The organism is Serinibacter arcticus, assembly GCF_004786095.1.
GTDB classification, from domain to species: Bacteria; Actinomycetota; Actinomycetes; order Actinomycetales; family Beutenbergiaceae; genus Litorihabitans; species Litorihabitans arcticus.
The window spans coordinates 859965-975307 of sequence record NZ_RHPJ01000002.1 but is presented as its reverse complement, the minus strand read 5'-3'; the positions used below and the strand labels follow the sequence as shown (position 1 = coordinate 975307).

General features: G+C 72.6%; 81 protein-coding genes and 1 tRNA gene (2 of these 82 cut by a window edge). 31 read left to right on the top strand and 51 right to left on the bottom strand.

From position 1 onward, the window contains the following. The 4 genes from SERN_RS08965 to SERN_RS08950 form a co-directional block, all read left to right on the top strand. Window positions 1-552 carry the final stretch of a sensor histidine kinase gene (locus SERN_RS08965; RefSeq protein WP_135849727.1) on the top strand. The gene continues 1020 nt to the left of window position 1, outside the view, so 552 of the gene's 1572 nt are visible here — the last part of the coding sequence; its start codon lies beyond the left edge, outside the window; its stop codon occupies window positions 550-552. 119 nt (window positions 553-671) lie between these two features. Continuing rightward, window positions 672-1556, top strand: coding sequence for an HD domain-containing protein (locus SERN_RS08960; protein WP_199241554.1), 885 nt, complete (start codon window positions 672-674; stop codon window positions 1554-1556). 67 nt (window positions 1557-1623) lie between these two features. Beyond that, complete coding sequence (locus SERN_RS08955) at window positions 1624-1917, top strand: WXG100 family type VII secretion target (protein WP_135849726.1); 294 nt, start codon at window positions 1624-1626, stop codon at window positions 1915-1917. A 75-nt stretch (window positions 1918-1992) separates the two neighbouring features. Continuing rightward, window positions 1993-2928, top strand: coding sequence for a DUF4031 domain-containing protein (locus SERN_RS08950; protein WP_135849725.1), 936 nt, complete (start codon window positions 1993-1995; stop codon window positions 2926-2928). Window positions 2929-3245: 317 nt separating this feature from the next. On the opposite strand, the gene pulA is transcribed toward SERN_RS08950, so the two are convergent. The 3 genes from pulA to groL form a co-directional block, all read right to left on the bottom strand. After that, complete coding sequence (gene pulA, locus SERN_RS08945; RefSeq protein ID WP_233251567.1) at window positions 3246-9650, bottom strand: pullulanase-type alpha-1,6-glucosidase; 6405 nt, start codon at window positions 9648-9650, stop codon at window positions 3246-3248. A 235-nt stretch (window positions 9651-9885) separates the two neighbouring features. Further along, the gene (locus tag SERN_RS08940; RefSeq protein WP_135849723.1) at window positions 9886-10476 is read right to left on the bottom strand and encodes a hypothetical protein; all 591 of its coding nucleotides are present in this window, start codon (window positions 10474-10476) and stop codon (window positions 9886-9888) included. A gap of 165 nt (window positions 10477-10641) precedes the next feature. Then, window positions 10642-12270, bottom strand: a complete 1629-nt coding sequence (gene groL / locus SERN_RS08935; protein ID WP_135849722.1) for a chaperonin GroEL — start codon at window positions 12268-12270, stop codon at window positions 10642-10644. A 230-nt stretch (window positions 12271-12500) separates the two neighbouring features. Between groL and SERN_RS08930 the strand changes: the two genes are divergently transcribed. After that, a complete protein-coding gene (locus tag SERN_RS08930) occupies window positions 12501-12998 on the top strand; it encodes a hypothetical protein (RefSeq protein ID WP_135849721.1) in 498 nt (165 codons plus the stop codon). Continuing rightward, window positions 12995-13912, top strand: coding sequence for a hypothetical protein (locus SERN_RS08925; RefSeq protein WP_233251566.1), 918 nt, complete (start codon window positions 12995-12997; stop codon window positions 13910-13912). Before SERN_RS08930 ends, SERN_RS08925 begins: the two co-directional genes overlap by 4 nt. A gap of 13 nt (window positions 13913-13925) precedes the next feature. Here the strand turns inward: SERN_RS08925 and SERN_RS08920 are convergent, their stop codons facing one another. Further along, window positions 13926-15401, bottom strand: a complete 1476-nt coding sequence (locus SERN_RS08920) for a phytoene desaturase family protein (RefSeq protein WP_135849852.1) — start codon at window positions 15399-15401, stop codon at window positions 13926-13928. Between the two features lie 104 nt (window positions 15402-15505). Here SERN_RS08920 and SERN_RS15320 point away from each other — a divergent pair, with 104 nt between their 5' ends. Then, window positions 15506-16846 (top strand): glycoside hydrolase family 15, encoded by a 1341-nt coding sequence (locus tag SERN_RS15320; protein ID WP_158292619.1) that lies wholly within the window; start codon window positions 15506-15508, stop codon window positions 16844-16846. Here SERN_RS15320 and SERN_RS08910 read toward each other — a convergent pair. From SERN_RS08910 to SERN_RS08885, 6 genes are all read right to left on the bottom strand, one after another. After that, window positions 16824-17849: a class C sortase gene (locus tag SERN_RS08910; RefSeq protein WP_233251565.1), complete on the bottom strand. Its 1026-nt coding sequence runs from the start codon at window positions 17847-17849 to the stop codon at window positions 16824-16826. The genes SERN_RS15320 and SERN_RS08910 overlap by 23 nt on opposite strands. Window positions 17850-17858: 9 nt before the next feature. Then, window positions 17859-19376 (bottom strand): SpaH/EbpB family LPXTG-anchored major pilin, encoded by a 1518-nt coding sequence (locus SERN_RS08905; protein WP_135849719.1) that lies wholly within the window; start codon window positions 19374-19376, stop codon window positions 17859-17861. A gap of 98 nt (window positions 19377-19474) precedes the next feature. Then, on the bottom strand, window positions 19475-23818 hold the full coding sequence (locus SERN_RS08900) for a DUF7933 domain-containing protein (RefSeq protein WP_135849718.1): 4344 nt from the start codon (window positions 23816-23818) through the stop codon (window positions 19475-19477). A gap of 193 nt (window positions 23819-24011) precedes the next feature. After that, on the bottom strand, window positions 24012-25475 hold the full coding sequence (mqo, locus tag SERN_RS08895) for a malate dehydrogenase (quinone) (protein WP_135849717.1): 1464 nt from the start codon (window positions 25473-25475) through the stop codon (window positions 24012-24014). Window positions 25476-25577: 102 nt separating this feature from the next. Continuing rightward, window positions 25578-26183 carry a LytR C-terminal domain-containing protein gene (locus SERN_RS08890; protein WP_135849716.1) on the bottom strand — a complete coding sequence of 202 codons (606 nt, stop codon included), beginning with the start codon at window positions 26181-26183 and terminating at the stop codon, window positions 25578-25580. A 26-nt stretch (window positions 26184-26209) separates the two neighbouring features. Beyond that, entirely contained in the window at window positions 26210-26509 is a 300-nt protein-coding gene (locus tag SERN_RS08885) for a DUF3263 domain-containing protein (RefSeq protein WP_135849715.1), read from the bottom strand. A gap of 125 nt (window positions 26510-26634) precedes the next feature. On the opposite strand from SERN_RS08885, the gene SERN_RS08880 reads away from it, so the two are divergent. After that, window positions 26635-27315, top strand: a complete 681-nt coding sequence (locus SERN_RS08880; protein WP_135849714.1) for a uracil-DNA glycosylase — start codon at window positions 26635-26637, stop codon at window positions 27313-27315. A gap of 201 nt (window positions 27316-27516) precedes the next feature. After that, window positions 27517-28377 carry an SGNH/GDSL hydrolase family protein gene (locus tag SERN_RS08875; protein ID WP_199241553.1) on the top strand — a complete coding sequence of 287 codons (861 nt, stop codon included), beginning with the start codon at window positions 27517-27519 and terminating at the stop codon, window positions 28375-28377. 117 nt (window positions 28378-28494) lie between these two features. Here SERN_RS08875 and SERN_RS08870 read toward each other — a convergent pair whose 3' ends face one another. From SERN_RS08870 to SERN_RS08800, 15 genes are all read right to left on the bottom strand, one after another. Continuing rightward, on the bottom strand, window positions 28495-32724 hold the full coding sequence (locus SERN_RS08870) for a LamG-like jellyroll fold domain-containing protein (protein ID WP_199241552.1): 4230 nt from the start codon (window positions 32722-32724) through the stop codon (window positions 28495-28497). A gap of 275 nt (window positions 32725-32999) precedes the next feature. Continuing rightward, entirely contained in the window at window positions 33000-35015 is a 2016-nt protein-coding gene (locus tag SERN_RS08865; RefSeq protein ID WP_135849712.1) for a TIM-barrel domain-containing protein, read from the bottom strand. A 42-nt stretch (window positions 35016-35057) separates the two neighbouring features. Beyond that, entirely contained in the window at window positions 35058-35867 is an 810-nt protein-coding gene (locus SERN_RS08860; RefSeq protein WP_135849711.1) for a carbohydrate ABC transporter permease, read from the bottom strand. A gap of 1 nt (window position 35868) precedes the next feature. Beyond that, window positions 35869-36828: a carbohydrate ABC transporter permease gene (locus SERN_RS08855; RefSeq protein WP_135849710.1), complete on the bottom strand. Its 960-nt coding sequence runs from the start codon at window positions 36826-36828 to the stop codon at window positions 35869-35871. 96 nt (window positions 36829-36924) lie between these two features. Continuing rightward, window positions 36925-38181: a sugar ABC transporter substrate-binding protein gene (locus SERN_RS08850; protein ID WP_135849709.1), complete on the bottom strand. Its 1257-nt coding sequence runs from the start codon at window positions 38179-38181 to the stop codon at window positions 36925-36927. A gap of 153 nt (window positions 38182-38334) precedes the next feature. Further along, entirely contained in the window at window positions 38335-39342 is a 1008-nt protein-coding gene (locus SERN_RS08845) for a LacI family DNA-binding transcriptional regulator (protein ID WP_135849708.1), read from the bottom strand. Between the two features lie 51 nt (window positions 39343-39393). Next, window positions 39394-41190, bottom strand: coding sequence for a M6 family metalloprotease domain-containing protein (locus tag SERN_RS08840; protein ID WP_135849707.1), 1797 nt, complete (start codon window positions 41188-41190; stop codon window positions 39394-39396). 121 nt (window positions 41191-41311) lie between these two features. Further along, on the bottom strand, window positions 41312-43552 hold the full coding sequence (locus tag SERN_RS08835) for an Ig-like domain-containing protein (protein ID WP_135849706.1): 2241 nt from the start codon (window positions 43550-43552) through the stop codon (window positions 41312-41314). Beyond that, on the bottom strand, window positions 43549-45846 hold the full coding sequence (locus SERN_RS08830) for a glycoside hydrolase family 127 protein (protein WP_135849705.1): 2298 nt from the start codon (window positions 45844-45846) through the stop codon (window positions 43549-43551). The genes SERN_RS08835 and SERN_RS08830 overlap by 4 nt, the downstream gene beginning before the upstream one ends. A 10-nt stretch (window positions 45847-45856) precedes the next feature. Further along, window positions 45857-49825, bottom strand: a complete 3969-nt coding sequence (locus SERN_RS08825; protein ID WP_233251564.1) for an OmpL47-type beta-barrel domain-containing protein — start codon at window positions 49823-49825, stop codon at window positions 45857-45859. Window positions 49826-49962: 137 nt separating this feature from the next. After that, window positions 49963-55905 carry an OmpL47-type beta-barrel domain-containing protein gene (locus SERN_RS08820; protein ID WP_135849704.1) on the bottom strand — a complete coding sequence of 1981 codons (5943 nt, stop codon included), beginning with the start codon at window positions 55903-55905 and terminating at the stop codon, window positions 49963-49965. Between the two features lie 183 nt (window positions 55906-56088). Further along, window positions 56089-58116: a glycoside hydrolase family 127 protein gene (locus tag SERN_RS08815; protein WP_135849703.1), complete on the bottom strand. Its 2028-nt coding sequence runs from the start codon at window positions 58114-58116 to the stop codon at window positions 56089-56091. Between the two features lie 4 nt (window positions 58117-58120). Next, window positions 58121-58948: a carbohydrate ABC transporter permease gene (locus SERN_RS08810; protein WP_135849702.1), complete on the bottom strand. Its 828-nt coding sequence runs from the start codon at window positions 58946-58948 to the stop codon at window positions 58121-58123. Window positions 58949-58950: 2 nt separating this feature from the next. Next, complete coding sequence (locus SERN_RS08805; protein ID WP_233251563.1) at window positions 58951-59901, bottom strand: carbohydrate ABC transporter permease; 951 nt, start codon at window positions 59899-59901, stop codon at window positions 58951-58953. Window positions 59902-60030: 129 nt separating this feature from the next. Continuing rightward, window positions 60031-61326: an ABC transporter substrate-binding protein gene (locus SERN_RS08800; RefSeq protein WP_233251562.1), complete on the bottom strand. Its 1296-nt coding sequence runs from the start codon at window positions 61324-61326 to the stop codon at window positions 60031-60033. Window positions 61327-61598: 272 nt separating this feature from the next. On the opposite strand from SERN_RS08800, the gene SERN_RS08795 reads away from it, so the two are divergent. After that, window positions 61599-62612, top strand: a complete 1014-nt coding sequence (locus SERN_RS08795) for a LacI family DNA-binding transcriptional regulator (protein ID WP_332888465.1) — start codon at window positions 61599-61601, stop codon at window positions 62610-62612. A 41-nt stretch (window positions 62613-62653) separates the two neighbouring features. On the opposite strand, the gene SERN_RS08790 is transcribed toward SERN_RS08795, so the two are convergent. Continuing rightward, on the bottom strand, window positions 62654-63355 hold the full coding sequence (locus SERN_RS08790; protein ID WP_135849698.1) for a GAF and ANTAR domain-containing protein: 702 nt from the start codon (window positions 63353-63355) through the stop codon (window positions 62654-62656). Between the two features lie 452 nt (window positions 63356-63807). Between SERN_RS08790 and SERN_RS08785 the strand changes: the two genes are divergently transcribed. Beyond that, window positions 63808-64344 (top strand): hypothetical protein, encoded by a 537-nt coding sequence (locus tag SERN_RS08785; RefSeq protein WP_135849697.1) that lies wholly within the window; start codon window positions 63808-63810, stop codon window positions 64342-64344. 8 nt (window positions 64345-64352) lie between these two features. Here the strand turns inward: SERN_RS08785 and SERN_RS08780 are convergent. The 10 genes from SERN_RS08780 to SERN_RS08735 all read right to left on the bottom strand — a co-directional run bounded on the left by SERN_RS08780 (window position 64353) and on the right by SERN_RS08735 (window position 74353). Further along, a tRNA-Thr gene (locus SERN_RS08780) sits at window positions 64353-64426 on the bottom strand. A gap of 102 nt (window positions 64427-64528) precedes the next feature. Further along, window positions 64529-65353, bottom strand: coding sequence for a DsbA family protein (locus tag SERN_RS08775; RefSeq protein ID WP_135849696.1), 825 nt, complete (start codon window positions 65351-65353; stop codon window positions 64529-64531). 83 nt (window positions 65354-65436) lie between these two features. Then, a complete protein-coding gene (locus SERN_RS08770; protein ID WP_135849695.1) occupies window positions 65437-65904 on the bottom strand; it encodes a hypothetical protein in 468 nt (155 codons plus the stop codon). Window positions 65905-65913: 9 nt separating this feature from the next. Continuing rightward, window positions 65914-67377: an APC family permease gene (locus tag SERN_RS08765; RefSeq protein ID WP_135849694.1), complete on the bottom strand. Its 1464-nt coding sequence runs from the start codon at window positions 67375-67377 to the stop codon at window positions 65914-65916. A gap of 234 nt (window positions 67378-67611) precedes the next feature. Further along, a complete protein-coding gene (gene araA, locus SERN_RS08760) occupies window positions 67612-69150 on the bottom strand; it encodes an L-arabinose isomerase (protein ID WP_135849693.1) in 1539 nt (512 codons plus the stop codon). Between the two features lie 47 nt (window positions 69151-69197). Continuing rightward, on the bottom strand, window positions 69198-69893 hold the full coding sequence (locus SERN_RS08755) for an L-ribulose-5-phosphate 4-epimerase (protein ID WP_135849692.1): 696 nt from the start codon (window positions 69891-69893) through the stop codon (window positions 69198-69200). Between the two features lie 63 nt (window positions 69894-69956). Continuing rightward, on the bottom strand, window positions 69957-71627 hold the full coding sequence (locus tag SERN_RS08750) for a xylulokinase (RefSeq protein WP_135849691.1): 1671 nt from the start codon (window positions 71625-71627) through the stop codon (window positions 69957-69959). Between the two features lie 53 nt (window positions 71628-71680). Then, the gene (locus SERN_RS08745; RefSeq protein WP_233251561.1) at window positions 71681-72832 is read right to left on the bottom strand and encodes a LacI family DNA-binding transcriptional regulator; all 1152 of its coding nucleotides are present in this window, start codon (window positions 72830-72832) and stop codon (window positions 71681-71683) included. Next, window positions 72829-73674, bottom strand: a complete 846-nt coding sequence (proC, locus tag SERN_RS08740; protein WP_135849690.1) for a pyrroline-5-carboxylate reductase — start codon at window positions 73672-73674, stop codon at window positions 72829-72831. Before proC ends, SERN_RS08745 begins: the two co-directional genes overlap by 4 nt. A 1-nt stretch (window position 73675) precedes the next feature. Then, window positions 73676-74353, bottom strand: coding sequence for a hypothetical protein (locus SERN_RS08735; protein WP_135849689.1), 678 nt, complete (start codon window positions 74351-74353; stop codon window positions 73676-73678). Window positions 74354-74502: 149 nt separating this feature from the next. On the opposite strand from SERN_RS08735, the gene radA reads away from it, so the two are divergent. Beyond that, window positions 74503-75909, top strand: a complete 1407-nt coding sequence (radA, locus tag SERN_RS08730) for a DNA repair protein RadA (RefSeq protein ID WP_135849688.1) — start codon at window positions 74503-74505, stop codon at window positions 75907-75909. On the opposite strand, the gene SERN_RS08725 is transcribed toward radA, so the two are convergent. After that, window positions 75906-76823 (bottom strand): alpha/beta fold hydrolase, encoded by a 918-nt coding sequence (locus SERN_RS08725; protein WP_135849687.1) that lies wholly within the window; start codon window positions 76821-76823, stop codon window positions 75906-75908. The genes radA and SERN_RS08725 overlap by 4 nt on opposite strands. An 86-nt stretch (window positions 76824-76909) precedes the next feature. Here SERN_RS08725 and disA point away from each other — a divergent pair, with 86 nt between their 5' ends. Further along, on the top strand, window positions 76910-77983 hold the full coding sequence (gene disA / locus SERN_RS08720; RefSeq protein ID WP_135849686.1) for a DNA integrity scanning diadenylate cyclase DisA: 1074 nt from the start codon (window positions 76910-76912) through the stop codon (window positions 77981-77983). Window positions 77984-78069: 86 nt separating this feature from the next. Here the strand turns inward: disA and SERN_RS08715 are convergent, their stop codons facing one another. Beyond that, entirely contained in the window at window positions 78070-79506 is a 1437-nt protein-coding gene (locus SERN_RS08715) for a 3-keto-disaccharide hydrolase (protein WP_135849685.1), read from the bottom strand. A gap of 129 nt (window positions 79507-79635) precedes the next feature. After that, a complete protein-coding gene (locus tag SERN_RS08710; protein ID WP_135849684.1) occupies window positions 79636-80295 on the bottom strand; it encodes a hypothetical protein in 660 nt (219 codons plus the stop codon). Window positions 80296-80572: 277 nt separating this feature from the next. On the opposite strand from SERN_RS08710, the gene SERN_RS08705 reads away from it, so the two are divergent. Both SERN_RS08705 and SERN_RS08700 read left to right on the top strand, forming a co-directional pair. After that, window positions 80573-81508 (top strand): HhH-GPD family protein, encoded by a 936-nt coding sequence (locus tag SERN_RS08705; protein WP_135849683.1) that lies wholly within the window; start codon window positions 80573-80575, stop codon window positions 81506-81508. A gap of 102 nt (window positions 81509-81610) precedes the next feature. Beyond that, complete coding sequence (locus SERN_RS08700) at window positions 81611-82123, top strand: hypothetical protein (RefSeq protein ID WP_135849682.1); 513 nt, start codon at window positions 81611-81613, stop codon at window positions 82121-82123. Here the strand turns inward: SERN_RS08700 and SERN_RS08695 are convergent. Continuing rightward, complete coding sequence (locus SERN_RS08695) at window positions 82104-82661, bottom strand: amino-acid N-acetyltransferase (RefSeq protein WP_135849681.1); 558 nt, start codon at window positions 82659-82661, stop codon at window positions 82104-82106. The genes SERN_RS08700 and SERN_RS08695 overlap by 20 nt on opposite strands. Next, window positions 82658-83614: a sugar-binding transcriptional regulator gene (locus SERN_RS08690; RefSeq protein WP_135849680.1), complete on the bottom strand. Its 957-nt coding sequence runs from the start codon at window positions 83612-83614 to the stop codon at window positions 82658-82660. The genes SERN_RS08695 and SERN_RS08690 overlap by 4 nt, the downstream gene beginning before the upstream one ends. 168 nt (window positions 83615-83782) lie before the next feature. On the opposite strand from SERN_RS08690, the gene SERN_RS08685 reads away from it, so the two are divergent. The 6 genes from SERN_RS08685 (at window position 83783) to SERN_RS08660 (ending at window position 92659) form a co-directional block, all read left to right on the top strand. Next, window positions 83783-85477 (top strand): glycerol-3-phosphate dehydrogenase/oxidase, encoded by a 1695-nt coding sequence (locus tag SERN_RS08685; RefSeq protein ID WP_135849849.1) that lies wholly within the window; start codon window positions 83783-83785, stop codon window positions 85475-85477. Between the two features lie 115 nt (window positions 85478-85592). Continuing rightward, entirely contained in the window at window positions 85593-86342 is a 750-nt protein-coding gene (locus SERN_RS08680; protein ID WP_135849679.1) for an MIP/aquaporin family protein, read from the top strand. Between the two features lie 131 nt (window positions 86343-86473). Next, window positions 86474-87991: a glycerol kinase GlpK gene (gene glpK, locus SERN_RS08675; protein WP_135849678.1), complete on the top strand. Its 1518-nt coding sequence runs from the start codon at window positions 86474-86476 to the stop codon at window positions 87989-87991. A 291-nt stretch (window positions 87992-88282) separates the two neighbouring features. Next, window positions 88283-89437 carry an acyl-CoA dehydrogenase family protein gene (locus SERN_RS08670; RefSeq protein ID WP_135849677.1) on the top strand — a complete coding sequence of 385 codons (1155 nt, stop codon included), beginning with the start codon at window positions 88283-88285 and terminating at the stop codon, window positions 89435-89437. Window positions 89438-89625: 188 nt separating this feature from the next. Continuing rightward, the gene (locus SERN_RS08665) at window positions 89626-90450 is read left to right on the top strand and encodes a 3-ketoacyl-ACP reductase (RefSeq protein WP_135849676.1); all 825 of its coding nucleotides are present in this window, start codon (window positions 89626-89628) and stop codon (window positions 90448-90450) included. A 13-nt stretch (window positions 90451-90463) separates the two neighbouring features. Next, on the top strand, window positions 90464-92659 hold the full coding sequence (locus SERN_RS08660; RefSeq protein ID WP_135849675.1) for an FAD-binding protein: 2196 nt from the start codon (window positions 90464-90466) through the stop codon (window positions 92657-92659). Window positions 92660-92748: 89 nt separating this feature from the next. Here the strand turns inward: SERN_RS08660 and SERN_RS08655 are convergent, their stop codons facing one another. From SERN_RS08655 to SERN_RS08630, 6 genes are all read right to left on the bottom strand, one after another. Further along, the gene (locus SERN_RS08655; protein ID WP_135849674.1) at window positions 92749-93441 is read right to left on the bottom strand and encodes an NADPH-dependent F420 reductase; all 693 of its coding nucleotides are present in this window, start codon (window positions 93439-93441) and stop codon (window positions 92749-92751) included. Window positions 93442-93475: 34 nt separating this feature from the next. Then, window positions 93476-94405 (bottom strand): sugar phosphate isomerase/epimerase family protein, encoded by a 930-nt coding sequence (locus SERN_RS08650; protein ID WP_135849848.1) that lies wholly within the window; start codon window positions 94403-94405, stop codon window positions 93476-93478. A 44-nt stretch (window positions 94406-94449) separates the two neighbouring features. Further along, the gene (locus SERN_RS08645; protein WP_135849673.1) at window positions 94450-95610 is read right to left on the bottom strand and encodes a Gfo/Idh/MocA family protein; all 1161 of its coding nucleotides are present in this window, start codon (window positions 95608-95610) and stop codon (window positions 94450-94452) included. A 90-nt stretch (window positions 95611-95700) separates the two neighbouring features. Further along, complete coding sequence (locus SERN_RS08640) at window positions 95701-96720, bottom strand: LacI family DNA-binding transcriptional regulator (RefSeq protein WP_135849672.1); 1020 nt, start codon at window positions 96718-96720, stop codon at window positions 95701-95703. Window positions 96721-96791: 71 nt separating this feature from the next. Beyond that, window positions 96792-101087, bottom strand: a complete 4296-nt coding sequence (locus SERN_RS08635) for a PQQ-dependent sugar dehydrogenase (RefSeq protein WP_135849671.1) — start codon at window positions 101085-101087, stop codon at window positions 96792-96794. 351 nt (window positions 101088-101438) lie between these two features. Beyond that, entirely contained in the window at window positions 101439-102482 is a 1044-nt protein-coding gene (locus SERN_RS08630) for a LacI family DNA-binding transcriptional regulator (protein WP_135849670.1), read from the bottom strand. 177 nt (window positions 102483-102659) lie between these two features. Between SERN_RS08630 and SERN_RS08625 the strand changes: the two genes are divergently transcribed. The 8 genes from SERN_RS08625 (at window position 102660) to SERN_RS08590 (ending at window position 110508) form a co-directional block, all read left to right on the top strand. Beyond that, window positions 102660-103928: an amino acid ABC transporter substrate-binding protein gene (locus tag SERN_RS08625; protein WP_233251560.1), complete on the top strand. Its 1269-nt coding sequence runs from the start codon at window positions 102660-102662 to the stop codon at window positions 103926-103928. Window positions 103929-103935: 7 nt separating this feature from the next. Beyond that, window positions 103936-104820, top strand: coding sequence for a branched-chain amino acid ABC transporter permease (locus tag SERN_RS08620; protein ID WP_135849669.1), 885 nt, complete (start codon window positions 103936-103938; stop codon window positions 104818-104820). Continuing rightward, window positions 104804-105985 carry a branched-chain amino acid ABC transporter permease gene (locus SERN_RS08615; RefSeq protein ID WP_233251559.1) on the top strand — a complete coding sequence of 394 codons (1182 nt, stop codon included), beginning with the start codon at window positions 104804-104806 and terminating at the stop codon, window positions 105983-105985. The genes SERN_RS08620 and SERN_RS08615 overlap by 17 nt, the downstream gene beginning before the upstream one ends. After that, window positions 105982-106749, top strand: a complete 768-nt coding sequence (locus tag SERN_RS08610) for an ABC transporter ATP-binding protein (RefSeq protein WP_135849668.1) — start codon at window positions 105982-105984, stop codon at window positions 106747-106749. Before SERN_RS08615 ends, SERN_RS08610 begins: the two co-directional genes overlap by 4 nt. Beyond that, the gene (locus tag SERN_RS08605) at window positions 106739-107533 is read left to right on the top strand and encodes an ABC transporter ATP-binding protein (RefSeq protein ID WP_233251558.1); all 795 of its coding nucleotides are present in this window, start codon (window positions 106739-106741) and stop codon (window positions 107531-107533) included. The genes SERN_RS08610 and SERN_RS08605 overlap by 11 nt, the downstream gene beginning before the upstream one ends. A 278-nt stretch (window positions 107534-107811) precedes the next feature. Further along, complete coding sequence (eda, locus tag SERN_RS08600; protein ID WP_135849667.1) at window positions 107812-108459, top strand: bifunctional 4-hydroxy-2-oxoglutarate aldolase/2-dehydro-3-deoxy-phosphogluconate aldolase; 648 nt, start codon at window positions 107812-107814, stop codon at window positions 108457-108459. A gap of 35 nt (window positions 108460-108494) precedes the next feature. Further along, window positions 108495-109601 carry a sugar kinase gene (locus SERN_RS08595; RefSeq protein ID WP_135849666.1) on the top strand — a complete coding sequence of 369 codons (1107 nt, stop codon included), beginning with the start codon at window positions 108495-108497 and terminating at the stop codon, window positions 109599-109601. Window positions 109602-109665: 64 nt separating this feature from the next. Beyond that, on the top strand, window positions 109666-110508 hold the full coding sequence (locus SERN_RS08590; RefSeq protein ID WP_135849665.1) for a tryptophan-rich sensory protein: 843 nt from the start codon (window positions 109666-109668) through the stop codon (window positions 110506-110508). Window positions 110509-110628: 120 nt separating this feature from the next. On the opposite strand, the gene SERN_RS08585 is transcribed toward SERN_RS08590, so the two are convergent. Further along, window positions 110629-110985: a hypothetical protein gene (locus tag SERN_RS08585; RefSeq protein WP_135849664.1), complete on the bottom strand. Its 357-nt coding sequence runs from the start codon at window positions 110983-110985 to the stop codon at window positions 110629-110631. Window positions 110986-111119: 134 nt separating this feature from the next. Here SERN_RS08585 and SERN_RS08580 point away from each other — a divergent pair, with 134 nt between their 5' ends. After that, window positions 111120-111770 carry a uridine kinase family protein gene (locus tag SERN_RS08580; RefSeq protein WP_135849663.1) on the top strand — a complete coding sequence of 217 codons (651 nt, stop codon included), beginning with the start codon at window positions 111120-111122 and terminating at the stop codon, window positions 111768-111770. A 58-nt stretch (window positions 111771-111828) separates the two neighbouring features. Here the strand turns inward: SERN_RS08580 and SERN_RS08575 are convergent, their stop codons facing one another. The 3 genes from SERN_RS08575 to xylA are packed head-to-tail and all read right to left on the bottom strand — an operon-like array spanning window position 111829 to window position 115235. Next, entirely contained in the window at window positions 111829-112524 is a 696-nt protein-coding gene (locus SERN_RS08575; protein ID WP_135849662.1) for a DedA family protein, read from the bottom strand. Window positions 112525-112569: 45 nt separating this feature from the next. Continuing rightward, window positions 112570-114042, bottom strand: a complete 1473-nt coding sequence (gene xylB / locus SERN_RS08570; RefSeq protein WP_135849661.1) for a xylulokinase — start codon at window positions 114040-114042, stop codon at window positions 112570-112572. Between the two features lie 11 nt (window positions 114043-114053). Further along, window positions 114054-115235, bottom strand: a complete 1182-nt coding sequence (xylA, locus tag SERN_RS08565; protein WP_135849660.1) for a xylose isomerase — start codon at window positions 115233-115235, stop codon at window positions 114054-114056. A gap of 75 nt (window positions 115236-115310) precedes the next feature. On the opposite strand from xylA, the gene SERN_RS08560 reads away from it, so the two are divergent. Beyond that, on the top strand, window positions 115311-115343 hold the 5' portion of the coding sequence (locus SERN_RS08560) for an ROK family protein (RefSeq protein WP_158292618.1). Its footprint extends 1095 nt past the window's final position; the window shows 33 of its 1128 coding nt (coding positions 1-33); it begins with the start codon at window positions 115311-115313; its stop codon lies off the right edge, out of view.

Sequence of the window (115343 nt, the reverse complement as noted above, 5' to 3'; positions counted from 1 at the left end):
GTGCACCTCGAGGATGCGGCGCGGGACCTGCGGGTGCTGGATCCGACGCGGCGGGTGACGGTGGTGGCGGGTTCTGCTGGGGCTGGGTTCGGTGCCGGGTTCGGCGCTGGGCTGCGAGCCGTGGCGGCGGACGACGGGGCGCTGCGCCAGGTGCTGACCAACCTCGTCGGCAACGCCGCCGCCTACACGCCGGAGGGATCGCCGGTGGAGCTGGTGGCGACCGACTCCGAGGACGGCGTGCTGATGTCGGTGGTCGACCACGGGCCCGGTGTGCCCGCCGAGGACCGGACGCGCATCTTCGAGCGGTTCGCCCGACTGGACGCCGGACGTTCCCGCGACGCCGGCGGGTCCGGGCTCGGGCTGTCGATCGTCTCGGCGATGACGACGGCGCTGGGCGGCTGGGTGCGGTGCGTCGAGACGCCGGGGGGCGGGGCGACGATGCAGGTGTGGCTGCCCGCCGTCGAGGTGGACGACCCCGGTGCGGGGGCTGACGACGGCGGCGCGCCGGCCGGGCAGCACGTGGCGGGCGAGTTCGGCCCCGTCCCACGCTGAGGCGGCCGCCTCCTCCCCCCGACCCGTCGCTCTTCGGACCTCGGCGACCCGTGCCCTGAGGCGCCTACGTTCGGGGCTACGATGGCTCCCGCTCGTGATCCGACACAGAACAGAACTGGATGCCTGAGATGGGCTTCATCGAAGCTCCGCAGTGGCTCGTGCCCGCCTTCACCCGAAGCGCCAGGGCCATCGGCGCCGACGCTCCCACGCACCTGATCGAGTCCGTCGCCGAGGGTCTGGTGGCCAGCTGGTCCAGCCCCGACCGCTTCCACCACGCGATCAAGCACCTCGTGGACGTGCTCGCCAGCATCGACCAGCTCGCCGAGGAGACGCACGACCCCGACGTCGTGCGCATCGCCGGCTGGTACCACGGCGCCGAGTTCACCGCTCTGGCGCGGGCGTCCTACGCGCACAAGGGCGGCGAGGACACGATGGCGAGCGCGGAGCGCGCTCGCCGGGAGCTGCCGGAGCTGGGCATCTCCCCGACGATCGTCGAGCGGATCGCCGCCATGATCGCGCAGATCCACCGCCACTCGGCCTCCACGGTCGACGTCGACGCCCAGGCGCTGAGCGACGCCGACCTCGCCGGCCTCGCGTGCGAGCCCCAGAAGTACGCCGCGTATCGCAAGAACATCCGGGCCGAGTACGCCCACATCCCCGCCGAGGACTACCTCGAGGCGCGCATCGCGATCCTGCGGAAGCTGACCGACCGCCCGAAGATCTTCTGCTCCCCGATGGGGCGGCAGTGGGAGGAGCCGGCGCGCGAGAACATCGCGGCCGAGCTGTCCCGCCTGACGGTCGAGCTCGAGCGGGTCGAGGCGGCGTCGCAGGGTCCGGACGCCGACCCGGCCGCCGGTGGCCCCGAGGCCGGCGCTCCGGTGGACGTGACGGACGTGGCCGAAGCGGCACGCCTGCGCCGCGACGCGCTGTCCCCCGACCCGCGCGCCGCGCGCGGCTACACCTCGACCCTGGGTCGTTCCCCGCGCCCCGACCCGCGTTCGTAGCCTCGGGCACGACGACGCCTCCGCGGCCGGCACGGCCGCGGCGATCGCGCCGGTTCGAGGAGATTCGATGACCAGCTTCCGTGTCGACGCCGAGGCCGTGGCCACGGCCGCCCGCTCCACCCGCACCTCCGGTGTGACGATCTCGACCGAGGTCGCGGCGATGATGTCCCACCTGACGTCGCTCGAGTCGACGTGGCAGGGTGCCGCCTCGGCCCAGTTCGCGACGCTCGCGTCCCAGTGGCGTGCCACGCAGGCCCAGGTCGAGGCGAACCTCGACGCGATCGCCCTCGCGCTCGACAACGCCGCCCGGCAGTACACCGACACCGAGGCCAGCGCGACGCGGCTGTTCACGGCCGTCTGACCGGCGGGTCCGACCGGCGCGGTCGCCCGACGGCGGTCGGCGGCCGGGCAGCCCGGCGCGGGCTAGTCTCGGTCGGTGGCCGTGCTCGTCGATCCCCCGCTGTGGCCGGCGCACGGCACGCTCTGGTCCCACCTGGTCTCCGACCACTCGCTCGCCGAGCTGCACACCTTCGCCGCCGACGCCGGGCTCCCCGCCCGCTCGTTCGACCTCGACCACTACGACGTCCCGGCCTCGCGTCACGCCGAGCTCCGGGACCGGGGGGCGCTGGCCGTCGACGCCGGCACGCTCGTGCGGCGACTGCGCGCCTCCGGGCTGCGCCGCACGGAGCGCGAGCGCATCGGCCAGGTCGAGGACCTCCGCGCGGCGTGGGCAGCGCTGGCGCCGGGCGGGTTGGGCGGGCCGACGGCGGACGCGTGGACCGCCGTCGGGGAGGACCTGCTGGCACGGTGGGGCGAGAAGGGCCGCCTCCACCACGGCCGCACGCACCTGCGCGAGGTGCTCGACTCCGTCGACCTCCTGGCCGCCGACGGCGTCACGCCGGAGCAGTCTCGCCGCGCCTGGCTCGCCGCGTGGTTCCACGACGCTGTGCACTCCTCGGGGCGTCGTCACGACGGCCCGCTCCCCCGCGGTGTCACGGACGAGCAGGCGTCGGCCGACCTCGCCCGCCACGCACTGACCGGACGGGTCGCGACCGAGGTGCGCGACGACGTCGTCCGCCTCGTGCTCCTCACCGCCACGCACCGACCCGAGGCGGGCGACGCCGTCGGTGCGCTGCTGTGCGACGCCGATCTCGCCGTGCTCGGCCAGTCCCCCGCGCGCTACGCCGACTACGCGGCCGCGATCCGCGTCGAGTACGCCCACGTCCCCACCGACGTCTTCCGACCGGCCCGCGCCGCCGTCCTCGAGCAGCTGCTCGGGGGACCCCTGTTCCACACGACGGCCGGCCGCCGCCGCTGGGAGGACCAGGCACGAACCAACCTGAGCGCGGAGATCACCGCCCTCCGCGCCTGACCCAGCACGTCGCCCCGCGCACGCACTGCCCGACCGGGGCGAGAACGCCCCAGGCGGCTCGAACGTCCGTCTCGAGCAGCGAGGGGCGTTCTCGGCGGGTGGTGCGGGGTGCGGGGTTCCGGGGCCCCGGGTGCGGGCCCCGTCGCGCCTCTCCCGCCACCCCACCTCCTGTCGACGATGCGCTCGGCTGCTGTATCGCCCGGATACAGCACCCACACGCATGGTCGACGAGCCGCACCCGAAGCGAGAATGCGCCCCGCTGCTGTATCGCGCGGATACAGCAGCGGAGCGCATTCTCGGCGGGTGGTGGGGCGGGGCTACCCGGCGAACCCCTTGTCGTAGAACCGGAACAGGAACGCGGCCATCGCGTCGCGCGCGACCGGGTTGAGCGGCTGGTAGTAGTCCCGGCCGTCGTTGCCGATCCAGCCCCGGCCGATCTCGGTGGACTTCATCCAGGCGATCTCGGCGTAGAACTGGTCGCCCGGCGCCACGTCCTGGAACGGCGAGACCGCGGGCGGGGTGAACTCCGGCGAGTCCGCCGCGCGGTAGAGGAACGCCGCCATCGCGTCACGCGCGATCGGTGCCAGCGGACGGAACTCGAAGGTCCCGTCCCCCCGCGCCCAGCCCGTCGAGATCCCGGACTCGTGCAACCACGCGATCTCCGCGTAGAACTGGTTCGTCGTGGCGACGTCCACGAACGGCGACGTCGTCGGCGGCTCGTAGTCCGACGGTGCGAGCAGCCGGAACAGGAACGCCGCCATGGCGTCGCGCGCCACCGGCAGCAGCGGCCGGTACTCGGCCGTCCCGTCGGCGTTCGGCCAACCGGTCGAGATGCCGCGCTCGGCGAGCCACGTGATCTCCGTGAAGAACTGGTTGTCCTCGGAGACGTCGGTGAACTCCGGGGCCGGGGCGACGCCGTCGGCCTCCTCCACCAGCACCACGTAGCTGCGCGCCGGCACCGTCAGGGCACCGGTCGCGGCGTCCCACGCCGTCGCCTTCACGACGGCGTCGCTCCCGTCGGCCTGCGCCGCCGTCAGCGCGTACTCGCGCCCGGCGAGGTCGGTCAGCGGGAACGTGACGGCGTCCGGCGAGGCGTTGAACACCACGAGCGCCGAGTCGAGCGTGTCGGAGACGCTCTCGCCGACCGTGTCGTCGACGAGCATCACCACGGTGCCGGCCGCCGCGTCCGGACCGGACGCCGGGAAGGAGACCTTCTCCTTGATGAGGTCGCCCGATCCGAGACGCAGCAGGTCGACCTCGCCGCGGACCCGGAGCAGCTCGAGCGCCTGCTCGTTGGACGCGGCCATGTCGGCCGGCGCCGGCTTCAGCGCGGGGTCGGCGAGCAGCGGGCGCATGTCGGCCCACTTCTCCTCGTTCGACCACGCGCCCGGCAGGCCGGACCCGAACGTGCTGTCCTGACCGGTCCAGTCGATCCGGTTGAACCAGTCGCCGGAGTTGTAGGAGTCGCGGTCGAGCGACTTGCTGCGCAGCAGCTCGGTCCCGGCGTGCCAGAACGAGGGCGACTGCGACAGCGCCACGGTGGCCAGCGACAGCGTGTTCATGCGCACGCGGTCCGCCATCGGGGTGTCGGCCGGCAGCTTGAGCACGCCGATGTCGTAGAGCGTCTCGTTGTCGTGCGCGTCGACGTAGTTGATGACCTCGTCGGGCTCGACCGCGTACCCGGCGGGCGCGCCGCGGTAGTCCAGCTCGTCGCCCCGGACGGTCTCGCCCGAGGCCGCCGTCAGCTCGTAGTCGGCGAGGTTGCCCGCCAGCCCGAGCTTGACCAGGTCCGTGAGCCCGCCGAGCTCCGCCGAACCCGTCCGCGAGCGCCCGTTGGGGTCGGTTCCGAGCCCGGTGCCGAAGCCCTGGTCGAACGTCGAGGACCCGTCGACCGGGCTGCCGCCGTGCACGCCGTCGCGCAGCCGGTCGTTGAAGGTGCCGATGCCCGTGCCGCCGAGCTGACCCTGGGTGGCCTGCTCGAACAGCGCGTTGTCGGCGACCTCGCCGAAGTTCCAGCCCTCGCCGTAGAGGTAGACCGACGAGCCGTCCACACCGTCCTCGGCGAGCGTCAGCTCGTCCAGGGCCGCGCGCACCGCGAGCATGTTCTCCCTGCTGTGGTGGCCCATGAGGTCGAACCGGAAGCCGTCCACGCGGTAGTCCCGCGCCCACAGCACCACGGCGTCGACCATCAGCTTCTGGGCGACCTCGTGCTCCGTGGCGATGTTCTGGCAGCACGTGGAGGTCTGCACGGAGCCGTTCGCGTCGAGCCGGTGGTAGTAGCCCGGCACGACCTGGTCGAGGACCGACGTCGCGGCCTGACCGGACGCGGCGGTGTGGTTGTAGACCTGGTCGAGCACGACCTGCAGCCCGGTGGCGTGCAGCCCGCCGACCATCTCGCGGAACTCGGCCACGCGCGCCCCGCCCTCGGGCTCGGCCGCGTAGCTGCCCTCGGGTGCGAGGAAGTGGTACGGGTCGTAGCCCCAGTTGTAGCCGTCGGTGTCGCGCTGCGCACCGACGCACGCCTGCTGGGCCTCGCCGGCCGGGTCGGCCGCCGAGAGCGCGACGAGGTCGCAGTCCGGCGTCGTCTGCGCGGCGCGATCCTCCTCGATGCTGGCGATGTCGAACGTCGGCAGCAGGTGGACGGTGTTGATGCCCGCGTCGGCCAGCTCGGCCAGGTGCGTCATCCCCGCGGAGCCGGTGCGCGTGAACGCCTTGTACGTGCCGCGCTCGGCCTCCGGGACGGTGGTGTCACCGATCGAGAAGTCGCGCACGTGCAGCTCGTAGATCGCCCGGTCCACCGGACGGTCGACGATCGGCGCCGCCGTGTCCTCCCACAGCTCCGGCTTCAGGTCGTCGGCCGCGAGGTCGACCACCACCGAGGAGGTGGAGTTCGTCGTCAGGGCGACCGAGTACGGGTCGCTCACCTCGTTGGTCTCGACGGCGCCCGTGCTGGGTGCGTAGACGCTCACCCGCCAGGAGTACAGGTCGCCGACGGCGAGGCTCGCCGCCGTCGTCCAGGTCCCGGTCGCGTCGTCGCGGGTCGCGGCGACCTCGGTCGGGGTGGTGCCGGCCGCCGCCCCCGCGGGGGTGCGGAGCAGCACGGCGTCCTGCGCCGTCGGCGCCCACAGCGTCGCTGCGGCGGACGCACCGCTGAAGACGAGGCCGAGGCTCGCGTCCGCGACGCCGTCGGCGTAGAGGTCGTCGAGCACGCCGGGGATCTGCACGCCGGTGGCCGCCGTGAGCTCACCGCCGCTGCTCTGCGTGACCCAGACCTGCTCGGTCAGGATCGAGGCGGCGTCCGCGCGGGAGAGCCCCTCGGCCCGCAGCACGGTGTACCCGGCCAGGGCCGGGAATCGCTCCGCGACGTCGGCCGGCAGGCCACCGCTCACCGGCGTGAGGGCCACCGCCTCGCCCCCGGTGACGGCGCCGTCGGTCACGGCGAGCGACGCGTCCGCGGAGTGGTGCAGCGTCCAGGTCGCGCCCGCGGCCGGAGCCCCGAGCGTGCTGGGCCAGGCGAGCAGGTCCTGCGTCACCCAGTGCGCCTGCAGAGTCCCGGTGCCCGCGAGCGGCGGGTTCTCGGCCGTGATCGTCAGCAGGTGCGTGGCGATGTCGTAGCTGAAGGTGGTGATGGAGCCCTCCGTGGCGGAGAAGAGGATGTTCTGGCCGTCGCGGACGCCGTCGGCGCCGTAGTTCTCGCCCCAGCCGACGCCGTGGACCACCTTGATCTCGTACGCCCCCGTCGGGAGCGCGTCGGTCGAGAACGTGTACGTCCCGTCACCGTCGGAGTCGGTCAGCCACGCGCACAGCTCCCCGGGCATCCAGTCGGCGGTGCAGCCGAGCTCGCTCTGGAGGTTCCCGGCGAGGGAGACGATCGGGCCCTGGGAGGTGTTGGAGAACTGCTTGCTGACCGGGTCGAAGTAGAACGTGATCTCGCCGCCCGCGTGCGTGTAGAGCGCATTGCCGCCACCCGGTACGCCGCCGACGCCGAAGTTGACGTCCCAGCTGCCGTTGACCGCGACCTTGTACTCGTAGTCCCCGGCCGGGAGGTCGAACGTCCCCGCCCAGATGCCGTCGGGGCGCAGCGTGAGGGCGGCGTCGGCGCAGTCGGGCTGCCAGTCGGCGGCGCACCCCATCTCGGAGTTGTGGCTGCCGGGGACGGTGACCATGTCGTAGGTGGGCTGCTCGGGCTCGGTGGGCGCCGCCGTCGTGACGTCGGTGCCGACCGAGGCGAACGTGGACGCGGCCGACGTGGCGCCCGAGGCGTCCACGGTGACGGCGCGGTACTCCACGAGCGTGCCGTCGGCGAGGCCGTCGGTGGTGTGGAACACGCGCGGGGTGGTGTCCTCGGCGGTGCCGAGAGCGGTCCACGCGTCGTCGCCGACGACGCGCCACGCGAACGAGGTCTCGCGCCAGGAGTCGTCCACCGCGACGGCGACCGGGGCCACGCCGTCGATCGCGGCACCGGCCGAGGGCGCGGTGAGGGCGACGTCGGAGACCTCCGCGGGCGTCGAGACCTCCTCGTCCGCCACGAGGACGACGGCGGAGCGCGCCGGCACGCTGACGCTCACCAGGCCATCGGCGTCGGAGGAGGTGGCGACCGTCTCGCCGAACAGCGGCGTGAAGGCGGCGTCGGACGTCAGCGCGGGGACGAAGACGGTGCGCGCCGTCGCGGCGTTGTTCGTCACCACGAGGTGCTCGATCCGCTCGTCGCGGTCGACGCGGGAGAAGGCGTAGACGCCGTTGGTCGCGTCGACGAGGCGCTCGATCTGCGCGCCGTCGGACAGCGCCGGCGTGGTGGTGCGCAGCTGCGACAGGTCGGCGATGGCCGTGTACAGCGGCGCGTCGGTGTCGTAGCGGTCCACGCTGCCGGCGACCTCACCGGTGACGAGGTTCTGCTCGGCGAACTCGGGCACCTGCGTGGCGAAGAGCGACTGGCGCGCGTCCTTGTCCTTGCCGCCGAGGTCGCCGTCGCCGACGAAGCCCTGCTCGTCGCCGTAGTAGACGACCGGCTGGCCCCGTGTGAGGAACATCAGCTCGTGCGCGAGCTGCGTGCGCTGCAGCGGGTCGTCCGTCTGGCGCAGGTAGTACGCCGCGCGGCCCATGTCGTGGTTGCCGAGGAAGGTCGGCAGCGCCGAGGCCGAGGTCGTCGGGGTCGTGTAGTAGTCGTCGCCGGCGAACAGCGCGGCCAGCGTCGAGGGGGCGTTGCCCGCCGAGAAGGAGATGGCCTGCTGCTGGAAGTAGAAGTCGAGCACCGAGTCCATGTCGGTGTTGCGCACGTACGGGCTCAGGAGCTTCGGGTCGGCGTCGTAGACCTCGCCGAACATGAAGAAGTCGGGGCGACCCTGCGCCGTCGCGTGCTCGGAGACGGCTTGCGTGAAGACGTCCCAGAACTCGGTGTTGACGTGCTTGACGGTGTCGATGCGAAAGCCGTCGATGCCGAGGTCGACCCACGCGTCGTAGACGTCGACCATGCCGTCCACCACCTGCGGGTGCTCGGTCATGAGGTCGTCGAGCCCGTCGAAGTCGCCGAAGGTGACCGACTCCCCCGACCAGGTCGAGTTGCCGCGGTTGTGGTAGAGCGTGGGGTCGTTCAGCCAGTCCGGGGTCTTGGCGTCGGCGTTCGCGCCCGCGAGCACCGGCGTGTACGGGAACGACGTCGCCGGGTCGAGCGCGGGGAAGTCGTCCGTGCCGGCGTAGTCGGCCGGGTCGAAGACCTCGCCCGCGGCGTCGGTGTAGGGCGAGGTGGCCGCATCGACGTAGGAGTACTCGCCCTCGGCGTAGTCGATCACGTCGGCCGTGTGGTTGGTGATGATGTCGAAGTAGACCTTGATGTCGCGCTCGTGCGCGTCGTCGATGAGCGCCTCGAGCTCGGCGTTCGTTCCCAGGTGCGGGTCGATCTGCGTGAAGTCGGTGATCCAGTAGCCGTGGTAGCCCGCGGACGCGTCGGCGCCCGTGCCCTGCACCGGACGGTTCTCGAAGGACGGCGTGAGCCAGATCGCCGTCGTCCCCAGGTCCTCGATGTAGTCGAGGTTCTCGTGCAGACCGGCGATGTCGCCGCCCTGGTAGAAGCCCTTGTCGGTCGGGTCGAAGCCGTGGTCGAGGCGGCCGCCCGCGATGCCGGCGGTGTCGTTGGACGTGTCGCCGTTCGCGAACCGGTCGGTCATGACGAAGTAGAAGACCTCCTCGGCGCCGGGCTGGCGCACGGGGGCGGACACGAGGGCGTCGTCGGCCTCGGTGTACTCGCCCGCCAGGTCGAGCGGGGTCAGTCCGATGCGCTTGGTGGTGTCGTCGAACGTCACGCGCAGCGTGGTCGTGCCCGCGACCGTGAGCGGCGCGTTGTCGGCGCCACCCTCCCGGCCGTAGGACTCGTCGAACGAGCCGTTGACGGTGACCTTGTACTCCCACTCCCCCGCCGGGAGCTCGATGTCGGCGCTGTAGACGCCGGGGACGTCGGTCGCGGCCAGGACGGTGTCGGCGCAGGTCGGGTCCCAGTCGGCGGCGCAGCCGAGCTCGGACTGGAGGTTGCCGACCAGCGTGAAGGTGCGGTCGTCGGCGGCGGCTGCGGCGGGCGCGGGGGCCGCGGCGGCACTGTCGCCGGGTGCCGCGGCGGCCACCGTGGTGCCGGCGAAGCCCGCGGCCCCGCTGAGCAGCAGCGAGGCGGCGAGGGCGGATCCGATGCCGCGGCGTCGGCCGCGGGACGGGGTGGATCGGGTTACGCGCACGGGGGTCACCTGTTCGTCGTCGGGCAGGTCGCGTGTTTCGCGAGGTGCGCGTCGGTGCGCACCCCACGAGTGTGCTCTTCGCCGCAACAGAGTGCAAGCGTTGCAACACGTTGCAGCGACCCGTCGGGTCGAACCCCGACGACGACGCCGAGGTAGACCCGTTCGCGGCGACACCGACCCGCGTGGGGTCGGTGTCGCCTCGTTCGGGTCTACCCCGGCGAGGGGTGGGGCGGGGTCAGCTCAGCTGCGAGTTGACGATCGCCCCGAGGACCAGACCGAGCACCGTGCAGGAGATCGCGATGATCAGCGCGATCTTCGCCGCCTTCTCCCGACGGCGCAGCGCCAGGGAGGACAGGACGATCGCCGCGCCGCCGAACAGCGGCGGGAAGAACAGGATCGCGATCAGCGAGAGCGGGAACGAGGTGATCGTGCGCCACGACATCGGCACCGTGCCGGTCGGGGCGTACTGGTTCTGGGCGTAGGGGGTCGGCGCGCCGTAGGGGTTGGGCTGGCCGGGCTGACCGTAGGGCGACGGCGGCGCGGGCGGGCCGGGCGGCACCGCACCGGGGCCACCGGCGGGCGCGCCGTAGCCGGCGGGCGAACCGTAGGACCCGGGTGCGCCGGGGGCGTCGAAGCCGCCGGGGACGGGCGGGGGGTTCTGGCCGGGCGAGGCATAGGCGCCGAACGCCGGCTCCTGCGGGGCGACGGGCGGGGCCGCGGGCGGCGCGGGCGGGACGGGCGGAACGCCGGCGTCCTGCTGGCCGTTCGTCTGGCCGTCCTGCTGGCCGTTCGGCTGCTGCCACTGCGGCTGGTTCGGGTCGGTCACGGGCGGTGCCTCCTGGCTGGTGCAGCGGAGGATCCGCTGACGGGTCGGATCCCGGTGGGAAACCACCGGGTGCGACGACGGCGGACGGTCACCTCGCGGTGACCGCCCGCCGTCGCCGGTGGTGCGGGTCGTGCTGGTGCTGCAGACGCTACGGGAGCGAAGGGCTCAGAAGCCCATGCCACCCATCTCGTCGCCGCCACCGGCCGGCATCGGCTGGGCCTTCTCCGGCTTCTCGGCCACGACGGCCTCGGTGGTGAGGAACAGACCGGCGATCGAGGCGGCGTTCTGCAGAGCGGAGCGCGTGACCTTGACCGGGTCGTTCACACCGGCGGCGAGGAGGTCCTCGTACACACCGGTCGCGGCGTTGAGGCCGTGACCCGCGGGCAGGCTGCGGACCTTCTCCGCCACGACGCCGCCCTCGAGGCCGGCGTTGATGGCGATCTGCTTGAGCGGCGCGTCGATCGCGACCCGGACGATGTTCGCCCCGGTGGCCTCGTCACCCTCGAGCTGCAGGGTCTCGAACGCGACCTTGCCGGCCTGGATGAGCGCGACGCCACCACCGGCGACGATGCCCTCCTCGACGGCGGCCTTCGCGTTGCGAACGGCGTCCTCGATGCGGTGCTTGCGCTCCTTGAGCTCGACCTCGGTCGCCGCACCCGCCTTGATGATGGCGACGCCACCGGCGAGCTTGGCGAGACGCTCCTGGAGCTTCTCGCGGTCGTAGTCCGAGTCGGAGTTCTCGATCTCGGCGCGGATCTGGCTGACGCGACCCTCGATGAGGTCGGCCTCGCCGGCACCCTCGACGATCGTCGTCTCGTCCTTGGTGATGACGACCTTGCGCGCCTGGCCGAGCACCGACAGGTCGGCGTTCTCCAGCGTGAGACCGACGGTCTCGGAGATGACCTGACCACCCGTGAGGATGGCCATGTCCTGCAGCATCGCCTTGCGGCGGTCACCGAAGCCGGGCGCCTTGACGGCGACGGAGCGGAAGATGTTGCGGATCTTGTTGACGACGAGCGTGGCCAGGGCCTCGCTGTCGACGTCCTCGGCGATGATCACCAGCGGCTTGCCGGACTGGATGATCTTCTCCAGCAGGGGCAGCAGGTCCTTGACCGTCGAGATCTTGGACTCGACCAGCAGGACGTACGCGTCCTCCAGGACGGCCTCCTGGCGCTCCTGGTCGGTGACGAAGTACGCCGACAGGTAGCCCTTGTCGAAGCGCATGCCCTCGGTGAGCTCCAGCTCGAGACCGAGCGCGTTGCTCTCCTCGACGGTGATGACGCCTTCCTTGCCGACCTTGTCGATCGCCTCGGCGATGAGGTCGCCGATGGCCGGGTCGTTGGCGGAGATCGCGGCCGTGGCGGCGATCTGCTCCTTCGTCTCGATCTCGACGGCCTGCGTGCGCAGGGCCTCGGTGACGGCCTCGACGGCCTTGTCGATGCCCCGCTTGAGGGCGATCGGGTTGGCGCCGGCGGCGACGTTGCGCAGACCCTCGCGCACGAGCGCCTGGGCCAGGACGGTGGCGGTGGTGGTGCCGTCGCCAGCGACGTCGTCCGTCTTCTTGGCGACCTCCTTGACGAGCTCGGCGCCGATCTTCTCCAGCGGCTCCTCGAGCTCGATCTCCTTGGCGATGGAGACGCCGTCGTTGGTGATCGTGGGGGCGCCCCACTTCTTCTCCAGGACGACGTTGCGGCCCTTCGGGCCGAGGGTCACGCGGACGGCGTCGGCGAGGCGGTTGAGGCCCCGCTCCATGCCGCGGCGGGCTTCCTCATCAAAGGCAATGATCTTGGCCATGGTGGCGTGCGATCCTCCGTGTCGACTGTGGTTGCCGGGCGATGCCCGCGACGGACGACGCCCGGCGAGCGGTCATGTCCCGCTTGCCCTGACGCCTCATCGGTACCGGCAGGTTTGTCACTCTCACTACGAGAGTGCTAACGCCATTATTGGCACTCTCACCCCCCGAGTGCAAGCAGCGACGGCTCGTTCCGCCCGGGGCGAAGAGGCCGGGCGGTAGGTTGTCCCGGGTGACCAGGACGACCCCGGACGAGATCGATCAGAGGACGGCCGCGCCCGTGCGCCGGCTCGGTCGGGTCGGCGTCGCCTGGCGGGTGGGGGCGACGGCGGTCGTGCTCGCCGTGCTCGTGGCGGGCCAGGTCAACGACACCGACGACTACTTCCCGCTCGGGTCGCTGTCGCAGTACGGCGCCCCGAAGGACCTGAACGGCACGGTGCGGTCGGTCTACCTGGAGGGTCTGCTGCCCGGCGAGACCGAGCCGGTCGTGATCGGCCTGAGCCATGCGAGCACCGGTGTCGCGCGCGGCGAGATCGAGGGCCAGCTCGGCCGGTTCGTGGACGACCCCGCGCTGCTGCAGTCCCTCGCCGACGCCTACGCGCAGCTGCGCCCCGAGCGCCCGCAGCCCGAGGTCCTGTACCTGCGGCGCTCGGTCGTCCAGCTGCAGGACGGCCACGCCGTCGGCGAACCCGAGATCCTGACCCTGGCGACCTGGGAGGTCACGCGATGACGACCTCGTCCACCCCGTCGGCCCCGGCTTCCGCACCGGCCCCGGCCGCGAGCGCCTCCCCCGTCCGCCGCGCGCTGCGGGCCGGCACCGACTGGTTCCTCGCCCCCGTGCCGCTGGCACGGGTCGCCGCGTTCCGTGTGCTGATCTACGCGTTCGTGGTGCTCGACGTGCTCTGGATCCGTACGAGCGTCGTCCCGCACGGCTACGTGCCCGACCTCTACCGCCCGACGTGGCTCGCGCGCGCCGTCCACCTCCCCGCCCTGACACCGCTGCAGGGCGAGATCCTGCTGTGGTCGCTGCTCGCGGCGTGCGTGGCGGGGATCGCCGCCGTCGTCGCGGGCCGGCTGCAGCGGACCACCGGCGTGCTCGTCGCGCTCGGGTTCTGGGTCTGGATGCTGAACTCGCAGGGCTACGGCTACATCAGCCACGACCACCTGGCGCTGATGGTCGCCGTCACCGTCCTCCCGACGGCGGGCCTGACCCGCCTGCGCGACCACACGCCGTCGCAGGCGGCGGGGTGGGCGCTGCGCGCGATCCAGCTCGCGGTCGTCGCGACGTACTTCGGGTCAGCCGTGCTGAAGTGGATGCGGTCGGGCAGCCCGGCCGGCTGGGCCAACAGCGCCGTGTTCGTCTGGGCGATCATGCGCCGCGGCTCGCCGCTGATCCGCTGGACGCTGGAGTACCCGTGGCTGCTGATCCTCGGCCAGTGGGGCCTCTACCTGATCGAGCTGCTCTCCCCCGTGGTGCTGTGGCTCCGCGGCCGGTGGCTCTACGTCGCGATCTCGACGTTCCTGTTCTTCCACCTCGCGACGTTCCTGTCGCTCGGCATCCACTTCCTGCCGACCGTGGTCTGCTGGGCCGCGTTCCTGCCGCTCGAGAAGCTGCCGTTCCTGCGGGCTCGCGCGCCCCGCTGAGCCCCGCCGCCCGTCAGGGCGCGAGCGAGGGCGCCGGCAGACCGAACCGTGAGCGCAGCAGACGCCTGGCGGCGAACCACCCTGACATCCCGTGCACGCCCGGTCCGGGCGGCGTGGAGGCCGAGGCGATCGCGACGCCGGGGATCCCGACGTCGTAGGGGTTCCAGCTCAGGCGGGGCCGCGCGACCATCCGGTACATCGAGATGGCACCGGCGGCGATGTCGCCGCCGACGTAGTTGGAGTTGTGGCCCGACATCTGGCTCGCCGGCACGGCGCGCGAGGACACGACGACGTCGCGGAAGCCCGGCGCGAACCGCTCGATCTGCGCGGTGATGGCCTCGGTCGGGTCGACGTCGGACCCCGAGGGCACGTGCGCGTACGTCCACAGCGGTCGCAGCCCGCGCACGACGCGGCTCGGGTCAGCCACGCTCGGGTCGCTGAGCAGCACCATCGGACGCTCCGCGTGCCGGCCGTGGGAGATCTCGTGCTCGGCCTCGACCATCTGCTCGCGCGACCCTCCGACGTGCACGGTCCCGGCGCGCTCGACGCCGTCGGCGGCCCACGGCACGGGCTCGCTGATGACGAAGTCGACCTTGGCCGCGCCGTCGCCGTAGCGGAAGTCCTCGAGCCCGCTACGGGCGCGCGTGGGCAGCCGGTCGCCCCAGATCTGAGCGACGGCGCGCGCCGAGGTGTCCATGACGTAGGCGCGGGCGCGCGGCAGCTGCCCGTAGTGCTCGATCGGCGATGCAGTCCGGATGTCGCCGCCGTGCGCGCGCAGGTCCGCCACCAGCGCGTCGGTGATCGCCTGCGTCCCGCCGGTCGGCACGGGCCAGCCGCCCGCGTGCGCGAGCGAGCCGAGCAGCAGCGCCGTCCCGGCGGGCGCGAGGCCCGGCAGGGGCGCGATGCCGTGCGCGGCGACACCGGTCAGGAGCGCCGGGGCGACCTCGCCGGAGAACCGGCCGTTCCACGCCCGCGTGCCCTGCTCCAGCAGCCCGAGGGCGAACCCGAGGGTCGCGCGCACACCCGACGGCGTCAGCAGCTCGCGCGGCACCGATCGCTTGTCGCCCATCGCGAGGGCGACGACGGCGTCGGGGTCGCGGACCAGCGGCGCCATCAGCGAGCGCCAGGCCGGCCCGTCGTCGCCCAGGCCCTCGGCCGTGAGCTCGAGGTCGTGCCACGCGAGGCCGGCGCGGCCGCCGTCGAGCGGCTGGGCGTAGGAGACCTCGGGCACGCGCAGCTCGACGCCGCGGGCGGCGAGGTCCATCGCGCGCAGGAAGGGGCTCGCGAGCGCCATCGGGTGCACCGCGGAGCAGATGTCGTGCACGAGTCCCTCGGCCAGCCCGAGGTCCTGCGTGCGGGCGCCGCCGCCGATGGTCGACTGCCCCTCGTAGACGCGGACGGACAGGCCTGCCCTGGCCATGGTGACGGCGGCCGCCAGCCCGTTCGGACCGGTACCGACCACGACGACGTCGACCACATCACGGCTCATCCCTCCACAGTAGGGGCGGGCGCCGACACCGACCGTGAGTCGTTGGTCCCGGTCCTCGCCCGCCCCTGCCCGACCGATCCCGCGTCCTCTGGCACCATGGCCCGATGCGTCACGGCGGTCGGATCCCCGCGGTGCTCGGGATCGTCGCGCTCGCACTGACGGCCGGCGCGAGCATCGCCCCGTCGCTGCGCCCGCCGGTGGCCCTCGCGAGCGAGGGTCTGGTCCACTCCTGGGTGCTGGACGAGGACTCCGGCAGCGCCGTCGGGTTCGCCGTCGCCGTGCCGACCGGCACCTCGCCCGACCTCCTGCCCGGGTCCCACGTGCTCGACCCCGGTGCCGACGCGGCTCCGGCCGAGCGTCGCGCCGCGCTCGAGGCCGCGGAGCGCCAGCGCGCGTGGGTCGCGGCCGGCACCGTCCCGGGCGCCGACGGCCCGCACGCCCCGCTCGCGCGGACCGCCCTGCTCGACCTCCACACCGCCACGCACTCCCCCGACGGCGAGGTGCAGGCCCCGCAGGCCGCCCCCACCGGGGCCTGGCGGTACATCTGGCCGCGCGACGCCGCGTTCGCCGCGGTCGCGCTGGCCCGGACGGGTCACGCCGACGACGCCGTCGCCGTCCTGTCCTTCTTCGACGGCGTGGAGGTGACCCCGCAGGGCTACCACGCGCGCTACCGCCCCGACGGCAGCGTCGCCGGGGACGGGCGCGCACCCCAGCTCGACGGCGCCGGCTGGCTGCTGTGGGCGACGGCGGAGGTCACGGCCGCGGCCCCGCCGACGGAGGTCGAGGACGTACGACGGCGGCTCGCGGACGTGACCGCCGTCGCCGGAGATCTCCTGATGACGGCGACCAGCGCGCCGGACCGGCTGCCCCCGCCGTCCAGCGACTACTGGGAGCTGCCCGAGACGCGCCTCACGCTCGGGACGGCGATGCCGGTGCTGACCGGGCTCGACGCGCTGGCGACCCTGCACGAGGGTGCAGGCCGGGCGGCCGAGGGCGCCGCTGCCCGGACGCGCCTCGGCGAGGTGCGCGACGCCGTCGTGCACGTGTTCGGCCCGACCTGGCCGCGCGAGGCCGGCGGCCGCCACCAGGACGCGGCGCTCGCGATGGCGCTCCCGCCGTTCCAGGACGCGGCGCTGCCCGGGGCCGAGGCCGCCTGGCGGTTGAGCGCGCGCGGGATGGCACGGCCCGCGGGTGGGCTCGCGCCCGGGCAGGAGTGGGGCGAGTCCGACTACTCCTGGACGCCGCAGACGGCGCTGTACGCGCTCGCGGCAGCCTCGCTCGGCGACGACGCGCAGGCCCACGACCGGCTGGACTGGCTCGCGTCGCACACCACGCTCACGGGTTCGATACCGGAGAAGGTCGGGCCCGACGGCGGCAGCGCGCAGGTGGCGCCGCTGATCTGGTCGACGTCGCTGGTGCTGCTCACGCTGGCGGAGCTGGACTGAGCGTCGCGTCCGTCGCCGGGGCGGGGACGGGAACGCGGTCGCGCCGCGGCCGCCCGGCGATCCGGACGTAGCCGCCCGCGAGGGTCAGCACCCCGCCCCCCATCACGGCCCACCACGGGAACCCAGGACCGGCACCACCCTCGCCCGCGGCGTCGAGGTCGGCCAGCGGCGTCGGGATGACGCGCTCCCCCGTGACCAGGATGCGGTGGGTGTTGATGCCGAGCGGCGTGCAGGTCACGAGCGTCATGAGGTCCTGGCCCGGCTGGATGAGCAGGCTCTCGGTGTCCTCGGGCTCGACCACGAGCGTCTCGATCACGCGGTAGGTGAGGACCTCACCGAAGACCTCGACCGAGAAGGTGTCGCCCACCACCACCCGGTCGAGCTTCGAGAACAGCTCGGAGGTCGCCAGACCGCGGTGGCCCGTGACGACGGCGTGCGTCGAGGCCCCGCCGACGGGCAGCGCCGTGCCCTCGAGGTGGCCGATGCCGCGCTCGAGGGTCGCCTCGCTCGTGCCGTGGTAGATCGGCAGGTCGGCGTCGATCGACGGGATCCGGATGCGGGCCATCAGGCCCTCGGCGTCGCCGCGCAGCATCGAGAGGTAGTCGTTCCCGCCGTCGACGTCCGGATCCTGGGCGATGGGCAGCCGCTCGTTCGCGGCGACGTCGACCCCGCCCCCGCTGAGGCCGGCGTTGTACTCGCGGGCCTGCGCCAGCCGCTCGCGCAGCGTCTCGGCGCCGAGGTCGCTGACGTCCTGCGTCAGCCGGTCGATCTCCCTGGCCTGCTCAACGGCGCTGAACCAGGCCGCCGTCGTGGGGTAGAGCAGGAGCGCCGCGCCCGCCGTGACGAGCAGCGCGACGATCGTCGGGACGACCGGCAGCCGCCACCGCGGGCGCTGCCCGCGCCGTCGCCGATCGCGCCGTGCGCCGTGGCGCGGCTGCCCTGTCGTCTCCGTGGGAACGCGCGAGGGCGGGGCGCCCGTGCGGCGCCCCGCCCTCGCTGTCACGGCCCTACGCTACGCGGCGGCGGGCGCGACGGTGGAGGCCTTCGCCCGCACCGAGCGGCGACGCGACGCGACGATGCCGACGCCGAGACCGGTCGTCAGGAGCGCCACACCGGCGAGCGTGAACCACAGACCGCCGTCGCTACCCGTGAGCGGGAGCGCGAAGGCCGGGACCTGGTCGTGCTCGAACTCGACGTAGTTCTGGACGGGAGCCGTGGTCGAGCTCGGACCGGCGACGACCTGCGTCTGGATCTGGCTCGGCGTCGGCAGCTGGAACCCGGCGGGCGGGGTGACCTCACGCACGTAGTAGTTGCCCGGCGTGATGATCGGGATGGCGACGAAGCCGGTCGCACCGGTCGTCCAGCTCGAGACGCCGTTGATGACGATCGGGTTCTGGCCCAGGGTCGCGTCGTTCTGGTTGAGGAAGACCTGGTACTCGGCGCCCGCGAGCGGGGTGCGCACGCCGTTCTCGCCCTGGAAGGCGAAGACCGTGAGCTGACCGATCGGCGTGCTGCCGGTGACCGACTGGGTCGCGTCGTTCACGGCACCCGTCGCCGTGTTCGTGATGATGCCGTTGGCGGGGATGCTCACGGCGCGGGTCAGCACGGAGAAGGTGACGTCACCGTCCTGGAAGCCCGTCAGGCGGGTGAGGCCGGCGGGGGTGAAGTCCAGGGTGGCGGCACGCGTCGTCGCGTCGTAGGTGATGGTGTAGTCCGTGCCGGCGACGAACGGCGTGAAGGCACCCGCGGCGTTCTCCACCGTGACACCGGTCGGCGCGACCCCGGTGGGACCGGTCGCGAGGTACTCGAGCTCGACCGGCAGCGTGTCGGTGAGCGTGAAGTTCTCCAGCGCCTCGCCGGCGGCCAGGATCGGCACGTCGAGCTCGATCTCCCAGCGGACGAGGTCGGGGTTGCGGGCCTCCACCGAGTTGGCCGGAGCCGGGACGCGCGTCTTCGTCAGCGCGGTGACGGCGTTCTTGGGGTAGACGTGCACGTCGTAGATCCACTGGTTCGACGGCGCACCGCCCGGGCCCGTCGGGAAGGGCAGCGTGACGAGGAACGGCGCGGCCGGGTTGGTCGCCTCCGCGGGGAGCACGGTCTCCGTCACGAGGTAGAGACCGATCGGCATGGTGTCGCCGCCGTTGAACGTCGCGACGCCGTTGGCGCCGGTCGTGGCGGTGTAGGTGTCGGCGACGGTGACGCGAGAGGCCGCGGCGGCCGGCGTGAGGGCGGAGACCTGGGTCCAGCCGGCAGGGGTGGTGAGGTCGACGCCCTGCACGAGAGCGGCGGTGAACGTCGCGCCGGACAGCGGCACTCCGGACACGGGAACCTCCGCGCCGGTGCCGATCTGCTGACCGTTGCCCGGGCCGAGGGCGAACTTGTGGATCGTCAGCGTGCGGTCGATCGTCGAGTCGATGTTGCCGGGCAGGGTGACGGCCTGCGCCGGTGCCACGGCGGCGAAGGCCGCCGTCGCGGACAGGGCCAGCAGGCCGGCGGCGGCGGTCAGCCGCCGGAGGAGGCTACGGGACATGGGGTTCTCCTGGGAGTGGGAAGGGTGCCGTCGAGACGATGGCGAGGGGGTGGAAGGGCTGGGAGCAGGGACGTGGTGGTGGCCGAGCGCGTGACGCATCACCGGAAGGCGCCTCGCCTTCGCCGACGTCCGTGCCACACCGACAGGAGGAGTGCCACGATCAGCACCGCTCCCCCCGCGATGGAGAACGTGTCGGCACCCGTGCCGCCGGTGAGCGGCAGAGTGGTGGGACCCACGGGGGCGTTGACGAAGCGGTAGACCGCCGTCTGCCCGGCCGCGGGGGCCGTGATCGTCCGGGACGTCACCGTGGTCCACGTGGACCCGACGAGTCGCTCGAGACGAAGCTCCTGGTAGGCGAGGGGTCGCCTGGGATCGGTGGCTGCCTGGGTCAGCGTGTACCCGTGACCCGGCCGCACCTCGAAGGTGCTGCCCGGGTTCCCGGTCGCGACGTACTCGGCACCCAGCCGGGTCTCGGTCGGCAGGACCCCGCCCGCGAGCGCCCCGGGGGTCGCCGTGACCCGCCAGTCGGGCGCCTGGAACCCCGCGCGCGGGTCCTGGACCTGGTTCAGCAGCGTGATCGTCGCCGTCGCGTTCGTCACCGTGCACGTGACCGGTGAGCCCGACGTCGGCACGACGTCGCCCGCTGCCGAGACCTCGAGCGTGGCGCCCGCGGCCGTGCGGCAGACCCACCCTCCGGTCTGGACGTAGGTGAGGGTGCCGCCCGACTCCGCCAGGCGGTAGGGGACGCCGGGGGTGACGGGCACGTTCGACGTCCCCGCCGCACCCGAGCGACCCGCCGGACCGGGCAGCGCCGCGGCGGGGCCGGTCGCGCTCAGGGTCCAGTCGGTCGTCAGCGCCGAGCCGAAGGACACGGACTTCACCAGGGTCAGGGAGGCCGTGGGCGCGTTGACGAACGTGCACTCGATCGCCGTCGCCGCCGCGATGCCGGTGATGCTGGCGCTGATCAGCGTCCCGACCTGCGTGAACGTCACCGCACGGGGTGCGCCGTTGACGGTGCACGACCCGCTGACGAACGCGAAGCCCTCCTGCTGCACCTCGGAGACGACGATCGTCGCGCGCGACGCCGTCGAGCCGAACAGGACGCTCCAGCTCGCCTGCCCCGCGGCGTCGGTCGGCTGGCGGGGCGCCTCGCTCGGCAGGGCCGTGGCCGTGCCGGTGGTCGCCGTCGCCGTCGTCCCCACGCTGAAGCCGACGCCGGGGCGCTCGAGGCCGGAGAACTCGCGGACCGTCTTGGTGATGCGGACGGTGGAGGCCGGACGCGGCGAGTTGAAGAAGGTGCACGTGACGTTGGCGCTCAGCCGATTCGGCATCACGACGCTACCGCTGGCACCCGTGCCCGTGCTGAGCCGCACCCCGTCCGACCAGCACTCGACCAGGCTCGTGTAGGCGCCGATGGCCGACGTCGACCCCGCCGCCATCGCCTCCGTGACCGTGACCGTGGTGCCGGTGGGCGCGGGGAGCGGACCGATCTGGGCGGCCTGGCGGCCGGTCGCGGCACCGGTCGTGGTCGCCGTCGCGAACGCCGTGGGCGGCGTGCCGGTGGACGCGGTGAGCGTGAACTGGTCGGTCGTCGCGAGACGGCCGACGACGTTCTTCTGCACCGTGATCGTCGACGGCGAGGAGCACCCGCCCAGGTCGACCGAGTCGACGGGCACGCGCGGGGTGCCCGGCACGCGGGTCCACGTCGTGGCGTCGAACTCGTACGCGCTGCCCGCGTTGGCGAGGTAGACCGTGCCGCGGGGCGAGAACGCGATGCCGTTGAGGTTGGCGAAGGCGGCGTCGGTGCCGAGCAGGGCGCGCGTCGAGGACGAGCCGACGGTGAGCGTGCCGCCCGACGCCGACGCGAGCGTCGCGGCGGTGACCGTGTAGATCGTGGCGCTGCTCGCGCCGTTGACCGTTGCGGCGCCGACGACGTAGAGGTTGCCCTGGGCGTCGAAGGCCATGTCGCCGTTGCCGTTCGGCGTCGCCCCGGTGGGGAAGGAGCCCACGAAGGCGAACCGGGTCGCGACCGGGTTGCTCTCGGTGAAGCTCCACAGGTAGTACTGCGAGTTGACGAACGTGCCGAACAGGAAGCGCCCGCTGACCGTGTCGACCGCGCCGGCGACGATGCTGCCGGTGATCACCGTGCCGCCGGCGCTCAGCGTGTACGCGGAGTCCGGGATCTTCTGGAAGCCGCCCGTCGTGGACCACTTGAGGATCGACACCACGCCGTTGGCGGCGGTGGTCCGGTCGAGCGCGTACGCCACCGACCCCCCGGCGCCGACACCGAGCGCGTTCGCCGAGGTGACGCTCGGCCAGGTGCCGACGGTGGCGGCCGTCCCCGTGACGATGTCGCCCTGCTGCAGCGCACCGGCGGGCGTCACGGAGTAGAAGTGGTTGGCGTCGCAGAACAGCCGCGCGGTCTGGACCGTGTTCGTGAAGGTGCACACGACCTCGGCGCCCTGCTCGTCCGGCACCGTCAGCGAGCCCGAGCCGCCCGAGCCCGACGCGATGACCGTCCCGGCCCGCGTGCACTCGTAGGAGGGCGCGTAGCCGAGTCCGGCGCCGGCGGTCTGCGCCTCGTGGATCGTGTAGACGTCGCCGGGCTGCACGACGGCGCGGGTGATCTCCGCGGCCTGCAGGCCGGTGGCGGTGCCCGACGTCGTGGCCGAGGCGAGCACCGTGGTTCCCGAGCGCAGCGACAGCGTGAACTGGTCGCCGGCCGCGGAACGCGTCGGCAGGTTCTTGCGCACCGTGATCGTCGTGGCGGGGACGACGACGAGGGTGTCGTCGGAGGCCACCACCAGACCCGAGGGGGTCACCGCCCCGCTGCTGACGGTGCCGGCGGCGGCCGCCACGACCGCGACCGTGATCGTGCAGGACGTCGCACCCGCGGCCAGGTCTCCCCCGGCCACCGCGACCGTGGACGCACCCGCTGCGGCGGTGACCGCGTAGGCCGTGCCCGCGACGTTCGTGCACGTCCCGGCGACGCCGGGCGTCGGCGCGACGGTCAGACCCGTGGGGAGGGCCGCGGAGAACGCCCAGTCCGTCTTGGCGAGCAGGTCGCTCGTGTTCGTGACCGTGTAGGTCAGGGTGGTCGGCACGGTCGCCGTCGCCTCGCCCGACGTGAAGGCCACGTCCAGGGCGGGCGTGACGTCGAGCAGCCGCAGGTCGTCGACGCCGAACGCGCTGCCGGCCCCCGTCACGGTGTTCACGAGCTGCACGCGGGCGGCGGCGACCTGCGCCGGCGTGAGGGCCGTCGCCGTCGTGCCGTTGAAGGTCGCGGCGCGGGCCGACGGCGACCAGCCCGGGTCGAGGAGCCCGCCCGAGGCGGACAGCGTCGGGGCGGTGTAGAAGACGTTCCCGGTGCTGGCGCACGGCACGACGGGGGCCGCGAACCCGGTCAGCAGGGTCGTGGTGCCCTGGACGAGGGTGAGCTGGAGGGAGGCGTTGTTCGTGCCGCACACCGCGCCGGCGGCGTTCATCCGCACCTGGTAGAACCGGCGGTCCGGGGCGGTCACGCCCAGGGTGTTGACGGACTGGAGCACCGTGGTGCCCCCGGTGACCGCGCCGTAGGGGTAGGAGACGAGCGCATGGTTGGTCCGCGTGCCGCTGGCGGTCGACCCGTTGGCCGGAGAGTTCGCGGCGGTCCCGCCGACCACCCCGGCGGCCACCTGGCCGAGCACGTCGGCCAGGCGACGCACCTCGCGCGCCGAGGTCGTCGTCGGCGTGAGGACCGTGCCCTGCGAGGGGCAGAACGCGGCGTTGGGGTAGGTGGCGAGGTAGTTGACCAGCACGCCGGTGCAGCCGGTCCCGTTCACCCAGCCGGTCGATGCCGTGTACCGGCCGCTCGCGTAGGTCGGGAGTCCGGTCGCGACGTTGGCCAGCCCCTGCTCGAAGGTCTCGATCCACACCTGACGGGGGGCCTCGGGAACACCGGCGGCGAGGAGGCTCACGTCGGCACGAGCCATGGACCCGAGGGCGGCGTCGGGGCCGTCGCCGTCAGACTCGGGGGCCTCGGGCGCCGCCTCTGGCGTCCCGGGCTGCTCCGGTGCCTGGTCGACGGCGGCGGCGTCGGGGGCACGCGGCTCCGGCGTCTCGGCGGTCGGTACGGAGACGGGCGCCGGCTCGTCGGGGGCACGCGGCTCCGGCGTCTCGGCGGTCGGTACGGAGACGGGCGCCGGCTCGTCGGACGCCGAGGGCTGCGCGGACGGAGCCTCCGGCGCCACGGAGGCGTCGGTCGACCCCTCGGGCGACGGCGTCACATCCGCCGTCGAGGTGGCGTCCGGGACCGGGGCGGCGCTCGCGGCGAGCGTCGGGGCGGTCGCCCCTGACCACAGACCGACCACGAGGGTGACGGCCACGGCGACGGCGCGGACGCCGGACCGGACGCTCCGCCGAGCGACGAGTCGCTGGCGGCGGTGCGGGCGTGGCGGCGTCACGAAGGCGCGTCTCCTGGGTGGCGTGGACTTGACTCGTCCAGAGCCGACCAGGGCCGCGGACTAGCGAAATCTTAACCATAAGAAAACACTCTGCACCAGTGGCGGATTAACGAATCGAGCCGTTGCCGAGGTGGCGTGCGTCACTGCCCCGCAGCGGGTGCCGCGAGGCCGTGACCGACGTTCGGGAGGGAGCCTAGACCGGCCCGGAGGGCTTGGCGTCGTGCGGGTCGGCGTCGGCCCGCGCCAGGCTCGGCATGATCTCGCGCAGGCGCGCGACCCAGTCGGGGTGCGCGTCGCCGAAGCAGCGCTCGACGACCTGCGCCATCGCGTACGCGGCCGTCGAGGCGCCGGGGGACGCACCGAGCAGCCCGGCCACGGATCCGTCGGCCGACGTGATGACCTCGGTGCCGAACTGCAGCGAACCGGTGCGCTTCGGGTCCGGCTTGATCATCTGCACGCGCTGACCGGCGGTGATCATCGTCCACTCGCCGCGCTCGGCGCGGGGGAAGAACTTCTGCAGCGCGCGCAGCTTGGCCGACGGCGTCGCCGCCAGCTCGGTGACGAGGTACTTCACCAGGTCGAGGTTGTCGCGCCCGACGGCGAGCAGCGGCAGGACGTTGCCCGGACGGATCGTCTTGAGCGCGTCGAGCGGCGAGCCGAAGCGCAGGAACTTGAAGCTGAACCCGGCGAACGGCCCGAACATCAGGGCGGTGCGGCCGTCCACGACGCGCGTGTCGAGGTGCGGCACGGACATCGGGGGCGCTCCGCCGTCGGCCTTGCCGTAGACCTTGGCCTGGTGGCGCGCGACCAGCTCCGGATCGAACGTCCGCAGGAACTGACCGGAGATCGGGAAGCCCGCGAAGCCTCGGACCTCCGGGATGCCGGTCGACTGCAGCAGGCGCAGGGCACCGCCGCCGGCGCCGACGAACACGAACCGCGCGCGGGCCGTGCTGCGCTCCCCCAGCGGGTTCCACCGGTTGTCGCGGACCTTGAGGTTCCAGCCCTTGCCGCTGCGCCGGACCGAGGAGACCTCGACGCTCGTGTGCACCACGACGCCGCGCTTCTTCGCGGCCTCGAACATGCTGCGCGTGAGCGAGCCGAAGTCGACGTCGGTCCCGGCGTCGGAGCGCGTGGCGGCCACGGGCTCGGCGTCGTCGCGACCGTCCATGAGGAGCGGGGCCCAGTCGGCGATGACCGAGCGGTCCTCCGTGAACAGCATGTCCGCGAAGTTGGGGTGGGCCGACAGCGCGGCGTGCCGACGGCGCAGGTAGTCGACGTTCGCCTCACCGATGACGAGGTTCATGTGCGGCACCGGCGAGAGGAACGGGGTGCCGGCGGGCAGCGACCCCTGGTCGGCGAGGAAGTCCCACAGCTCGCGCGAGGCCTTGAACTGCTCGTTGATCGCGATGGCCTTGGTGATGTCGATGCTGCCGTCGGACCGCTCCGGCGTGTAGTTCAGCTCGCACAGGGCGGCGTGGCCGGTGCCGGCGTTGCGCCAGGGGTCGGAGCTCTCCTGAGCCGTCTCGCCGAGTCGCTCGTAGACGTGGATCGTCGCGTCCGGGTCGAGCTCGGACAGCAGGAGGGCGAGCGTGGCGCTCATGATCCCGCCGCCGATGAGGGCGTAGTCGACCGGAGCGTCGTTGCGCGGAGCAGGCATGGGACAACCGTAATCGCCCTGAGGACCACCCGAGCCACACCGTCCAGGACAGCGCCGCCCGACGGCGTCGGGCCGCCTGCCGAGGAGCCCGGCGGGCGCCCGCTACTCCTCGAAGTCGGGGCGCAGCACCACGGTGATCGCGGGCACGTCGGCCAGCTCGACGATCGGACCGATGCCGAGGAGCTCGCCCAGGGCCTGCGCCTCGTCGAGGAGGTCGGCGTTGTTGTAGAAGATCGTGGAGTCCTGCGGCTGCGGCGAGGTGTAGTTGCCTGGCACCACGGTCGTCCAGCCGTCGGCCGACACCGTGTCACCCACGCGACCGGCGAGCCCGGAGACACCGGCGCCGTTGAGCACGCGGACCTCGACGGCCTGGTCGATCGGCGGCGCCTCGGGCTCGACCGGCGTGGTCTCCTCCGGGGCGGGGGTCGACTCCCCCTCGGTCGGGGCGGTGGACTCCTCGCCCTCCGGCGGCGCCTCGGTCTCGGCGGGCTGCTCGCTCGAGGTGGCGGCCGGCTCGGGGTCGGTGTCGCCGCCCGTGCCCAGCTGCACCAGCCCGTAGGCGATCAGCGGGGCGAGGACGACGACGGCGATCAACGGCCCCCAGACGCGCCACCAGGGGCGTGGCGCGCGGTGCACCGCCGCCGGGGTCCGGTCGTTGCCGAGGACGTCGAACTCGTCCTCGGGGTAGTCGTAGTCGTCCTGAGCCACGGTGCGAGACTAACCGGCGGGGGCGCTCAGAGCGCGCCGTCGGCGAACCGGCGCGCCTGGCGCACCTGCTGCCTGGCGGACCGCATGCGACGCAGACGCTTGACCAGCATCGGGTCGGCGGCGAGGGCGAGGGGCGAGTCGATCAGCACGTTGAGCGTCTGGTAGTAGCGCGTGGCGGTCATCCCGAAGAGCTCGGTGATCGCGGACTCCTTGGCGCCGCCGTGGCGCCACCAGCCCCGCTCGAACTCCAGGATGGCGGCCTCGCGCTCGGTCAGGGCCGGGGCGTCGTGGGCGACGACGGCGTCGTGCGCGACGGCTGCTGCCATGGGAAGACTCCTCGACCTGCTGGGGACTGTCTCCACCACTGTAGACCGGGAAGTACACGGGTGTCATTCGGCCCGGCCACGAGCTCGACCGGGCTCCGCGGCCCGGATCCTGCGAGGATCGACGGATGCCGACCCGACCGCTGAGCGACCTCGTGGCACCCGACTGGGCGGAGGCGCTGGCGCCCGTCGAGCCCACCGTGCACCGGCTCGGCGACTTCCTGCGGGAGGAGGTCGCGCAGGGCCGCTCCTACCTCCCCGCCGGCGCGCAGGTGCTGCGCGCCTTCGAACGCCCGATGGCCGACGTCCGCGTGCTGATCGTCGGACAGGACCCCTACCCGACCCCGGGCCACGCCGTCGGGCTGTCGTTCTCGGTCGCCCCCGACGTCCGACCGGTGCCGCGCTCGCTCGCGAACATCTACACCGAGCTCGAGTCCGACCTCGGACTCCCCCGACCCTCGCACGGCGACCTGACGGCGTGGGCCGACCACGGCGTCCTGCTGCTCAACCGCGTGCTCACAGTGGGACCGGGAGCGGCGGGTTCGCACCGCCGTCGGGGCTGGGAGGACGTGACCCAGGCGGCGATCGAGGCCCTGGTGGCGCGGGGCGGACCGCTCGTCGCGGTGCTGTGGGGGCGTGACGCGCAGTCGCTGACGCCGATGCTCGGCGACACCCCCGTCGTCGCGAGCGCCCACCCCTCTCCGCTCTCGGCGCGGAACGGCTTCTTCGGCTCGCGCCCGTTCAGCCGGGTCAACACGCTCCTGTCGGAGCAGGGCGCCGACCCGATCGACTGGCGCCTCCCCGCCTGATCAGCGAGGTCCTTTGGGGCGTTCCCGAGGTGTTTTCGGGCATCGGCGAGGTGGTTTCGGGCGTTTCCGAGGTGCTTCTCGGGCGCCCGAGCCGACGGAAAGTACCTCGCGAACGCCCCAAAGTGCCTCGCGGACGCCCGAAAAGGCCTCGCGAACGCCCAGAAGTACCTCGCGGAGCGGGGCGGTGCCACCATGAGAGGCATGACGGCTGCTGCACCCTGGTCCTCCTACGTCGCCCTCGGCGACTCCTTCTCCGAGGGGTTGTGGGACGTCCTCGACGACGACGCCCTCCCCAGCCCCGACCTCTCGGCCTGGGCCGCGGCGAACCCGCACGCCCCCGAGTCGCGCCTGCTCCGGCTGCGCGGCTGGGCCGACCTGCTGGCCGGCCACCTGGCCGACCGTCGCCCCGAGGGCGAGGGCCTGCGGTACGCGAACCTGGCCGTGCGCGGGAAGCTGCTGCCCGCCGTCGTGACCGAGCAGGTGCCGCTGGCGCTGGAGATGAAGCCGGACCTCGTCTCGATCGTCGCCGGCGGCAACGACATCCTGCGGCCGGCCGTCGACATCGACGCGATCGCCGGCAGGCTCGAGGCGGCCGTGGTCGAGCTGCGCGGCGCGGGCAGCGACGTGCTGCTCGCGACCGGCGTCGACTCCCGCGGCGCCGTGCTCATCTCCTCGACCCGGGCACGCGTGGGGATCTTCAACTCCCTCGTCTGGTCCATCGCGCGGCGTCACGGCGCGCACGTCGTCGACGTCTGGGGCATGCGCTCCCTCGGGGACTGGCGCATGTGGAGCGCCGACCGCATCCACCTGCTCGCCGACGGCCACGAACGCGTCGCGCAGGCCGCGCTCGTCGGTCTCGGGCTCGAGCCCGACGACGCCGCCTGGGACGATCCGCTCGCTCCCCTGGACCCGGCCCCCGCACGCGAGCGCCTGGCCGCGGACTCGGCCTGGTTCCGCGAGCACGCCTACCCCTGGGCGACCCGCCGCCTGCGCGGACGCTCCTCCGGCGACCTGCGGGTGCCGAAGCAGCCCGGCTACCTCACCGTGGAACGGCGCGGCTGAGTCGCCGGCACCCGACCCGGACGACGACCGGGCTGCGCAGACCGACCGACGGCCCCCACGCTCGTGAGCGTGGGGGCCGTCGGCGACTCCGGACGTGGCCCGTCGAGCTCCTCGGGGTCAGCCGAGGTTGTGGTGGAACCGGTAGAGGAACGCCGCCATCGCGTCCCGGTTGACCGGGCTGAGGGGACGGTAGATCCGCGTCCCGTCGTTGCCCGTCCAGCCCGTGGTGATCTCCTGCTCGTACATCCAGGAGATCTCCGCGTAGAACTGTGTCGCCGGAGTCACGTCGTCGAACGGCGACACCGCCGGCAGCTCCACCGCGGGGGAACCCGCGGCGCGGTGCAGGAACGCCGCCATCGCGTCACGCGCGATCGGCTCCAGCGGACGGAACTGGGCGGTCCCGTCGGCCTGGACCCAGCCGGTGGAGATCTTCTCCTCCGCCAGCCACGCGATCTCCTTGTAGAACTGGTTGCTCACGTCCACGTCCGAGAACGGCGAGGTGGTGGGCGCCGTGAAGTCCGGCGACCCCGCCTCGCGGTACAGGAAGGCCGCCATCGCATCACGCGCGATCGGCGTCACCGGACGGAACTCGAACGACCCGTCCGGCAGCTCCCACCCCGTCGAGATCCCCGCCGAGGCAAGCCACGCGATCTCCTCGAAGAACAGCGACCCCTCCGGCACGTCCACGAACGGAACCTCGGGCTGGGGCTCCTCCCCCGCCGGACCCGTGAACGGCGTGACGCGGACCGAGTCCATGTTCGGGGCCCACTGCGAGCGCAGCAGGATCCCGGGCCACGTCTGCGAGGCGTAGGTGACGCCGTCGAAGTTCGTCTTCTCGCGCGAGGCGAAGGCGAGCTCGTTGGTCCCGGCGTCGAGCTCGGCCAGGAACGTGAGCTCCCAGAAGTTGTTCTCGTGGAAGGAGTGCGGGAAGAGGACCCGCTGCTCCTCGCCGCCGTTGACGGTCACGTAGGCGTAGCGGCCCAGCGGGTCGGGGTTGTAGTGCGTGGCCGGGGACTGCTCCTCGTTGGAGTAGCGGACCGTGACCGCGTAGGTCCCGGCCTCCTCGACCTCGACGGCGTCGAACGTCAGCGTGCTGTCGTTGTCCGGCGCCCCACCGACCCTCGTGACGACCTCGCCGCCCTCGGCGAGCGAGAGCGGGGTGACCTGGGCGGTCCCGGCCAGCACGGCGTCCTCGGCCTGGTAGGTCGTGGAGGCGAGCAGGTCGGCGTCGGGCACGACGCGGAGCCGGTCGATCACGCTCTCGCCGGCGGCGCCGGTGACCTCGACCTTGTTGATGCCACCGCTGAGGAACGCGACGGTCTCGTCCTGCGAGCCCACGGCCTGGCCGTTGACGGCCACGTCGACCGCCCCGCCGCTGCGGTCCAGCAGCAGGGTGGCCGCCTCGTCGCGGGCGGAGTGGACCCAGAACGTCACGGACTCGCCGACGCCGACCGTCGCCCCGCCCGAACCGGACAGTCCGGCGACGTCGTAGGTCGCGCTCGACCCGTCCAGGAGGGCGTTTTCGGCCTCGTAGGACGCGGTGAAGTCCGGGTTCGCCAGCGACAGGTCGATCTTGTCGATCAGCGCGTCGCCCTTCGTGGCGCCGTCACCGGACGCGCTCCGCGCGGACAGCGTGATCGTGTGGGCGCCCGCGGTCAGGTCGACCGCGGTGCGGGCCTGGTCCCAGACCACCCACTTGTAGCCCAGGGGAAGGAAGATCTCCTGCTCCTGCCCGCCGTCGACCGTGAGGAAGACGTTCGTCGGACCCTGCTCCGCGACGCTCTCGAAGGTGTTGAGCGAGCTGGCGAAGACGCTCAGGTCGTAGGTGCCGTCCTGCGGCACGTCGACCTCGAAGTCGAGCGCGAGGCTGGACCCGGTGCGCAGACCGCCGACGTTGTAGCCGCCGGAGGTGTAGAACTTGCCGACGTCCTGCGGCGACCCCTCCGGCCCGTTCACGAAGCGCGGCGAACCGCTGAAGCCGGCGGACTCCGCCTCGTAGGACCCCTCGAACAGGGTGGGGGCGACCGACGTCGCCGACGAGTTCTCACCGGGGGTGAGGATCACGAGGTAGGCCGACTCGGCGTCGAGCGTCGGCAGGTCGGCCGACCCGAAGCCGAGCTGGACGGCGCCGTCGACCACCGGGACGTCGAGCTCCGCGACGACGGGCGGGTTGGCCGAGTCGCCGATCTGACCGCTCCAGGAGATCTCCTGGACGACGGCGTGCGCCGTCCCGCCGAAGAGGTCGGCCGGTACGTTCTGGAAGTCCACGAGCGTGTTGCCGCCGGCGCCGCCGAACAGCGCGCGGACCTGGGACTTGGCGTCGTCGCGGGTGGCCACGCCCTGGAGCGTGTAGGAGACGTCCGGCTGCGGCGGGGTGACCTGCACGGTGTCGCCGGTCATCTGCGCGTAGGCGTTCAGCAGCCACCACTGGCCGTTCGCGCGGTTGGCCTGGACGGCGGAGTCGCTCAGGTTGCCGTCGATGTTCCAGTAGGCGATGTCCCCGTACACCTTGGAGTCCTCCAGCGCCGAGATCCACTGGACCATCTGACCGGGCACCGAGGTGTGGTAGTTGAACGCGTACTCGGTGATGTTGATCGGCAGCTCCGTGCCCTCGTAGGGCGTGCCGACGAAGATCTCGCGCTCCCACCCGCGGTAGCGGTCCACGCTCGAACGGATCGTGGCCGGGTTGCTGAGCTCGTGCCACGCCGTCACGTCGGGCACGGTGCCCGCCTCGACGGCGTGCTCGAAGAAGCCGTGGACCTGGTCGTACAGGATGCTCGTGTTGGGTCCGCCGATCCGGGCGTCAGGCATCTTGCCCTTGATCAGCTCGTACGCCCTGTCCCAGGCGGCGAAGAAGTCGGTCGGGTCGTTCAACCAGTTCACGCGGTTGTACGACCACTCGCCGTCGCCGAACATGTTGCCCTCGGGCTCGTTGTACGGCATGAAGACGACGTTGTCCTGGTACTCCTCCGGCAGCGCGAGCACCTGGTCCACCTGGACGGCGAGCTTGTCCATGTAGATGTCCAGCTTCTCCTGCGGGCTGTCCCCCGGCCACTGGTACGGGAAGCCGCGGTGGATGTCCGTCATGTAGATGTACACGTCGCCGTCGGAGGAGTCCGCGAGGCCCTTGACGATCTCGAGGGCGTCCGCGCCGGGGTGCTGCGGCCCGTCCTGCGCCTTGGTCGCGACCGTCTTGAGGTTGATCGCGTCGATGAGGTTGTTGGAGGGCAGACCCTCGTCGTAGAGGCCGTAGAGCGTTCCCGAGGCGCCACCGTGGAACGGGCCGGTGGACTCGCCGACGTCGATGGTCAGCGCTCCCGCCGTGCGCACGGTCACGGTCGCGGTGAGCACGGTGTCGAGCCCCTCCACGGAGCCCTCGACCGTGAACGTCCCGGCGTTCTGGTAGCGGGCCGGGTCGACCGGCTGCCACGTGATCGGTACCGGACGGGTCAGGCCGTCGGAGAAGGTGCCCGTGGCCGTCGCAGGCAGCGCGGGGGCGACCCCGGTGGTCGTGGCCACCTGGAACGAGGACGGAGCGACGGACTCGAGGTCGGCAACCTCTCCCCCGAAGACCTCCACGACCTGGTCGGCCGTCAGCGCCGCGTCGTAGACCCGGACGTCGTCGATCGCGCCGTCGAAGAACGGGTGCGACCAGAACGAGCGGCCGAGGAAGCCAGAGGTGCGCCCCGTCGGGTCGTTCAGGATGCTCGCGACGTCGGCCGTCGCCGCCTGCTGGTTCACCAGCACGCCGTTGACGTAGAAGCTCAGCACGTCGCCGTCGATGACGGTGACCGCGTTCACCCACGTGTCCGTGGGGAGCTTGGCGGAGCTCGCCGCGCCGACCTCGGCCCCACCGTTGACCGGCTTGATCGACGATCGCGCCGTGGCCTGGCCCTGGAACGACGGCGTGAGGAACGTGGCGCTGCTCGCGTCCTTCCCGAGGCCGTAGACCCACTGGAAGTCCGGCCCGCCGTCCCACTCGACCCACGTCGAGATGGTGACCTCGGACAGGTCGGTGAACAGGCCGCCGGGGATCTCGACGTACGGGGCTGCCGCGTCGGCCGCACCGCCCGTCAGTCCGAGGGCCGCGGTTCCGGGCTCGCGGCCCTCGCGGTCCTCGAGCGCCGAGGCGTTGACGATGCGCCCGTCGAGGTTGCTGGGCGAGAGGTCCTGGATCGTGTCGCCCGAGATCTGGTCGGCCTCGAACTCGTAGTGCAGGACAGGGCCGGGGACGTCGGCCGCGGCCGCGACGGGGATGAGCAGCGGTGCGACGAGCGCGCTCGCCGCCACCACCGCGAGTGGACCCCGGCGCACGTGGCGCGCGGGGCTCTGCTGGGGTGCTGGCATCAGGGACTACCTGCTTTCTCGTCATTGAGATCTCGACCCGAGGCTCCTCGGGTCGCCCGGCGGTGAACCGGTTCACCATCTACGGTAGGACGCTCACGTCGATCTGACAAGGGGGCGACGGCGGCCTGCGATCCCCGGGTTCTCGCACCCTGCGGATGGGAGCGCGCCCACCCGCAGCGCCACCTCGACGGCACGACGACGCCCCGACCGAGGTGGCCGGGGCGTCGCCACCCGAAGGCGGATCGGGCAGCGGATCGTTCAGCGAGGACGAGGGCTCACGCGTGCAGCCGCACCGCGGCGCCCTCGCGCACGAAGACGGGCACGACCTCGAGCGGGGCGTCCACCCGCACCTCGACGCCGCCCTCGTGCCGCGCACCACTCGCGGCGTCGATCCAGCCGGTACCGGCCGGCAGGTACACCGACCGCTCCCGCACCCCGGCGTGCATCACGGGCGCCACGAGCAGATCGGGCCCGTACATGTACTGGTCGGCGAGGTCCCAGCAGCGCTCGTCACCGGGGAACTCGTAGAACATCGCCCGCATCACAGGGGTCCCCTCGAGGTGAGCCCGTTCCATGAGGTCCCGGGTGTACGGCCGCAGCCGCTCGCGCAGGTGGACCAGGTCGGCCAGCACCGCATACGTCTCCTCGCCGAAGCTCCAGAGCTCGTTGGGCCCGCCCGAGCGGAGCCGGCGCGAACCGTCGGCCGCCGTGACGTCCGAGTACGGGCGGCGGTCGCCGTGCAACCGCATCACCGGGCAGAAGACGCCGAACTGGAACCACCGCACGAGCAGCTCCCGGAAGGCCGGGTCACGGGCGTCGCCGTCGTGGAAGCCCCCGATGTCGGTGGTGAACCACGGGATCCCGGCGATGCCCATGTGCAGACCCGCGACCACCTGACGCCGGAGGTCCGTGAACGTCGAGTGGATGTCCCCCGACCAGACCAGCGCGCCGTAGCGCTGCGACCCCGCCCACGCGCACCGCAGCAGGTTCACGGGGTCGGCGATGCCGTCGGCGACCTGCCCGTCGTACACCGCTCGGGCGAACAGCTGCGGGTAGAGGTTGCCGATCTGCACGTTGGAGCCGAGGTGGTAGCGGTAGTTGTCGAAGTCGTACTCGCCGTACTCCGGCTCCGCCTCGTCCAGCCAGAACAGCGTGATGCCGTGGTCGACGTAGTTCCGCTTGAGGAGCGTCCACAGGTGCTCGCGCGCGGCCGGGTTGGTCACGTCGTAGAACGCGCTCGGCCCCTCGAAGGACATGTGCACGTCCATGCCGCGCTCGGCCTTCACCAGGAAGTTGCGACGGCGGAGCTCGGCGTAGTTCTCCGACGCCACCGCGATCTGCGGCCAGACCGAGACCATGAGCTCGATGCCGAGCTCACCGAGCTCCGTCACCATCGCCTTGGGGTCGGGCCAGAACTCCTCCTCGAACCGGAAGTCGCCCATCTGCGGCCAGTGGAAGAAGTCGGCCACGATCACGTCCATCGGCAGCCCGCGCCGCTTGTGCTCGCGCGCCACGGCGAGCAGCTCCTCCTGCGAGGAGTACCGCAGCTTGCACTGCCAGAAGCCGAGGCCGTGCTCGGGCATCATCGGCGCACGGCCGGTGGCCTCGGTGTAGTGGCGCGTGATCTCGGTCGGGGTGTCCCCCACCGTGACCCAGTAGTCGAGCTGCCTGGTCGACTCCGCCGTCCACTCCGTGCGGTTCGTGGCGAACGTGGCCCGCCCGATGGCGGGGTCGTGCCACAGGAAGCCGTACCCGAGGCTGGAGTGGACGAAGGGCACCGACGCCTGGGAGTTGCGGTGCGCCAGCTCGAACGTCGACCCCTTGATGTCGAGGATCTCCTGCTGGTACTGCCCCATGCCGTAGAGCTTCTCCCCCGGTGACGCCTCGAACGACACCCGCAGCGCGTGGTCACCGCCGACGATCGGGCGGAACGCGCGCGCCTTCAGCTTGAGCGATCCGCCGACACCCAGCTCGCGCAGCACCACCTCGCCCGCCCCGTCGAGGAACTCGATCGCGCACGTTGAGCGGTCGTGCTGTGTCTGCTCGTCGTAGAAGGCGCGGGACGTCAGGCGCGCCGTGAGGCGGCCGTTGGTGATGGTGGCCACCGCCCCCGTCACCTCGACGGCGGCGCTCTGGTCCGCGAGCGCCAGCAGGGCGTAGTCGGTGTCGATCACCTCGCCCATGAGCACGCTCCGCACGCGCAGGCTGTCCGTGCCCCACGCCTGCACGACGATCGTCTCGCCGTCGCCGCGCCAGGTCAGTCGGTCGTCGTCGACCTCGAAGTCCCTCATCGTTGCCTCTCGTGGTGCTGGTTCATGGTCAGTCCTTGCCCTTCAGTCCTTCACGGCGCCGGCCGTGACCCCCGCCGCCACGTACCGCTGCGCGACGATGAGCAGGATCGCCGTCGGCACGGAGGCGACGACGGCGGTGGCCATCATCGGTCCGTACTCCTGGTTCTGGGCGCCGATGTAGTTGTAGATGCCCATGGTGATGGGCCGCAGGTCGCCGCCGCCACGGTTGAGCGTGGAGGCGAAGACGAAGTCCGACCACGCCCACAGGAAGGCGAAGAGCGCGACGGTGACCGCGGAGTTGCGCGAGACCGGGAGGATCACCGACCGGAAGGTGCGCCAGGTGGAGGCGCCGTCCAGCTCGGCCGCCTGGATCAGCTCCTTCGGGATGCCCGTCATGAAGGCCGCCAGCAGCATCACCGCGAACGGCACGGCGATCGTGGAGTCCGCGACGATGAGCCCGGGGATCGTGTCGAGGAGGCCGTAGCGGGAGTACAGCGAGTAGAACCCCAGCGCCATCACGACCGCCGGCACCATCTGCGCGACGATCAGCAGGAAGCTGAGCGTGCGCCGGCCGGGCAGGGCCAGCTTGGCCAGGGCGTAGCCGGCGGGCGCGGCGACGGCGAGCGTCACCACGACCGTGCCGAGCCCGACCAGCAGGCTCGTGGCCAGGAAGGACCCCTGCTCGCTCAGGACGACCCCGTAGTGCTCGAGCGTGAAGTCGAGCGGAACCAGGTCGCCCCGGCGGATCGAGTCCCGGCGCGTGAGCGAGACGTTCACCATCCAGTAGATGGGAAACAGCATGATCGCGATCAGCACGAGGCCGATCCCGGTCTTCCACCAGGTGCGGGTCATGTCAGTCCTCCTGCCGGCGCTGCGCCGCGATGTAGAGCAGGCCGAACGCCAGCGCGATCACGATCAGGATGCTGCCGACGGCGGAGGCCTCGGAGTACTGGATGACGGCCGAGGTGCCCTTGCCGAACGCCATCCCGTAGGACCACGTGGCCAGCGTCTGGGACGTCCCCGTCCCCAGCGTCATGATCCAGATGATGTCGACGACCTTCAGCGTGTAGACCAGGCCGAGGAGCAGGGTGATGAGGCTGACGGGTCGCAGGAGCGGCATGGTGATTCGCCAGAAGCGCTGCCAGGCGTTCGCGCCGTCGAGCGCCGCCGCCTCGGACAGGTCGGGGCTGATGTTCTGCAGCCCCGAGTACAGGATGACCAGGTTGAAGGGGATGCCCAGCCAGACGTTCGCGATGATCACCGACATCAGCGCGTTGTCGGCCGACAACCACCACACCGGGTCCACACCGACGAGGCCGAGCGCGGCGTTCAGGACGCCGGTGTCGGCGTTCATCATCCACTGCCAGGTGGTTCCGGAGACGATCACGGGGAGCAGCCACGGCACCAGGAAGAGCCCCCGCAGCACGGCCGAGAGTCGGAAGCTGCGCTGGAAGAAGACCGCGAGCGCCAGCCCCACCACGTACTGCACCGCGATCGAGGCGAGCGTGAAGATCGCCGTCTGGCGCAGCACGCGCAGGAAGCGGTCCTGTCCGATCACGTCGCGGTAGACGTCCAGCCCCACGAACGGGGCGCCGCCGTTGACGAACGTGTTCCGGTCGTACCCGTGCACGCTCATGCTCAGGTTCTGGATCAGCGGGACGGCGTAGAACAGGACCAGGTAGGCCAGCAGCGGCGCGGCGAACGCCACGGCCATCCACCTGTCGTGGCGACGGCGGCGCCGTCGGCCGGGTTCGGCGTCCCGGGCGCGGCCTGCGACCTGCGGCACCGGGGCGGTCAGCGTGGAGCTCGTCATCGAGGCACTCTCGCTCTCGCTCGTCGGGATGGTGGCGGGCGGTGCGGGCGCTGGGTCAGCGCCCGCACCGCCGGGTCACGGGTGGTCCGAGGTGGATCAGCCGGCGTCGGCCGCGTCGGTGAACGCCGTACGGATCTGGTCGGCATCGCCGCCCGCGTTCAGCGAGGTCTGCAGCGCCTCGCTCAGCAGCGCCGAGACGACCGGGTAGTCGGTGCCCAGCTCGGTCGTGCGCCCCGAGGCACCCTCGACGATCGGTGCCCACGGCTCCCACAGCGGGTTGGCCGCGACCTGCTCGGCACGGACGTCGGCCTTGGCCGCGAGGTAGCCGAGCGTCTCGTTGGTGTTCAGCAGGTTCTCGCCCTCGGTGAGGCAGGCGATGAGCTCGGCCGAGCGCGCGTAGCTCGCCTCGGCGTCGTCCTCCTGCACCGGGACGGTCATGAACTCGCCGCCGGTCGGCACGGGGGCGACACCGCCGTCGCGGCTCGGGATCGGGATGACGCCGACCTCGAAGTCGGCGTCGGCGGCGGCCTGCGCGAACCAGGAGCCGTTCTCGGCGAACGCGTACTCGCCCGTGAGGAACAGGTCCCACGCGGCCGACTGGTTGTCGGTCGTAGCCGAGCGCGGTGCGTACCCGGCCGCGATCCAGTCCGACATCAGCCGGCCCGTGGCGACGGCGTCGTCGGACCCGAGGTCGGCGAGGTCGGCGCCCGAGCCCCAGAACCACGGCAGGGCCTGGAACACGCCCTCCTCACCGGCGATCCCGGAGAACGTGATGCCCTGGGCGCCGCCGGCGGTCACGGTCTCGAGCGCGGCGTCCAGCGCGTCCCAGTCGGTGATCGACGCCGGGTCGATGCCGTTCTCCTCCAGCAGGGAGGCGTTGTAGTACAGGCCGAGCGCGTTGGAGCCGAACGGGACGCCGTAGGCGGTGCCGTCCACGATGCCCGGGCCGAGCAGGTTCTCGTCGAACCCTGTCGTGTCCAGGCCCGTCTGCTCGGCGTCGGCGACGAGCTGGGCGCCCACCGCGTCCGCCACGACCGGGTTGTCCAGGACGACGACGCTCGGCGCGCCACCCTCGCGGACCGCGGTCGTGAGCTGGTTGAGCAGGTCGGCCGTGGGGATCCCCTGGCGCTCGACGGTCGTCCCCTCGGGCGCGCAGCTCTTGATGAGCTCGTCCCACGGGGATCCTTCCGTGTGCTGGGGGTAGGGGTCCCAGAACGTGACCGTGCCGGCGTCCGCAGCGCCGGAACCCTCGCCCGATCCGGTGCCGTCGCCGCCGCCCGTGCCGCACGCCGACAGCGTGATGGCCAGGGCTGCTGCGGTCGCCAGGGTGGCGGTCCTGATGTGACGTGTCATCGCAAGTTCCTCCTCGTCGAGGCCCGCTCCGGCGTGCTCGCGCCGCGACGGGTGTGCTGGTGGTGACCGGCGGTGAACCGGTTCACCGCAGACTAGGAGCGTCCGACCGGAGAGTCAAGGGGAGACGGTGTCGGCGCGGGGCGACGGCGGCGGTCAGCGGGTCGCGACGCTGCCCTGGTCCACGAGCACGGGCGGCAGCTGCACGTGGCGGACGCCGTCGGGACCGCTGCCCCGCAGGCGGTCCAGCAGCACGTCGACGGCGAGGTCGGCCGCGGCGCGGGCCTGCGACTCCACCGCGGTGAACGGCAGGGCGAAGAACGACGCCAGCTGCGCGGAGTGCAGGCTCACGACCGACAGGTCCTGCGGCACCTGCAGCCCGGTGTCGTGCAGCACGCTGGGGAGCATCGCGACGGCGCCGTCGTTGTGGACCAGGAGCGCCGTCGCCTCGTCGGCCTGCTGCAGGTAGCGCGTCAGGTCCTCGCGGATGAGTCCGGGCTCGTCGCGGCACGGGCTGTCCAGCAGGGTGACGCCGAGCTCCGCGGCCCGCGTGTGCGCCGCACGGCGGAAGCGCAGCGCGAACGTGTGGCCGGCGTCGTAGATCGCGCTCGGCCAGGTCACGAAGCGCACGACGGTGTGGCCGTGCTCGTGCAGGTGGTCCACGAGCACGGTCGCTGACGTCTCGAAGTCGAGGTCGACCGCGTCGATGCCTCGCGTGTCCGACGGCATCCCGATGAGCACCGCCGGCACGGGTGAGTCGGTGAGCGCGGCGAACCGGGGGTCGTCCTCCAGCACGTTCAGGAGCACCAGGCCGTCGACCTGCCGGCTCGAGACCGCCCGGCGCACGGCGACCGGACCGTCCGCGTCCGTGAGCAGCAGGACGCTGTACCCGGCCTCGCGAGCAGCGTCGGTGATCGCGACGAGGTAGGTGGCCAGCGCCGGCTCGAACTCCGCCTGGTGGAACTGGACGACGATGCCGAGGGTCATGGTGCGCGCCGTCGCGAGGGCGCGCGCACCCGAGTTGACCGAGAAGCCGAGCTCGGCGATCGCGGCCTCGATCCGCTGCGTGGTCTCGGGCGTGAGGCGCTTCTTGCCGGAGAGCAGGTAGGAGACCGTCGCCCGCGACACCCCCGCCGCCCGCGCCACGTCACCGATGTTCGCCACTGGTTCGTCCCTCTGCCCCGGCCGCGGCTCGTCCCGCGGTCGAACGTCAGGTTAACCGCCGTGGTGGAAGCGGTGCAGGAACGCGGCCATCGCATCCCGGTTGACCGGGCTCAGCGGCCGGAACGACGGCAGGTCACCGCCGTCGTCCCACCCGGTGGCGATCCCGACGTCGTGCAGCCAGGCGATCTCGGCGGAGAACTGCGCCCCCGGTGCGACGTCGCCGAACGGCGCCGCCGCGGGCGGCACGATCGCCGGTGAGCCCGCCGACCGGTGCAGGAACGCTGCCATCGCGTCGCGCGCGATCGGTTCGTGCGGCCGGAACTGCGCCGAGCCGTCGGGCTGCACCCAGCCCGTGGAGATCCGCTGCCGCGCGAGCCAGGCGATCTCGGCGTAGAACGGGTCGGTCGTCGCGACGTCGGTGAACGGCGACGTCGTCGGCGGCGTGAAGGCCGGCCGCCCCGCGAGCCGGTGGAGGAACGCGGCCATCGCGTTGCGCGCGATCGGGGTCACCGGTCGGAACTCGCGCGACCCGTCCGGCAGCGTCCAGCCCGTCGAGATCCCCGCCCGCGCCAGCCACCCGATCTCCGCGGCGTAGGCGGACCCCGGGGCGACGTCGACGAACGCGGGCACCTCCGGCTCCGGCTCCGGCTCCACCTCCCCCACCGTCACGCGGATCGCGCCACCCGACCCGGCGGGCCCGGCGGGACCCTCGGCAAAGGTCAGCACGGTGCCGGTCGTGGGCTCGGTCCAGGTCGTTCCCGGCGCGAAGGTGGCGTCGCGCAGGCCGCCCGAGCTGCCGGGCGTCGCGTCCACCACCCTGATCGGCCCGCGGCCGGTCCGCTCGGCGACGTCGACGCTGGTCACGAGCGCGCCGGGTCGCGCGAGAGCGCTGTCCCACCCCAGCGCCTGCCGGTTCTCCACGACGATCGCCCGCGTGTCCGACAGCCGCAGCACGAGGGCCGCGTCGTCGCCCGCCGTCAGGTCCGCGAGCGGTGCGAGGTCGGCCGTCGGTCCCCGGCCGGAGCCCGGCGCGGCGCAGACGACCTCGTCGTCGTCGATCCATCCGAGCATCCAGCGGTGCCACGCGAGGAGCTCGGGCGCCTCGCCGGAGATGAGGCCCATGAGGTCCCACTCCCCCACGGCCGCGTGCGCGTCCGGCCCGTCGAACAGGTACAGGTCGGGCAGGCCGAGCGTGTGCCCGGTCTCGTGCGCCAGCACCAGGCCGCCCCAGCCCCACTGGTCGTGCCCGAACGTGACGGCGTGGGTGAGCCGTCGGCCGTCGGCCTTGACGTCGAGGTGGTTGGTCGTCGGGGAGAACGAGATCGCCGGGGCCGCCCGCGTCGCCGACACCCACACGACGTCGGTGCCCGAGAAGTCGACGGTCGCGTCGGCGGCCTCCACGGCGTCGCGCACGTAGCGGACGTGGTCGTCGTAGGTCAGCCCCCGGTCGAAGGGGTAGTCGGTGGACGGGTGCGGCATCCGGATCCACGACGGCGTGGTCGTGACCTCGACGTCCAGGCGGCCCCGCGAGACCTGCTCGAGGTAGTCGATGCCGCTGCGCAGGTTCTCCTCGGCCTCCGACGCCGAGGCGGTTCCGGCCGTGGCGTCGGGGAAGTCGACCAGCAGCAGCGTCGCGCGCAGGGTTCCGGTGGCGGGGAGCGCCTGGCCGTGGACGGGGAAGCCCTCGGCGAGATCGTCGGGCACCCGGTCGAGCCGGCAGTCCTGCGACGGGAGGGGCGCGGCGGCCGACCGGTCGGCGGCGGGTGGCGGCGCCGCCGCGGCCGCCGGGCCGAGGAGGGCCGTCACGACGGCGAGGGCGAGCGCGGATCGGGCGGCGGTGCGGGACACGGGCGACCTCGTCGTCGTCGGAGGGGTGGGAGTGGGATGGATCTGCGCGACAGGGAGCAGAGCCTGCGGCCTCCACCCGGACGCGAACCGGGTGGAAGCCGCAGACAGGGGTTCCTCGGGGCTAGCCGAGGTCGTGGTGGTGGAAGCGGTACAGGAAGGCGGCCATCGCGTCGCGGTTGACCGGGCTCAGCGGCTGGTAGATCCGGGAGCCGTCGTTGCCCTCCCACCCGGTGGAGATCCCGCCGGCGTGCATCCAGGTGATCTCGGCGTAGAACTGCGTCGCCGGAGTCACGTCGTCGAACGGCGACGCGGCCGGCAGCGCCACCGCGGGCGAACCCGCGGCGCGGTGCAGGAACGCCGCCATCGCGTCACGCGCGATCGGCTCGTACGGCCGGAACTGCGCCGTGCCGTCGGCCTGCACCCACCCGGTGGAGATGCCCTCCTCCGCCAGCCAGGCGATCTCCTCGTAGAACTGGTTGCTCACGTCCACGTCCGAGAACGGTGAGACCTTCGGCGCCTCGAACGCCGGCGACCCCGCCTCGCGGTAGAGGAACGCCGCCATCGCATCCCGCGCGATCGGCGTCACCGGACGGAACTCCCGCGAACCGTCCGGCAGCTCCCATCCCGTCGAGATCCCCGCCGTCGCCAGCCACGCGATCTCCTCGAAGAACAGCGACCCCTCCGGCACGTCCACGAAGCCCGGCACCTCGGGCTCGGCGAGCGCGGGCAGCTCGAGGCGCACGCGGTCCTCGGCGTTGCCCGCCGCGTCGGTGGCCGCGAACTCGATGACCTGCACCTCCTCCGTCAGAGCGCGCGTGAACGGCTCCTGGTAGGTGCCCCAGAACGTTCCGGGCCCCTCCCACTGGATGCGGTCGACGCCGGAGGTCGCGTCCTGGGCCGTGAGCGTCACCTCGACGCTCGCGCCGAGGGTGACGACGCTCGCCGTCGTGACGGGCGCCGTCGCGTCCACGCGCAGCTCGCGCGTGGTCTCGCGGGTGTTGCCGGCGGCGTCCGCGGCTCTGGCGGACACCGTCGTGACGCCGTCGGCGTCGATCGTGACCGGCCCGTCGTAGGCGGCGTACGCGCCGTCGCCGACCCTGATCTCCCCCGCCAGGTCGTCGTCGCGGTTGTCGGTGACGACCAGGGTGACGGTGACGTCCTCCTGGTACCAGCCGGCGGGGCCGGGGTTCGGTGCGGTCGTCAGGGTGACGGTCGGCGCGATGGTGTCCTCGCCGTCGTCGGCCGCCAGGACCCACACGAGCGCCTCGGCCACCAGGTCGGTGCCCTCGGCGTCGCCCTCGAGCACGAGCTCGCCCTCGGCGGCGTAGTCGGCCGCGTCCGGGGTCTCCCACGTGACGCCGATCCGGCTGTCGCGGCTGCCGTCGGCGTACTCGGCCGTCACGCGCGACGGCAGCGCGGGCGCGACCCCCACGAGCGTCACGACGCTGACCGGGTCGAGCGACGTGAGGGCCCCCGGCTCGCCGTCCCGCACCCAGACCGTCGCCTCGGCGTCGGTCGCGACGCCCTCGACGTCGCCGGTGACCGTGAACGAGCCGGCCGCCTCGACGTCGGCGAGCGCGACGCTCTCCCACGCCACCGCCCGGTCCTCCAGGCCGCCGTCGACCCAGGTCACCCCGACGACGTCGGGCAGCTGGGGCAGCACGCCCACCGCGGTGGGCACGTGGACGGCCTCCACCTCGAGCGGCGCGTCGGGATCCTCCGGCTCGACGACGACCGCACCGCCCGTGCCCCACAGCGCCCACTCGGTCACGCCGACGGCGGAGTAGGTCACCGGGGTGGCCGTGCCGGGCAGCGCCTGCAGCGTCGCGCGGACCTTGGTGGTGGTGACGGGCTCGAAGGTCGTGACGTTCGGCGTCGTGCGCTCGAGGCCGAACCCGCTCGCCCCGGTGAGGTCGGCCCACGCCCCGGCCGCCTCGTCCCAGGCCTGGATCGTCCAGGAGCTCGGGACTCGGACGTTGTCGCCGTTCGCCTCGGTGCCGTCGGACCAGAACGACATCTCCGAGCGCTCGAGCGTGACCGGCACCTCCCACGTGTACTCGAGCCACTGGCTCGCGGGACGGCTGCCGTCCCACGTCGCCCACGCGGCGTCGAAGGGCCCGGTGGGCTGGATCTCACCGTCGTTGACGGTGTCGATGACGTGCCACGGCGACGTGAACGAGGCCGTGGGCTGCGCGAGCGGCGCGACGTTCGCGGCCTCCTCGGCATCTCTGGCGGCCTCGACGGCGACGGCGGGCGCGGCGCCCCTCCCGCCGTCGGGCGCCGCCACGGTGGGCACGACGGCGGCCGCGCCGAGTCCCACGGTGAGCGCGGCGGTCAGGGCGAGCGTGCGGCGGGCGCTCATGCGAACCGCGCCTTCCCGGCGGCCAGCAGCGTGCGCTGGGCGTCGCGCCGGCTGAGGAGTCCCTCGGCGGAGAACGCGTCGACGGTGCGCCGCACCCCCGCGAGGAAGTCCGTGCGCGACGCGAAGCCGCCGTCGCCCCACAGGGCGTCGAGGAACGTGGTGCCGTCCGGTCGGGCGGGGTTCTTGGCCCCCGAGTCCGTTCCTGCGAACACGATGCGGGGCTCCGTCCGACGGATGTACATGGAGTACTGCGTGTCGTCCCCCGACCAGGCGGGTTCGAGGGTCTGGCCGCCGAGCGTGAAGTAGCCGCCGCCGGTCGGGGTGATCGCGCGGTCGAGCGACCCGTCGAGCGCGGCGCTGCCGTACAGCCCCACCTCGGGCGTCCGCGCCGCGGTGCCGCGCACGAGCAGGACCGTCGGTCCCCACTCCAGGCTCTGCAGCCCCGGGTCGTCGACGGTCGGCACGGCCCGCAGCGAGAACGGCATCTCGACGTCGACTACGTCGCCCGTGCTCCACGTCCGGCTCACCGTCACGTAGGTCGCGGGCCGCGCGTCGAGCTGCTGCACCTGACCGTTGACCTTGACCGTGAAGCCGCGGCGCACCCACCCCGGCACCCGCAGGTGGAGGTCGAGGGCGCCGCCGCCGCTCACGCGCAGCCGCGTGCCCTGCTGGCGCGGGTAGTCGGTCTCCTGCACGAGCGTCAGCCCGGCGTCCTCCCACTCCAGCGTGGAGGGGAGGTAGAGGTTGACCCAGAGCTCGCGCCGGCTCGCGGCGGCGGGCGAGCGGAAGTAGATCGAGTCGTTGTACTTGACGTGGTTCTCGAGACCGGTCCCGCCGCAGCACGTGCCGGTGTTGCCGTACTCGCGTCGGCCGCCCGGCTGCACCTGGAACATGTAGGCGACCTCGGGCGAGGTCGTGCTGCTGACGTTCTTCCGCGAGCCCAGCACGTGGTTGAGGACCGCGCGCTCGTAGTAGTCCATGTACCGCGCATCCAGCGTGTGGAAGAACAGCAGGCGCGAGGTCTTGAGCATGTTGTAGCTGGCGCAGGTCTCGGCGTTGCGGGCGCCGATGTCACCGGCCACGGTGTTCGCCGGTCCCCACAGCTCGCCCTCGCCGTTGCCACCGTGGGCGTAGGTCCGCCCCGGCACGACCATGCCCCAGAAGTTGCGGACGGCGTCGAGGTAGCGGGTCTCACCGGTGTGGTCGAACACCTTCGCGTACCCCGGGAACTGCGGGATGTGCTGGTTGGCGTGCTTGCCGTCGAGGATGTCGACGCCGTCGGCGCTGGCGGTCACCAGGGTGTCGAGGTCGAACAGCTTCGCCGTCGCCAGGAACTGCTCGTCGCCCGTGATGGCGGCGAGCTCGGCGAGCACCTCGTTCATCCCGCCGTACTCGCCGGCGATGTAGATGCCCCACATCCGCTGGCGCTGCTCGTTCGGCAGCACGGACAGGCGCGCGTGCACCCACCGCCCCATCGAGGAGGCGATCGTCAGCGCCTGCTCGTTGCCGCACAGCTGATAGGCGTCCAGCAGGCCGGCGAAGATCTTGTGGGCCGTGTAGTACGGCGCCCAGATCTCGCCGTAGGGGGCGTACCTCTCGAGCTGGCTGAACTGCCACTCGCCGTAGGCGGCGAGGAAGCCGGGGTGGGAGTAGCGCCCGGTCGCGGCGAGCGTCTGCTGCACCTCGCCGAGCCCCGCGACGATCGCGTCCGCCTTGTCCTTCAGCGCACTCTCGCCGGTGCTGGCGAACGCGAGCGCGACCATCGAGAGGAAGTGCCCGGCGTAGTGGCCGCGCAGGAGGTTCTCGGTCTGGACGTTCGCCCGACCCGGGTAGTCCGTGGGCCCCCAGGCCTGCTCGTTGGGGTGGCCGAAGCCCTCCCAGCCGCCGGGCGCGCTGGCGCCCTTCGTGTCGAGGCCGGCGTTGCGCCGGAAGACGGCGAGCACGCGGTCGACGGGGTAGGCGCGGGCGAGCTCGAGGTTCTGGTCGGCGGCGCGGCTGAAGACTCCGTCGCCGATGCGGACGTCGGCCATGCGGAACGGCTGGGCGCGCCACCCGGGACCGATGACGGTGTGGTCGAGGGCCGCGACGGCGCGGCGGTCCAGGACGGTGCCGGCGCGTGCCACCACCGGCGGGGCCGCGACGGCGCCGGGGCCGCCCATCGAGAGCAGACCGGCTGCTGCGGCACCGGCGGCGCCGAGCTGGAGGATCGATCTCCGGCTGACGGCCGGGAGCCAGCTGTCGGGTCCGGGTTTGGTGGGGAGCACAGGAGTCGCGTCGTTGCGGGTGCGGGGCATGTCCGTTCCTTCAGTCGAGGTTGTGGTGGAAGCGGTGCAGGAAGGCGGCCATCGCGTCGCGGTTGACCGGGCTCAGCGGCTGGTAGATGCGGGAGCCGTCGTTGCCCTCCCACCCGGTGGAGATCTCCTCGGAGTGCATCCAGGTGATCTCGGCGTAGAACTGCGTGCTCGGCGTGATGTCGTCGAACGGCGAGGTGGCCGGCAGCGCCACCGCGGGTGAACCCGCGGCGCGGTGCAGGAACGCCGCCATCGCATCGCGCGCGATCGGCTCGTACGGCCGGAACTGCGCCGTCCCGTCCGGCTGCACCCACCCGGTGGAGATCTTCTTCTCCGCCAGCCAGGTGATCTCCTCGTAGAACTGGTTGCTCACGTCCACATCCGTGAATGGGGACACCTCCGGCGCCCGGAAGTCAGGCGAACCGGCCAGCCGGTAGAGGAAAGCCGCCATCGCATCCCGCGCGATCGGCGTCACCGGACGGAACTCCCGCGAACCGTCCGGCAGCTCCCACCCCGTCGAGATCCCCGCCGAGGCCAGCCACGAGATCTCGGTCTCGAACTGCGAGCCCGCTGGCACGTCGCCGAAGACCGGCGTCTCGGGCTCCGGCGTCGCCGCCGGCACCCGCACCGACTGCGCCGCGGACACGTTGCCCGCGCGGTCGGTCGCCCGGACGTGCACGGTGGCGGCGTCCGCCCCGACCGTCACCGGCGCGGTGACCGGCGTCCACGTCGACGGCAGCGCTCCGCCGTCGACCTGGACCCGGTGCTCCACCGACGCGACGCCCGACAGGGAGTCGGCGCCCGTGGCGGTCACCGTGCGTGAGGCGGTGTCGACGACGGCGGCCACCGTGGGCACGGTGCGGTCGATGCCGACCCGGACCGTGGCCACCTGCGAGACGTTGCCGGCCGCGTCGCGAGCCCTGGCCCGCACGTCGCGGCTGCCCTCGTCGGTGAGCGTGACCGGCCCGGTGACGGCGGTGAACGCGCCGTCGCCGACCGCGACCTCGATCGTCGGGGTGACGCCCGAGTCGTCGGTGGCGCTCGCGGTGACGACCACGTCGCCCGCGGCCCAGCCGGACGCCGGGGCGGGGGCCGCCGCCAGCGTCACGACGGGCGCGACGGTGTCCTCGCCCGGGTCGACCGGACCGGTGCCGGGGTCGTCCGCGAACACGCGGAGCTCCGAGGCCGCCACGGCCGCGAACGTCGATCCGTTCGTGCTCGCGCTGACGAGCGCCCGCACCCGGTCGGTGGTGATCGGGGTGAACGTCACCGGGTTCAGCGCCGTGGTGCTGGTGCCGTACGCCGAGGCCCCGGGCACGTCGACCCAGGCCGACGTCGCCTCGTCCCAGGTCTGCAGCACCCAGGCGCTGGGGGCGGCCACGCCGTCGCCGCTGCCGGCGGGCGCGTCGTTCCAGAACTGCGTCTCCGCGCTCGTGATCCGGATGGGTCGCGGCCACTGGTACGCCACCCACTGGCTGGCGGGGCGGGTGCCGGACCAGGTGCCCCAGAGCTGACCCTGGGACGGCGAGGCGGGGACGACGTCGTCCTGCACCGCGGGGAGGGAGTTCCACCCGGCCGTGTAGGACGCGGTCGCCGTGGCGAGCGGGCCGATGTTGCCGGTCAGCGGGCCGCTGATGTCCGCGGGGATCGTCAGCGTGCGCGCCTGCTCGACGTTGCCCGCGCGGTCGACGGCGCGGAAGCCGACGACGTGCTGGCCGGAGTCGGGTGCCGCGACCGGACCGGTCGCGGTCGACCACGCCCCTGTGCCCAGCCGCACCTCGATGCGGTCCAGGCCGCTCGTGGCGTCGGCCGCCGTGACGGTGACCGAGCGGGCCGCGGTGTCGAGCGTCGCCGTCGAGACGGGGTTGGTGCGGTCGATCGCGACCTCGAGCGAGGCCACGGGCGAGACGTTGCCCGCGCGGTCGGTCGCCGTCGCGGTGACCGCGTGCTCGCCGTCGCCGGTGACGCCCACCTCGGTGGTGCGGGCGTCGGTGACGACGACGGGGGCCCCGCCGTCGACCGCCGTGCTCAGCGTGAGCCGGCCACCGCGGTCGTCGGTGCCGTCCACGCGCACGCGCACGTCGGAGCGGAACCAGCCGGCGCTCCCGGCGCTGCCGAGCGGCGTGAGCGCGACCTCGGGGTCGGTCGTGTCGCCGGCGGTGTCGCCCGGGTCGATGACCGTGACGGTCGCGGTGACGCGACCGCCCGCCCAGCCGAGCACGCTGCCGGAGACCTCGAACGTGCCCGGCGCCGCCACCTGCTCGGCCGTGACGGCGTCCCAGAACGCGGTGCCCGGGAGCTCGACGCCGCCGGGGTAGGTCACGAGCACCGAGCCCGGCAGCTCCTGCTCGCCGACCTCGACCACGAGGTCGGGCGCGGTGACCGTGGTCGCCTGCTCGGCGAGGACCTTCCACTCCTCCACCGCGACACCCGAGTAGGTGCTGCCGTTGGTCGAGGCGTTGAGCACCGCGCGCACCTGGGTGGTGGTCACGGCGTCGAACGTCGTGCCCTGGTAGCCGTTCGTCTCGATGCCGTAGCCGCTCGGCCCTGGCACGTCCTGCCACGTGCCGTCCGCGAAGTACTGGATCGTCCAGCTGTCCGGGGCGGCCACGCCGACACCCGAACCGCGAGGTGCATCGCTCCAGAAGTCGATCTCCGACCCCGAGATCCGCACCGGGCGGTCCCACGTGTACTGGATCCACTGCTGCGGCGGGTTGTCGCCCGTCCACGTGCCCCACATGTCCGGCGGCAGCGGGTTGGGACGCACGAGCTCGTCGTTGAGCGCCTTCACCCAGTACTGCACGGGGACGGGCTCGTTGGAGACCGTCACGGTCGCCTCCTGCGCGACGTTGGCACGCGGCGTGAGGTCCTTCGTGGCAGCAGGCGTCGTCTCCACCCGGAGCATGCGCGCGGGGGTCTGCGTGTCGTCCCAGACCACGCGGTCGATCGCGACCGAGCGGCGGAAGTGGTTCCCGCCCTCGGCGTCGGCCGTGTGGTAGGCCATCCACCACTCGCCGTCGAGCTCCACGATGCCGGGGTGGCTCGTGGTGGAGGACACGGGCGCGAGGATCGTCCCCCGGTAGGTCCACGGCCCGGTCGGCGAGGGTGCCGTGCCGTAGGCGATGCACGCGTGGTAGTTCGCGGGCGTGCACTGCGACGTCGGACCGGCGTTGTTGCCCGCGTAGGCCAGGTAGTAGGTGCCGTTGCGCTCGAACGCCCACGCCGCCTCGAAGAACCCGGTCAGTCCGGACACCGTGGCGACCTCGCCCACCGGGGTCTTCATGTCCTGGTCGAGCTCGAGCACGCGCAGGTTGGAGAAGCTGCCCCAGTAGATGTGGACGCGGGTGTCCTCGCCCTCACCCTCGAGCAGGATCGTCGGGTCGATGTTGTGGATGGTGTTCGGCGTCGGGAGCGTCTGGGAGATGATCGGGCCGCCGACGTGGTCGGTCCAGGGCCCCGTCGGGGAGTCCGCGACGGCGACGCCGATGCCGAACTTGTCGCTCGCCGTCGAGTCGCGCTCGTGCACGGGGACGTACCAGTAGTAGCGGTCGTCCGTGCCGATGACGACCTGGCCCGCGTAGGCGCGGCCGGGCGTCGCCCAGGCGAACACGTCCTCCGGCCTCATCAGCGAGGGATGGTGGGTCCACTCCCCCGCGTCGACGTCGGTCGTGGTGAACGAGCCCCACTCGTTCATGATGAAGTCGTTCGTCGTCGGTCCGGCCTCGTCGTGTCCCGTGTAGATGACGAGCTGGTCGGAGCCCGTGGTGTTGCCGGGCGCGCCGGCCGGCACCACGAGGGGTGCGGGGTCGGCGGAGTAGTAGGAGCCGTCACCCAGGATCGGGTTGGTCTGCGAGACGAACGTGGTCGACGGCGGCGGGTCGGCCGGTGCGGCCGACGCCGGGGCGGCCGCGGCCACCGTGCTGCCGATCAGGGCGGCGACGGCGAGCAGCGTCACCGGACGTCGGAGGTGTGGTGTGGGCATGCGAGTCGTCTCCCTTGACGATCGGCAGGGTGGAGCACGAGGGGTGGGGCCGGGTGGGTGTGGAGCTGGGTGGGGCCGGGCGTGCCGGCCCGGTGCTGGTGGGCACCGGGCCGGCACGGCCGTCGGTCTCCTCGGGGTCAGCCGAGGTTGTGGTGGTACCGGTAGAGGAACGCGGCCATCGCGTCCCGGTTGACCGGGCTGAGGGGGCGGTAGATCCGCGTCCCGTCGTTGCCCTGCCACCCCGTGGTGATCTCCTCGGAGTACATCCAGGAGATCTCCGCGTAGAACTGCGTGCTCGGAGTGATGTCGTCGAACGGCGAGGTGGCCGGCAGCGCCACCGCGGGTGAACCAGCGGCGCGGTGCAGGAACGCCGCCATCGCGTCACGCGCGATCGGCTCCAGCGGACGGAACTGGGCGGTCCCGTCGGCCTGGACCCAGCCGGTGGAGATCTTCTTCTCCGCCAGCCACGCGATCTCCTTGTAGAACTGGTTGCTCACGTCCACGTCCGAGAACGGCGAGGTGGTGGGCGCCGTGAAGTCCGGCGAACCGGCCATCCGGTAGAGGAAGGCCGCCATCGCATCACGCGCGATCGGCGTCACCGGACGGAACTCCCGCGAACCGTCCGGCAGCTCCCACCCCGTCGAGATCCCCGCCGTCGCCAGCCAGCGGATCTCCTCCTCGAACTGCGTGCCGGCGGGGACGTCGGTGAACTCCGGCGCCTCGGGCTCCGGCGTCGCGACGACGTCGTAGACCTCCCACTCCTGCACGCCGTGCGCACCCTTGCCCGACTCCGTGCCGCTGGCCTGCATGACCGCCCGCAGCGCGGTGGTCGTGACCGGGGCGAACGTCACGGTGTTCCAGTCGGTGGCCGACGTGCCGTAGGCCGAGGCGTCGGTGACGTCGCGCCACTCGCCCGTGCCCTCCTCCTCACCCGCGACCCAGTACTGCAGGGTCCAGGAGGCGGGCGGGGCGACGCCGGCGCCGGTGGCGTCGAGGTCGGAGGTGAACCAGAGGCGCGTCCGGTCGACCGTCACCGGGACGGTCCAGTCGTAGCGGATCCACTGCTCCCCGACCTCGGGCCACGTGGTCCAGACGTCCGAGTTCGGACCGACCGGACCGGTGGGGGCCACGCCGTCGTTGAGGTTGCTCGGCGTCACCCATCCCGCGGTGACCGACGCCGTGGCGACGGCCTGGAGCGCGATGTTGCTGGAGGCCGTGCCGGCCTCGAACGCGACCGCCTGCTCCGCCGAGACGTTGCCGGCCCGGTCGAGCGCGCGGGCGTGCACCGTGGTGGCCGCCGAACCGACGGCGACCGGAGCGGCGTACGTCGTCCAGTCGGTCGGGACCGGCTGACCCGCGACCTCGAGCCGGTACTGCACCGCGGCGATGCCGGACAGCGCGTCCTGACCCGTCACGGTCACGGTGCGCCGCTCGGTGTCGGGCGTGGCCGTCACGGTCGGGACCGTGCGGTCGATGGAGACCGTCAGCGAGGCGACGTCGGAGACGTTGCCCGCCTCGTCCGTGGCGCGGGCCCGCACCTCGTGCTGACCCTCGTTCGTGATGGTCACCGGGCCCGTGTAGGCGGCCAGGTCGGCGTCGCCGACGGCGACCTCGATCGCCGGGGCGTCGTCGACGGCGTCCGTGGCGGTCACGGTGACCGTCACGTCGTCGTCGGCCCAGCCGCTGGTGGGAGCGGGGTCGGGCGTGATCGCCACGAGCGGTGCGACGGTGTCCTCGCCGCCCGTGCCGCCGTCGCCCACCACGACCGTGGCCACGGCGAGCTTGTCGGTGCCGGCGACGGTGCCGCTGACCTCGAACGTGCCCGGCTCGGCGTAGCTGGCCGGGTCGACCTGGGCCCAGGTGACGGCGATGCCGCTGGAGCGCGACCCGTCGTTGTACTGGACCGTGACCGTGGGAGGCAGCGCGGGGGCGACCCCCGCCGTCGTGCGCACGTCCACCGGGTCGACCGTGTTGATCTGGACCGCGTCCGTGCCGCGGACCCACACGTGGGCCGTGGTCGTCAGCGTGGTCCCGGCGACGAAGCCGGAGACCGTGAAGTCGCCGATCGCCGCGACCTGGGAGGGCTCGATCGCTCCCCAGGCCACCGACGCCTGCGCCGTCGAACCGTCGGCGTAGGTGACCGCCACGGTGGCCGGCAGCGTCGGGACGACGCCGACCTCGGTGCGGACGTCGACGTCCTCGACGGCGGAGGCCGGGGCGGCGAAGACGCGCCACTCCGAGACCCCGACGGCGGAGAAGCTGGTGCGGGCCGCGTTGGGCAGCGCGTTCAGCGTCGCCCGCAGCTTCGTGGTGGTGACGCCGTCGAACGTGACCGTGTTGGTCGCGCCGCGCTGCGTCGGGTAGGCCGAGGCCCCCGTGACGTCCTTCCACGACCCCGCGCCCGCCGCGTCCCAGTACTGGATCTTCCAGGACTCGGGCACGGCCACACCGTCGCCGCCCGCGGTGACGTCGCTCCAGAAGTCGATCGAGCTGGAGGAGACGCGGACCGCGGCGGGGAAGTCGTACTGCAGCCAGCGGGTGGCCGGGCGCGAGCCCGACCAGGTGCCCCACAGCTCGGTGCCGGCGCCACCCGTGAAGAAGGGCGGCTTGCCGTCGTTCACGGCGGCCACGGCGTTCCAGCCCGCGGTGTACTCCGCCGACGCGGTCGCCGTCGAGGCGACGTTGATTGAGCCCTCGGCCTGCGTGGTGCCCTGTACGACGAGGTCCTTGACCGAGGTCAGCTCGCCGTCGCTCACCGTCAGGCGCAGCGTGTACCGGCCCGGCTCGGTGAAGCGGGCGACGGTCGTGGGGGCCGTCGCCGCGTCGAACACGACGCTGCCGCCGTCGGGGGCGTCCACGACGCTCCACGCGGAGGTGACCCCGGTACCGGGCAGGCCGTCGTCCTTGGCCGTGCCGACCAGACGGGCGGACCCGGCCTGGTTGTAGGCGGAGTCGAGCCACGCGTCGGCGAGCGGCGCCTGGTTGGACGAGGCGGGTGCCGGGACGCCCGTGTCGAACGCCTGGACCTCCTTGATGCCGGTGCGGAAGCCGGGCGCGTGCTGCACGGTGACGCGCAGCTGCGTGGCCTCGACCGGGGAGAACCGGACGTGGTTGAGGTTGCCCTGCGGGTAGACGGGGGCCCGGGAGGAGTCGGGGACGGGCTTGAAGCCCGAGCCGTCGTCGTACTCCACGAGGAACTGGGACGGGGCCGCGTAGCCCTGGACCGTCGCCGTGGAGGAGGAGCGGTAGAAGTACACGCGCACGTCGTCGACGGTGGTCGCGCCACCCAGGTCGATCGTGAGCGAGTCGCTCGCGTTCGGGGAACCGGCGGTGCCCCAGAACGGCTCGTTGATCGTCGTGCCGTCGACGGCGCCCGCGGGGTCGCGGGTCGCGGCGGAGAAGGTGGCCGCGGCCGCCTTGCCCTGCGCGACGTTCGCCGAACCGGCGCTGGCCGGGTCGACGTCGGCGCCGGCCTTGGCCATGACGTCCACGACCCGGGCGTCGGCGTCGAACGTGACGTCCTGCGGCGCGTCGAGGGTCGTCGTGGCGGCGGTACCGACGAGCGCGATGCCGTCCTCGGTCTCCACCGTGCCGGTGGCCGGGTCGTAGACGACCTTGCCCAGACCGTCGACGGTGAACGCGAGCTCGCCGTCGAGGAAGACGGAGTAGCCCTCGGGGACGTCGTCGCCGTAGTGGCGCTCACCGCCGGGCGCGTCCCACGTGACCGTGAGGTCGCGGTCGCGGTAGCGCACGTTGTTGACCGTGAAGTGGTCCCAGTCGACGTCGATCGGGTCGAGCTCGATCTTCGCGTCCGACCGCGGACGCAGACCCATCGCGTCCTCGATCATCGTGAAGTTCGTGGTGCCGAGGATCGTGTGGTGGATCCAGGAGCGGTAGCCGATGTTCTGCGGGTCGTGGCTGCCGTTGGACCAGAACTCGTTCTGGTCCGGGAACCGGTTGTCACCGTTGTTCTGGTAGTGCGACCACGCGTTCCAGTACAGGAGCTTCTTGTACCACTCGGCGTCCACGTACTCGTTGGGGTAGTCGCGCAGCACGCTCGAGAGCATCCGGAACGTGACCGTGGAGTTGATGATCGAGAAGTTGTTCGACCCCGGCCCGCCATACGCGGCCTGGTCGGCCTGGTTGGCCGTGAAGAACGGGAAGATCGGGTACTGCTCGTCGTCCGCCCACAGGCGCAGGGCCTCGACGTAGGGCTGGTCGTAGTCGGCCTCGCCCGGCTTCGGCATGAGGCCGACCGTGAAGGGGTAGTAGTTGTTGCTCTCCTTCCACGGGACCAGCGCGTCCGTGGCGACGTGGCGGTGCTTGAGCATGTTGCCCATGAGACCGACCTCGTCCGGCGTGGTGCGCTCCGGCTCCCAGAGGTACTCCAGCACGGCGTCCTTGATGCTCTGCGCGAACGCGTCCATCTCGTCGGCCTTGGCCGTGTTGCCCGCCACCCGGTAGGCCTCCGCCGACGCCCGGGCGTTGGAGTAGAGGTAGGCGTTCTCGGTGCGGTCCATGTTGCCGGGCCGCCAGTGGAACGACACCGCGTCGGCGTCGTTGCCCGTCATGGCGCCCCAGTTGTACTCGATCAGGCCGTTGCCGTCGGCGTCGTAGGCGTCCTGCAGACCCTTGACGTCGTCCTCGGCGTACTCGGCCAGGTTCTCCGCGATCGCGGTGGGCCCGCCGTGCAGCTGGTAGGAGCGCCAGGCCGCCTCGGAGATGTACTGCGTGTAGCTGTTGGACCAGTTGGCGGGGTCGCCGGGGTTGTCGACGTACTTGTAGCTCTTCGAGGTCTCGCCGGCCGCGACCCACGGTCCGTAGGAGTAGACCGGGTCGCGGAAGTACTTCAGGTCGTCGATGAACATGCCCGTGGTGAGCACGATCGCGTTGTTGTAGCCCAGCACGCCCTCCATCGAGGTGGGGAACTGGTAGTCGTTGCCCGGGATGTTGGCGTCGAGGTAGTTGAAGCGCATCAGCCACCAGCGGTAGAAGAGCGTCTTGTCGATGTTGTCCTCGGGCGTGTCCAGGTAGGGCACGTTGTCGGCCCACCACCGGTTGTAGTCGGTGACGTGCGTCGTGTACGCGGCCGCCGGCGTCGCCGCCCTGACCTCCTCGTACTGCGCGAGCGTCTCCGGGCGCTCGTTCGTGGCGAACCCGATCTGCACCTTGGTGGTCGCCGCGCCGGTGGCGGGCACGGCCAGCGTGGTCGTCAGCGAGCCGTCGGCCACGGTGAACCCGTCGCCCGAGAGCCGCGGGAAGATCGTCGTGAGGTTGTTGTTCGCCACGACGGCGCCGGTCAGCTCGTCCGCTCCGGCCTCGCCCTGCGTGGCGAAGGAGGAGGCGGCCGTCAGGACCACGGTGCGGGCCTGGCCGGTGGTCGAGGAGACGTCCAGGCGTGCCGTGGCGACGTCCTCGCCGGTGATGAACTTGGTCTCCACGATCCGCAGACCGGTCTGGGCGTTGGTGAAGACCGCGCGCCAGTAGCTCGGGGTCTGCTTGCGCTCGGCCGGCACCTCGGTGAAGACGACGTCGGCGCCGTCGACCTGGGCGGTGACCTGGAAGGCACCCTGGCCGCCGGCGATGGTCTCCCAGTAGGCGACCTCGCCGCCGAAGCCGATCACGCCGGGCTGGTGCGTCTTCATGAACACGGCCTTGCCGCGGCTGAAGAGCCACTGGTTGGCGTCGCCGTTGCCGCCGCCCGGCGTGTTGCCGGTGCGGGCCAGCATCTCGTCGATCCAGAAGTCGGAGTCGACGGAGCTGCCGGCGCCCGCCGCGACGTCGGCGTCGAAGATCGCCTGGAGCTGGTTGCGGGTGTCGTACCCGGTGCCCTCGTCGGGGACCGGGGTCGCCGACCCCGAGAACACGGGGTAGCCGACGTCGGAGTTGGGCGCCGCGACGGCCGGGGCCGCCACGACGGCGCCGGTGAGACCGGTGGCCGCCGCGGCGAGCGCGACGGTCGCGGTGCGCCAGCCGGTGCGCGGGCGGGAGCGGGTCGGTGCGGGTGTCGAGCGGAACCGCACGGGCGCCGTGCGGCGCTCGTCCGGGGTGCTGCCGGGGGGAACTGGTTGCGTCGTCATCGGCGCAATCCCTTCTCGGGTGGGCGTTCCGACCGTCGTGGTCGGACGTGAGGACGTACGAGGGAGCTGGGTCCTGGTGCTCGTGCTCGCCGGTGGTGAGCGGCGCCCGCACGGGGCGCGCTCGTACCGGGCGGTGCCCGCACGGGCCGGATCGGGTCGCGTCACGACCCGGCAGGGGCGGGGTCAGGCGTGGTGCGGGGCGACCTCCTCCCGGTGCGGTGCCTGGTCGACGTCGGCAGGGAGCCAGACGCGCATGGTGGAGGGGCCGCGCTGGGCCCAGGCGTGGTACGGCGTGAGGTCGACGGCGACGGTGCGCACGTCGCCCGCGTCGCCGCCGCGGTCGGCGGCGGAGCCGTAGGGCCACACCCGCCCGGCCGTCGGTTCGGGAGCGGGCCGCGCCACCGTGCCCGTGAGGCGCACGGTGCCCGCGTCCTCGCGCACGGAGGTGGGGTCGACGGTGAGACCGGCGACGTCGTCGCCGTCGAGGTCGATCGACTCGGCGCACATCACCAGCGGTCCGCGCTCGATCGCCACGCACCCGCGCACCGCGTCGATGCGGGGGTCGGGACGGCTGACCCTGGGCACGAGCGGCACCTCGAGCACCACGACGTCGCCGTCGGCGAACGTGCGGCGCACGCGTGCGACGTCGCCGTCGACCCGCTCGCCGTCGAGCACGGCCGCACCGTGCGCCCAGCGCGGGACGCGCACGGCGATCTCCGTCTCCCCCGCCGGGGCGCGCACGACCGTGATGGTCACCTCGCCGGAGTCGGGGTAGCTGGTGGCGACCTCCAGCGTCACGGCCCCGGTCTCCAGGACGGTCTCGATGGTGGCCGAGGCGAGCTGGTGGAGCTGGATGCCGTCGTCGGTCGCGGTGGCGACGTAGGAGCCGAGCTGGGCGAAGGTGCGTGCGACGTTGGTCGGGCAGCAGGAGACCTCGAACCAGGGCGCGCGCAGCTGCGCGAACGCGCGGGGGCTGACGACGTCGGGGTCGGCCTCGGCGCCCGGCACGCGCTTGTGCAGGGGGTTGGTGTAGAAGAACGCGGTGCCCTCGGGCGAGGGCGAGGCCGCGACCACGTTGAACAGCGCGCGCTCCACGACGTCGCCCCAGGAGAGGTCACCCGTCGCGAGCGCGAGACGCCACGCGACCATGACCGAGCCGATGCCGGCGCACGTCTCGGCGTAGGCACGATCCGGGGGGAGCTCGTAGTCGTCGCCGAACGCCTCGTCCTGGTGGTGGGAGCCCATGCCGCCGGTGATGTAGGTCCGGCGCGCGAGCGTCCGGGAGAACTGGGCGGTGAGGTGGGCGAGGAAGTCGCGGTCGGCATCCTCGACGGCGACGTCGATCGCCCCCGAGGCCAGGTAGAGCGCGCGGACGGCGTGCCCGACCATGACGTCGGCCTCGCGGACCGGGACGTCGTCCTGGAAGTAGGAGCGGGAGAACTCGATGTCCTTCAGGGTGCGGTGGCCGCGGCGCTGGACGAACAGCCGCGCCTGGTCGAGGTAGCGCCGCTCCCCCGTGGCCCGGTAGAGCTCCACCAGCGCGGGCTCGATCTCGGGGTGGCCGCAGACCGCGTCCCTGCCGTCCTGGCCGAACTCGTGGCAGACGTGGTCGGCGGCGCGCAGGGCGATGTCGACCAGCTCGTCGTGGACCCCGGTGCGGAGGCGCGCGACGGCGGCCTGGATCAGGTGGCCGTAGCAGTAGAGCTCGTGGCCCCACTCCAGGTCGGAGTAGCGCGGGGCCTGGCCCTCGCGCCCGTAGAGCGTGTGGAGGTAGCCGTCCTCCTCCTGCACGCGGCCGATCAGGGCGGCGACCTCGCGGATGCGGGCGTCGAGGGAGGCCTGGCCGGTGCGGCCGTGCTCCCAGGCCATCGCCTCGAGGAGCTTGTAGACGTCGGAGTCGGCGAACTCCCGCCCGGTCCGGGTGGTGAGGATGTCGCCGTCGACGGCGGCGCGGAAGTTGTCGATCCAGCCCACGCGCTCCTCCCAGGCGTCGGCGTGGGGGATGATCCCGACGGCGTTGATCCGCTGCCGCTCGGCCCAGAAGCCGCCGGTCAGGCGGACCTCGTCGGTGCCCAGCGGGCGCAGCGCGCCGCGCGTGGGCGCGACGGGGGTCTGGGTGCCACGGCGGGTGGCCGCGACGAGCAGGCCGTCCTCGGCGCCGTCGGGCTGGTGCGTGGTGGGGGCGGGCGAGGTGCCCGTCTCGGTGGCCATGGGATCAACCCTTCAGAGCGCCGGACATGAACCCGTTGACGTAGTGCCGCTGCAGGAGCAGGAACAGCAGGACGCACGGGATGGTGAGGACGACGACACCCGCCTGGGTGGAGCCGTAGTCGATGACGCCCATGACCTGCTGGCGCATGTTGACCAGCGCCAGGGGCAGGGGCTGGTTGTCGCCACCGACGAGGAAGAGCGGGACCATGAAGTCGTTCCAGGCCGCCAGGAACGCGAACAGCCCGATCGTGATCAGGCCGGGCTTGACCGCGTGCACCAGCACCCGGCGCAGCGCCCCGAACGAGCCGCAGCCGTCCATCAGCGCGGCCTCCTCGATCTCCTTGGGCACGCCCTCGAAGGAGATCCGCATCATGAACGTCGCGAACGGCAGCTGGAACACCGCCAGCACGAGGCCGACGCCGACCAGGGTGTTGTTCAGGCCGAGCGTCTTGAGCCAGATCGTCAGGGGGATCAGCAGGGTCGCGTACGGGACCATCAGGATCGACAGCGTCACCAGGAAGAGCGCGTTCTTGCCGGGGAAGGAGAACCGCGCGAAGGCGTAGCCGCCGAACGTGGCCGCCAGCAGCGTCACCCCGACGGCGACCAGCGAGATCGCCAGGGAGTTGCCCAGGTAGTGGGGCAGTCCCGCCTGGTAGCTCGCCAGCGTGGCGTAGTTGTTGAAGCCGAGCCCCTCGACCTGCGCCGAACCCGGCTGCGGGGAGACCGAGCTGACCGTGGTCCAGATCAGCGGGTAGAGGAACACGATCGCCAGGCCGGCGGTCAGGACGTAGTACGGCGTGCGGAACCCGAGACGGGAGGTGCGTGCGTTCATGGCTAGCTCTCCGAGGAGCCGCGCATCGCGCGCAGCTGGAAGACGTTGATGGCGACGAGCGCGAGGAGCGTGATCACCGAGAGGGCCGCGGCCATCCCCAGGTCCCGCTTGGACTCGAACGCCAGGTTGTAGATCAGCTGGACCACGGTCATGGTCGAGGAGTCCGGACCGCCCTTGGTCAGGATGTAGAACTGGTCGAACGCCAGCAGGGACCCCGTCACGCACATGATCGTGGACAGGGCCAGCGAGGGCCGCAGCAGCGGCAGCGTGATGCTGCGGAACGTCTGCCAGGTCTTCGCGCCGTCGAGCTTGGCGGCCTCGTAGACGTCCCCGGGGATGTTCTGCAGACCCACCAGGAGCAGCAGCATGTAGAACCCGGCGAAGCGCCACACGACCAGGAACACCGTGCCCCACAGGGCGCCGGCCGGGGACCCCAGGATGCTCACGACCCCCTCGGTCACCCCCAGCTGCTCCAACCACCGCGAGACCGGGCCGACCTGCGGGGAGTACAGCGCGTAGAAGAGCAGGGACGCGCTGGCCAGGCCGAGCGCCGTCGGCAGCAGGAACGCGGTGCGCAGGAACCCGCTCCACCTGCTGGAGACCTGCACGATCAGCGCCAGCCCGAGGCCGAGGCCGATCAGGAGCACCGTGGCGATCACGGTGTAGAGCAGCGTGAAGCGCACGGACGGCCAGAACTGCCGGTGGGCCAGGACCTGCGTGAAGTTCTCCGGGAAGTTCGTCCCCTGGTTGCCCCCCAGGAGGCTCCAGTCCGACCCCGACATGAAGAACACGATCCCGATCGGGACGACGAACAGCGAGAGCACCAGGGCCGCGGTCGGTGAGGCGTAGGCCCACCCGGTCCGGCTGGTGGTGGTCCGCCGACGCCGTCGCGCGGGGGCAGCGGTGGGTGGGGTCAGCGGGCTCCGATCGGGAGCGCTGGCCGGCGCGGTCATGGTCATCGTCGTCCTCGACTGGGTGCGGTAACGGGGGGCGTGGGAGTGGGCGGTCGCGTCGGCGGTTGCCACGTGTGGGAACGGAACCGGGGCGCCGGCCGCCCGTCGGGGCGGCCGGCGCCGGGTGACCTACTGGTCGAGCACCTCGGTGATGAGCTCGTTGTCCGCCTCGACCGAGTCACCGCCGTCGAACGTCGCGGTGCGCACCATCGAGACCCACGGGCTCCCGGAGGCGTTGAACGCCTCGGAGAAGTACGGGGCGACCGGGGTGCGGCCGTTCTCCACCACGGAGTTGATCGTCAGCGCGATCGGGTCCTCGGCCGCGTACTCGTTGTCCAGCAGCGTGGTGAGCGCGGGAACCTCGCCGTTCTTGGCGACCACCTCGAGCTGCGCGTCCTCCGACACGAGCCAGGACAGGAAGTTCCAGGCCGCGTCCACGTTCTCGGAGTCCTTGGAGACGCCGATCGCGTCACCGCCCAGGAACGTCGAGGTGCCGCCGTCCATGCCGGGGATCGCGGCGACGCCGACGTCGATGCCCGCCTCGATCGCGCTGTAGACCGCGGTGTTGGGGTACTGCATCACGCCGACCTTGCCCTCGGAGAAGGGTGCGGTCCACGTGGCACCGGTCTCCTCGTTGGAGCCGGCACCGATGGCGCCGCCCTCCTCGAGCGCCGCGTAGACGTCGTACAGCGCTGTGGCCGACTCGCCACCCAGCAGCGACTCGCGCCCGTCCTCCGAGATGACCTCGTCACCGGACGCCCAGATCGAGGGGAACCAGGTGAAGACCAGGCAGCCGCCGCAGTTGCCGCCGAAGTACGTGCCCGAGACGCCGTCCTGATCGAGCGCCTGCACCGCCTCCGCCTGCTCCTGGAACTCCGCCATCGTCGTCGGCCCCTGCTCGGGATCGAGCCCCGCCTGCTCGTAGAGGTCCTTGTTCCAGACCATCACCGAGACGTCGGTGACGAACGGGAGGGTGTGGCGCGCGCCGTCGGGCGTCGTGCCCGCGTCGACGTGACCCACCGCGATGTCGTCGAAGTTCGCCAGACCCTCGATCTGGTCGGTCAGGTCGGTGAAGAGACCGTTGTCCACCCAGTACGGCAGGCGTACGACGTCACCGGCCAGCAGGTCGGGGAGGTCCCCGTTCTGCGCGGCGGCGCCGACCTTGCCCTCCATGTCGTCGTTGGGCACGATCTCGAGGTTGACCTGGTTCTCGTGCGACTCGTTGTACGCGTCCACGAGAAGCGTCGCCTGGCGCTCGAGCGGCGCCCTGGTCCACATCGTCAGCTCGGTGCCGTCGTCGACCCCCTCGCCCTCGACGCCCTCGCCGCTCCCCGCGTCCCCGCCGGTACCCGAACCGTCACCGGTCGTGCCCGTCCCGTCATCCCCGCCCGAGCACGCGGCGAGGACGAGCCCCAACGCCAGCACCGCAGCTCCACCACGAACCGCCTTCATGGGCGACCGAGTCATAGTTCTCCGCCTTCATCATCGAAGCACCGCCGCTGCACTGCGCCGGTGACCGTCCGCGAAAGTGCAGAAACGGTTTTCGGTGAATCTAGTGCGCGTTCGCGAGCCCGTCAAGCAGGCATGTGAACGTTGCCGTGACTGCGGCGCTTCCGGAATGCAGTACGGTGGCGAACCAACCTCCTGACCGAGGCAGGTTGATCGATGGAAAGGGCTTTCGGATGGTGGAGGCGCGGGTGACCACGCTGGCCGACGTCGCGGCGCTCGCCGGCGTGTCCGTGGCCACGGCGTCCAAGGCGCTCAACAACCGCCAGCAGGTGGCCCCGACCACGCGACAGCGCGTCGTGGAGGCCGCCGAGCAGCTGCGCTTCCGTCCGAACACCCTGGCCAAGAGCCTCCTGACCGGGCGGTCGGGCACGATCGGACTCGTCACCCACGACCTCGACGGCCGGTTCTCGATCCCCGTCCTGATGGGCGTCGAGGACGCGGCCGGCACCGGCAAGATGTCCGCGCTCCTGTGCGACGCCCGCGGCGACAGCCTGCGGGAGGCCTACCACCTGCAGGCCCTGCTGGGTCGACGCGTGGACGGCCTGGTGGTGGTCGGCGCCCGGCCGGATCCGCGCGAGAGTCTCGGGCGGCTGCCCGTCCCGGTGGTCTACGCCTACGCGCCGTCGCTCGATCCGGAGGACATGTCCGTCACCGTCGACCACGAGGCGGGCGGCCGCATCGGCGTCGAGCACCTCATCGCCTGCGGACGCTCCCGCATCGCCGTGATCTCCGGCGACCCCGCCTACGGTGCGGCCCACCAGCGCGCCACGGGCGCCCTGGCCGCCCTGGGGGCGGCCGGTCTCGCGCCGTGGGGCGGGGAGGTGCTGTTCGGCAGCTGGACGGAGTCGTGGGGGCGCTCGGCGACGGAGATGTTCCTGGCGAGGCCCGACGCGCGCGACGCCGAGCGCGGCATCGACGGCATCCTGTGCGGCAGCGACCAGATCGCCCGCGGCGTGCTCGACGTGCTGCGCGAGCGCGGCGTCGCCGTCCCGCGCGAGGTCTCGGTCGTCAGCCACGACAACTGGGAGCTGTTCGCGACCGGGTCGCGACCTCAGCTCACGAGCGTCGACATGCACCTCGAGGACCTGGGACGCCGTGCCGCCAACCGGCTGTTCGAGGCCATCGAGGGCCGCGCGACCCCGGGGATCGACGTGGTCCCGAGCAGCCTCGTGATGCGGGAGTCGAGCCTGCCGACCGGGTGACCCGCGGGGACGGCCCGACGGCGCCGGATCGAGGGAGGCCGTCAGGTCGGGCGCACCCCCATGTGCACGACGGCGTTCGCGACCTCCTGCAGCGGGATCCGCCGCGTCCGCGCGAACTTGCGGATCACGCTGAAGGCGACGTCGACCGAGGTCCCGTTCGACTCCGCCACGATGCCCTTGGCCTGCTCGAGCAGCACCCGGGTGTCGAGCGCGTTCTGCAGCTGCTCCGAGAGCAGGGTCTGCTTCGCGAGCGTTGACGCGTTGATGAGGAACGCCGTCGCCATGTTGGACAGGACCTGGGCGGCGCCGAGGTCCTCCTCGCTCCACTCCCGGGGGGTGGCGCAGTAGAGGTTGAGGGCGCCGATGCCCTGGTCGGTCAGCCGCATCGGGATGGCGGCCACGGCGCGGATGCCCTGCGCGTGCGCGATGCGGAGGTAGGTGGGCCAGCGGATCTCGCGGTCGAGGTCGTCGATGGCCTCGACGCGACCGGTGCGATGGGCCTCGATGCACGGCCCGGCCTGGTCGAGCTCCTGCTGCTTCTCCAGCGGCTGGATGAGCTCGGGGATCGCGGTGATCGCCTCGAGCCGGTCGCCGCGCGCCAGGCTGACGCCGCTGCCCACGAGGCCGAGCAGGTCCGCCAGGCGCTCGGCGAGCTCCTCCAGGACCTCCAGCACGTCGTAGTCCGTCAGCAGCCGAGCACTGAAGTCGGAAGTGGTCCGGACGAACTGCTCGTAGGACTTCACGCCTCACCCGTTCTTCGTCGTGTCCGCCGCCGCGGCCCCCGCACGAGTCGTGCGGGTGGCCGATCGGCCGGTCCCAGGCTACGCGGAACGGCCACGCACTCGGCCTCCGGAACTGGCCGGTCCCTCCGGTCGAACTCGCGTACAGAGCGGAGTAGTGTGGTCGGCGTCGTCCTCGGACGGCGGCCCACCCCAGACCTCGGTGGCGAATCCCCTGTCACCCCTGACACCTGGTGGCGAACCGTTTCGCCGAACCAGGATGGTGGGCCCGTGGTCTCGACTCTCATCGACCCCTTCTCGCGCGACGACGACGTCGCGTCCCCCCGGAACCGCGCTCGTCCCGCTCCGGAACCCCTGTCACCCACCGTGCGCCTCGTCGACCCCGAAACCGGGTCGCCCCGCACCCTCGCGGCCTGATCGCCGCACCCAGCGTCACTTCTGCACCTGGAGATCCCATGCACCAGAACTCCCCAAGCACCCTCGTGAACCTCTCCCCCTCCGGTTCGATGTCGACGGCGGCCACCACCGCCGCGCACCTCGCCGAGGACACCGGCGTCGGCACGAGCTCGCTCACGTTCCAGCAGCTGCCGCCCGTCGAGCTCGAGCAGATCCGCGAGGAGCACCACGCTCTCGGTCTCCGCATCGGCGCCGCCCTGGGCATGACGACCGACTGGGCCCGCACCCGCTGGCTCGCCGGACCCACGCGGGGCACCGTGCTGCCGCAGTTCTTCGTCAGGGTGCCCGGCGCGCAGCCGGAGCGCGCCACGGGCGAGCTCATCACGCGCCGCCTCGCGCGGCACGGCTGGGGCGGCCGCCTCATCGCCGACGACGGCGAGTTCCGCATCGACGCCCGCCGCAGGGACGCCCGCCTCGTGCTCGACGCCCGCGACCGGACGATCTCGCTGACCATCACGGGCACCGTGCTGGCCATCGGGCCGACCCAGAAGCTGCACCTGCTCGCCGGGGCCTACGAGGACGACCTCGACAGCTGACCGCTCGGAGCCCCCTATCGGATTCGAACCGATGACCTGCTGTTTACAAGACAGCTGCTCTGGCCAACTGAGCTAAGGAGGCGGGCCCGGGCGCAGGACGCCTCAGGACCCGTTCATTCTGCCAGAACGCACGAAGGGCCCCCGCCGCGGCGGGGGCCCTTCGTGCGTCACGCGATCGCCTCGATCACTCCGAGACCGCGGCCTCGCCGACGCCCTGCTCGCCGAGCCAGGTCAGGAGCGCGCCCTGCTGGTAGATGTTGACGTCCTGGGGAACCCGCTCGCCGTCGAGCTTGGCCGTCGGGGTGCCGGCGACGCCCTCGCGCTGCGCCTGTCGGGTCCCGACGGCGACCCACTCGTTGTACGTGCCGTCCACGAACGTGTCGGCCACGGCCTGCGGCACACCGGCGTCGACCGCGATCTGCGCGATCTGCTCGTCGCTCAGACCGGGGGTGTTCTCCTCGGGCTGGTTGGCGAACATCGCCTCGACGAACGCGACGAACTGGTCGGGGGCGTCGTTGGCGACGGTCGCGGCCGCGTTAGCGGCGCGGGTGGAGAACTGGGTGCCCTGCGAGAGCTGGTCCAGGTTCGACATCATGTGGTAGCTGACCGTGAGGTCGCCGGAGGCGCGGAGCTCCTCGAGGTCGGTCTGGTTGGCCGCCTCGAAGTCGCCGCAGTACGGGCACATGAAGTCGATGTACACCTCGAGCACGGGCGCGTCCGCGTTGGCCGTGCCGGCGGCACCGGCCTCGCCGGCCGTGATGCCTGCGCGGTTGTCCGACGTCGACGGCGCGCTGCCGTCGAACGCGTCGAGCAGGGTCTTCTGCGACTGCTGGAAGATCACGAAGCCGACGCCGATGACCAGCACGACGATCGCGCCGAGCACGCCCATCAGGATGTTGCGGCTGCGCTTCTCGCGCGAGTCCTGCTGCTGGCGCAGCTTCTCGGCCTGGGCGCGCGCCGCCTCGCGGCGCTGGTCCTTCGTCTGCTTGGGGGACTGCTGGGAAGACATGGGGCTCCTCGATGAGGGACGTGCGGGAAGGGGGGAGGTGGCGGGCGTCGACGTCGACGTCCGGCGGTCGAGAGGGTGAGGTCTCAGGCGGCGAGCGGCGGGGCCCGCAGGCCGACCACCGCGGTGGCGGCACGCCGCACGTCGCCGGTCACGGCCGTCGCGCGGGAGAGCACCGAGCGTGCGCCGACGGCGACGACCGCACCGGGCGTCCGTCGTCCGGGGAGCACGCGGTCCAGCAGCCGGGCGACGAGCGCCGCCGTGCGGGCGAGCGCCGCGGACATGCCGGCGAGGGCGCCGATCGCGGCCAGGTTGACCGCGATCGTCGTCAGCGCGACCGCACCGACGACGGCGAGGACCCCGTGCTCGTCGAGCGCGACACCGCTGGGGCAGTCGGCGGCCGGACGCAGCAGCAGCAGGTGGGCTCCGGTGAGCGATCCGAGCGACGGCACGCACGCGCGGACCTGGACCAGACCGGCGGCCACGACCGCCCACAGCGGCACCAGCAGCGCGCAGGCCGAGGCCAGCACGAGGAGGCGGCGCGAGGGGGTCACGCCGCGATCCTACGGGACTCGGTTGACGGGACCGCTGCCGCTGAAGCTGTCGGGGTCGCTGAAGCGCGTCGGGCGGATCCCGAGCCTGGCGTTGACCGCGTACGTGATCACCCACAGAACGAGCCCGACCACGAGGATCACCCCCGCGACGCGGTACTGCAGCGGATCGCGCCCGGCGAGCGGCGTGACGAGGTAGAGGCACGTCACCGCGCCGAGCACGGGGATGGCCGTGGGTGCCCGGAACGCGCCCTCGGGCGCCGGGTCGCGGCGAAGGATCAGGACGGCGGTGTTGACGACGGTGAAGACCGCCAGGAGGAGCAGCGCCGTCGTCCCGCCCAGGACGCCGATGACGTTGGACTCGGGGTTGAGCGAGACGGCCGTGATCAGCGCGAGGGCCAGCACGGTCGTGAAGATGATGGCCACCCACGGGGTCTGGCGGCGCGGGTGGACCCTGCCGAGCACCGGCGGCAGCACCTTCTGCCTCGCCATGCCGTAGATCAGACGGCTCGCCATCAGCATGTTGATGAGAGCGGAGTTGGCGACGGCGAACATCGAGATGAACGGCAGGATCCGGTCGATCGGCAGGCCGGGCGCGCCGGCCCTGACCACCTCCACGAGCGGCGTCTCGCTCGCCGCGAGCTCGCCGACGGGGACGAGGGCGACGGCGACGATCGCCACGAGCACGTAGATCACCCCCGTGATGCCCATGCCGGTGAGCATGATCCTCGGGAAGATCCTGGCGGGGTTCTTCGTCTCCTCGGCCATGTTGACCGAGTCCTCGAACCCGACCATCGCGAAGAAGGCGAGCGACGTCGCCGTCGTGATCGCCAGGAAGACGCTCTTGTCCTCCGGGGTGTCGAAGGCGACGACGCGGGAGAAGTCGGCCTGCCCGAGCGCCGTCAGCCCGACCATGATGACCAGCAGCAGGCCGGAGAGCTCCACGAGGGTGAGCACGACGTTGGCCTTGACGCTCTCACCGACGCCGCGGAAGTTGACGATCGCCAGCAGCACCATGAAGCCCGCGGCCACCACGAGGATCTGCGGCGGTGTCGCCTCCCACCCGACGCCGACCGCGAAGTTCGAGGCGAACGCGCGCGACGCCGTCGAGGCGGACGTGATGCCCGAGCTCATCACGATGAACGCGACGAGGAACGTCACGATGTGGATGCCGAACGCCTTGTGCGTGTAGAGCGCGGCGCCCGCCGCCTGCGGGTACTTGGTGACCAGCTCGAGGTAGCTGAACGCGGTGAGGGTGGCCACGCTGAACGCGATGAGGAACGGGAGCCACGCCGCTCCCCCGACCTCGCCCGCCACCTGACCGGTCAGGGCGTAGACCCCGGTGCCGAGGATGTCCCCGACGATGAACAGCAGCAGGAGCTTGGGGCCGATGGCCCGCTTCAGCTCGACCTGCTCACCCTCGCCCCGCTCGCCCTGACCCTGCTTGCCCTGCGCGTCCACGACCCGGTCGGACATGGTCCCCACCTCTCGCGCCGACCTCGACGATGAGCTCGGCAGTGGGCGTCACTGTGCTCCTGCTGTGCGCGGTTGTCGAGGAGACGCGCCCACCCATCCATCCACCCACCCGCTCGCCCCCGCCCCGCCCCCGGACGCCGAGAGCGACCCGTCCGCCGTGGGAGCGACGTGTCACACGTCGCTCCCACGGCGGGAGGGTCGCTCTCGGCGGATCGGGGTGGGTCTGAGCGGAGGTCAGAACCCCTGGGCGAGGCGGAAGTACGCCGCGTTCCAGCGCAGCTCCTTCTTGAGGCCGCGGATCGTGGTCGAGTCGTCGATCAGCACGAGCTCGGTGCGCAGGATCTCGGCGAGGTCCTCCCACGCCTCGGCCCCCACGGCCGTCGACATCACCGTGTGGTGCGCGCCGCCCGCGGTCAGCCAGGCCTGCGCGGAGGTGCGGAAGTCCGGCTGCGGCACCCACACGGCGCGGGCGACGGGCAGGTTCGGCAGCTCGGCGTCGGGCTCGACGACGTCGACCACGTTCGCCACGAGGCGGAACCGCTCGCGCATGTCCGACAGGGCGACGACGATCGCGGGGCCGGTGTCCGTGTCGAAGACGAGGCGGACCGGGTCCTCCTTGCCGCCGATGCCGAGCGCGTGCACCTCCAGGCTGGGGCGCGACGTGGTCAGCGACGGGCAGACCTCGAGCATGTGGGCGCCGAGGATCTTCTGCTTCCCGTCGGCCATCTCGTAGGTGTAGTCCTCCATCAGCGACGCGCCACCGGGCAGGCCGTGGCCCATCACCTTGGCGGCGCGCACGAGGATGGCGGTCTTCCAGTCGCCCTCGGCGCCGAAGCCGTAGCCCTCGGCCATGAGTCGCTGCACCGCGAGGCCGGGGAGCTGCTTGAGGTCGCCGAGGTCCTCGAAGCTGGTGGTGAACGCGCCGAAGCCGCCCTCCTGCAGGAACGAGCGCATCCCGGCCTCGATCGCGGCGCCGTCGCGCAGGCTCTGGTGGCGCTCGGCGCCGGGGAGCAGCTCGGGCGCGACGTCGTACTCCGCCACGTAGGTCTCGATCAGCGCGTCGACCTCGGCGTCGGTCACCTGCGCCACGCGTGCCGCGACCTCGTTGACGCCCCACGTGTTGACCTGGACGCCGAAGACGCGCTCGGCCTCGGTCTTGTCACCCTCGGTGACGCCGACGAAGCGCATGTTGTCACCGAAGCGCGCGAGCTTCAGGCCCCGGACGTGCGCCCACGCCGTCGCGGCGCGGGCCCACGTGCCGATCTCCTCGCGCACGAAGGACTGCGACGCGTGACCGACGACCGTCTTGCGGGCGACGCCGAGGCGCGAGGCCATGTAGGCGAACTCGCGGTCGCCGTGCGCGGCCTGGTTGGTGTTCATGAAGTCCATGTCGATCTCGCCCCACGGCAGGTCGACGTTGGCCTGCGTGTGCAGGTGCAGGAACGGCTTGCGCAGCGCGTCCAGGCCGGTGATCCACATCTTCGCGGGCGAGAACGTGTGCATCCAGGCGATGACGCCGACGACGGCGGGGTCGGCGTTCGCCTCGTCGGCCACGGCGCGGATCGCCTCGGTGTCGGTGAGGAGCTGCTTGAAGACGACGCGCACGGGGATCTCGGCGCTGCCGTCGAGGTGGCCGACGATCTCGCGGGAGTTGACCGTCACCTCCTCGAGCGTCTCGGGGCCGTAGAGGTGCTGGCTGCCGGTGAGGAACCAGATCTCGCGGCCCGCGAACGGGTCGAGCGTGGTGGGGTCGGTGGGGGGAACGCTGGTCACGGGGTTCTCCTGGTGGCTGGGGTGGGGGTGGGCGGGAGCGCGCGGGCTCAGCGCCCGTAGACGTTCTGGTAGCGGTCGTAGAGCGAGTCGACGTCGGAGGTCGCCATCGGGACGGGGTCGCCGAGCTGGCGCGAGATGTGGACCGTGCGGGCCACCTCCTCCACCATCACGGCGGCCTTGACGGCGGCCCTCGCGTCCTTGCCGATCGTGAACGGACCGTGGTTGGCCATCAGCACCGCGGGGCTGCGGGACTCGCGGAGCGTCTCCACGATGCCGCGCCCGATCGAGTCGTCGCCGATGAGCGCGAACGGTCCGATCGGGATCTCGCCGCCGAACTCGTCGGCGATCATCGTCAGCACGCACGGGACGGGCTCGCGTCGTGCGGCCCACGCCGTGGCGTAGGTGGAGTGCGTGTGGACGACGCCGCCGACGTCGCTCATGTGGCGGTAGACGTAGGCGTGCGCCGCCGTGTCGCTCGAGGGCGACCGGTCGCCGTCGACCAGCGTGCCCTCCAGGTCGCACACGACCATGGACTCGGGCGTGAGCTCGTCGTAGGTCACGCCGGACGGCTTGATGACGAGCAGGTCCTCGCTGCCGTCGGCGGCCTCGCCGCGCACGCGCTGGCTGACGTTGCCGGCGGTCCACACCACGAGCCCCCAGCGGGGCAGCTCGGCGTGCAGCGCGGCGACGTCGACGCGCGCCTTCGCGACGGCGTCGCGCAGGTTCTCGGGGATCGTCCCCATGGTGGTGCTCCTCAGGATCGACGGTGCAGGTGGTGCAGGTGATGCGGGTGGTGCGGGTGGTCCTCAGACCGCGGCGATCGCGGCGCGCTCGATCGCGAGCCCCGCCTCGTAGCGCTCCAGGAACGTGGCGTAGCCGGCCACGTCGACGGGGTCGGGCTCGACGACGACCTGGGCGGCGTCGGCGAACACGCGCCGGTTCAGATACTCGGCGAGCGTGACGTCCTCGCCGGCCGCGATCGCGCGGCGGTGGGCGGCCAGCACGGCGATGCCCCACGCGCCGCCCTCGCTCGCCGTCTCGCCGACGGCGACCGGGGTGCCGACGGCCGCGGCCAGCAGCCGCTGCGCGACGCCCGCGGTGCGGAACAGGCCGCCGTGGGCGAGCAGCGCGTCGACCTCGACCCCCTCGCGCGTCAGGATGCGCATCCCGAGGCTCAGCGTGCCGAACGCGCCGTAGACCTGGGCGCGCATGAGGTTGCCGAGCGTCAGGCGGCTGTCGGGGGTGCGGACGATGAGCGGACGCCCCTCGGACAGCCCGGTCACCGGCTCGCCCGCGAGGTAGTTGTAGGCAAGGAGGCCGCCGCCGTCGGCGTCGCCCTCGAGGGCCTGCGCCAGGAGGGCGGCGAAGACGTCGTCGCGGTCGGCGCCGTGGCCGATCGCCCCGGCGAACGTGTGGAACACGTTCGCCCACTCCCCCAGCTCGCTGGCGCCGTTGTTGCAGTGCACCATCGCGACGAGGTCGCCCACCGGCGTGGTGACGAGGTCGATCTCGTGGTGGACGGTGGTGAGCGGCTGCTCCAGCACGATCATCGCGAAGATGCTGGTGCCGACGCTGACGTTGCCCGTGCGGGGCGCGATCGCGTTGGTGGCGACCATGCCGGTGCCGGCGTCGCCCTCGGGCGGGCACACCGGCGCACCGGCGGTCAGCGTGCCGGTGGGGTCCAGCAGCGCGGCACCCTCCGGGGTGAGCGAGCCGGCGTCGGCGCCCGCCCCGAGCGAGGACGGGAACAGGTCGCGCGCGGCGGGGAGGCCCGAGCGGCCGGCGCGACGCTCGGCGATGCGCTCGTCCAGGATCGCCAGGAGCGCGGCGTCGTAGTCGTGCGTGGCGGGATCCACGGGGAAGATGCCGGAGGCGTCGCCGACCCCGACGACCCGGCGCCCCGTGAGGCGCTGGTGCACGTAGCCCGCCAGCGTGGTGACGTGCGCGACGCGGTCGAGATGGTCCTCGCCGTCGAGCACCGCCTGGTAGAGGTGCGCGGCGGTCCAGCGCATGGGGATGTTGTACCCGAGCGCCTGCGTCAGCTCGGTGGCGGCCGCCCCGGTCGTGGTGTTGCGCCAGGTGCGGAAGGGCGTGAGGAGCTCGCCGGCGGCGTCCAGCGCGACGTACCCGTGCATCATGGCCGAGACGCCGACGGCGTCGAGGGCGGTGGGACGCACGCCGTGGCGGCGCTCGGCGTCGGCCAGCGCGGCGGCGACGGCGGCGGCGAGGCCGGTCCAGACGTCCGGGAGCGCGTAGGTCCAGACGCGGTCGGTGAAGGCGTTCTCCCACGCGTGGCTGCCGGTGGCCAGGACCTCGTGGTCGGGGCCGATCAGGCAGGCCTTGATGTTGGTCGAGCCGAGCTCGATCCCCAGCACGGCGCGGCCCTGGGCCAGCAGGTCGCCGGGGGTGGGGACCTCGGCCGGGACGGCGGTGCCGGTCGTGACGGAGGCGCCCGTGGGCGACGGGGAGGCTGTCATCGGTGACCCTCTCGGAGTGGTTGAACTCGAGCGAGCCTAGCTGTTGTTAACGATCACAACAACTGCTCCGACGACGGCTTCGCCGCACCCGTCGAGCTCCGCACCACCAGCTCGGCGGGGATCGGTGCCACTCCCCCGACGCCGACCCCGGCCCCTGCCGCCGCCCCGTCGTCCGCGCCCGCGTGCGCGCGCCCGCCGCGCTCGGCGATGAGCCGGAGCATCTCGGCCATGGCCGCCTCGCCGAGCGCGGCGAAGTCCTGCCGCACGGTGGTCAGCGGGGGCCGGAAGTGGGCCGTCCCCTCGATGTCGTCGAACCCGGTCACGCTCACGTCACCCGGCACGTCGAGGCCGCCCTCGCCGAACGCGCGCAGCAGGCCCAGCGCCATCTGGTCGTTGGAGGCCACGACGGCGGTCGGGCGGTCGGGGTCGGCCAGGAGGCGACGCCCGACGTCGTAGCCGACGTCGGCGGTCCAGTCGCCCTCCCACACCGGCCCCGGCGTGACGCCCGCGTGCTCGAGCTCCTCGAGCCAGCCGCGGTGGCGCTCGCGCGAGTCGAACCAGTCGGCCGGCCCCGCGAGGTGGCCGATGGACGTGTGGCCCAGCGCGAGCAGGTGCGCCGTCGCCGCGCGCGCCCCCTGGGCCTGGTCCACGCCGACGACGCCGAACCGCGGGCTCGGGGCCACCCCCGCCGCGATCAGCAGCAGCGGAGCGCGCGAGCTGATCGTCTGCAGCGCCTCGACGGTGCTGACGCGCGGGGCGATCACGATGACGCCCTCGACCGCCTGCGAGTCGAAGGAGAGCAGCGTCTGGGCCATCCGCGTCGCGAGCGCCTCGGAGTCGTCCTCGCGCACCGCGGTCACGTTCGCCGCGAAGCCCGCGCCGCGCGCGGCCTCCTCGACCGCCATCAGCGTCGAGGACGGTCCGTACCGGGCGGACCCGCTCGTCACGACGCCGATGATCCCCGAGCGCGAGGTGACCAGCGCACGCGCCAGCCGGTTGGGCCGGTAGTCGAGCTCGACCATGGCCGCGAGCACCCGTTCGCGCGTGCTCGGGCGCACGCTCGGGTGCTCGTTCAGCACGCGTGAGACGGTCTGGTGGGAGACCCCGGCCAGCCGCGCGACGGCGGCCATGCCGGCGGGGCGGTCACGCCGGGCGGACGCCGTGGTGACCGGGGCGGCGGGCGGGGCCGCACCGTCGTCGCTCACGCGCGCGGGCCCGACGGCGCGGCGAGGCTCGCGCTCAGCTCGTCCGCCCGGTCGGCCGCCGCCCGCGCCGCGGCGGCGTAGGCCGCGCGCACCGCCCGCTCGTCGAGCACCGCGAGCGCCGCGAGCGTGGTCCCGCCGGGTGAGGAGACGGCCTCGCGCAGCAGCGCCGGGTGCGTCCCGGACTCCACCGCGTAGGCCCCCGACCCGGCGACGGTGTGCGCCGCCAGCCGGAGCGCCAGCTCGCGCGGCAGCCCGCCCGCCGTGCCGGCCTCGGCGAGCGCGTCGATCAGGTGGAAGACGTAGGCGGGTCCGGAGCCCGAGATCGCCGTGACGATCGACTGCTGGTGCTCCGGCACGCGCACGACGAGCCCGGTCCGCGTCAGCAGCCGCTCGACGAGGTCGAGGTGCGTCTCGTCGGCCGCGGACCCCGCGCTCAGCGCTGCCACCCCCTGGCCGATGGTCGCCGGGGTGTTGGGCATGACGCGGACGACGGCGACGCCGTCGGGCAGGGCCGCCTCCAGGTAGGCGCACGTGAGGCCGGCGGCGATCGAGACGACGACGGCCCCCGGCGCGACGGCGGGGCCCACCTGCGCCAGCAGGTCGCCCATGTGCTGGGGCTTGACGGCGAGCACGACGACGTCGGACCCCGTCACCGCGGCGACGTTGTCGTCGGTGCCGCTGACCGCGACGTCCGACCGGCCGCCGTCGTGCGCCGCGGCGACGTCGCGCGCGACCTGCGCCCGCACGTCGGTCACGACGACCTCCGCGACGCCGTCGGCGGCCACGATCGAGGCCAGCACGGCGCTGCCCATCACACCCGAACCCAGCAGAGCGATCCTCATGTCACATCCCGAACGCGTCGTAGAAGGTGGTGGCGGTCCCGTCCGGGGCCGTCACGACGAACGTGGTGGCGCCGTTGGTCCAGGCGACGCGCTCCCCCGACCCGTCGACGTCGGGGTAGGCGGTCATCGCACCGACGGCGGCACCGCCGGCCAGCACCTCCTCGCTGCGCACCGGTTCGCCGGTGAGGCCGAGGGAGGCGAGGTGGGCCGCAGCGGCCTCGGGGCTGCGCCACTGCGCGGTGGCCAGCGTGACGTCACCCGTGGCGTCGTCGCCGTCGGTGTAGGTCAGCGCGTAGGCCTCGAGGGCTCCCGCGGCGCGCACGTCCTCGGCCACGACCTGGTCGGCGACGGCCCACTGCAGCACCGTCGACGGCAGCGCCGCCGAGAACGCGGTGGAGGTGTCCCGCTCGACCGGGGGCACCGTCGCGGTCGGCACGGGGGCGGTGACGGTCTCGCCGGGGACGGGTTCCGGCGTCGCCTCGGGCTCGGGGTCGGGCTGCACCAGGAGGAGCACGACGAGCACCACGACGGCGACGGCGATGCCGCCGGCCACGATCGTGGCGATCCGCCGCCGGGTGCGGAGCCTGGACTCCGGGCTCGGCGGGCGGACCTCGAACTGCTCGCGCGCGGCGCGCCGCGGGGAGGGCGGTCCGTCCGTCGACGGGCTCTGCTCTGACACGCGTGATCTCCTGAGGTCCGATCGGGGTGCGCCCGGGCTCCGTGCCGATGGTGGCGCCGGTCGTTGGGGGCAGCCTAGGCCAGCGGTCGGGCGGTCGCCGGGAGGGCGACCCGAGGAGCCTGTCGGAGGGCGCGGGTAGCGTCACGACCATGGCAGCGAGAACGGCGCGTGCGACGCGTGCGACCTGGGAGTGCACCGAGTGCGGCTGGCGCGCCGCCAAGTGGGTCGGCCGGTGCGGCGAGTGCCAGGCGTGGGGCACGGTGACCGAGGCCGGCGCCGAGCCGGCGGCCCGGGCGACGGCCGCGACCCCGCCCCGCTCCCCCGCGCGCCCGATCGACGAGGTCGAGATCGCCCTCGTGGCCACGCGCCCCTCCGGCGTCGGCGAGCTCGACCGCGTGCTCGGTGGCGGCCTCGTGCCCGGGGCCGTCGTCCTGATGGCCGGGGAGCCCGGCGTCGGCAAGTCCACGCTGCTGCTGGACGTGGCGGGCCGGATGGCCCGCAGCGGCACACGCGTCCTGTACATCACGGGCGAGGAGTCGGCCGCGCAGGTGCGGCTGCGTGCGCAGCGCATCGGCGCCGTCCACCCCGACCTGATGCTCGCGGCCGAGTCCGACCTCGGCACCGTCCTCGGGCACGTCGAGGCGGTCGACCCCGGGCTGCTGATCCTCGACTCGATCCAGACCATCGCGTCGCAGTCCGTCGAGGGCGCCGCCGGCGGCGTCGCGCAGGTCCGCGAGGTCGCGGCCGGCGTGATCGGCGCCGCCAAGGAGCGCCACCTCCCCGTCGTCCTCGTGGGGCACGTGACCAAGGACGGCGGGATCGCGGGTCCGCGCGTGCTCGAGCACCTGGTCGACGTCGTGTGCCAGTTCGAGGGCGACCGCCACTCCCGGCTGCGGATGGTGCGCGCGATCAAGAACCGCTACGGCCCGACCGACGAGGTGGGCTGCTTCGACCTGTCCGACTCCGGGATCGTCGGCCTGGCCGACCCCAGCGGCCTGTTCCTGTCCGAGCGCGCGACCGGTGAGCCCGGCACGTGCGTGACGATCACGCTCGACGGCGCGCGCCCCATGCCCATCGAGATCCAGGCGCTGGTCGCCTCCTCCGCCACGCCGCACCCGCGGCGGGCGACCTCCGGCGTCGACTCCGCCCGCGTCAGCATGACCCTGGCGGTGCTCGAGTCCCGCCTGCGGCTCGGCCTGTCCGCGAGCGACGTCTACGTCTCCACGATCGGCGGGGCCAGGGCGCAGGAGCCGTCGGGCGACGTCGCGGTCGCGCTCGCGCTCGCCAGCGCCCACCGGCGGGCCCCGCTCAAACCGGGGCTGATCGCCGTCGGCGAGGTGAGCCTCACGGGTCAGCTGCGGCCGATCACCGGGCTGGAGCGCCGGCTCGGCGAGGCGAGCCGGCTCGGGTTCACGCAGGCCGTGGTACCCGCCTCGGCCCAGGGCGGGCTGCGCGCACCCGCGGGCATGACGGTGCACTACGCCCCCGACCTGCGCACCGCGTGGGAGCTGGCGAGCGAGCCCGTCGCCGAGCTGCTCGGGTCGAGCTCCGGCTAGCCCGTGGTGTCGCCGGCACGGACGGACCCGAGGGCGAGCTCCGCGATGCGCGGCACGACGACGTCCCAGGTGCTCGCGGGCGGCAGCTCGTGCCCCACGCCGGCGAGCACGAGGAGGGGAGCCGCGAGCGCCTCGGCCAGGGCTCGACCGTGCGCGGGCGGGAACAGCGGATCCGCCCCGCCGTGGATCACGAGTGCCGGGATGCCCCGCAGCGCCCCGACGTCCACGGACGACGCCGACCCCGCGACCGCGAGGTGGTTGGTCGCGGCGGGAGCCAGGCTCGGGGTGCGCGCGACGGCGCGGTCGGCCAGCGCTCGAACGGCCGACTCGTCGAACGTCCCCGGCCCCGCGTACGGACGCTCGGTCTCCACCACCCACGTCACGACGGCCTCGTGGTCGGACCAGTCCGGCTCCGCCGCCGCGTCGGTGAACGTCTCGACGATCTCGGGCGTCGGTCCGGGCAGATCCCGTCCGACGTCGCCCGCCGGGCTCGTGGACACGAGCACCAGGGAGGCGACGCGGTCGGGGTGGGTGGCGGCGAGCAGCTGTGCGGTCCCGCCACCCATGGACAGGCCGAGCACGCACGCCCGCCCGACGTCGAACGCGCTCAGCACCGCCGCCGCGTCGTCGGCGAGCATCGGCGCGGTGTAGCCCGGTTCACCGACCGGGGAGAGCGTGGCGGCGCCGGTGTCGCGCTGGTCGTACCGGAGAACGCGAAGACCGGCGGCGACGAGCGCGGCGCAGAACGGCTCGGGCCACCAGTCCCGCGACCAGGTCGCCCCACCGATCAGCAGGACGGCGGAGCGGCCGGCGATCGGCCCCGTGTCCTGCGCGGCCACCTCGCCACCCTCGACCGGCACGGTGCGGGAGTCCCAGACCAGGTCGGTGGCGGCAACGGCGTCGGGCTCGCTCATCTCCCCACCGTAGGGACGGCGGCGGGGGCGGGCCACCCCTCACGCGCCACGCGGCGCGGGCGTCCGCCTGCCGTAGAGTTCGCCGCATGTCCGACCTGCTCCCTGGCGCCACCGGCCGCAGCATCCTGCGGGCCATCGCCCCGGGCACCGCCCTGCGCGACGGCCTCGAACGCATCCTGCGGGGGCGGACCGGAGCCCTCATCGTGGTGGGTCACGACGACGTCGTGGAGTCCATCTGCTCGGGCGGTTTCGAGTTCGACGTCGCCTTCTCCTCCACGCGGCTGCGCGAGCTCGCCAAGATGGACGGCGCGATCGTGCTGGACGCGACCGCGTCCCGCATCCTGCGCGCCGCCGTCCAGCTCCTGCCGGACGCGTCGATCGAGACGTCGGAGTCCGGCACCCGTCACCGCACCGCCCAGCGCGCCGCGGTCCAGACCGGCCTTCCCGTCATCTCGGTCAGCCAGTCGATGCGGATCGTGGCGGTCTACTTCGAGGGCGAGCGGTTCGTGCTGGAGGACTCCGACGCGATCCTCTCCCGCGCGAACCAGGCCCTGGCCACGCTCGAGCGCTACAAGTCGCGGCTCGACGAGGTCTCGCAGACCCTGTCGGCCCTCGAGATCGAGGACCTGGTCACGGTCCGCGACGTCGCCACCGTCATCCAGCGACTCGAGATGGTGCGCCGCATCTCGCTGGAGGTCTCGGGCTACGTCTCCGAGCTCGGCGCCGACGGCCGCCTGCTCGCGCTGCAGCTCGAGGAGCTCGTCGGCACGTCCTCGCCCGACCGCGACCACGTCGTGCGCGACTACCTCGACGAGCGCCGCAGCCTCGACGAGGCCCTGGCGGGGTTCGAGGCCCTCGACTCCACCTCGCTCATCGACCTCAACCAGATCGCCCGCATGCTCGGCATCGGCGGCACGGCGGGCGACGCCCTCGACGCCGCGGTCTCGCCCAGGGGCTACCGCATGCTCGCGCGCATCCCGCGGCTGCCGATCGCCATCGTCGAGTCCACGGTCGGCTACTTCGGCAGCCTGCAGAAGATGCTGTCGGCCACCGTGGAGGACTTCCAGCTCGTGGACGGCATCGGCGCCGTCCGCGCCCGCTCCCTGCGTGAGGGGCTCTCGCGGCTGGCCGAGACCTCGCTGATCGACCGGTTCGTCTGAGTCGCCCCGACCGGGTCGTCCCGGCCCCGTCGACGGACGGGACCGGGACGACTCGGCGTCGGCTCGACGTCGGTGCGACGTCGGTGTCAGTCCGCCGCGGTGAAGCCGGCCTTGTCGTAGCGGAACAGGAAAGCCGCCATCGCATCGCGGTTGATGGGCTCGACGGGGCGGTAGATTGCCGATCCGTCGTTCCCGAGCCAGCCGAACGCGATGCCCTCCGAGACCAGCCAGGAGATCTCGGTGTAGAACGGCGTCGAGGGCGTCAGGTCGGTGAACGGCGAGACGGGGAACGCCTCGAAGGCCGGCTCGTCGGCCATGCGGTAGAGGAACGCCGCCATCGCGTCGCGCCCGATCGGGGCGAGCGGACGGAACTCGGCGTCGCCGGTCACGGGGTCGACCCAGCCGGTGGAGATGTCGTTCTCCGCGAGCCACGCGATCTCCCGGTAGTACAGGTCGTCCGTGGCGACGTCGACGAACGGTGAGACGTCGGGCGCCTGGTAGCCGGGCTCGTCGGCGAGGCGGAACAGGAACGCGGCCATCGCATCGCGCGCGATCGGGGCGAGCGGGCGGTACTCGAGCGTCCCGTCCGGGTTCTCCCAGCCCGTCGTGATGCCGCTGTTGACGAGCCAGGAGATCTGCGCGGAGAAGATGCTGCCGGCCACGTCCGTGAACGGCGAGATCTCCTGGACCCGCACGTTGCGGAAGGAGACGCGGTCCTGGTCGGCGCCGTGCGCCTGGAGGCCGACGTAGCCCGTCAGGCCGCGGCTGCTGGAGTCGGGGTCGTTGGGGCGGCCCGGGAACGGCACGCCCGGCAGGTTCTCGTAGGTGTTGATGACGACGCCGTCGCGCAGCACCGTGTAGGTCTGGTCGATCACGCGGATCTCGAGCTCGTTCCACTCACCCTTGGGCGTGGTGTTGCCCGCGGCCAGCCCGATGTCCGCAAACCCGTAGACCGAGCCGGTCTTGCGGGGGTCGTTGCCCTCGACCTCGGCCGAGTCGTTGATCTGGATCTCGTGGCCGCAGTTCACCGCGATCCACGAGAGGTTGTTCTGCTCGTTGCCGTCGAACGTGGTCGGGCAGCCCGCGAGCGGCTGCGACAGGTCGGGGAAGCGCACCTGGACGCCGCTGTTGCCGCGGACGTCGGCCGCGCCGGGGGCGTCGTCGCGCCACTCGAGCTTGAGGGAGAAGTCCCCCAGCTCCTTGGCGGGGTACCAGAGCGTGCCGAAGCCGCCGTCCTCCCCGACGCGGCTGGTGACCGTGCCGTCGTCGTTGAGGTCGAACCCGCCGTCGCCGGCGTAGGCCCACATGTCGAAGGACTCCTGGGAACCGTCCAGGATGACCGAGTAGCCCTCGGCGTCCACGGGCGGGACGACGACGGCGGCCTGAGCGCCGGGGGCGGCGGTCGCGGCCGGGGCGGTCGCGACGGCGAGGGCGGCGACGACGGCGAGAGCCAGCCCGCCCGCGACGCCGGCTCGCGGCCGGCGCCCTCCGCGTACCGCTGTGGTGGTCGAGGTGGAGGGCATGGGGACTCCTTCGTCGGGCGGACAGCGCTGTCCACACGACCGTAGGCACGCCGTGCGCGCGGAGTCAACGGAAGGAGAGTCCCGCTGCGACGCCGTCGGCGATTCCGCCGGCGACGCGCAGGGACGCGGCTACTGCAGGACGATCGTCGCCTCGCCGGTGAGCTGCGCGCCGTCCTGCTCGTGCGTGGCGACGACGCGGTACGTCCCGGCCTCGGCGACGGGCTGCCCGCCCGTGCAGCCCTGCGCGGAGCGGGTCCCCGCCCACGTCACCGCCTGCGCGTCCGTCGCGTCCTCGCCCAGGAGAAGTCGACGCTCGGACGGCGCGTACGCGCACTGCGCCGAGGTCCACACCAGGTCGTCGCCCGAGAGGATCTCGATCGTCGTGGCATCGGAGCCGAGGTTCACCAGGCACGGGACGTCCGACGTGGTGGCGACGTCGAGCGAGAACGTCACGCCGGCGCCCACGCGCCCCGACGAGGGGGCGTCGACGGCGAGCGTGGCCTGGTCGGCCGTGCACGCCGTGGGCTGCGGCGGCGTCGAGCCGATGGCGGGTTCGGTGGTCTCCGGCTCCGCGGGTTCGGTCGTCCCGGTGGGGGCGGTGCTGGACGAGGTCGCACCACCCGTCGGGGTGGTGGCGCCCTGGCCGTCCCCGCTGCCGCCGGTGAGTGCTCCGACGAGCGCCCAGACGCCGACGGCCAGGCCCGCGAGGAGCAGGACGGCGAGCACCACGACGATCAGACGACGGCGGCGGAACGTCGCCGCGCTCCGGGCCGACCTCGCCGAGGACACCGAGCCGGCTCCGCCCCCGGCCCGGCCGCCCGCCGGGCGGCTGCTCGAGCGGGGGGTCGAACGAGGGGTCGAGCGGGGGGTCGAGCGGCCCTGCGAGCGCGCGTCGACGGGCTGCTTCCTGCGCGGGGTCCGCCCCGTCCCTGACGTGTCCGGCACCTCAGCAGGATAGGTGAGGCATCCGCGCGGGCCCGTGACCCCGCCGCCGTCGGCACGTCGCCCCGCCACGCTCCGTTCTCGGCGGAGGGGTGGACCCCCGCGGGCGGCAGAATCGGGGGTGATGTCCACCGATCCCGTGCCGCCGGCGCCCACCACCGCCCCGGCCTCCACCCCGCCGCACCCGCGCGCCGCGCTGCACGCGAGGCTCCTGGTGTGGTTCGACGTCCACCGGCGCGACCTTCCGTGGCGCGCCGCGACCGCCACCCCGTGGGGCGTGCTCGTCAGCGAGATCATGCTGCAGCAGACCCCGGTCGTCCGGGTCGAGGGCCCCTGGACCGCCTGGCTCGAGCGCTGGCCGACCCCGGCCTCGCTGGCCGCCGCCCCGACCGACGAGGTGCTGCGTGCCTGGGGCCGCCTCGGCTACCCGCGCCGCGCGCTCCGGCTGCAGCAGTGCGCCGCCGCGATCGTCGAGCGTCACGACGGCGTGGTCCCCACCGCGGAGGCCGACCTGCTCGCGCTCCCCGGCGTCGGTTCGTACACCGCGGCCGCGGTGACGGCCTTCGCGCACGGCCGCCGCGCCGTCGTGCTGGACACCAACGTGCGCCGCGTGCTCGGACGCCTCACGGCCGGGACCGCGCTGCCGCGCCCCCACCTGACGCAGGAGGAGACCCGGCGCGCGGACGCCCTCGTACCGGGCGACGACGCCACCTCAGCGCGCTGGAACATCGCCGTGATGGAGCTCGGGGCGCTCGTGTGCACGGCCCGCTCACCGCGCTGCGACGACTGCCCGGTGCGCGACCTCTGCGCCTGGCGCGCCGCCGGCTACCCGGCCGACGAGCACGCGGCCGCGCGTCGGACGCAGGCGTGGCACGGGACGGACCGCCAGGTGCGTGGCCGCCTGATGGCGGCGTTGCGCGACGCGACGGGTCCGCTCACCCGCGAAGAGCTCGTCGCCGTCGCCGGCAGCGGGGACGAGCAGGCGCACCGCAGCCTCGACTCCCTCGTGGCGGACGGTCTCGTGTCCGGCGACGCGGAGTCGTTCGTGCTCGGGCGCTGACGGGCGCGCGGACACCAGCGGGAGCGCCAGGCGCGCGGCCGCCCCTGGGCGCGCAGGGCGCGCCTCGTCCACCCCGCGCCGCTCGCGAACTACCGTGGCCGCGTGAGCGAGACGCCCCCCGCGACCGACCCCGACGTCGTCACCGGCCTCGCCGTGCGCGCGATCTCCCGCACGCTGATCGCGATGGCGGGCACCGCCGTCGGCGTCGGACTCGTCGGTGCGGGTGCCGCGAGCATGGCCCAGGTCGAGAACGGCGGCGGTGGCGCGGACGTCGTCGTGCCCGGGGTCTCGGTGCTCATGATCGGTCAGCTGGCCGCGCTCGTCGCGACCGCGCTGGCGACGTGGGCGCTCGTCCAGCTGCTGCGACGCCGCGTCCCCGACCCCGCCCACAGCGTGGCCGGACTCGGGCGGGCCCTCGGGCTCTGCGCGCGGTTCCTCGTCGTCGGCTGCGTGATCGGCGTGATCTTCTGGGTGGTGGTGCGGCCGAGCACCGCGATCTCCGCCGTCTTCGGCGCCGTCGTCGCGATCCAGGTCGCGCTCGTCATCGGGCTGGTGCGCTCACGCATCCTGCGCGCGGCGCCCCGGGCCCGACGGGTCAGCGCTCCGCCAGCCTGACGATCATCCGGGTGTTGCCCAGGGTGTTCTGCTTGACGTGGGCGAGATCGAGGAACTCCGCGACGCCGTCGTCGTGCGAGCGCAGGAGCTGCGCGAACACGTCGGGGTCGACGGCGTCACCCTCGAGCGGCGCGAACCCGAGCCGAGAGAAGAAGTCGACCTCGAACGTGAGGCAGAAGACCCGCTCGAGCCCCAGCTCCGCCGCCCGGTCGAGCAGCGCACCGACCAGGGCGCGCCCCACGCCGGCGCGCACCCAGTCCTCGCGGACGGCGAGCGTGCGCACCTCCCCCAGGTCGCGCCACATCACGTGGAGGGCGCCGCAGCCCACGACGTCGCCGTCGGGCGAGACCGCGACCAGGAACTCCTGCACCGACTCGTAGTAGCCCACCAGCTCCTTGGCCAGCAGGATGCGTCGCTCGGCGTAGGGGACGACCAGGTCGCGGATCGCTCGCGCGTCCGCGGCGACGGCGCGGCGCACGGTGACCGCGCCGGGGGACGGGACCTGCGGGGCGACGGCGGACTCTGGCTCGGTGCTCACCCCGGCATGGTGCCACGGACGAGGGTGTTCGCCGTCGGCTCGTCGATCACGAGATCGGTGACGGCGCCCGCCCGCAGCGCCGCGCGCAGCGGCACCACCTTCGCCTCCCCCGCGACCACGCACACGCGGCGGTCGATGGCCTGGAGCTGGCGCGGCGTCGGGCCGGTGGCGCGGTCGTTGATCGCCACGTCCTCCCACGACCCGTCCTCGCGCAGGAAGACGGTGCACACGTCGCCCACCACGCCGTCGACCGCGAGCGCCGTGCGGTCCTCCTCCTCGAGGTAGCCGGACGTGTACACGTGCGAGGGCACCGGCGCGACGAGCGCGCCCACACCGAACACCGCGAGGTCCGCGCGCGCCTGGACGGCGAGCACGTGCCGGACGCTGCGCTCGCGCCACATCAGCTGACGCGTGGCGGCGAAGTCGAAGAAGGCGGGCACCGGGAAGTGCTCGGGGACGGCGTCGAACGCCTGGGCGAACTGGCTCACCAGGTCGGTGCCGTAGGCGAGGCCGGAGGACAGAGTGTTGGCGGCGCCGTTGAGCTGCACGACCGTGGCATCCCTGATCGGCGTGTGCGTCAGGTGCACCGCGACCGCGGCGACCGTGGTGCCCCAGGCGAGCCCGAGCGTCATCCCGTGCCCGAACCAGCCCTGCAGCAGCTGCGCCGCGTACCGGGAGACGTGGTCCAGGCGGACGTCGTCGGTCAGCGGCGAGCGCACCGGTACGACGTGCGCCCGCACCCGGAACAGGCGCTCGACGCTGCGGGCGACGGCGCCGCCCGCACCCGGGGACCGCACCTGGACCTGCACCATCCCGCGCTCGCGCGCGGCCTTCAGCAGTCGGCTCACCCCCGACCTCGACATGCGCAGCTGGCGGCCGATGGTCTCCATCGTGGCGTCCTGCAGGTAGTACATCGTGGCCGCCTCGTGCATCAGCTCGTCACGACCGTCCACGATCTCTCCTCCCCTGGTGCACATCCGTGCACCAGTGTTGCGCAGATGTGCTCGCGGGGCCAGGGTTGACGGTGGGCCGCCAGCCGACGGGCCCCACCGCACCCAGGCACAGGAGGAACTGTGACCACCGCGATCACCCCCGCGACCCGTACCGAGGCCCTCGACGCCATGAGCGACGACGCCGGTCTCGACGTCCTCGTCATCGGCGGCGGCATCACCGGCGCCGGCATCGCCCTCGACGCCGCCACCCGTGGCCTGCGCACCGGCATCATCGAGGCCCAGGACTGGGCCTCGGGCACGTCCAGCCGCTCCAGCAAGCTCGTCCACGGCGGCCTGCGCTACCTGCAGATGCTCGACTTCTCCCTCGTGCACGAGGCCCTGACCGAGCGCGACCTCCTCATCAAGGAGATCGCGCCGCACCTGGTCAAGCCCGTGCCCTTCCTCTACCCCGTGCTCAAGCACTGGGAGCGGCCGTACGTCGGCGCCGGGATCGCGCTGTACGACGTGCTCGCCACGATCGGCAGCCGCAAGGGCCGCGCCATGCCGCTGCACCGCCACCTGTCGAAGAAGGCGCTCCACAAGGCGTTCCCCGACCTGTCCGACGACGCCGCGCTCGGTGCCATCAAGTACTGGGACGCGTCGGTCGACGATGCCAGGCTCGTGCTCACGGTGGTCCGCACCGCGGCCTCCTACGGCGCGCTCGCCGCCTCGCGCACGCAGCTGGTCGAGCTCACCAAGAGCGGTCTCGGCCGCGTCGACGGCGCCGTCGTCCGCGACCTGGAGACGGGTGAGGAGCGCACGGTCAAGGCCACGCACGTCATCAACGCCACCGGCGTGTGGACCGAGGAGACCGAGTCCCTCGCCGGGACCGACGGCGGCCTCAAGGTCCTCGCGTCCAAGGGCATCCACATCGTCGTCCCGCGCGAGCGGATCCGCGGCGAGGTCGGGCTGATCCTCCAGACCGAGAAGAGCGTGCTGTTCGTGATCCCGTGGTCGCGCTACTGGGTCATCGGCACCACCGACACGCCCTACGAGCAGGACCCGGTCCACCCCGTCGCGACGGCGGCCGACATCGACTACGTCATCGAGCACGCCAACGCGGTGCTGGCCGACCCGATCGGCCGCGAGGACGTCATCGGCACCTGGGCGGGACTGCGACCGCTGCTGCAGCCCGGCACTAAGGACGGCACGTCCTCGGCCAAGGTCTCGCGCGAACACACCGTCGCCTCCCCCACCCCCGGCCTCACGGCCATCGCGGGCGGCAAGCTGACGACCTACCGGGTGATGGCCAAGGACGCCGTGGACTTCGCCCTCGGCGACCGCGCCCGCTCGCTGCCCTCCATCACGGAGCGCATCCCGCTCATCGGCGCCGTCGGCCTCCAGGCCGTCAAGCGCCAGACCGGTCGCCTCGAGCGTCGCTTCGGCTGGAGCACCGCGATGGTGGACCACCTGCTGCACCGCTACGGCTCGGCGCTGCGCGACCTGATGGCCGCGATCGAGGAGCAGCCCGACCTCGCGAAGCCGCTGGAGCACGCGCCCGCCTACCTGCGGGCCGAGATCCACTTCGCCGCCACGCACGAGCAGGTGCTGCACCTGGAGGACGTCCTCCTGCACCGCACGCGCCTGTCGTACGAGATCGCCGACGCCGGCCGCGGTGCCCTGGACGAGATCGCCGCCATCGTCGCGGACGTCCTCGGCTGGGACGACGCCAAGGTCGAGGCCGAGAAGGCCTCGTGGATCGCCCGGTGCGACGCGACCGACGCGGCCGCCCGCACCACCACCGACGAGGAGGCGGAGGAGGCGCGCCTCGCCGTCGCCGACATCGCCCCCATGCAGCCGCTGCAGCCTGCCGCAGCGTCCTGACCCGTGGCGGCGATCGCCCCGCGCGCCGTCGGGCGCGCGCCGGTGATCGCCGCCACACTCGTCCGCAGATGATGCACCTGCGTCATCCTCACAACGAAGTGAAGAGAGGTTGTCCGTGAACAACATCTTCGTGCCCGAGCTCATCGGAACCGCACTGCTCGTCCTCCTCGGCGGCGGCGTCGTCGCCAACGTCATCCTCAAGGGCACCAAGGGCTTCGGCGGGGGCTGGCTGCTGATCAACTTCGGCTGGGGCCTCGCGGTCTTCACCGGTGTCTACGCCGCCTTCCGCTCCGGCGCCCACCTGAACCCCGCCGTGACCGTCGGTCTGTGGACCAGCGGCGGCGACTTCTTCGCCGGCAACGCCGACCTGGGCCTCGACCCGATCGCGGCCAACGCCGGCAACGCCCTCATCTACATCGCCGCTCAGCTGATCGGCGCCATCATCGGCGCCGTGCTCGTCTGGGTCATCTACAAGGACCACTTCGACGCCGAGGAGGACGCGGGCACCAAGCTCGGCGTCTTCGCCACCGGGCCCGCCATCCGCTCGCTCGGTCGCAACTTCGTCACCGAGGTCATCGCCACGTTCGTGCTGGTCTTCACCATCATCCACTTCGGCCCCACGCCGACCGCCATCGGCCCGCTCGCCGTCGCGCTCGTCGTGGTCGGCATCGGCGCCAGCCTCGGTGGTCCGACCGGGTACGCCATCAACCCCGCTCGCGACCTCGGTCCGCGAATCGCCCACGCCCTTCTCCCCATCAAGGGCAAGGGCACGTCCGACTGGGGCTACTCCTGGGTCCCGATCGCCGGTCCGCTGGTCGGCGGCGCGCTGGCCGGCCTCGTCGGCGGCGCGCTGACCGTCGTCTGAGTCGACAGCCCCACCCTCACGACGGCGGCGGCGGGCCGACCGCTCGACCCGCCACCGCCGTCGCGCACCACGTGATCCACCAGCAGCCGCACCACCACTGACACATCAACGAAGAAGTGAAGGGAACCATCGTGGCCGACTACGTCCTCGCCATCGACCAGGGAACCACCAGCTCCCGCGCCATCATCTTCAACCACTCGGGCCAGATCGTCGCCACGGGCCAGAAGGAGCACGAGCAGATCTTCCCGAAGGCGGGCTGGGTCGAGCACGACCCCGAGGAGATCTGGACCAACGTGCGCGACGTCGTGGGCCAGGCCCTCGGCCGCGCGAGCCTGCAGGCCAAGGACATCGCCGCCGTCGGCATCACCAACCAGCGCGAGACCGCGGTGGTGTGGGACAGGACCACGGGCAAGCCCGTGTACAACGCCATCGTCTGGCAGGACACGCGCACGCAGAAGATCTGCGACCGCCTCGCGGGCGACGTCGGTGCCGACATCTACAAGGCCAAGGTCGGCCTGCCCCTGGCCACGTACTTCGCCGGCCCCAAGGTCGTCTGGATCCTGGAGAACGTCGACGGCGCGCGCGAGAAGGCCGAGGCGGGCGACCTCCTGATGGGCACGGTCGACACCTGGGTGCTGTGGAACATGACGGGCGGGGTCGACGGCGGCGTGCACGTCACCGACGTCACCAACGCCTCGCGCACGCTGCTGATGAACCTCGACACGCTGTCGTGGAACGAGGACATCGCCGCCGACATGGGCATCCCGCTCTCGATGCTCCCCGAGATCCGGTCGTCCTCCGAGGTCTACGGCAAGGGTCGCGGCACGGGTCTGCTCGCGGACGTCCCGATCGCGGGCATCCTCGGCGACCAGCAGGCAGCCACGTTCGGCCAGGCGTGCTTCGAGGTCGGCATGGCCAAGAACACCTACGGCACCGGCAACTTCATGCTCCTCAACACGGGCACCGAGATCGTGCCGAGCGAAAACGGCCTGCTCACCACCGTCTGCTACAAGATCGGTGACCAGCCCACGGTCTACGCGCTCGAGGGCTCCATCGCCGTCTCGGGCTCGCTGGTGCAGTGGCTGCGCGACAACCTCAAGGTGATCTCCTCGGCACCCGAGATCGAGACGCTCGCCGCCACGGTGGAGGACAACGGCGGCGCGTACTTCGTGCCCGCCTTCTCCGGGCTGTTCGCCCCGCACTGGCGCAGCGACGCCCGCGGCGCCCTCGTCGGCCTCACCCGGTACGTCAACATCGGTCACATCGCGCGCGCCGCCCTCGAGGCGACCGCGTTCCAGACCGCCGAGGTGCTCGAGGCGATGAACGCCGACTCCGGCGTCAACCTCACGGAGCTCAAGGTCGACGGCGGCATGGTCGCCAACGACGTGCTGATGCAGTTCCAGGCGGACCTGCTCGGCGTCGACGTCGTGCGCCCGCAGGTCGCCGAGACCACCGCGCTCGGTGCCGCCTACGCGGCCGGCATCGCCGTCGGCTACTGGGAGGGCGAGCAGGACGTCATCGACAACTGGGCCGAGGACAAGCGCTGGACCCCGTCGATGGACGAGGCCGAGCGCGACCGCCTGCTGCGGAACTGGAAGAAGGCCGTCACGAAGACCCTGGACTGGGTGGACGACGACGTCGAGCAGTGAGGTGAGGCGGTCGACGGCGTGAGCCGCCCGGCCGTGCAGCCGCCCGGACGCCGTCCGGCGATCGAAGGTCACGATGTGGCATCGATCCGCCGGGCGGCGTCCCGTGCGTGAGCCACGTCACCGACGGTGGGTTAGCGTGAGGCCGTCCTCAACGTCGCGGACGTGAGTGCTGTGGCCGGTTGCAGTCCCCCTGCTGACCGGCCACAGCCATCTCCGGGGTCGGGTCGGCCCCGGCGGGACTCCGACCGGCCGTTCGACGCCGTCGCCGCGGTCCGGTGGCAGGCTGACGGCATGGCACGCACGATCCGCACGCTGCTCACCGACGACGTCCTCGCTCGCATCCACGAGCGCGCCCCCGCGCACGACGCGGAGAACACCTTCCCGCACGCGGACCTCGAGGAGCTGGCGTCCCTGGGCTACCTCCGGGCGTTCGTCCCGGAGGACCTCGGCGGGGCCGGCTTCACGCTCGAGGAGGTCGCGCGCGAGCAGATGCGGCTGGCGGCGGCCGCCCCGGCCACGGCGCTGTGCGTCGGCATGCACCTGGCGGTCACCGGGCTGGCGGCCCGCCTCGACGCCGGCGGCGACGACTCCGTCGCCTTCATCCTTCGCGAGGCCGCCGCCGGCGAGATCTTCGCGTTCGGCAACTCCGAGGCGGGCAACGACCTCGTCATGTTCGACTCGCTCACGCGCGCGGTACCCGACGGCGAGGGCGGCTACCGCTTCCACGGCACCAAGATCTTCACGTCGCTCGCACCGGTGTGGACCCGGCTGGCGACCTTCGGTCGCGACGACACCGACCCCGCCGGCCCGCGGCTGGTGCACGCCGTCGTCACGCGCGAGGGGACGTCGACGAAGGACGACTGGAACACGCTGGGGATGCGCGCGACCCAGTCGCGCAGCACCGTGCTGGACGGTGCGCACGCCCCCGCCGACCGCGTCTACCGGTCCCTGCCGATCGGGCCGAGCGCCGATCCGTTCGTGTTCGCGCTGTTCGCGACGTTCGAGGTGCTGATCGCCGCGGTCTACACCGGCCTCGCGGGCCGGGCGGTGGAGCTGGGCGCCGAGGCGGCGCACCGCCGACGCTCGCGGAGGAACGACGGCGCGACCTACGCCGTCGACCCCGACATCCGGTGGACGGTGGCCGCGGCGGCGATGCGGCAGGACGGCGCACGCCTGCAGGTGCTCGCCCTCGCGCGCGACGTGGACGAGGGCGCCGACCACGGTGCGCGGTGGTTCGCGCAGCTCGTGGGGCTGAAGGTGCGGGCGGTGGAGGACGCGCGCGCCGTCGTCGACCAGGTCGTGCGGGTGAGCGGTGGCGCGTCGTACGCGAACGGGAGCGAGATCGGCCGGCTCTACCGCGACGTGCTCGCCGGGATCTTCCACCCGAGCGACGAGGAGTCGGCCCACGGCACGATCGCGACCTCGATCCTCGGCCCCCTCCCCTAGCGCCCCCACCGCACCCCACCGCCGAGAACGTCCTGGCCCGCGTTCCGGGGGCGGATGACGCGAGCCAGGACGTTCTCGGCGGCCGTGTCGGTGTCGTCGGGGGACGCTCACGGTGGACACGTGGGGTGGCACGTGTTTGGATAGCGCTTACCGTCAATGCCGACAGCAGCTCGACCGTGAGGACCTCCATGACGCACGACTCCGCCAGCTCCCCCGTCGCCCTCGTCACCGGCGGGAGTCGCGGCATCGGGCTCGGCATCACGGAGCGGTTGCTCGCCGACGGGTACCGCGTCTCGATCCTCGCGACGCGCCCCGAGCCGGCCGACGTGCTGGATCCGCTCCGCGAGCTGGCCGGCGACCCCGCCCGCGTGCGCTACGTGCAGGGTTCCGTCGCCGACCCGGCCGACCACGCGCGCTACGTCGAGGACGCCGTCGAGGCCTGGGGGCGGCTCGATCTCCTGGTCAACAACGCCGGCGTCGCCCCGAGCGTGCGCGCCGACATCCTCGAGGCGACGACGGAGAGCTTCGACCGCGTCATCGGCATCAACCTGCGCGGTCCGTACTTCCTCACGCAGCTGTTCGCGAACCGGGTCCTCGCGCTGCGCGACGACGCCGTCGTACCCGCTGCCGACTCCCCCGCAGCCCCTCTCCGCCCGCTCGCCACGATCGTCAACGTCTCCTCCACCTCGGCCGTCACCGTCAGCGTCAACCGCGGCGACTACTGCCTGTCCAAGGCGGGCGTGGGGATGGCGACGCAGCTGTTCGCCGCCCGGCTCGCCCCCGAGGGGATCGTGGTCTACGAGGTCCGACCGGGCATCATCGAGACCGACATGACGGCCGGCGTGAAGGGCAAGTACGACGCGTTCTTCGCCGACGGAAACGTGCCGATCGCGCGCTGGGGCCGACCCTCCGACGTCGCCGGCGCCGTCGCCATCCTGGCCTCGGGCCAGATCCCCTACTCCACCGGTGAGGTCGTCAACGTCGACGGCGGCTTCCACATCCCGACGCTCTGAGGACCGCGACCCCGTGACCATCCCTCGCACCGAACCCACCCTCCTGCGCATCGACGGCCTGCCCGTCCCCGTCCTGACCACCCACACCGTCGTCGTCGGGACGGGCTCGGCCGGCTACTGCGCCGCCGACCGGCTGCACGACCTCGGCGAGGACGACGTGGTCGTCGTCGCCGACAAGATCGGCGCGGGGGCGAGCCGCAACGCCGGGAGCGACAAGCAGACCTACTACAAGCTCACCCTGTCGGGCGGCGACGACGACTCCGTGCACGAGATGGCGCAGACGCTGTTCGCGGGCGGCGCGATGGACGGTGACAACGCGCTCGCCGAGGCGGCCCTCTCGGCGCGCGGCTTCCTGCACCTGGTGGACCTCGGCGTGCCGTTCCCGCAGAACCGCTACGGCGAGTTCATCGGCTACAAGACCGACCACGACCCCCGCCGTCGCGCGACCTCGGTCGGTCCGTACACGAGCCGCTCGATGGTCACGCAGCTCGAGAAGAAGGTGCAGCGCGACGGCACCCCCGTGCTGGACGAGTGCCGCGTGGTCGACGTCGTCACGACGACCGCGCCGGACGGGAGGCGCGCCGTCGCCGGACTGCTCGTGCTGCGCACGGACGTGCCGCACGTCGTGGAGGAGGGAGACGACTCCGCGGCCGCGGAGGACGAGCCGCGCTCCCCCTACCTGCTGCTGCGCTGCGCCAACCTCGTCTACGCCACCGGCGGCCCCGCCGGCATGTACCGCACGCGCGTCTTCCCGAACGGTCAGTGGGGCGCCTCGGGCGCCGCCTACCGCGCCGGGGTGCACGGCAAGAACCTCACGGAGTGGCAGTTCGGGCTCGCCTCGACCAAACCGCGGTGGAACGTCTCGGGCACGTACATGCAGGTGGTGCCGCGGTTCGTGTCCTTCGACGCCGACGGCGGTGACGAGCGTGAGTTCCTCACCGAGGTCATCGACGACTACGGCCACCTCATGAGCCTCGTCTTCCTCAAGGGCTACCAGTGGCCCTTCGACATCCGCAAGGCGCGCGACGGCTCGAGCCTGATCGACCTGCTGGTCTACCGCGAGACGGTGCTGCGGGGGCGGCGCGTCTTCCTCGACTTCACGCGCAACCCCGTGAAGGAGGAGTTCGACCCGAGCGCGCTCTCGCCCGAGGCGTTCGCCTACCTCGAGCGTGCGGGCGCCCTCACGGGAACGCCCATCGAACGCCTGCGCACCATGAACGAGCCGGCCTACCGCTTCTACCTCGAGAAGAACCCGTACGTGGACCTGACGACGGACCTGCTCGAGGTCGACGTCTGCGCGCAGCACAACAACGGCGGCCTCGTGGTGGACGCGTGGTGGCAGTCCAACGTCGCCGGGCTGTTCCCGGTCGGCGAGGCGGGCGGCGCGCACGGCGTCTACCGCCCGGGCGGCGCGGCGCTGAACTCGGGCCAGGTGGGCGCCACGCGCGCCGCGCAGTTCATCGCGGCCCGGCGCGACGCCGTCGCCGCCCCCGTGCTGGACGACGCCGCGTTCGCCGAGGCCGCCGCCCCCGTGGTGGCGCAGGCGCAGGCGCTGGTCGCCGCCGCGACGGGCCGCGCCGCGGCCGGGACCGCGGAGAACACGGCCGACATCCTGCGCGACGTGCAGGCGCTGATGAGCGAGAAGGCCGGTCCGGTGCGCAGCGCGACGTCGATCGAGGAGGCGCTCGCGCAGGTGCGCGCGTGGCTCGCGAGCTACGACGACGACGTGACCGCCTCCGCGTCCTCGCGCCAGTCCGTCAACCGGATCTTCCTCGTGCGCGACACCCTCACGTCGGCCTACGTCTACCTGTCGGCGATGCGGGACTACGTCGCGCACGGCGGCCGCTCGCGCGGGTCGGTGCTCTACTCCGACCCGTCCGGCGACCTGCCGGAGGCGAGCTGGGGCGAGAGGGCAGGCTCGCCGCTGTCCGACCTGCCGGACGTCTTCCGGTTCCGGCTCGACGGCGGCGAGCTCGACGAGGTCGTCCAGGAGTCCGCGCTGCTCGCGCCGGGTGAGGCCGTGGGGTCCTCGCACGTGGCCGACGGCGAGAGCTGGGCCGCGCAGGCGGCCGACGGCGGGCAGCGGGCGGGCGACGAGCGGGCGGGGACGGCCGCGTTCCGCTGGCGCCCGCGCCGCCCGCTGCCCGAGGACGACGACTTCTTCGAGAACGTCTGGCGCGACTTCCGCGAGAGCGGCAACGTCTACTGACGCCGCCGGTCCGTCGGTCCGTCCGCCCGTCCGTCGGTCCGCCCGTCCGCCCGTCCGTCCGTCCGTCCGTCCGTCCGTCCCGAGCCTCGTCAGCCGACGGCGTCCTCGGGCCGCACGCGGAAGCCGCGCGCGAGGTTCTCGCGCAGCTCCTGCGCGTTCTGACGCACGCCGTACGCCGGCCGGTCGCGCTCGACCCGCCAGGACTCCGCCAGCGGCCCGGCGGAGACCGTGTCGAACCCGATCCGGTCGTAGAGCTCGGTCACGAGCTCGACCGCCTCGTCGGCGTCCGACGCGGTCGCGAGCGCCCGGCGGTCGGGGGTGCCCGCGGGGGTGCCGGTCGTGGTGATGTCCGCCGCCTCGATGTGGTTGAAGGCCTTCACCACCGTCGACGTCGGCAGGTGCTCCTGGAGCATCCCCGAGACCGTGACCTCGCCCCGGTCGAGCTCCGGGATGTGCCCGTCCCGCTCCCAGTAGTAGTTGTTGGTGTCGAGCACGACCTTGCCGGCGAGCTCCGCCACCGGCACCTCGCGGTAGCTGCGGAGCGGGACCGAGACGACGGCGACGTCCGCGGCCTGCGCGGCCTCCTGCGCCGTGGCGGCCCTCGCGCGGTCGCCGAGCTCGGCGATCAGCGGCGCGAGCGTCTCCGGACCGCGCGAGTTGGCGATCACGACGTCCTCGCCGAGCGCGACGAGCGCCCGCGCCACCTGCGAACCGATGTTTCCTGCCCCGATGATTCCGTAGGTCGTCATGTGGAGCCCAACGCCGGAAGGGCCCCCGCGCATTCCGCGGGGGCCCCTCCGGTGGTGCGCCGACGACCTACAGGTGCGGCGCCACGAACCGCCGGTAGCGGTCGATCATCGTGGCCAGGGTCTGCTCCGGCGGCGCCGACCAGACGTCCTCGTTGAAGATCTCGACCTCGATGTCGCCGCGGTAGCGCGTCGCCGCGATCCAGCTCGTGATGGACGCGAAGTCGACGTAGCCGTCCCCCACGTGCCCGCGCGAGAGCAGCGGATCCGCCGCCAGCGGGAGCGTCCAGTCGCACACCTGGTAGGACGCGATGCGCTTCTCCATCCCCGCCCGGTCGATCATCTGCTTCAGCCGCGGGTCCCACCACACGTGGTAGGTGTCCACGACGACGCCGACGGCGGAGCTCTCGAACGACTCCGCCAGCGTCAGCGCCTGGCCCAGCGTGGAGATGACGGCGCGGTCCGCGGCGAAGATCGGGTGCAGCGGTTCGAGCACGAGCCGCACGCCGTGCTGCGCCGCGTACGGCACGAGCTCGCCGATCCGGTCGGCGACGCGGCCGCGCGCGCCCACGAGGTCGCGCCCGGGGTCCACCCCGGGTCCGGGCGCGTGCGGCGCGGCCGGCCCGCCCGGCGTCCGCGCGGCGGGCAGCCCGCCGACGACCATGATCAGCTCCGACGTGCCGATCGTGGCCGCCTCCTCGATCGCGCGCCGGTTGTCCTCCAGCGCCGCCCCCCGTCCCTCGGGATCGGCGGCGGTGAGGAAGCCGCCGCGGCACAGCGACGAGGCGCGCAGGCCGAAGTCCGCGAGGATCTGGGCGGCACGATCCGCGCCGACCTCCTGGACCCGGTCGCGCCAGGGCCCGATCGCGCTCAGCCCGGCGTCAGCCGCGACCTCGGCGGCCTGCGCGAGCGTGAGGTGCTTCGTGGTGGCCGTGTTGAGCGAGAGCCGCGCGAGGTCGGCCGGTCGCGTCGCGTCGGCGTCGTCGACCGGGGCCGACAGGGTCCCGACGACGGCGTCGCCCCCGAGCGCGGACTCGACCGCGTTCACAGCACGATCTCCGGGACCGGCAGCCGCCGGCCCTGCTCGGAGGACTGCAGACCGAGCTCGGCGAGCTGGACGCCGCGCGCCGCGGAGAGCAGGTCGAAGCGGTGCTCGCGGCCGGCGGCCACGTCCCGCAGGAACTCCTCCCACTGCGCCTTGAAACCGTTGTCGAGCTCAGCGTTGGCGGGCACGTCGAGCCACTGCTCGCGGAACTTCTCCGTGGTCGGCAGATCGGGGTTCCAGACCGGCTTGGGTGTGCTGGCCCGCTGCTGCGCCACGCAGCTGAACAGCCCGGCGACGGCGGAGCCGTGCGTGCCGTCGACCTGGAACTCCACGAGCTCGTCGCGGTGCACGCGCACGGCCCAGGAGGAGTTGATCTGGGCGACGACGGGGTCGCCCTGCGGTGTGCGGAGCTGGAACGTGCCGTACGCGGCGTCGTCGGCCGTGGCCTCGTAGGCCTCGCCCTGCTCGTCCCAGCGCGTGGGGATGTGCGTGACCGTCTGGCTCGAGACCGTCTCGACCGAGCCGATGATGCCCTCGAGCACGTAGTTCCAGTGGCAGAACATGTCGGTGGTCATGCCGCCGCCGTCCTGCTTGCGGTAGTTCCACGACGGCCGCTGCGCGGGCTGGAGCTCACCCTCGAAGACCCAGTACCCGAACTCGCCGCGCAGCGAGATGATGCGGCCGAAGAAGCCCTCGTCCACCAGCCGACGCAGCTTCACGAGGCCCGGCAGGTAGAGCTTGTCGTGCACGACGCCGGCGGTCACGCCGGTCTCGCGGCGGATCCTGGCGAGGTCGACCGCCTCGGCGAGGGTCTCCGCCGTCGGCTTCTCGGTGTAGATGTGCTTGCCGGCCCGCATCGCCCGCGCGAGCGTGGCGTAGCGCAGCGACGTCATGGAGGCGTCGAAGACGATGTCGGTCTCGGGGTCGTCGATGACCGCGTCGAGGTCCGTGCTCCACCGCTCGACCCCGTGCTGCTTCGCCAGCGCCTCGACCTTGTCGGCGTTGCGTCCGATGAGCACCGGTTCGACCTGGAGCGTCGAGCCGTCGGGAAGCGTCACCCCGCCCTGCTCGCGGATCGGCAGGATCGAGCGCAGCAGGTGCTGGCGATAGCCCATCCGGCCGGTGATGCCGTTCATGGCGATGCGAAGGGTGCGGGTCATCGTGGCTCCGTTGCTGAGAGATCCGTAGGGAAGCGCTTTCCATCCTAGGGTGACGGAAGCGGCTCGTCAACGAAACGCATGGGATGGCGCCTACGCGCCGCGCAGGTCCGGCGTCGACCCGCCGATCACGACGTCGCAGCCCACCGACTCCACGACGTCGCCCTGGTCGCCGAGTGCCAGGCGCACGGCACGCACGCCGAGCTCGTCCATGGGGACCGTCACCGTGGTGAGCGTCGGCACGACGTCGCGCAGCGTCGAGATCCCCCCGAAACCGGCCAGCGCCACGTCCTGCGGCACGCCGAGGCCGAGCTCGCGCGCGGCCGCGAGCGCCCCCAGCGCCATCACGTCGTTCGTGGCGACGACGGCGTCGACGTCCGCCAGGACGCCGTCCTGCGCCAGCCGCAGCAGAGCGCGGTGCCCGCCCTCCCACGTGAAGGCGGTCTCGACGCTCGAGGCCACCGACCCACGATCCCCCAGCGCGTCGAGGAACCCTTCGCGCCGGTCGCGGGCGGTGACACGATCGGTCGGACCGCCCAGCACGGCGAAGCGGCGGTAGCCGAGGTCGAGCAGCGACGCCGCCAGGGCCGCGGCTCCGCCCCGGTTGTCGACGGCGACCGAGGCCACCCCGGGCACGGGCTGCCCGATGGCGGCGATCCCCACGCCCTGTCGCCCCAGCGCGGCGAGGGACTCGGCCAGCGCGTCCGAGCGCTCGCCCGCCGACCGGCCGCCGGCGATCACCACCGCCCGCGCCCGCTGGCGGCGCATGAGGTCGATCAGCTGCGCCTCCCTGGCCGGGTCGTTCTGGGTCGTGGCGAGGGAGACCTGGAGTCCCTCCGCCTCGGCCGTGCGCACGACGGCGGCCGCGATCGCCGAGAAGTAGGGGTCGGCGATGTCGTGCACGAGGAGACCGAGCGTCGTCGTGCGCCCCCGCGCCATCGCCTGCGCCGTCGCGTCGGGCGTGTACTGCAGCCGTGCGGCCGCCTCCGTCACCCGTTCGACGAGCTCGGGCCGCACGGAGCGGTCGGCCGAACCGTTGATCGCTCGCGACGCCGTCGCCAGCGACACCCCCGCCTCCCTGGCCACGTCGCTCAGGGTCACCCGCTGCACCATGTCCACACACTAGACGGCGGGGCCCACCGTGAGGTGAGCCCCGCCGTCCGGCGAATCCGTGCGGGTGAGGCTCAGGCCTCCGGGTTCGTCAGCCGGTACATGAACGCGGCCATCGCGTCCCGGTTGACCGGGCTGAGCGGCCGGTAGAGCGTCGTGCCGTCGTTCCCGTCGCGCCAGCCGGTGGCGATGCCCTCCTCCTCGAGCCAGGCGATCTCCCGGTAGAACTGGTTGCCGGTCGCGACGTCGTCGAACGGCGAGACCGTCGGCGCGTCGTAGGAGGCGACCTCGGCGTACCGGAAGAGGAACGCCGCCATCGCGTCACGCGCGATCGGAGCCAGCGGGCGGTACGAGAACGTCCCGTCCCCGTTGGCCCAGCCCGTGGAGATCTCCTTCGCGTGGAGCCAGGCGATCTCCCGGTAGAACTGGTTGCTCGTGCTCACGTCCGTGAACGGCGAGGTCGCCGGCGGGGTGAACTCGGGCTCCCCGGCGAGGACGGCCAGGCGGTAGAGGAACGCCGCCATCGCGTCGCGCGCCACCGGCGTCACGGGGCGGAACTCCTTCGTGCCGTCGGGCAGGTCCCACCCGCGGGTGATGCCGCGCTCGGCCAGCCACGAGATCTCGCGGAAGAACTGGTTGTCCTCCGCCACGTCGACGAACGAGATCGGCTCGGGCTGCTCGACGGGAGTGCCCGTCACCGTGAGGTTGCGCAGGCGCCCGATGTTGTCGAAGGAGCCGAAGCCCACACGACCCGAGGTGAAGGTGTCGTCGGTCGCCGTCATCAGCGGCCGCTCGAGACCGTCGAGGTACACGGCGATCTCCCCGGTCTCGGCGCAGTGCACGAGGCGAACGTCGTGCCAGTCGTCGTCCGTCACGGCCGGCGGAGCGCCGATCTCGGTCTCGGGGTTCCACTGGTCGTCGATGCGCTCGCGGTCCTTGCCGTCGACCTTGAAGATGCCGTTGTGGGCGTAGATCGTGTTGTCCTGGCTGAGGTGGGCGTAGTAGTACTCGGTGTCGGACCGGTGTCCGAACACCAGGATGACGTCACGGTTGTTGACGTCGACCGGCTCGTCGAGCCGGACCTCGGCCTCCAGCTCGAACGAGGCGAGCTCCGGGCCCTGCGCGAGGATCGCGTACTCGAACGGCCGGCGGATGCCGTCGTTCGGGTTGTCCCCCTTCTCGGCCAGGACGATCTCCTCGCCCGGGAACTGCCACTTCGACGGCGTGCGCGGCTCCCAGCTCTCCGCGTCCGCGCCGGCCGTGATCTCGGTGCCCGACGGCGTGCAGGTGGGCACCAGCGGCGGCTCGACGTCCTCGACGGCGTAGCGCGCGTACTGCGCCGCCACCTGCCCGGCCGTCGCGGCCGAGTCGAGGAACATCAGGTCGTCCATCCGACCGTTGAACGGGTTCTGCTCGCGCGTGTTCTGCGGGTAGCTGCCGCCGATCTTGATCCCGCGCGGGTCGGTGTCGGTCGCGCTGCCCTGGCCCCACGGGTTGGTGGTGCTGGTGTAGAAGCCCTCGAGCGGCTCGCCGTTCATGTACAGCGCCATCGAGCCCCCGGCGAAGTCGAAGGTGGCCGACAGGTGCACCCACTCGCCCTGCTTCAGGATCTCATCCCACGGCATCTGAGCGGCGTACGTCCAGGACGCGCCGCCGTCCACGCGCCGCGCCAGCGCCACGAGGCGCTGCTCACCGTTCACGTTGATGACCTCGAGCAGCGCACGGACGGCGTGCCCGTCGGAGCTGCCGGACAGGGTCCCGGCCAGCCCGATCGCGTTGAAGCGGTCGTTCGGGTCCGGGGTCGTGGAGTTGAGGGCGGGCATGTCGCCCTCGGGCTTGAACCAGCCCATCACGGTGGTCTCGTCGGTGCCGGCGAACGGCCGCAGGGTCTCGACCCCGCCCTCGTCGTAGATGCCGGCCTTCCAGTCGTCGTTGGAGACCGCGTGCTTGTTCACCTGCTGGGTCTGCAGCGCCTCGCCGGCACCCGGGTAGGCGGAGTCGGCCACGCGCATCTCCACCCCGCCGTTGACGAGGTCGATCGCGGTGCCCGAGTAGCCGAGGTCGGTCTCCTTGGTCGGGTCGCCCTCCAGGGGCGTGTCGAAGCCGTAGTGCGCCACGAGGCTCGGTGCCAGCTCCGGCAGGACCTGCGGGGCGGCCTCGAACGGCGGCTCCACCTCACCCTCGCGGGCGCCGACGACCTTCCACATCTTCCCGTCGGCCTTGGAGACCAGGTACAGCTGGTCTCCGCCGTCCGAGCCGAAGCGCAGGTCGACGCGCGTGTCCCCGACCAGCTCCTGGAACGTCGTCTCCTCGCCGTCGACGAACACCTTGAGCTGGCTGATCTCCGCCAGATCCTCGATGTCGCCGTCGTTGCGAACCATCTCGTCGGCCTCGGTGGACAGCACCCACCCGCGCACGAGGTCCGTGAACAGGTACTTGCCGCGCAGCTCCTCGATGTCGCCGCGGTAGACGAACCCGCCGTTCAGGGCCACCCCGGCGTCGCCGGTCTGACCGGGGTCGCGGTTGTGGTCGTAGGCCGCCACCGGGTAGGTGAACCCGTTCTCGGCGTCGTCAGCCGGCAGCGGGTAGATCTGACGGTTCTCGGCGAGGAACGAGCCCTCGCGCTGCGACCAGCCGAAGTTGTCGCCCGCCTCGACGGCGTAGACGGACTCGACCTGCCACTCGCCGATGTGGCCGAGGTAGAGGGTGTTCTCGCCCTCCGGGTCCCAGCTGATGCGGTGGGGGTCGCGCATGCCGACGGCGTAGATCTCGCCGAGGGCCCCTGCCGTCCCCAGGAACGGGTTGTCCGCCGGGATGCCGTACTCGCCGTTGGTGCTGTCCGTCCCCAGCGGGTCGATGCGGAAGATCTTGCCCTGCGGCGTCGTCAGGTCCTGGGGGTTGCCGTTGCCGACGCCGTTGCCGCCGTCGCCCACGAGCACGTAGAGGTTGCCGTAGTCGGCCTCGCCCTTCTCCACCGTCGGGTTGAACGCGATCTGCTGCACGGTGTGGACGCGTCCGCCGAACGGCACGCGCATCACCTCGCGACTGGTCCCGGCGAACGTGGCGGCGGCCGGGTCGGTCGCCGTCCACTCGGTGATGACGCTGTGGAAGCCCGTCGTGCCGAAGCCGGGGAAGTCGGGGGTGTCCTGCGTGAGCGCCGTCCCGGCCTCCGTGTGGACGGTGTAGAACTTGCCGTTCTCACCGAACTCGGGGTGGAACTCCACGAAGCCGAGACCCGTGCCGAGGCCGGCGCTGTTGTGGAAGTTGTCGACGAACTGCTCGCGCACGTTCAGGTAGGGCACGTGATCGCCCGTGGCCTCGTCCACCAGGTACAGGATCGCGTTCATGTCCGGTACGGCCAGCCGGCCGGAGCCGTCCGGGACCTCGTCGACGTGCTGCACCCGGTTGTGACGGATGAGGCGCTGGTCGCTCGCGGCCGGCGTCGTGGTGGACGCGGGGAGCTGGGCGAACTCCTCGACCTCGATGCCCAGGCTGACGGGCGTCGGGTCGGGGAGCGGGTTCTCCAGGGGCTGGACCGGTCCGCCGTCGGCCGACTCGCAGTCCGCGACGTTTCCCGTGGGCAGCGCGAGGTTGGCGCCCGTGGGGTCGATCGCGACGTCGTCGAGCATGATGCGGCCCGCGCTGTTGCCGCCGTTGATCCAGAAGAAGCGGTCGAGCGCGCCGGTGACGCTCTCGCGGAAGCCGAACGTCTGCTCGGCTCCGGCGGGGAGCCGGGTCTGCTCCTCGTAGATCCCGCCCTGGCTGTAGACGGTGACGCGGTCGGTGGCGTTGTCCGCCACGATCCACACGCACTGCCAGACGTCCTCCGACCAGGTGCCGACGTCGGCGAACGCGCCGCCGTTGCGGACCTTGAGGACGTCGCTGTTCTGGTTGTTGACGTAGGCGCGGCTGTGGGAGGTGGTCGACGGCGCGTCGACGTCGGTCACGCCGAAGGAGTTGTCGGAGGACGCGTCGCGCCGCATCCGGAGGAAGACGGTGCCGGTGGCGCCGTCCTCGATCGGGGTGATCGCACGGTGGGCGGAGCGGTTGCCGCCCGTCAGCTCGAGTGCGCGGTTGTTCTGGTTGACCGGGTCGAGGACGACCTGGCCGGCGGGGTGGGACGTCCAACCGTCCTGGCCGTCGAGCGGGCCGACGGTGTAGCCCTCGAAGGTGAGGTGCTCGGTGAAGCCCGCGACGTCGGCCGCAGCTGCGGCGGCCTCGGTTCCTGCCGGGGCGGCGGGGGTGTCGGGCGGTGGTTGGTCGGGGGCGGCCGACGCCGGGACGGCGGCCACGGAGACGGCGAGCGCCGCCGAGAGGGCGAGCGCGAGGCCCGTCCGTAGGGGTGTCGTGCGGGGTCGTGCAGACGTCATCGTCCGGCTCCTCATCGTTGGGAAGCGCTTTCACGCGCAGTCAGCGTTGCACGCGGCGAGCCGGGTGGCAACGGTCAGTTTGCGACGGGTTCGTTTTCGGGGCGGTTCGGCGGTGGCGCCGCCGCTCGCCCCGGCCCCGGATCCCGTCGCAGCCTCAGCCGGGGCGGACCGGTGCCGCCCTGAGCGGCTGAGCGCGAGCACCCGCCGACCCGCGCCTCCCTGACCTGCGGCGATGCCACGAGCTCCGCCGACGGCCCGCACCTGGCCGCTCCTGGCGGCACGCCGCCGGCACGCCCCGACGGCCGCGGCGCCAGGAACGAGCGGGAGCCCGCCACCGCGACCGACGACGAGCTACGCGGGCGGCGGCGCGGTCGAGGCTCGTACCACCAGCTCGTGACCGACCTCCCTCACGGTCGGCTCACCGCCGGCGGGGCGCAGCGCGAGCCGCGCGGCCTGCCGGCCCATGCTCGCCATGGGCAGCCGGACCGTCGTCAGCGCGGGGGCGAGGTCCTGCGCCACCTGGACGTCGTCGATCCCCGTGACCGACACCGCCTGCGGCACCGGGATCCCCCGCTCGCGCAGCACCGACAGCGCCCCGGTCGCCATGGTGTCGTTCAGCGCGATGATCGCCGTCAGGCCGGGGTGCGAGTCCAGGAGGCGGACGGTCGCGGCCCGTCCGCCGTCGCGCGTGAAGGCCGCGTGCGCCCAGACGATCTCCTCGACGTCGGCGGCGCGCGCCGCCCGATCGATCCCTCGGCCCCGGTCCACGACGGTCGTCAGCGTGTCCGGACCCGAGATCACACCGATGCGCCGGTGCCCGAGCGCGATGAGGTGCTCGGCGGCGACGCGCGCCGCTCCGACGTTGTCCGGCAGCACCGCGTCGCAGCCGATGTCGCGGTGCCCGATCGCCACCAGCCGCCCACCCGAGGCCGCGTAGGCCTCGAGCTCGGCGTTCACCGTGGCGTTCTTGGCGGGGTCCCGGTAGCCGGACCCGGCGATGATCAGCGCCCCCACGCGCTGCCCGCGCAGCATCCGCACCCCGGCAAGGTCGCTCGCCGCCTCGCGGTCCTGGTGGCTGACCTGCACGCTCCAGCCGTGCTCGCCGGCCACCTGGATGACGCCGCCGGCGATCTCGGCGAAGTAGGGGTCGTCGATCTCGTAGACCATCAGCCCCAGCACCGAGGTCAGCCCGCCGGCGAGCGAGCGCGCGTGCGGGTTGACCGTGTAGCTGAGCTCGTCAGCCGCCTCGAGCACGCGGCGCGTCAGACCGGGTGAGACCACCCCGCCACCGGACAGCGCACGCGACGCCGTCGCGATCGACACCCCCGCGAGCACCGCCACATCCGTCAGGCGCGGCGCGCCCGACCTCTCCCGCTCCTGCCACCGGTGCGCCATCGCACGCCCTCCAGGGTGTCGAGTTGATCACGATGCAACTTCGGTGTTGCGTGGATCACATCTGCAGCATACGGTGCAGTAACCGCTTTCTGAATGCGCTTTCCAAGATCGGTGTCGATCGGGCGCAGGGGTGGGCACCAGTGCATGACTTCTTACGACGAGGTAGGAGCAAGAGCCGTGGCACAACCAACGCGCCGCATCCGCGGTACCAGCAGCACCCGAGCACGAACCCTGACGGCGGCCGCCGCAGCGGCGGTCATGCTGACCCTCTCCGCCTGCGCCGACGGCGGTGGCGGCAGCGGCGGCGGGGACGGCGACGGCGGGTCCGACGACCCGATCGTCATCGGCATCTCCCTCCCCCTGACCGGCGACTTCTCCGAGCCCGGCAAGGGCGTCCAGCGCGGGTACGAGGCCTGGGCCCAGATCATCAACGACGACGGCGGCCTGCTCGGTCGCCAGGTCGAGCTCAAGATCCTGGACGACCAGTCCAACGCCGACCGCGTCGTGGCGGACTACGAGGTGCTGATCGCGCAGGACGAGGTCGACCTCGTCTTCGGACCGTTCTCCACGCGCCTCGTCGTGCCCTCGGCCCGCGTCGCGCAGGAGTACGGAATGCTCTTCGTCGAGCCGGCCGGCGCCGCCGCCGAGGTGTTCGAGCAGGGCTTCGACAACCTCTTCTACGCCGCGCCCGCCATCGCGCAGGACCACTACAACTACCTGGCCGACGAGATCCTCGCGATGCCGGAGGGCGAGCGCCCGACCACGGTCGCCGTCGCCTCGATGGACGACCCGTTCGCCCAGGGCACCGCCTACGGCCTCCGGGACAAGCTCGAGGAGGGCGGTCTGGAGATCGTCGTCGACGAGGTCTACCCGCCCAACACCACCGACTTCTCCCCGATCGCGGCCAAGATCGCGGACTCGGGCGCCGACATGGTCATCGGCGGCACGCAGTACCAGGACGCCGTCAACCTCATCGTCGCGCTGCAGCAGCTGAACTACCAGCCGCAGCTCGCCGCGTTCTCCACGGCCCCGACCAACCCCGAGTTCTCCGAGGCCATCGGCTCCAAGACCGAGGGGATCCTCTCCCCGACCGGCTACACGCCCGACGCGACCTGGCCCTCCAACGTGGACTTCGTCGAGAAGTACACCGAGATCCACGGCAACCCGCCCGGCGAGGACGAGGCCAACGCCTACACGACCGGCCAGGTCGTCGCCGCCGCGGTCGAGGCCGTCGGCTGCGCCGAGCAGGGCGACTGCCAGCAGCAGCTCATCGACTGGCTGCGGGACAACGAGGTCGAGACCGTCGTCGGCCCGCTGACCTGGGACGAGACGGGCAAGCCGCAGGGCGCGCACCTCATCCAGCAGTACGTCGACGGCGCCATCGAGATCGTCCTGCCCGGCGAGACGGCCGAGGCCGAGCTCATCTTCCCGAAGCCTGCGTGGTGATCGAAGCGTGACCGGTTCACTCCTCCTCCAGAGCCTCATCCTGGGCGTGCTGCTGGGAGGGCTCTACGCCCTCCTGGCAGCGGGTCTGACCCTGTACTTCGGCGTCATGCGCGTCGTGATGATCGCCCACGCGGCGTTCCTCGTGCTCGCCGCCTACCTCGCCTGGTTCGCCAACTCCCGCCTCGGGATCGACCCGCTGCTGACCCTCGTGGTCACCGTCCCGCTGTTCTTCGGGATCGGCGTCCTCATGCAGCGCCTGCTCATCAAGCGGCTCCGCCCCGCGACCCTCACGATGATGTCGGTGCTCCTCACCTTCGCCATAGCGCTGTTCATCGAGGGCCTGGTCGGATTCGTCTGGGGCGGCACGCAGCGCCGCATCCAGCTGTCCTACTCCAGCGCGAGCATCGAGATCTTCGGGGCGCGCATCGCCGTCGTGAAGCTCATCGCGTTCGGCCTGGCGGCGCTGTCGCTGCTGGCGCTGTACCTGCTGATGAAGCACACCCGCTTCGGGCAGGCGCTGCGCGCCACGATCCAGCACCCCGAGGCCGCTCAGCTCGTCGGCATCAAGACGGAGGGCGTCGCCGGTCTCGGCTTCGGCCTCGGCCTGGCGACGGCGGCGCTCGGCGGCACGGCCCTCTCGCTGGACGCCACCATCTACCCGTCCCTGCACTGGCACTGGATCGGACCGCTGATGGCGATCATCGTCGTCGGCGGCCTGGGATCGATCCCCGGTGCCGCCATCGCCGCCCTCGTCCTGGGGGTGGGCCAGAGCCTGCTCCAGGTCCCGCTCGGGACGACGTGGGCGCAGACCATCTTCTACGTGGCACTGTTCGTGACGCTCATGGTGCGTCCGCAGGGGTTCTTCGGAGGTCGCCTTGCCCAACGCTTCTAGCACGCTGGCCGCGCCCGAGCGCGCCGCCACCGCTGCCACCCCCACCGACCGCTCGCGCCGGCGGAAGATCGCCACCGTCGTCGCCCTCATCGTGGCCGCCGTGGTCGTCGGGATCTTCCCCGCCGCCGCGCCGAACGCCTACATCCTCTCGGCCGGCGTCGTGATCCTGTCCTACGCCTGCACCGCCACGTCGTGGAACTTCATGGGTGGTTTCACCGGCTACATCTCCCTCGGTCACGCCGCGTGGTTCGGACTCGGCGCCTACGGCACCGGCATCCTGGTGCGGGACCTGGGTCTGCCCTCGTTCGTGGCCTGGGCGCTGGCCGGCGTGGTCGTCGCGATCATCACGGTCCCGATCGGCATCGCGGCCCTCCGGGTGCGCGGCGCGTCGTTCGTGATCGTCTCGATCGCGTTCGTGCTCATCCTGCTCCTGGTGTTCCAGGGCTGGGGCAGCTTCACGGGCGGCTCCAACGGCCTCGTCGTACCGCGCCCGTTCCCCGACCTCATGCGCCCGGTCCACCACCAGGTGTTCTTCTACCTGTTCGCGGCACTGCTCGCCGCGATGCTCGTGCTGTGGTGGGCGATCAACCGCTCGCGCTTCGGCATCGGCCTCAAGGCGATCCGCGAGGACGAGGACAAGGCCGAGGCGCTCGGCATCCCGACGCGCAACTACAAGCTCGTCGCCTACATCATCTCGGCCACCTTCACCGGCCTGGCCGGCGGGATGTACGCGCTCTGGTTCGGCGACCTGGACCCGATCTTCCAGTTCTCGATCCTGCTCGGCTCCTACATGGTGCTGATGGCGCTGCTCGGCGGCATCCGCCACCTCCTCGGCCCGCTCGTGGGCGCCATCATCGTCGGCATCGGTCTCGAGGTCTTCAAGCTGCAGTTCGGCGACACGCAGTTCCACCTCGTGGCCACCGGCCTGCTGCTCGCCCTGGTCGTGCTGTTCATGCCCGACGGGATCATCCCGGCCCTCCAGGCCGGCATCAAGCGGTTCGGTCCGCAGTCCTCCTCCATCCGGGAGATGACGGCGGGCGAGCTCGCCGAGCGCAACCGCGCGGCCGGTGTCAGCGGTGCGTCGGTGTTCGCCGGCCGAAAGGCCGAGCGCGAGGGCGTCGAGAACGAGGACGCCACCACCCCGACCGAGGAGGAGAAGCGATGACCGCCACGGCAGCCAGCGGCGCCACCACCACCGTCTCGAACCTCAGCACCCGGGGACTGACGAAGGTCTTCGGCGGCGTGCGCGCCGTCGACGGCGCCGACGTCACGTTCCACGAGGGCAAGATCAACGCCCTCATCGGACCGAACGGTTCGGGCAAGACGACGTTCTTCAACTGCGTCACCGGCATGATCAAGCCCGACTCGGGCACGGTCACGTTCAAGGATCGCGACATCACGGGCAAGGCCCCGCACGCCATCGCCCACGCGGGGATCGGGCGCAGCTTCCAGCTGTGCCGGATCTTCCCCAGGATGAGCGTGCTCGACAACGTGCTGGTCGCCGTCCGTCGGACGGGCATCCGGAGCCTGCTGGCTCCCGCCCGCACCGAGGCGGAGGTCACCAAGGCGCGCCAGCTCCTGGTCAGGGTGGGCATCGACCACCTCGAGAACGCCGAGGCGCGCGACCTGTCCTACGGTCAGCAGAAGCTGCTCGAGCTGGCGGGCGTGCTCATGGGCGATCCGGACACGATCATGCTCGACGAGCCCGCCGGTGGCGTGAACCCCTCCCTCATCGGGCGGATCGGCTCGCTCGTGCAGGAGCTCAACGCGGAGGGCACGACCTTCCTCATCGTCGAGCACAACATGGATCTCGTGATGAGCCTCAGCCACCACGTCATCGTGTTCGACCGCGGGCGCCCGATCGCCGAGGGCACACCCGACATCGTCCAGTCCGACCCTCGCGTCCTGGAGGCCTACCTTGGCGTCTGACACCTCACCCCAGACAAGCACGGCGAACGCCGCGAAGCCCGACGGCGACCTGCTCGTCCTCGACGACGTCCAGGCCGGTTACGGCAGGGCCGCGATGGTCCTGCGCGGCCTGACCATCCGGGTCCCCGCCTCCACGGTGGTCTGCCTCGTCGGACCGAACGGCGCCGGCAAGTCCACGGTCCTCAAGGTCGCCAGCGGCCTGCTCAAGCCGGCCTCGGGGAAGATCCTCGTGGGCGGTGCGGACGTCACCGGACAGGGCCCGCAGCAGATGCTGACCTCGGGCCTCGCCCACGTCCTGCAGGGGCACAGCGTGTTCCGCGAGATGTCGGTCCAGGAGAACGTCATGCTCGGCGCGTACACGCTGCGCGACAAGGCGGTCATCGCCGAGCGCGTCACGTTCGTGCAGAACCTGTTCCCGATCGTCGGGGAGCGCTGGAAGCAGCTGGCCGGCCTGCTCTCGGGCGGCCAGCAGAAGCAGGTGGAGTTCGCTCGCTCGCTCATGGTCAGCCCGAAGGTCGTGCTGCTCGACGAGCCCTCGATGGGTCTCGACCCGAAGACGACCACCAAGGTCTTCGAGCAGGTCGTGCGGATGCGCGACGCCGGCGTCGCCGTCCTCCTCGTGGAGCAGAACGCGCGGCGCGCGCTGGAGACGGCGGACATCGGCTGCGTCCTCGACCTCGGTCGCGTGCACATCACCGGACCGGCACCCGAGCTGCTCGCCGACCCGCAGCTGTCGGAGCTCTACCTCGGTGGCCGACCGGGCGAGGCGAAGACCCCCGCCTGACACGCTCCCCCTCCCGCCGACGGCCGGTCTTCCGCCGGCGGGCGGATGGCTGGACGAGGCGGCCCGGTGAGGGTCACGCCCCGTCCGTCCGACCGCGCGACTGTCACGTCCGATCCGGTTCGCACCGCCGGGACCAGGCCGGACGTGACAGTCAGCCGCCCACCGCATCGACCGCGGCGACCCGGGCGCTTCGCCATCGTTCGCCGCCCCCACCGCGGCACGCGAGGTCGACCGCTGCTCGTCGGCACTGCCCGCAACCCACCCCATCTGGAGTCACCGTGGACGTCCTCTCCCAGCTCGCCGCCGCCACCCTCGTGCCGGTGGTGGTCCTGCACGACGCCGCCGACGCCGACGGCCTGGCCGGCGCCCTCGTCGCCGGCGGCCTCCCGGTCGCGGAGGTCACCTTCCGCACCCCGGCCGCCGCCGACTCGATCCGCGCGATGGCGGACCGCGGCGACATCCTCGTGGGTGCCGGCACGGTGCTCACCCCGGCGCAGGTCGACACGGCCGTGGCCGCCGGCGCGCAGTACGTCGTCTCCCCCGGCACGAGCCGCGCGGTGATCGAGCGCTGCCAGGAGCACGGCATCGCGGTCCTGCCCGGTGCCGTCACCGCCACCGAGATCCAGGCGGCGCTCGAGCTCGGTCTGACCACGATGAAGTTCTTCCCCGCCGGCACGTCGGGCGGCGCGCCCGCCATCGTGGCACTGTCGGCCCCGTTCGGCGGCGTTCAGTTCGTCCCGACCGGCGGCGTCGGCCCCGCCAACCTGGGCGACTACCTCGCCCTGCCGAGCGTCGTCGCCGTCGGCGGCTCGTGGATGGTCCCGGCCGCCACGGTCGCCGCGCACGCTTTCGCCACCATCACCGACCTCACGACGACGGCGGTCGAGCTCGCGCGCTCGCTGCGTCCCGCCGCGGCGTCGGCCTGACCCCCACACCTCCGACAGACCCCCCAGGAGCCCCCGTGAGCACCACCCTCGAGATCCGCCCCGCCTCCGAGTGCCGCTACGACGCCGTCTCGCTCGGCGAGGTCATGCTGCGCCTCGACCCGGGCGAGGGTCGCATCCGCACCGCCCGCTCGTTCCGCGCCTCGGAGGGCGGCGGGGAGTACAACGTCTCGCGCGGTCTGCGCCGGGCGTTCGGCCTGCGCGGCGCCGTCGTGACGGCGCTGGCCGACAACGAGATCGGGCGCCTGGTGGAGGACCTCATCCTCACCGGGGGCCTGGACACCGAGTTCGTGCGGTGGGTGCCCTACGACGGCATCGGCCGCACCGTGCGCAACGGCCTCAACTTCACCGAGCGCGGCTTCGGCGTGCGCGGCGCCGTCGGCGTCTCCGACCGCGGACTCACCGCCGCCTCCCAGCTCCGGGCGCAGGACGTGGACTGGGACAGGCTGTTCGGCGAGTACGGCGTGCGCTGGCTGCACACCGGCGGCATCTACGCCGCGCTGTCGGAGACCTCCGCCGAGACGGTCCTCACCGCGGTCAGGAAGGCCAAGGAGTACGGCACGGTCGTCTCCTACGACCTCAACTACCGGCCATCGCTGTGGAGGTCGATCGGCGGCCAGGCCAAGGCCCAGGAGGTCAACAGGGAGATCGCGCCGTACATCGACGTCATGATCGGCAACGAGGAGGACTTCACCGCCTCGCTCGGCTTCGAGGTCGGTGGCGTGGACGAGAACCTCGCCCACCTCGAGACGGACTCCTTCAAGGAGATGATCGAGACGGCGGCGGCCGCGTACCCGAACTTCAAGGTCATCGGCACCACGCTGCGCACCGTCCACAGCGCCACGATCAACGACTGGGGCGCGCTGGCCTGGTCGAAGGAGACCGGCGTCGTCGAGGCGACGCACCGCGCGGGGCTGGAGATCCTGGACCGCGTGGGTGGCGGCGACTCGTTCGCCTCCGGTCTCATCTACGGGCTGCTGGACGGTCAGGACCTGACGACGGCGGTCAACTACGGTGCCGCGCACGGCGCCCTGGCGATGACCACGCCCGGCGACACCACGATGGTCAGCAAGGCCGAGGTGCTCAAGCTCGCCGGGGGCGGGTCGGCGCGCGTCGACCGCTGAGGTCGGGCCGGCGCGAGACGCCGGAACTCTCGCCATCCCCGGCCACCCGCGCGACGATGGAGGCATGGCACAGGCAACGACAGCAGACAGGGTCCGCCAGCTCGCGCTCGTGGTCGGTGGCGCGGGCGCCATCGCGGCCGCGGCGTGGGGTTCGGGTGCGTTCGGCGGTGACGCGATCCAGAACGCCTCCAGCGGCGCGCTGTCCGCGACGGCGACGCCGCTGGCCCCCGGGACGGGTGCGTTCTCGATCTGGAGCGTCATCTATGTCGCCCTGATCGTCACGGCGGTCCTGCACGCCCTGCCCTCGCGCGCGGCCTCCCCCCACTACCGCGCGCTCGGCTGGTGGATCCTGGCCAGCATGATCCTCAACGCCGCGTGGATCTGCGCGGCGCAGGTGGGCCTGCTCGGCCTCACCGTGCCGGTCATCGCGCTGCTCGTGGGGGTCCTCGCGGTCTGCCTCGTCAAGCTGCGCACGCTGCCCCCGGCACCGCGCCTCGACGCGATCGTCCTGGGCGGCACCATCGGCCTCTACCTCGGCTGGGTGTGCGTCGCCACGGTCGCCAACGTCACGACGGTCCTGACCTCCTCCAGCATCGACCTGGGCTTCCTGCCCGAGCCGGTCTGGATCATCGTCGTGCTCGCCGTCGCGGCCGCGATCTGCGCGGGCGTCGCGCTCCTGGCCCGACGCCGGGCGCTCGCCGTCGGCGCCACGCTCGCCGCCACGTGGGGGCTGGCGTGGATCGCCGTCGGCCGCCTCACGGACGGCCCCGACTCCCGCGCCGCGGTGATCGGTGCGATCACGGCCGCCGCGGTCGTGGCGGTCTCCGGCGTCGTCGCCCTCGTGCGCGACTCCCGCACGGACCGTCCGGGCCGCACCCACGGCTCCGGCACGGCCCACCCGGCCTGAGGCCCCCGCCCCGGCACTCACCCCGGCCCTCATCCCCGGCCGACAATGCGCATGGCTGCTCTATCGCGTCGATGGAGCAGCCATGCGCATTGTCGGCCGGGGGGGTGCCCGGCGGGCGGGTCAGACCCCCGGGGTCGGGGTGGTCGGCGGCGTCGGGGGCGTGGTCGGCGGCACGTCGACCGGTGTCACGGGCGCCACCGGGTTGACCGGGTGGGTGGGGGCGGCGCCCTCGGGCGCGCTGTCGCCGTCGAACCGGTCCTTCACGTCCGCCACGACGTCCCCGGCCCGCTCCTTCGCCGTCCCCAGGAGGTCGCCCGCCTTCTCGCGCGCGTTCTCGAGGGCCGGGCCGGCCTTCTCGCGGGCGTCGTGGAACGCGGCCTCGGCCTTCTCCGCGGCGTTCTCGGCGACGTCGCCGAGCTTGTCCGCGACCTCCTCCGCCCTGTCCTTCAGCTTGTCGAAGAAGCTCTGCTCGCTCACGTCTCGCCCTCTCGCAGTCCGGTCCGCCGACCGGTGCGGCCGGCGCGTGTGGCCGCGCTCACTATGGGCGAGCCCACGCCACCCGCGCAAGCATCGGCGCCGAGCGTCCGCACCCCGGCCGGTAAACTCGCCGGGTGCCGCAGGAGAATCCGTCCGACGAGGCCCTCTTCGACCTTCCGGACGACGCCCGCAGGCCCCTGCGCCGCGTGATCGTCCTGGCGGGGGCCTCGGGGAGCGGCAAAAGCTCGATCGCCCACCGCCTCGGCGTTCCCGTCGTGCGGCTCGACGACTTCTACCGCGACTTCGACCACCCCGGCCTCCCGCGCCGCCACGGCATCGTCGACTGGGACTCGCCGCTCACGTGGGACGCGCCCGCCGCCGTCGCCGCGCTGCTGCAGGCGTGCCGGGCCGATCGCCTCGAGCTGCCGACCTACGACATCCCGACCTCGCGCCGCACCGGCCTCGAGACGACCGACATCACGGGTGCCCCCGCCGTCGTGGCCGAGGGGATCTTCGCGGCCGAGATCGTCGAGCCGCTGCGCGCCGAGGGCGTGCTGGCCGGCGCCTACTACCTCGACCAGTCGCGATTCACGACGGCGGTGCGCCGGTTCGCGCGCGACGTCGGCGAGGCGCGCAAGCCTGTCCCCGCACTGATCCGCCGCGGGACGTCCCTGATGATGCAGGAGCCCGCGATGGTGCGCGGCTGGCGCGCGGGCGGCCTCGAGTCGCTGCCGCAGCAGGCGGCCGAGCGCCGGCTGCGGGAGCTCGTCACCGCCCAGGCCTGAGCGGTCCGACCCGGGCCTGCCGGCCCCGACCCGGCGACGGTCGCCGGCCCCGATCGCGTCAGGCGGCGGTGCGCTCGCGCCGACGGCGACGCAGCCGCGACACCACGAACCACAGCACCAGCAGCGCGATCACCACGAGCACCGCGTTGGACAGCACGCCGCTCCACTCCTCCAGCACCGGCTTGATCGCCGGACCGAACGCGACGCCGAGCCCGATCCAGATCCCGTTCCAGACGCCGGACCCGAGCGCCGTGTAGGCGGAGAAGGTCCAGAACGGCATCCGCTCGATGCCGGCCGGGATGGAGATGAACGAGCGCACGAGCGGGACGCACCGACCGAGCAGGACCGCGAGCACGCCCCAGCGCTGGAAGAACGCCTCGGCGCGGTCGAAGTCGGCGTGGTCCATCAGCGGGATGCGGCCGACGAGGCGTCGGGTGCGGTCCCGGCCCAGCGCCGCGCCGATCGCGTACCAGAGCCAGGCACCCACGAGCGCACCCAGCGTCGCGGCGACCCAGGCGAGCCACCCGTTCATCCGCCCCTCGTAGGCGAGGAAGCCGGCCGCGGGCAGCACCGCCTCGGACGGGATCGGCGGGACGAACGTCTCCAGCAGGACCGCGAGCCCCACCCCCACGGCGCCCAGGGTCTCGATGAGGCCGAGGACCCAGCCGATGAAACCGTCGTACCCCTCGGCGGGGTGGGTCTCGGTCGCAGCGGCGGCGGACGCCACGGCGGCGAGGGTCGTCAGAGCGGGCATCGCGAAGTCTCCTGGCGCAGTCGGGAAGGCTGCGCCCACGGTACGTCAGCCCGCTGCGCCCTCACCGTGCGGCGCGCGGTCCAGGAATTGCGTGGCCGCACGCGCGTACTGCTCGCGCACGTGCGGTGCCGCGGGCGCCGAGGCGATCTCGGTCCCGGCCGTCTCCCAGACCGGCAGGTCCGCGAGACCGTCGCCGCTGCCGTCCCGCGAGGCCGCCAGCACCCACGCGGCCTGGCGCGCCGCGCCGTCGGCCACGTACTCCCCCGCGGCCGGCAGCAGGACGTCGCGACCCAGCACGCTCGGGGCGATCTCGCGCAGCGCAGGTGACTTGGCCGCCCCGCCGAGCAGCCGGATCGAGGCGACCTCGAGGCCGAGGTCGCGCACGGCGTCGATCCCGACGGCGAGCGAGCTGACGATCGCCTCGAACGCCGCGCGGGCGACGTTCTCGCGGGTCCAGGTCTCGAGGGTGAGGCCGTGCATCGCGCCGGTGGCGTCGGGCAGGTTCGGGGTGCGCTCGCCCTGGAGGTAGGGCACGAGCGTGACGCCCTGGGCTCCCGCGGGGGCCGCGAGCGCCAGCGCGGCGAGCTCGTCGACGTCGACGCCGAGCACCCGCCGCGTCGCGTCCAGCACCTGCGCGCAGTTGACGGTCACAACGAGGGGGAGGAAGTTGCCGGTCGCGTCGGAGAACCCCGCGACCGTGCCGCTCGGGTCGGACACGGGCTGCGCGACGACGGCGCTGACCACCCCGGAGGTGCCCAGCGAGATCGCGACGTCCCCCGGGCCGAGGCCGAGCGCGAGCGCCGCGGCGGCGTTGTCGCCCGCGCCGGGACCGAGCAGCGCCGGCCGGCCGGTCGCGGAACCGGCACCGAACGCCGTCGCCACGCCCACGGCCTCGCGCGGCCCGGCGACGCGCGGCAGCACGACGTCGTCGCGCCCGAACGCGTGGGCGAGGAGATCGCGCCGGTAGGTGCCGGTCCTGCCGTCGAAGTACCCGGTGCCCGACGCGTCGGACGCGTCGGTGACGAGGTCGTCCAGCGACGTCGACCCGCTCAGCCGCCAGGTGAGGTAGTCGTGCGGCAGGCACACGGCGGCGACGCGCGCCGCGTTCTCGGGCTCGTGCCGCGCGAGCCAGCGCAGCTTGGTCACCGTGATCGAGGCGACCGGCACCGTGCCGGTCCCCTCCGCCCAGGCGGCGGCACCGAGCTCGGAGACGAGGTCGGCCGCGGCCTGGCCCGAGCGGCTGTCGTTCCACAGCAGCGCGGGGCGGATCACCTCACCCGCCGCGTCCAGCACGACCATGCCGTGCTGCTGACCGCCGACGCTGATCGCCGAGACGTCCTCGAGCCCACCCGCCTCCCGGACGGCGACCCCGAGCGCGTCCCACCACGCCCGGGGGTCGACCTCGGTGCCGGCCGGGTGCGGCGCCGCACCGGAGCGGACGAGCGCCCCGGTCTCGGCGTCGCGCACGACGACCTTGCAGGACTGGGTGGAGGAGTCGATCCCGGCGACCAGCGTCATGACGGCGCCCCTCAGCCGATGAGGTGGTCGAGCGCGAGCTGGTTCAGGGCCACGTAGTTCGTCTCACGGGCGCCGGAGGCGTCCGCGTCGAAGTCCTCGTACGCGCTGCGGTCGGCGAGCAGGTCGGCGAGCGTCTCACCCTCGGCGATGGTCGGCTTCGCGGCCTCGAACAGGCCGGCGGCCTCGAACGCCTCCTGCACGCGCGGGTCGGCGCGGTAGGCCTTGGCCTTCTCGGCCAGCAGCAGGTAGGTGTCGATGTTCGCCTTCGCGGAGGCCCACACGCCGTCGAAGTTCTCCGTGCGCGAGGGCTTGTAGTCGAAGTGGCGCGGACCGTCGTAGGTCGGGCCGCCGTTGGGGAAGCCGTTCTCGACGAGGTCGACCGTGAAGAACGCCGAGAGCAGGTCGCCGTGACCGAACACGAGGTCCTGGTCGTACTTGATCGAGCGCTGACCGTTGAGGTCGATGTGGAAGAGCTTGCCCGACCACAGCGCCTGTGCGATGCCGTGCGTGTAGTTCAGGCCGGCCATCTGCTCGTGACCCGTCTCCGGGTTCAGACCCACGATGTCGCCGTGCTCGAGCTCGGCGATGAAGCCGAGCGCGTGCCCGACGGTCGGGAGGAAGATGTCGCCGCGGGGCTCGTTGGGCTTGGGCTCGAGCGCGATGCGCAGGTCGTAGCCCTTCTCCTTGATGTACCCGGCGACGGTGTCGATGCCCTCGCGGTAGCGGTCGAGCGAGGCGTTGACGTCCTTGGAGCCGTCGTACTCGGCGCCCTCGCGGCCGCCCCACATGACGAACGTCGAGGCGCCGAGCTCGGCGGCCAGGTCGACGTTGCGGATGACCTTGCGCAGGCCGAAACGGCGCACCGCGCGGTCGTTGGCGGTGAAGCCGCCGTCCTTGAAGACGGGGTGGCTGAACGTGTTGGTCGTGACCATCTCGATCACGAGCCCGGCGGCGTCGGACGCCTTCTTGAAGTCGCCCAGGATGCGCTCGCGCTCGGAGTCGCTGGAGCCGAACGGGACGACGTCGTCGTCGTGGAACGTCACGCCCCACGCCCCCGCCTCGGCGAGCGGCGCGAGGTAGGCGCCGGGGTCGAGCTCGGCGCGCGTCGCGTCACCGAACTGGTCCTTGCCGGCCCACGCCACGGTCCACAGACCGAAGCTGAACTTGTCCTGGGGGGTTGCTGCGCGCACCATCGCTGCCTCATTCGCTCGTCGTCGAGATTCGTTTACCGGATGAACTTATCGGTCTCGATGCGCTACCGTCAAGGCGTGATCCTCGACGGCGAGCCCCGCCTCTCCCCT

What these genes read in the sequence shown, in the direction of transcription:
- SERN_RS08855 (WP_135849710.1), bottom strand. Translation starts at nt 36,828, where the DNA reads ATGACGAGCTCCACGCTGACCGCCCCGGTGCCGCAGGTCGCAGGCCGC.
- SERN_RS08820 (WP_135849704.1), bottom strand. Translation starts at nt 55,905, where the DNA reads ATGACGACGCAACCAGTTCCCCCCGGCAGCACCCCGGACGAGCGCCGC.
- xylB (WP_135849661.1), bottom strand. Translation starts at nt 114,042, where the DNA reads ATGACGCTGGTCGCCGGGATCGACTCCTCCACCCAGTCCTGCAAGGTC.
- SERN_RS08810 (WP_135849702.1), bottom strand. Translation starts at nt 58,948, where the DNA reads ATGAACGCACGCACCTCCCGTCTCGGGTTCCGCACGCCGTACTACGTC.
- SERN_RS08635 (WP_135849671.1), bottom strand. Translation starts at nt 101,087, where the DNA reads ATGACGTCTGCACGACCCCGCACGACACCCCTACGGACGGGCCTCGCG.
- SERN_RS08670 (WP_135849677.1), top strand. Translation starts at nt 88,283, where the DNA reads ATGGCACGCACGATCCGCACGCTGCTCACCGACGACGTCCTCGCTCGC.
- SERN_RS08630 (WP_135849670.1), bottom strand. Translation starts at nt 102,482, where the DNA reads ATGGCGCACCGGTGGCAGGAGCGGGAGAGGTCGGGCGCGCCGCGCCTG.
- SERN_RS08905 (WP_135849719.1), bottom strand. Translation starts at nt 19,376, where the DNA reads ATGTCCCGTAGCCTCCTCCGGCGGCTGACCGCCGCCGCCGGCCTGCTG.
- SERN_RS08725 (WP_135849687.1), bottom strand. Translation starts at nt 76,823, where the DNA reads ATGAGCGAGCCCGACGCCGTTGCCGCCACCGACCTGGTCTGGGACTCC.
- radA (WP_135849688.1), top strand. Translation starts at nt 74,503, where the DNA reads ATGGCAGCGAGAACGGCGCGTGCGACGCGTGCGACCTGGGAGTGCACC.
- SERN_RS08850 (WP_135849709.1), bottom strand. Translation starts at nt 38,181, where the DNA reads ATGACACGTCACATCAGGACCGCCACCCTGGCGACCGCAGCAGCCCTG.
- SERN_RS08815 (WP_135849703.1), bottom strand. Translation starts at nt 58,116, where the DNA reads ATGGCCACCGAGACGGGCACCTCGCCCGCCCCCACCACGCACCAGCCC.
- SERN_RS08755 (WP_135849692.1), bottom strand. Translation starts at nt 69,893, where the DNA reads ATGGGGACGATCCCCGAGAACCTGCGCGACGCCGTCGCGAAGGCGCGC.
- SERN_RS08925 (WP_233251566.1), top strand. Translation starts at nt 12,995, where the DNA reads ATGACGACCTCGTCCACCCCGTCGGCCCCGGCTTCCGCACCGGCCCCG.
- SERN_RS08785 (WP_135849697.1), top strand. Translation starts at nt 63,808, where the DNA reads ATGCACCAGAACTCCCCAAGCACCCTCGTGAACCTCTCCCCCTCCGGT.
- proC (WP_135849690.1), bottom strand. Translation starts at nt 73,674, where the DNA reads ATGAGGATCGCTCTGCTGGGTTCGGGTGTGATGGGCAGCGCCGTGCTG.
- SERN_RS08575 (WP_135849662.1), bottom strand. Translation starts at nt 112,524, where the DNA reads ATGCCCGCTCTGACGACCCTCGCCGCCGTGGCGTCCGCCGCCGCTGCG.
- SERN_RS08705 (WP_135849683.1), top strand. Translation starts at nt 80,573, where the DNA reads ATGTCCACCGATCCCGTGCCGCCGGCGCCCACCACCGCCCCGGCCTCC.
- SERN_RS08870 (WP_199241552.1), bottom strand. Translation starts at nt 32,724, where the DNA reads ATGCCAGCACCCCAGCAGAGCCCCGCGCGCCACGTGCGCCGGGGTCCA.
- SERN_RS08750 (WP_135849691.1), bottom strand. Translation starts at nt 71,627, where the DNA reads ATGACAGCCTCCCCGTCGCCCACGGGCGCCTCCGTCACGACCGGCACC.
- mqo (WP_135849717.1), bottom strand. Translation starts at nt 25,475, where the DNA reads ATGCCTGCTCCGCGCAACGACGCTCCGGTCGACTACGCCCTCATCGGC.
- groL (WP_135849722.1), bottom strand. Translation starts at nt 12,270, where the DNA reads ATGGCCAAGATCATTGCCTTTGATGAGGAAGCCCGCCGCGGCATGGAG.
- SERN_RS15320 (WP_158292619.1), top strand. Translation starts at nt 15,506, where the DNA reads ATGCGTCACGGCGGTCGGATCCCCGCGGTGCTCGGGATCGTCGCGCTC.
- SERN_RS08830 (WP_135849705.1), bottom strand. Translation starts at nt 45,846, where the DNA reads ATGCCCCGCACCCGCAACGACGCGACTCCTGTGCTCCCCACCAAACCC.
- SERN_RS08645 (WP_135849673.1), bottom strand. Translation starts at nt 95,610, where the DNA reads ATGACCCGCACCCTTCGCATCGCCATGAACGGCATCACCGGCCGGATG.
- SERN_RS08955 (WP_135849726.1), top strand. Translation starts at nt 1,624, where the DNA reads ATGACCAGCTTCCGTGTCGACGCCGAGGCCGTGGCCACGGCCGCCCGC.
- SERN_RS08835 (WP_135849706.1), bottom strand. Translation starts at nt 43,552, where the DNA reads ATGAGCGCCCGCCGCACGCTCGCCCTGACCGCCGCGCTCACCGTGGGA.
- SERN_RS08805 (WP_233251563.1), bottom strand. Translation starts at nt 59,901, where the DNA reads ATGACCGCGCCGGCCAGCGCTCCCGATCGGAGCCCGCTGACCCCACCC.
- SERN_RS08885 (WP_135849715.1), bottom strand. Translation starts at nt 26,509, where the DNA reads ATGGCAGCAGCCGTCGCGCACGACGCCGTCGTCGCCCACGACGCCCCG.
- xylA (WP_135849660.1), bottom strand. Translation starts at nt 115,235, where the DNA reads ATGGTGCGCGCAGCAACCCCCCAGGACAAGTTCAGCTTCGGTCTGTGG.
- SERN_RS08665 (WP_135849676.1), top strand. Translation starts at nt 89,626, where the DNA reads ATGACGCACGACTCCGCCAGCTCCCCCGTCGCCCTCGTCACCGGCGGG.
- SERN_RS08920 (WP_135849852.1), bottom strand. Translation starts at nt 15,401, where the DNA reads ATGAGCCGTGATGTGGTCGACGTCGTCGTGGTCGGTACCGGTCCGAAC.
- SERN_RS08590 (WP_135849665.1), top strand. Translation starts at nt 109,666, where the DNA reads ATGGCACAGGCAACGACAGCAGACAGGGTCCGCCAGCTCGCGCTCGTG.
- SERN_RS08765 (WP_135849694.1), bottom strand. Translation starts at nt 67,377, where the DNA reads ATGTCCGACCGGGTCGTGGACGCGCAGGGCAAGCAGGGTCAGGGCGAG.
- SERN_RS08880 (WP_135849714.1), top strand. Translation starts at nt 26,635, where the DNA reads ATGCCGACCCGACCGCTGAGCGACCTCGTGGCACCCGACTGGGCGGAG.
- SERN_RS08865 (WP_135849712.1), bottom strand. Translation starts at nt 35,015, where the DNA reads ATGAGGGACTTCGAGGTCGACGACGACCGACTGACCTGGCGCGGCGAC.
- SERN_RS08685 (WP_135849849.1), top strand. Translation starts at nt 83,783, where the DNA reads ATGAGCGACGACGCCGGTCTCGACGTCCTCGTCATCGGCGGCGGCATC.
- SERN_RS08960 (WP_199241554.1), top strand. Translation starts at nt 672, where the DNA reads ATGCCTGAGATGGGCTTCATCGAAGCTCCGCAGTGGCTCGTGCCCGCC.
- disA (WP_135849686.1), top strand. Translation starts at nt 76,910, where the DNA reads ATGTCCGACCTGCTCCCTGGCGCCACCGGCCGCAGCATCCTGCGGGCC.
- SERN_RS08825 (WP_233251564.1), bottom strand. Translation starts at nt 49,825, where the DNA reads ATGCCCACACCACACCTCCGACGTCCGGTGACGCTGCTCGCCGTCGCC.
- SERN_RS08610 (WP_135849668.1), top strand. Translation starts at nt 105,982, where the DNA reads ATGACCGCCACGGCAGCCAGCGGCGCCACCACCACCGTCTCGAACCTC.
- SERN_RS08640 (WP_135849672.1), bottom strand. Translation starts at nt 96,720, where the DNA reads ATGGTGCAGCGGGTGACCCTGAGCGACGTGGCCAGGGAGGCGGGGGTG.
- SERN_RS08775 (WP_135849696.1), bottom strand. Translation starts at nt 65,353, where the DNA reads ATGTCTTCCCAGCAGTCCCCCAAGCAGACGAAGGACCAGCGCCGCGAG.
- SERN_RS08655 (WP_135849674.1), bottom strand. Translation starts at nt 93,441, where the DNA reads ATGCGCGGGGGCCCTTCCGGCGTTGGGCTCCACATGACGACCTACGGA.
- SERN_RS08860 (WP_135849711.1), bottom strand. Translation starts at nt 35,867, where the DNA reads ATGACCCGCACCTGGTGGAAGACCGGGATCGGCCTCGTGCTGATCGCG.
- SERN_RS08715 (WP_135849685.1), bottom strand. Translation starts at nt 79,506, where the DNA reads ATGCCCTCCACCTCGACCACCACAGCGGTACGCGGAGGGCGCCGGCCG.
- SERN_RS08875 (WP_199241553.1), top strand. Translation starts at nt 27,517, where the DNA reads ATGACGGCTGCTGCACCCTGGTCCTCCTACGTCGCCCTCGGCGACTCC.